Source organism: Streptomyces xanthophaeus (assembly GCF_000725805.1).
In the GTDB taxonomy this organism is placed as follows: Bacteria; Actinomycetota; Actinomycetes; order Streptomycetales; family Streptomycetaceae; genus Streptomyces; species Streptomyces xanthophaeus.
Map to the genome: position 1 here is coordinate 1 of NZ_JOFT01000024.1, position 111,894 is coordinate 111,894.

The window sequence follows — 111,894 nt, forward strand, 5'->3', positions numbered from 1 at the left end:
GCGCCCGGTCGGGTTCACCAGCAGGCGGTAGCCCTCGGTGTCCAGCTTGATGCCGTCCTCGACGAGCTGCGCCAGCACGTGCTCGACGACGAACTCCCGGATGTCGGGAGCGAGCAGCGAGTCCAGGTCGATGTCGGACGCGTGCTGCGAGGACACCACGACGGTGTCCAGACGCACGGCCTTGTCGCCGTCGTACTCGATGGTGACCTGGGTCTTGCCGTCGGGACGCAGGTACGGGATGGTCCCGTTCTTGCGGACCTCGGACAGCCGACGGGAGAGCCGGTGCGCCAGGTGGATCGGGAGCGGCATCAGCTCGGGCGTCTCGTCGCACGCGTAGCCGAACATCAGGCCCTGGTCGCCCGCGCCCTGCCCCGCGCCCTGCTTGTCGAGCTCGTCCTCGTCGCCCTCGACGCGCTTCTCGTACGCCGTGTCGACACCCTGCGCGATGTCCGGGGACTGCGCACCGATGGACACCGACACACCGCACGAAGCGCCGTCGAAGCCCTTCTTCGAGGAGTCGTAGGAGGTCGGGTCCTCGCGCAGCAGGGCGTCGAGGATCGTGTCGCTGATCTGGTCAGCGATCTTGTCGGGGTGGCCCTCGGTCACGGACTCCGAGGTAAAGAGGCGGCGGGACACATCGCTCCCTGGGGTTGCAGCGGCTGCTGGCTGATCAATTGGCGGGACCACATCGGGGGCTGCGCCCGATCACGTTCCGACTGCAGTTTATCGGTCGCCACCGTTTCACGGACCACCCGTCTCGCCTTATGGGAGCCACGTGACCTGCGACACTCCATTCTGGCGTACGGATTCGCCCAGGAAAAGCGCCGTGCTCAGGCGCGTCGCGGGGTAAGCCGGGCCACGACCTGGTCCCAGATCACCTCGGCCAGGGCTTCCTTCGGCCCATGGGGAACCTGGACCTCAGCTCCGTCAGAGCTCAAGATCACGGCCTCGTTCTCCTCCGATCCGAAGGTCTTGGCCTCGCCCACCTCGTTCACCACGAGCAGATCACAGCCCTTGCGCAGGAGCTTGGCCCGGCCGTTGGCGAGGACGTCGTCGGTCTCGGCGGCGAATCCCACCACCACCTGACCCTCCCGCGCCCGGTCGGCCGAGACCTCCGCGAGCACGTCGGGGTTGCGCACGAGCGCGACGGGAGCGGGCTCCTGCCCGTCCTTCTTCTTGATCTTCCCGCTCGCGTACTCGGCGGGCCGGAAGTCGGCGACGGCCGCGGCCATCACCACGGCGTCGGCGTCCCGGGCCGCCTCCAGCACGGCGGCCCGCAGCTGCACGGCCGTCCCGACGCGTACGAGGTCCACCCCGGCGGGGTCGGCCAGCGCGGTGTCGGCCGCGACCAGGGTGACGCGGGCCCCGCGGGCCACGGCGGTGCGGGCGAGCGCGTAGCCCTGCTTGCCGGAGGAGCGGTTGCCGAGGAAGCGGACCGGGTCCAGCGGCTCGCGCGTACCCCCGGCGCTGATCACCACGTGCCGGCCGACGAGGTCCGGCTCGGCCGTCCCGCGCGCCAGGACGCCCCGGCACACCTCGAAGATCTCCTCGGGGTCGGGCAGCCGCCCCTTGCCGGTGTCCTTGCCGGTGAGACGGCCGACGGCGGGCTCGATGACGACGGCTCCGCGGCGGCGCAGCGTGGCCACGTTCTCCTGGGTGGCCGGGTGCTCCCACATCTCGGTGTGCATGGCCGGGGCGAAGACCACCGGACAGCGGGCGGTGAGCAGGGTGTTCGTGAGCAGGTCGTCCGCCAGCCCGTGGGCGGCCTTGGCCAGCATGTCCGCGGTGGCCGGGGCGACGACGACGAGGTCGGCGGACTGGCCGATGCGCACGTGCGGCACCTCGTGGACGGTCTCCCACACCTCGGTGGAGGCCGGGTTCCCGGAGAGGGCGGCCCAGGTGGCCTCGCCGACGAAGTTCAGGGAGGCCGCCGTGGGCACCACCCGTACCTCGTGCCCGGACTCGGTCAGCCGGCGCAGCAGCTCGCACGCCTTGTAGGCGGCGATCCCGCCGCTGACCCCGAGGACGACCTTCGGCTTACCCACCACGTACTTCCCTTCGACGCGCGCGACGGCTTCGGCTCCGGCCGTCGTACCCCTCCATGACACACCACAGGCCCGGCAGATGTTCTGCCGGGCCTGTGGTGAAAGGACTTCTCGGTGCCTTACTGAGCCGGGGCCTCGATGGCCTCGGAGGTCAGCAGACCCGCGTTGATCTCGCGCAGCGCGATCGAAAGCGGCTTCTCGTGGACGTGGGTGTCCACCAGCGGGCCGACGTACTCGAGCAGGCCCTCACCGAGCTGCGAGTAGTACGCGTTGATCTGACGCGCCCGCTTGGCCGCGTAGATCACGAGGCTGTACTTCGAGTCCGTGGCCTCGAGCAGCTCGTCGATCGGCGGGTTGATGATGCCCTCGGGCGCAGTGATGGAAGAGGACACGCTCTACCTTCCGAAGATGGGTGAAAGATCAAACATTAACCGAAGAAACGGTCAACGATCAGACAACTTCCATCAAGGCTAGCAGCTCGCGCGCTACGTCCTCGACGGAGGTGTTGACAAGGGTGGTGTCGAACTCCGATTCGGCAGCGAGTTCGATCTTGGCCTGATCGAGCCGGCGTGCGATGACCTCCGCCGATTCGGTGCCGCGGCCGGTGAGCCGACGCACCAGCTCGTCCCAGCTCGGCGGGGCGAGGAAGACCAGCTGGGCCTCGGGCATGGACTCGCGGACCAGCCGGGCGCCCTGGAGATCGATCTCCAGCAGGACCGGCTCGCCGTTCTCCAGGCGCTCCAGGACCGCGCCGCGCGGTGTGCCGTAGCGGTTGCCCGCGAACTCGGCCCACTCCAGCAGCTCGCCGTTGGCGATCAGCTTGTCGAACTCGTCGTCGGAGACGAAGAAGTAGTGGACTCCGTGTCGCTCACCGGGCCGCGGCTTGCGGGTGGTGGCCGACACCGAGAGCCATACCTCCGGGTGGACCTTGCGCATATGCGCGACGACCGTGCTCTTGCCGACCCCCGAAGGGCCGGAGAGCACGGTCAGCCGCGGACGAACCTCTGCTGCCATAGAGCGATTATCCAGGTTCCCGGGACTGCCTGAGAACGCCGGAAGCACTCCGGGCGACGCGTCAGCCGGCAGGGGTGCCGAACTCACGCTCCAGAGAAGCGATCTGGTTGGAACCGAGACCTCGGACACGCCGGGACTCGGAGATGCCGAGGCGCTCCATGATCTGCTTGGCGCGCACCTTGCCCACGCCAGGCAGGGACTCCAGCAGGGCGGAGACCTTCATCTTGCCGATGACGTCGTTCTCCTGGCCCGTCTTGATGACCTCTTGGAGCGAGGCGCCGGAGTGCTTGAGTCGATTCTTCACCTCGGCCCGCTCCCGGCGAGCCGCGGCGGCCTTTTCGAGCGCGGCTGCGCGCTGTTCAGGGGTAAGGGGCGGAAGAGCCACGCCTACGTCACCTCGGATGTCGAACTGTCGGATACGGACCGGTGGAGAGCCCGCAGGCACCCCACCTGGCGAGGTCCCGAACAGCGGTGATGCTCGTTCGCTGCTCGTTCACTCTGATCGGAGACTAGCGGCCATGGCCGCTCCAGTCAGCGAGAACGGACGAAAAGTCCTGGTCAGCCTCCACCGAACCGTACATCTAGGACAAAACACCCCGGTTTTGTCCGGTGACAGACGTTCTCTTTTCGTCACGACGTGCGATGCGCAGGCCCCGAGGGCCCCCGAGCGGCCCGAATCCGCGTGCGGCAGGCCCCCTGCGCGGCCCCTCACCACGGCAGCGACCGTGATGAGGGTCACAGCGGCCCGTCCGGGACCGCTACGCGGAGACGGCCGCGCGGATCTCGTCGGCGAAGGCGGCCGCGGAGGAGCGCAGGGCGGCCACGTCCGGGCCGTGCTTGAGCACGCCGCGCGAGACGTTCGGCACCACGTTGCCCACCGCCTTGCCGAAGACGCCCGGCAGGTCCGCCGCCGTCGCGCCCTGCGCCCCGATGCCGGGGGCCAGGAGCGGACCGTTGATGTCCAGGTCGAAGGAGGACAGGTCGCCCAGCGTGGCGCCGACCACCGCTCCGAAGGAGCCCATGGGAGCCGCGCCCGCGTTCTCGGCGGCCAGGTGCGCCAGCATCGTCGCGCCGATGGTCCGGCCGTCCTCGCGGACCGCCCGCTGGACCTCCGCACCCTCCGGGTTCGAGGTCAGGGCCAGGACGAACAGGCCCGCGCCCGACGCGCGCGCCAGGTCCACCGCGGGCTTCAGCGAGCCGTAGCCCAGGTACGGGGAGACCGTCAGGGCGTCGGAGAAGAGCGGGGAGGCGGGGTCCAGGAAGGCCGAGGCGTACGCCGCCATCGTGGAGCCGATGTCGCCGCGCTTGGCGTCCATCACCACGAGGGTGCCGGCGGCGCGGGCGTCGGCCACGGTCCGTTCCAGCACCGCGACACCGCGGGAGCCGAACCGCTCGAAGAAGGCGGCCTGCGGCTTGAAGACCGCCACCGACTCGGCCAGCGCCTCGACGACCGTACGGGAGAACCGCTCCAGGCCGGCGATGTCGTCGGCCAGGCCCCACTGGGCCAGCAGCGCGGCGTGCGGGTCGATGCCCACGCACAGCGGTCCGCGGGTGTCCATCGCCGCGCGCAGGCGGGTGCCGAAGGGGGTCACAGTGCTCACAGCGCGGCCTTTCGGTTCTCGGCGCCCACCGCTTCGGCGAGCGTCGCGTACGGGCTGTTGGCCAGGCGAGCGGCCAGGCCCTTGTGGATGGCGCGGGCGTAGAAGGGGCCCTCGTAGATGAAGGCGCTGTAGCCCTGGACCAGGGTGGCCCCGGCCAGGATCCGCTGCCAGGCGTCCTCGGCGTTCTCGACGCCCCCGACGCCGACGAGGACCAGCCGGTCCCCCACACGGGCGTACAGGCGGCGCAGGACCTCCAGCGAGCGCTCCTTGACGGGGGCGCCGGACAGCCCGCCGGTCTCCTTCACCAGGGCCGGGGAGGACTTCAGCCCCAGGCCCTCGCGGGCGATGGTGGTGTTGGTCGCGATGATGCCGTCGAGGCCGAGCTCCAGGGCCAGGTCGGCGACGGCGTCCACGTCCTCGTCCGCGAGGTCCGGGGCGATCTTGACCAGCAGCGGGACCCGGCGGCCGGTGACGACCCGGTCCGCGGCCTCGCGCACGGCGGTCAGCAGCGGCCGCAGCGATTCGGTGGCCTGGAGGTTGCGCAGCCCCGGGGTGTTCGGGGAGGAGACGTTCACGACGAGGTAGTCGGCGTGCCGGGCGAGGCGCTCGGTGGAGGCGACGTAGTCCGCCACCGCCTCTTCCTCGGGCACCACCTTGGTCTTGCCGATGTTGACGCCGACCACGGTGTTGAAGACCGGCGTACGGGCGGCCAGACGCGCCGCGACGGCGGCGGAGCCCTCGTTGTTGAAGCCCATGCGGTTGATCAGCGCACGGTCCGGGACCAGGCGGAACAGCCGCTTCTTGGGGTTGCCCGGCTGGGCCCGGGCCGTGACCGTGCCGATCTCGATGTGGTCGAAGCCGAGCATGGACATGCCGTCGATGGCGACGGCGTTCTTGTCGAAGCCCGCCGCGAGGCCGAAGGGGCCGTGCATCCGCAGGCCGAGGGCCTCGGTGCGAAGCTCCTTGTGGCGGGGGGCGAGCCAGGCCGCGAGGAAGGTGCGCAGCACGGGGGTGCGGGCGGCGAGGCGGATCCAGCGGAAGGCCATGTAGTGGGCCTGCTCCGGGTCCATCCGCTTGAAGACCAGGTTGAAGAAGAGCTTGTACATCGTCGAGAAGGATCCCTCTGCGCTCATGGAAAGGGGGACACCCGTCGTGAAACCGGTGTCCCCCCTCCCGTGTCCGGGCTGTACGGGCTGCTTGCTAGTCGCGTGCCGCGGTCAGGTGCTGCGCGTGCTCCTGGAGGGAGCGCACGCCCACGCCGCCGTGGTTGAGGGCGTCGATGCCCTGGACGGCCGCGGCGAGCGCCTGGACCGTCGTCAGGCACGGGACGCCGCGCGCCACGGCCGCCGTGCGGATCTCGTAGCCGTCGAGGCGGCCACCCGTGCCGTACGGGGTGTTGACGATCAGGTCGACCTGGCCGTCGTGGATGAGCTGGACGATGGTCTTCTCGCCGTCCGGGCCCTCGCCCTCGCTGAGCTTGCGCACGACGGTGGCGTTGATGCCGTTGCGGCGCAGCACCTCAGCGGTGCCGGAGGTGGCCATCAGCTCGAAGCCGTGGGCGACCAGCTCGCGCGCCGGGAAGATCATCGTGCGCTTGTCGCGGTTGGCGACGGAGATGAACGCGCGGCCCTTGGTGGGCAGCGGGCCGTAGGCGCCGGCCTGCGACTTGGCGTAGGCCGTGCCGAAGACCGAGTCGATGCCCATGACCTCGCCGGTGGAGCGCATCTCCGGGCCGAGGACGGTGTCCACGCCGCGGCCCTGGATGTCGCGGAAGCGCGACCAGGGCATGACGGCCTCCTTGACGGAGATCGGCGCGTCGAGCGGCAGGGTGCCGCCGTCGCCGGTCTTCGGCAGCAGGCCCTCGGCGCGCAGCTCGGCGATGGTGGTGCCGAGCGAGATGCGGGCGGCGGCCTTGGCGAGGGGGACGGCGGTCGCCTTCGAGGTGAAGGGGACGGTCCGGGAGGCGCGCGGGTTGGCCTCCAGGACGTAGAGGATGTCGCCGGCCATCGCGAACTGGATGTTGATCAGGCCGCGTACGCCGACGCCCTTGGCGATGGCCTCGGTGGAGACCCGCAGACGCTTGATGTCGTGGCCGCCGAGGGTGATCGGAGGCAGGGCGCAGGCGGAGTCGCCCGAGTGGATGCCCGCTTCCTCGATGTGCTCCATGACGCCGCCGAGGTAGAGCTCGTGGCCGTCGTAGAGCGCGTCGACGTCGATCTCGATGGCGTCGTCGAGGAAGCGGTCGACCAGCACGGGGCGGGTCGGGGAGATCTCGGTGGACTCGGCGATGTACGCCTCGAGGCGGGTCTCGTCGTAGACGATCTCCATGCCGCGGCCGCCGAGCACGTAGGACGGGCGCACCAGGACCGGGTAGCCGATCTCGTCGGCGATGGCCTTGGCACCCGTGAAGGTGGTGGCGGTGCCGTGCTTGGGGGCGGGCAGGCCCGCGTCGGCGAGGACCTGGCCGAAGGCGCCGCGGTCCTCGGCGGCGTGGATGGCCTCGGGCGAGGTGCCGACCACCGGTACGCCGTTGTCCTTGAGGGCCTGGGCGAGACCGAGGGGGGTCTGGCCGCCGAGCTGGACGATGACGCCGGCGATGGGGCCCGCGAGGGACTCCGCGTGGACGATCTCCAGCACGTCCTCGAGCGTGAGCGGCTCGAAGTACAGGCGGTCGGAGGTGTCGTAGTCGGTGGAGACGGTCTCCGGGTTGCAGTTGACCATCACGGTCTCGTAGCCCGCGTCGCTGAGCGCGAAGGAGGCGTGGACGCAGGAGTAGTCGAACTCGATGCCCTGGCCGATGCGGTTCGGGCCGGAGCCCAGGATGATGACCGCGGGCTTGGTGCGCGGGGCGACCTCGGACTCCTCGTCGTAGGACGAGTAGAAGTACGGGGTCTTCGCGGCGAACTCGGCGGCGCAGGTGTCGACCGTCTTGTAGACCGGGCGGACGCCGAGCGCGTGCCGGACCTCGCGGACGACGTCCTCGCGCAGGCCGCGGATCTCGGCGATCTGGGCGTCGGAGAAGCCGTGGCGCTTGGCCTCGGCGAGCAGCTCGGGGTGGAGCTTCTCGGCGGCGGCCAGGTCGTCCGCGATCTCCTTGATGAGGAAGAGCTGGTCGACGAACCAGGGGTCGATCTTCGTGGACTCGAAGACCTCTTCCTGGGTGGCGCCGGCGCGGATGGCCTGCATGACGGTGTTGATGCGGCCGTCGGTCGGGCGGACCGCGGTGGCGAGCAGCTCCGCCTTGTCGCCGACCGGGCCGACGAAGGTGAACTGCGAGCCCTTCTTCTCCAGGGAGCGCAGGGCCTTCTGGAGGGCCTCGGTGAAGTTGCGGCCGATGGCCATGGCCTCGCCCACCGACTTCATGGTGGTGGTGAGGGTGGCGTCGGCGAGCGGGAACTTCTCGAAGGCGAAGCGCGGTGCCTTGACGACGACGTAGTCGAGGGACGGCTCGAAGGAGGCCGGCGTCTTCTCGGTGATGTCGTTGGGGACCTCGTCGAGGGTGTAGCCGATGGCCAGCTTGGCGGCGATCTTGGCGATCGGGAAGCCGGTGGCCTTCGACGCGAGCGCCGAGGAGCGCGAGACGCGCGGGTTCATCTCGATGACGATGACCCGGCCGTCGGTGGGGTCGATCGCGAACTGGATGTTGCAGCCGCCGGTGTCGACGCCGACCTCGCGGATGATCGCGATGCCGATGTCGCGCAGCCGCTGGTACTCGCGGTCGGTCAGGGTCATCGCCGGGGCGACGGTGATGGAGTCGCCGGTGTGGACGCCCATCGGGTCGAAGTTCTCGATGGAGCAGACGACGACCACGTTGTCCTTGGTGTCGCGCATCAGCTCCAGCTCGTACTCCTTCCAGCCGAGGATGGACTCCTCCAGGAGGACCTCGGTGGTCGGGGAGAGCGTCAGGCCCTGGCCGGCGATGCGGCGCAGCTCGTCCTCGTCGTGGGCGAAGCCGGAGCCGGCGCCGCCCATGGTGAAGGAGGGGCGCACGACGACGGGGTAGCCGCCGAGGGTCTCGACGCCCTGGATGACGTCGTCCATCGTGTGGCAGATGACCGAGCGGGCGGACTCGCCGTACCCGATCTTGGCCTTGACGGCCTCGACGACGCCCTTGAAGAGGTCGCGGTCCTCGCCCTTGTTGATGGCCTCGACGTTGGCGCCGATCAGCTCGACGCCGTACTTCTCCAGCACACCCTGCTCGTGCATGGAGATGGCGGTGTTGAGCGCGGTCTGGCCGCCGAGGGTCGGGAGCAGCGCGTCGGGGCGCTCCTTCGCGATGATCTTCTCGACGAACTCGGGGGTGATCGGCTCGACGTACGTGGCGTCGGCGATCTCCGGGTCGGTCATGATCGTCGCGGGGTTGGAGTTCACCAGGATGACCCGCAGGCCCTCGGCCTTGAGGATGCGGCAGGCCTGGGTGCCGGAGTAGTCGAACTCCGCGGCCTGGCCGATGACGATCGGGCCGGAGCCGATGACCAGGACGGACTGGATATCGGTGCGCTTAGGCACGCTCGGCCTCCATCAGATTCACGAAACGGTCGAAGAGGTACGCGGCGTCGTGCGGGCCGGCGGCCGCCTCGGGGTGGTACTGGACGGAGAAGGCCGGCTGGTCGAGCAGCTGGAGGCCTTCGACGACCTGGTCGTTCAGGCAGACGTGGGAGACCTCGGCGCGGCCGTAGGGGGTCTCGGAGACCTTGTCGAGGGGCGCGTCGACGGCGAAGCCGTGGTTGTGCGCGGTGATCTCGACCTTGCCCGTGCTGCGGTCCTGGACCGGCTGGTTGATGCCGCGGTGGCCGTACTTCAGCTTGTAGGTGCCGAAGCCGAGCGCGCGGCCCAGGATCTGATTGCCGAAGCAGATGCCGAACAGCGGGGTCTTGCGGGCGAGGACGCCCTGCATGACCGCGACGGGGCCGTCGGCGGTGGCCGGGTCGCCCGGGCCGTTGGAGAAGAACACGCCGTCCGGCTGGACCGCGTAGACGTCCTCGACGGTGGCGGTGGCGGGCAGCACGTGCACCTCGATGCCGCGCTCGGCCATCCGGTGCGGGGTCATGCCCTTGATGCCGAGGTCGACGGCGGCGACGGTGAAGCGCTTCTCGCCGATGGCGGGGACCACGTAGGTCTCCTTGGTGGCGACCTCGGCGGAGAGGTTCGCGCCCTTCATCTGCGGGGCTTCCTTGACGCGGGCCAGCAGGGCCTCGTCGCGGACGCCGGTCCAGGCCTCGCCGGAGAAGATGCCGACGCGCATGGCGCCGCGCTCGCGCAGGTGGCGGGTCAGGGCGCGGGTGTCGATGCCGGAGATGCCGACGACGCCCTGCCTGACCAGCTCCTCGTCCAGCGAGCGCTGCGAGCGCCAGTTGGAGGGGACGCGGGCGGGGTCGCGTACGACGTAGCCGGACACCCAGATGCGGGAGGACTCGGGGTCCTCGTCGTTGACGCCGGTGTTGCCCACGTGCGGGGAGGTCATGACGACGACCTGGCGGTGGTACGACGGGTCGGTGAGGGTCTCCTGGTAGCCGGTCATGCCGGTGGAGAACACGGCCTCACCGAAGGTCTCCCCCACAGCGCCGTAGGCGCGGCCGCGGAAGATCCGACCGTCCTCCAGGACGAGTACGGCGGGAGCTTTGGCTGCTCCCCTGGTGGAGGTCGTCATCGTTCGGCGCCTTCCGTCGTGATGGATGAGTTCATGTTGTTGATCGCCTCGACCCACGCGGCGTGCTCGGCCGCGCGGTCGGAGCGGAATCCGGAGTCGATCTCCTTGTCACCGTGCGCCCAGGTGACGACGAGGAGACCGCCCTCGGTGAGTACCTTGCCCGCGATTCCCTTGTCGAGGCGGGCGCCGCGCAGCTGCGCGGCCGGTACGAAGAAGTCGGTGGCACCCGGACGGACCACGTCGAGGCCCGCATCGGTGAGCGTGAGCTCCACCCGGCTGCGGACACCCAGGCCGTGGGCGACGATCCGGTCGAGCCATTGCCCCGCGGTGGTGGACCCGTGGTACCGGCCGGTCAGGGCCAGCCGGTGCTCGGGGAGGCCCTCGGGGGCGGCGGGCAGCTCCGGCAGGTCGTTCTGCAGGGCTCCTCGCCATTTCCAGCCCTGCCGCATCAGCCAGTACACAAACGCGATGAAGACGAGCAGACCGATCACCCACGCCATGCGTGCGCCCCAGTCCGTCACCTCCGCCGACCGTCGTTCGGCGGCCTCGGCGGCCAGTTGGATTACAGCAGGTGTCACGCCAGCGTCCCGTCCACGACCGTTGCCCGGCCCCGCAGGAAGGTATGAGTGACGCGCCCCGGCAGCTCACGGCCCTCGTAAGGCGTGTTGCGGCTGCGGGAGGCGAAATGTGCGGGGTCCACGACACCACGGTACGAGGTATCGACCAGCGTCAGGTTCGCGGGTTCACCTGCCGAGACGGGGCGGCCGTGGTTGTCCAGGCCGCCGATGCGCGCCGGGGCGAAGGACATCCGCTCGGCGACGCCCGCCCAGTCGAGCAGTCCGGTCTCCACCATCGTCTGCTGGACGACGGAGAGCGCGGTCTCCAGGCCCACCATGCCCATGGCGGCGGCGGCCCACTCGCAGTCCTTGTCCTCGTGGGGGTGCGGGGCGTGGTCGGTGGCGACGATGTCGATCGTGCCGTCGGCGAGCGCCTCGCGCAGGGCCAGCACGTCGCGCTCGGTGCGCAGCGGCGGGTTGACCTTGTAGACGGCGTTGTACGAGCGCACGAGCTCCTCGGTGAGCAGGAGGTGGTGCGGGGTGACCTCGGCGGTGACGTCGATGCCGCGGGACTTGGCCCAGCGGACGATCTCGACGGAGCCGGCCGTGGAGAGGTGGCAGATGTGGACGCGGGAGCCGACGTGCTCGGCGAGGAGCACGTCACGGGCGATGATCGACTCCTCGGCGACGGCCGGCCAGCCGCCGAGGCCCAGCTCGGCGGAGACGACGCCCTCGTTCATCTGCGCGCCCTCGGTGAGGCGCGGCTCCTGGGCGTGCTGGGCGACGACGCCGCCGAAGGCCTTCACGTACTCCAGGGCGCGGCGCATGATCACGGCGTCGTCCACGCACTTGCCGTCGTCGGAGAAGACGGTGACGCGGGCCGCGGAGTCGTGCATGGCACCCAGCTCGGAGAGCTGCTTGCCCTCCAGGCCGACGGTGACGGCGCCGATGGGCTGCACGTCGCAGTAGCCGGACTCCTTGCCCAGGCGCCAGACCTGCTCGACGACGCCGGCGGTGTCGGCGACCGGGAAGGTGTTCGCCATGGCGAAGACGGCGGTGTAGCCGCCGGAGGCGGCGGCGCGGGTGCCGGTGAGGACGGTCTCGGAGTCCTCGCGGCCGGGCTCGCGCAGGTGGGTGTGGAGGTCGACGAGGCCGGGGAGGAGGGTCTGGCCCTCGGCCTCGATGACGGTCGCGCCTTCGGCGGACAGGCCGGTGCCGACCTCGGCGATGGTCTCGCCGTCGATCAGGACGTCCTGCGCCTCGCCGCCGAGTACCTTCGCGCCACGGATAAGGATCTTGCTCATGGTTACTTGCTCTCCTCGGCATCAGAGGGACGGCGCGAAGCGCCTCCATCAAGGGTGGTGGTGGGCGACGGGCGGGAGGCAGCGGGGGTGGTGACGGCGGGCTCGGAGCCTCCGAGCAACAGGTACAGGACGGCCATCCGGGTGGAGACGCCGTTGGCGACCTGCTCTACGGCCGTGCAGCGGTCGGAGTCGGCGACCGCGGCGGTGATCTCCATGCCGCGGTTCATCGGGCCGGGGTGCATGACGATGGCGTGCTCGGGCATCTTGGCCATCCGGTCGCCGTCGAGCCCGTACCGGCGGGAGTACTCGCGCTCGGTCGGGAAGAAGGCGGCGTTCATGCGTTCGCGCTGCACACGCAGCATCATCACCGCATCGGACTTCGGGAGCACCTCGTCGAGGTTGTACGAGACCTCGCAGGGCCAGCTCTCGATGCCGATCGGGACCAGCGTGGGCGGGGCCACCACGGTGACCTGGGCGCCGAGGGTGTGCAGCAGCAGGACGTTGGAGCGGGCCACCCGGCTGTGCAGGACGTCGCCGACGATGGTGATCCGGCGGCCGTCGAGGTCCTTGCCGAGGCCCGCGTCGCGGCCGACCAGGCGGCGGCGCATGGTGAAGGCGTCGAGCAGGGCCTGGGTGGGGTGCTCGTGGGTGCCGTCACCGGCGTTGACCACGGCGGAGTCGATCCAGCCGGAGGTCGCGAGCCGGTAGGGGGCGCCGGAGGCGTGGTGGCGGATGACGACGGCGTCCGCGCCCATCGCCTCCAGGGTCAGGGCCGTGTCCTTCAGGGATTCGCCCTTGGAAACGGACGAGCCCTTGGCGGAGAAGTTGATGACGTCGGCGGAGAGCCGCTTGGCGGCCGCCTCGAAGGAGATCCTGGTGCGGGTCGAGTCCTCGAAGAAGAGGTTGACGACCGTGAGACCGCGCAGGGTGGGCAGCTTCTTGATCGGCCGGTCCGCGACGCGGGCCATCTCCTCGGCGGTGTCGAGGATCAGGACGGCGTCGTCGCGCGTGAGATCGGCGGCCGAGATGAGGTGGCGCTTCATCTGGGTGCTCCGTAGGTCGAAAGGGCAGGCAGGCGGACTGACTGGCGGGAGTGCGGGCAGGGCGGGGCGGGGCCGGGCGCAGCGCGGCGCGGGGCCCCGCGGGGGCCCTCACGCGTCGGAACTACTGCCCTGCCGTCCGGGGGGTCTGCTGGCCGAGCAGTACGGCGTCACGGCCGTCCTCCTCCTGGAGCTGGACCTTGACGGTCTCCCGCAGCGACGTGGGGAGGTTCTTGCCGACGTAGTCGGCGCGGATCGGCAGTTCGCGGTGGCCGCGGTCGACGAGGACGGCGAGCTGCACGGCGCGGGGGCGGCCGAGGTCGCCGAGCGCGTCGAGGGCGGCCCGGATCGTGCGCCCGGAGAAGAGCACGTCGTCGACGAGGACGACGAGGCGTCCGTCGAGGTCGTCGCCGGGGATCTCGGTGCGGCCGATCGCGCGGGCGGGCTTCATCCGCAGGTCGTCGCGGTACATGGTGATGTCGAGGGAGCCGACGGGGATCTTCGTGCCGGTGATCTCTTCGAGCTTGGCGGCCAGCCGGCGGGCGAGGAACACGCCGCGGGTGGGGATGCCGAGGAGCACCACGTCGTCGGCGCCCTTGGCGCGTTCGACGATCTCGTGGGCGATGCGGGTCAGAACCCGCGCGATGTCCTGCGCCTCGAGTACGGGGCGGGCATCGCTCTGGTGAGCGTCCATGAAAAGGACCTCCTTCTCCGCCTCACGGGACGGACCTTAAAGGACGTCTGATGTACGTCCTCCACGGTAGCAGGACGATTCCACCGCGCCCGAACCGGGCTCGCACCGGCCCCCCTGAAAGAGGCGGCGGAGAGCATTCGGCTTGACGCATCCAAGTAACGCTGCGTAACCTCACAGTGAGTTACCAGCCGCGCGGCGGAGCCGCACGTGGTCAAGGCCGTCACAGCGTCCATGTCGTCACAGCGTCACAGCGTCCGGGAGCGTTATGTCCAGCGAATACGCCAAACAGCTCGGGGCCAAGCTCCGCGCCATCCGCACCCAGCAGGGCCTTTCCCTCCACGGTGTCGAGGAGAAGTCCCAGGGCCGTTGGAAGGCCGTGGTGGTCGGTTCCTACGAGCGCGGGGACCGCGCCGTGACCGTCCAGCGCCTTGCCGAGCTGGCGGACTTCTACGGGGTTCCGGTGCAGGAGCTGCTGCCGGGCACGACCCCCGGCGGGGCCGCCGAGCCGCCGCCGAAGCTCCGTCTCGACCTTGAGCGCCTCGCGGGCGTGCCCGCTGAGAAGGCCGGTCCGCTCCAGCGGTACGCGGCGACCATCCAGAGCCAGCGCGGGGACTACAACGGCAAGGTGCTGTCGATCCGCCAGGACGACCTGCGCACCCTGGCCGTCATCTACGACCAGTCCCCCTCGGTCCTCACCGAGCAGCTGATCAGCTGGGGCGTGCTGGACGCGGACGCGCGCCGCGCCGTGGCGCACGAGGACGCCTGAGCCTCGGGCTCCAGGCCAGCAGAAACGTTTACCGGTGGCGCCGGTCCCGCAAGGGGCCGGCGCCACCGGTCTTTGGCACGGCCGCGGATCGGCGCAGCAGAAGGCGGAGGGCCCGTGGCGCATGCGCCACGGGCCCTCCGCCCTGCCTGACCCGGGCGCTAGTCGCGCCGCAGGTTCGGCTTCAGCTCCTTGAAACGGCCCAGCAGGCCGTTCACGAACGCAGGAGAGTCGTCCGTGGAGAATTCCTTCGCCAGCTGGACGGCCTCGTCGATGGCCACGGCGTCCGGGGTGTCGTCCACCCAGATCAGCTCGTAGGCACCGAGCCGCAGCAGGTTGCGGTCCACGACCGGCATGCGGTCGATGTCCCAGTCCACGGCGTAGGTGACGATCAGGTCGTCGATGCGGTTCACCTTGTCGGCGTACCCCTCGACGAGATCCATCGTGAAGGCGCTGACCGGCGGCTGCCGGTCGTCCGACCGCGCGTGGCGGATCCAGTCCGCGAGGACCTCGCGCACGGGCACACCGCGCTGGTCGGCCTCGAAGAGGATCTGGAAGGCGCGCTTGCGCGCATTGCTCCGAGCAGCCACGGGTTAGTTGCTCTTCCGGCCGAGGTAGTCGCTGGTGCGGGTGTCGACCTTGACCGTCTCGCCCGTGGTGATGAAGAGCGGGACCTGGATCTCGTAGCCGGTCTCCAGCGTGGCGGGCTTGGTGCCGCCGGTGGAGCGGTCGCCCTGGACGCCCGGGTCGGTGTGCTCGATCTTGAGCTCGACCGCGGCCGGGAGCTCGACGTAGAGCACCTCGCCCTCGTGCTGGGCGACGGAGGCGGTGAAGCCCTCGATCAGGAAGTTGGCGGCGTCGCCGACAGCCTTGCGGTCGACCATCAGCTGGTCGTAGGTGTCCATGTCCATGAAGACGAAGTACTCGCCGTCCATGTACGAGAACTGCATGTCACGGCGGTCGATCGTGGCCGTTTCGACCTTGACGCCGGCGTTGAAGGTCTTGTCGACGACCTTGCCCGAGAGCACGTTCTTGAGCTTGGTACGCACGAAGGCCGGGCCCTTGCCGGGCTTGACGTGCTGGAACTCGACGACGGACCAGAGCTGGCCCCCGTCGAGCTTCAGCACCATGCCGTTCTTGAGGTCGTTCGTGGAAGCCACGGTTGCGGAATCTCCTGCACTGGAAGACCACGGGTGCGCGCACAGCCCGCCGTAGCGGGCTAGAGCGCGAGCAGCTCCTTGGTCGTAATGGTGAGTAGCTCGGGACCGCCGTCCGCCTCGGGGCGTACGACGAGCGTGTCATCGATCCGGACACCTCCCCGGCCCGGGAGGTGAACCCCCGGTTCGACGGTGACCGGCACGCAAGCGTCCAGTTTACCCATTGCCGTAGGTGCAAGCTGCGGGTCCTCGTCGATTTCGAGACCGACACCGTGTCCCATCCACGCCGCGAGGCAGTCTCCGTGGCCCGCGGAGTCCAGAACGGAGCGTGCCGCGTGGTCCACGTCCCGGTACGCGGCGCCCGGCAGCAGCGCCTCGCGGCCGGCCCGCTGAGCGGCGAAGACCAGCTCGTACAGCTCGATCTGCCAGTCCGCCGGGGTGGTGCCGATCACGAACGTCCGGCCGATCTCGCACCGGTAGCCGCGGTAGTTGGCGCCGAGGCACACGGAGAGGAAGTCGCCCTCCTCGACCCGGCGGTCGGAGGGCCGGTGCCGGGAGCGCCCGGAGTGCGGGCCCGTGCCGACGGAGGTCGGGAAGGCCGGCCCGTCCGCCCCGTGGTCCACGAGCCGCCGCTCCAGCTCCAGGGCCAGGTGCCGTTCCGTGCGCCCCACCAGGATCGACTCCAGCAGCTCTCCGAGGGCCTGATCGGCGATCTCGGCGGCGATCCGCAGGCAGGCGATCTCCTCCTCGTCCTTGACCAGGCGCTGCTGTTCCACCGCGGTCCCGAGGTCGGCGAGCCGCAGCGTCGGGGCCACGGAGCGCAGGGCCCGGTGCCTGCCCACGGTGAGGTGGTGCTCCTCCACCGCCAGCGAGTCGGCCCGTACGGCGGCGGCCAGATCGGCCGCGGCCACGGCCGGGTCCCCGCCGGGGCCCGACAGCACGGAGACGGCGAGCCCCTCGTCGAGGCGGCCCTCGTCGGCCTCACCGGTGGGCGCCGAACCGCAGAACATCACGTCCTCGGAAGGGCCCACGAGGAGTACGGCACCCAGCGGGGACGCCCCGGAGAGGTAGCGGACGTTCGCCGGACGCGTGATCAGTGCGGCGGCGTTCCCCGCGGCGGCACATCGGTCGCGGAGCAGGCCACGGCGGGCGGCGTACACGTCTGACATGTCTTCGAGCGTACGAGCGCCCCGCGCATCCGGCCTGACGAGCGCGTCCGGACGGGGCCTCAGCCCTCGCGGGAAACAAACGGAAGGGGAAGCGGGTGGGGAAGCGGGAAGGCGGTGGGCCGCCGCCCCGCCTCGGTCACCAGGCCGCGGGAGCCGCGATCGCGCGGGCCAGCGCCTCGTCCAGGGCCCGCGCGGTCCCCTCAACGTCGAGGTGCGAATTGTCGATGATCGGCAGGCCGGAGCCGTACCAGCCCGCCATCCGCCCGTGAATCCGCGCGACTTCCTCGTCGGAGAGCCTGCGGTTGCCCGAGCGGGCCGCGTTGCGCTCCAGGACGATCTCCAGGCCCGGCAGCAGGACCACCGGCAGCAGCGCGGGGCCCACGTGCCGCTTCCAGCCGCCCAGGCCCACCACCGGCCGGTCCGGGAAGACGGCGTCGTCGAGGATGCAGGAGATCCCGTTCGCCAGGAAGTTGCGGGCGGCGAAGCCGCAGGTGCGGCGGGCGAGGCGGTACTGGGCCTCGGAGTGGTCGTTCCAGCCCGCCTGCGGGTCCGCGAAGCCCGAGCAGACCCACTCCCGGACGTCGTCCAGGCTCACGTGGGCGGTCGGCACCGGGCGGGTGCTCGCCCAGTGCCGGGCCACGGTGGTCTTGCCCGCGCCCGCCGGCCCGATGAGCAGGACGGCGAGGGTCGCTCCTCCCGTACCGGCCACCGCGGGCGGAAGCGGAATGTGGCCGGTGGTCTCCCCCACGGGCGGCGCCGGGGGCGGCGGCACGGCCGGGGAGCCCGGCCAACCCTGCGCCGGGGGTATCGGCGGCTGTGCCGGCGCGGCCGGGTGCTGTCCCGACTGCCCCCAGCCTGCGCCCCCGCCCCCCACTCCTTGCTGCATCCGCTGCCACTCCGTCTCGTTCCGGCGACTGATGCGAGAACGTTATATGACCCGGGAGGTCCCACCGTCCACCAGCACCTCCCCCGGCGCCGCCGGGCGCAGCGTCAGGCGGTGATCTCGTCCGCCAGCGCGCGCAGCGCCAGCCGGTACGAGCCGATGCCGAAGCCCGCCACCGTCCCGGTCGCCACCGCGGCGATGACCGAGGTGTGCCGGAACTCCTCGCGGGCGTACGGATTCGAGATGTGCACCTCGATCAGCGGAGCGGTGCGCTGCGCGGCCGCGTCCCGCATCCCGTACGAATAGTGCGTGAAGGCCCCCGGGTTGATCACCACGGGGATCTTCCCGTCCGCCGCCTCGTGGAGCCAGCGGATCATCTCGCCCTCGTCGTTGGTCTCGCGGACCTCGACGTCGAAGCCGAGTTCCCCGCCCACCGCGCGGCAGCTCTCCACGAGTCCGGCGTACGAGGTGGCCCCGTACACGTCGGGCTCGCGCGAACCGAGGCGGCCCAGGTTGGGGCCGTTGAGCACCAGGACCTGCCGGCTCACGCCGACACCTCGCCGTACGCGGCGATCAGGTGCGCCGGGTCGGGTCCTTCGAGGACGGTCGGCTTGCCCAGGCCGTCCAGGACGATGAAGCGCAGCAGGTTGCCGCGGGACTTCTTGTCGACCTGCATGGTCTGGAGCAGCTTGGTCCACTGGTCGCCGCGGTAGGTCAGCGGCAGGCCGACCGAGGCCAGGATCTCGCGGTGGCGGTCGGCCGTCGCGTCGTCCAGCCGTCCGGCGAGGCGGCCGAGTTCCGCCGCGAAGACCATGCCGACGGACACGGCCGCGCCGTGCCGCCACTTGTAGCGCTCGTTCTTCTCGATGGCGTGCGCGAGGGTGTGGCCGTAGTTGAGGACCTCGCGCAGGCCCGACTCCTTGAGGTCGCTGGAGACCACGTCGGCCTTGACCTGGATGGAGCGCACGATCAGCTCGGCCGTGTGCGGGCCTGCGGGCGTACGGGCGGCCTGCGGGTCCTCCTCGATCAGGTCGAGGATCTTCGGGTCGGAGATGAATCCGGCCTTGATGATCTCGGCCAGGCCGCTCACGTAGTCGTTGACCGGGAGCGAGTCCAGGGCCGCGAGGTCGCACAGCACGCCGGCGGGCGGGTGGAAGGCGCCGACGAGGTTCTTGCCCTCGGCGGTGTTGATGCCGGTCTTGCCGCCCACGGCCGCGTCCACCATCGCGAGGACGGTGGTCGGTACGGCGACCCAGCGCACCCCGCGCAGCCAGCTGGCCGCGACGAAGCCCGCGAGGTCGGTGGTGGCTCCGCCGCCGACGCCGACGATCACGTCGGTGCGGGTGAAGCCGGACTGGCCGAGCGCCTTCCAGCAGTACGCCGCCACCTCGACGGTCTTGGCCTCCTCGGCGTTGGGCACCTGGATGGCGACCGCCTCGTAGCCCTGCTCCGCCAGGTCGTCGCGCAGTGCCTCGCCCGTCGAGGCCAGGGCCTCGGGGTGGATCACGGCGACCCGCTGGGCCTTCGTACCGATCAGGGTGCCGAGTTCGCCGAGCAGCTGCCGGCCGACCAGCACGTCGTACGCGTCGTGTCCGGGGCTCGCGCCGACCTGGATCCGCGTCACCTGGTCTGTCATACGTCCTTCAACTCCAGAGCGTCGAGGACCGCTTGCGCGACCTCTTCGGGGGTGCGGTCGTCGGTGGTCACCACGACGCGCGCGACTTCGGTGTACAGGGGGCGCCTGGCCTCCATCAGCTCGCGCCACTGGCGGCGCGGGTTGACGGCCAGCAGCGGGCGCGCGGCGCCGAGGCCCACGCGCCGTACGGCTTCCTCGACGTCCATCGACAGGTAGGCGACGGGGAGGCCGGCGAGCAGCGCACGGGTGTCCGCGTCGAGCACCGCGCCGCCGCCGAGGGCGAGGACTCCGGTGTGCTCGGCGACGGCGGCGGAGACCGCCTTGCGCTCCAGCTCACGGAAGTACGGCTCGCCCTCGTCGACGAAGATGTCGGCGATCTCCCGGCCCTGGGCCGCCACGATGTCGGCGTCGGTGTCCCGGTAGGGGACGCCGAGCCGCCCGGCCAGCAGCGCGCCCACCGTGGACTTGCCGGACCCCATGGGGCCGACGAGGACGACCAGCGGTCCGCGCGTCACCGGATCTGCAGGTTGTCGAGGTAGGACTGCACGTTGCGCCGGGTCTCGGGGACCGAGTCGCCGCCGAACTTCTCGACGACCGCGTCGGCCAGGACGAGCGCGACCATGGCCTCGGCGACGATGCCCGCGGCCGGCACGGCACACACGTCGGAGCGCTGGTGGTGGGCCACCGTCGCCTCGCCGGTCGCCACGTCCACCGTGGCCAGCGCGCGCGGCACGGTCGCGATGGGCTTCATCGCGGCGCGGACGCGCAGCAGCTCGCCGGTGGTCAGGCCGCCCTCGGTACCGCCGGAGCGGCCGGAGGTGCGGCGCAGGCCCTCGTCGGTGGAGACGATCTCGTCGTGCGCCTTGGACCCGGGTACGCGGGCCAGCTCGAAGCCGTCGCCGACCTCGACGCCCTTGATGGCCTGGATGCCCATGAGCGCGGCCGCGAGGCGCGCGTCGAGGCGGCGGTCCCAGTGCACGTGCGAGCCGAGGCCGACGGGGACCCCGTACGCGAGCACCTCGACGACGCCGCCGAGGGTGTCGCCGTCCTTGTGGGCCTGGTCGATCTCGGCGACCATCGCCTTCGACGCGTCGGCGTCGAGGCAGCGCACCGGGTCGGCGTCGAGCTTGTCGACGTCGGCGGGGGTCGGGTAGACGCCGTAGGGCGCCTTGGCCGCGGCCAGTTCGACCACGTGCGAGACGATCTCGATGCCGGCGGCCTCCTTGATGAAGGACCGGGCGACGGCGCCGAGGGCGACCCGGGCGGCCGTCTCACGGGCGCTGGCGCGCTCCAGGATCGGGCGTGCCTCGGAGAAGCCGTACTTCTGCATGCCCGCCAGGTCGGCGTGACCGGGGCGGGGGCGGGTCAGCGGCGCGTTGCGGCCGGTGTCCTTCAGCAGCGAGGGGTCGACCGGGTCGGCCGACATGACGGTCTCCCACTTCGGCCACTCGGTGTTGCCGATCATGACGGCGATCGGCGAACCCTGCGAGAGCCCGTGGCGGACGCCGCCGAGGAAGGTGATCTCGTCCTGCTCGAACTTCATCCGGGCACCGCGGCCGTAGCCGAGCCGGCGCCGGGCCAAGTGGTCGGCCACCAGCTCGGTGGTGACCGGGACGCCGGCGGGAAGGCCCTCCAGCGTCGCCACCAGCGCCGGTCCGTGCGACTCCCCGGCAGTCAGCCAACGCAACCTGCTCAACGATGCTCCTCATGCTCGCGCCTGATACAGCGACGGCGCGATCGGGTGCGCGGCCCGGACCCGCCGTACCCGATCCTCCCATGTCCGGACCGGTACACCGGGCCCCGGTCCAGCAATCGGACGGCTTGTCCATCAGCTGAGCGCCCACGGGCCTGGGACGGACGGCCCTGAGGAGCCCCGGAGGGCCCCGGTGACGCTAGGCCGTCTCTTTCGGCTCTTGCCGGGTCCGCGCCGCCCGGCACGGCACCGGACGGCGCGGACCTGACCGACAAGATCCGAAAGAGCCGACCTAGCGGCCGGCGAGGGCCCGTTCTCCCGCGGCCCGCATGGCCGCGAGGGGTCCGGGGCGGCCGGTCATCTGTGCGACCTGGAGCACGGCCTGGTGGACCAGCAGGTCCAGCCCGCCGACGACCTTGCCGCCGCGCTCGGACCAGGCCGCCGCGAGGGCGGTCGGCCAGGGGTCGTAGAGCACGTCGAAGAGGGTCCCGGCGCCCTCGGGCACGGATGCGGCGAGGGAGTCCGTGGTGCCGGCCGGGGTGGTCGCGATCACCAGCGGGGCGGCGAGGGCCCCGGCCGCCTGCGACCAGTCCTCCGTGCGGACGGCCACGCCGAGGCGCTCGCCCCACCGGTGCATCTCGTCGGCGCGGGCGCGCGAGCGGACGTACGCGGTGACCTCGCCGGTGCAGATCCGGGAGAGGGCGGCCAGCGCCGAGGAGGCGGTGGCCCCCGCCCCCAGGACGGCCGCGGAGGGCACCTTCTCGACGCCGCGCTCGTGCAGGGCCGCGACGATGCCGGGGATGTCGGTGTTGTCGCCGAGGCGGCGGCCGTCCTCGGTGAGGACGACCGTGTTGACCGCCTCCACCGAGGCCGCGGTGTCGCTGATGCCGTCGAGGAGCGGGATGACCGCCCGCTTGAGCGGCATGGTCAGCGACAGGCCCCGCCAGTCCGGACCGAGGCCGCCCACGAACGCCGGGAGAGCGGCCTCGTCGATCTCGAAGCGGTCGTAGGACCAGTCGTCGAGGCCGAGCTCCTGGTAGGCGGCGCGGTGCAGCACCGGTGAGAGGGAGTGCTCGATGGGCGAACCCAGCACCGCGGCCCGTATCCGTGACATGTCGTGCTTACCCGCCGTTCTTCTGCTTCTGCCGTTCCTGGAACTCGTCGGCGAGCTTCTGGTGTTCCTCGTAGGTCTTGGTGAAGGAGGTCGTCTTCCCGTCGACCGACACGAAGAACATCCAGCCGCCGTGGTCCGGGTCGAGCGTAGCGGTCACGGCCTCCACGCCGGGGTTCCCGATGGGGCCGGGCGGCAGTCCCTTGACGAAGTGGGTGTTGTACGGGTTGTCGAGCGCCCGCGCTTCCTTGAGGGAGAAGTTCAGCTCGCTCGACTTGTTGATGTAGTTGTACGTCGAGTCGAATTCGAGCTTCTGGTTCGTGACGTCGTTGGTCTTCTTCAGGCGGTTGTAGATGACCTCGGACATCTTGCGGAAGTCCTCGTGGTGCTTGCCCTCGGCGTTGACGAGGCTGGCGACCGTGATCACCTGGAGCGGGTTCTCCAGGCCCAGCTCCTTGGCCTTGCCCTCGACCCCCAGCTCGCTGTACTTGTCCGTCGCGTTCTTGACCATCTGCTTGAGCAGGGACTCGGGCGTGCTGTCCGAGCTGACGTCGTAGCGCGCCGGGAAGAGGAAGCCTTCGAGCGGGTCCATGATCTTCTGGTTGTTGCCCGCCCAGGCCGGCAGCCCGAGGTTCTTGGCCTCGCGCTTGGCGATCTCCTCGGTGGTGCCCTCCGACTTGCCCAGCCGGGTGTCGATCAGCTTGTAGACGTCGACGTTCCGCTTGCCCTCGGGGATCGTGATGACGTTCAGCTTCGTGGGGTCGGTCATGAAGGTGACCGCGGACGAGGCCGACATCCCCTTCCGGAGCGGGTACACGCCCGGCTGGATCGACTTGCCCTTGGGGTTGGCGTTCGCCGCGGCGGTGAACGCCTCGACGCTGGCCACGACGCCCTTCTCCTTGAGGATGTTGCCCATCCTCGTCAGCGTGGAGTTCGCGGGGATCTCGACGTCGATCACCTCGCCGCTGCCCTCGCCCGTGTAGTCCGCGGCCGTGGCGAACCTGGCCTTGAGGAAGGTGTAGCCGTAGTAGCCGCCACCGCCGACCACGCCCACGATGACGAGGGCGGTCAGCAGGCAGGCCGTACCGCTGCGCTTCTTGGGCTTGCCGCCCTTCGAGCGGCCGGAACGGCGTCCGCCGGACCCTTCGCCGCCGTCGCCGCCCGGCAGGATCGACGCGTCGGAGTCCTCGTCCGCGGCGTCGGCGCCCTCCTGGGCCTCGCCGTCCTGCCACTCCTCGGCCGGTTCCGGCTCCAGGTGGCGGCGGCCCGGAGGCTGCGGCGGCGGATAGGCGTCGGGCCTGGTGTAGAGGTCCGGGCTCTCGCCCGGGTAGGCGCCGACCTGCGGCTGGGCGTACGGATCCGCCGCCGCGTACGGGTCGGCCTGCACCGCGGCGGCCACATACTGGCCCTGCCCGGTGTCCCAGCCCTGGCTGTCGTACACCGGCTGCTGCGGGGACGGGGCCTGGGGCTGGGCGTGCTGCTGGGCATAGGCCTGCTGCTGGTTCTGCTGTGCGTAGGCCTGCTGCTGGTACTGCTGCTGCTCCGTGTACTGCGGGTACTGCTGCTGCTCGCCGTACTGCGGCTGCGGCTGCTGCGGGTACTGAGCGGGGTACTGCTCCTGGTACTGCGGCTCCTGCGGATACTGCTGCTGGTCCCCGCCGTACGGCACCTGGCCCTGCTGGGTCTGGTGCGCGGTCCATCCCTGGTCCCCGTACAGGGGGTCCTCGGGATGCCACGGTTCGGAGCCGCCGCCCCGGCCATACTCAGTCATCGGTCCCCTAGAGCCGCGAGACGAAGGCCACGGCTTCTCCTCGCCGCGACACCCGGTTCCGCCTCTTTAGTGGTGGCGACGGCTGTTCGAATGCCGTCTCATTTCGCGGAACGTTACCGTATCGCGATCAGACAACCACTTCGACGCACTCACCGGGCGGATTACCTGATACCCGTTCGGTCTCAAGAGCGTTCTGCAGAATCACCACGGCGGCCGCCTGATCGATGACCGAACGGCCCTTCTTGGCGTTCTTCCCGGAGGCCCGCAGCCCCTGCGCGGCGGTGACCGTGGTCATCCGCTCGTCGACCAGCCGGACCCCCACGGGCTTGATGCCCTTGGCGAGCTCCATGGCGAAGGCGCGGCACTTGGCCGCGGCCGGCCCCTCGCGCCCGCTGAGCGAGCGCGGGAGGCCGACCACGACTTCGAGGGGCTCGTACTCCTCGACGAGCTGCCGCAGCCGCCGGTGGGCGGCCGGGATGTCACGTCCCGGCACGGTTTCGACCGGCGTGGCCAGCACCCCGTCGGGGTCGCAGGACGCGACCCCGATCCGGGCGTCACCGACGTCGATCGCGAGACGGCGGCCGCGGCGCAGTGTCATCGTCAGGCCGTCTCGACGACGAGGCGCTCGACCGCGGCGATGGCCTCGGGCACGGCGGCCGGGTTCTGGCCGCCGCCCTGGGCCACGTCCGGCTTGCCGCCACCGCCGCCACCGAGGGTCTTGGCGGCGGCACGCACCAGGTCACCGGCCTTGAGGCCGCGCTCGCGGGCCGCCTCGTTGGTGGCGATGACGGTCAGCGGGCGGTCGTTCGCCACGGTGAACAGGGCCACGACGACCGGGCGGTCGCCCGGGATGCGGCCGCGGACGTCGAGGACCAGCTTGCGCAGGTCGTCGGCGCCGGTGCCGTCCGGCACCTGGCCGACGACGAGGGCCACGCCGTGGATGTCCTGGGCGTTCTGGGCGAGCCCGGCGGCGGCCTGGAGGACCTTCTCCGCGCGGAACTTCTCGATCTCCTTCTCGGCGTCCTTCAGCTTGCCGAGCATGGAGGCGATCTTCTCCGGCAGCTCCTCCGGACGGCCCTTGACCAGCTCCTGGAGCTGGGCGACGACCGTGTGCTCCTTGGCGAGGAAGTTGTACGCGTCCACGCCCACGAGGGCCTCGACGCGGCGCACGCCGGAGCCGATGGAGGACTCGCCGAGCAGCTTCACCAGGCCCAGCTGGGCGGTGTTGCCGACGTGCGTGCCGCCGCACAGCTCCTTGGAGAAGTCGCCGATGGTGACGACGCGGACCCGCTCGCCGTACTTCTCGCCGAACTCGGCGATGGCGCCCTGCTTCTTCGCCTCGTCGATGCTCATGATCTCGGCGGTCACTTCGAGCTCGCGCGAGAGGACGTCGTTGATCTTCTGCTCGACATCGGTGAGGACCGTGCCGGGGACGGCGTTCGGCGAACCGAAGTCGAAGCGGAAGCGGCCGGGCGAGTTCTCGGAACCGGCCTGGGCGGCCGTGGGGCCGAGGGCGTCGCGCAGCGCCTGGTGGGTCAGGTGGGTGGCCGAGTGGGCGCGGGCGATGGCCCGGCGGCGCCTGATGTCGATGGCGGCGTACGCGGAGGCGCCCACCGTCACCTCGCCGACCTGGACGGAGCCCTTGTGCACGGAGACGCCCGGGACGGGCTGCTGGACGTCGCGGACCTCGATGACGGCGCCCGTGTCGAGCTTGATGCGGCCCTGGTCGGCGAGCTGGCCGCCGCCCTCGGCGTAGAAGGGGGTGCGGTCGAGGACGACCTCGACCTCGTCGCCCTCGGATGCGGCGGGCGCGGAGACGCCGTTGACCAGCAGGCCGACGATGGTCGACTCGCCCTGGTTGGTGGCGTAGCCGGTGAACTCGGTGGCCCCGGCCCGGTCGGCGATCTCGCGGTACGAGGAGACGTCGGCGTGGCCGGTCTTCTTGGCCTTGGCGTCGGCCTTGGCCCGGTCGCGCTGCTCCTGCATCAGGCGGCGGAAGCCGGGCTCGTCCACGGAGAGGCCCTGCTCGGAGGCCATCTCCAGGGTGAGGTCGATCGGGAAGCCCCAGGTGTCGTGGAGCAGGAACGCCTTGTCGCCGGACAGGACGGTGCCGCCCGCGGCCTTGGTCTCGCTCACGGCGGTGTCGAGGATGTTGGTGCCGCCCTTGAGAGCCTTGAGGAAGGCGGCCTCTTCGGCGAGGGCGACGGTCTCGATGCGCTTGCGGTCGGTGACCAGCTCCGGGTACTGCTCGCCCATCGTGTCGATGACGACGCCGACCAGGTCCTGGACGACCGGGCCCGTGGCACCCATGAGGCGCATGTTGCGAATGGCGCGGCGCATGATGCGGCGCAGCACGTAGCCGCGGCCCTCGTTGCCGGGGGTGACCCCGTCGCCGATGAGCATGGTCGAGGTGCGGATGTGGTCGGCGACCACGCGCAGCGAGACGTCCGTGCCCTGCTCGGCGCCGTAGCGCACGCCGGTCAGCTCGGTGGCCTTGTCCATGACCACGCGCAGGGTGTCGGTCTCGTACATGTTCTGCACGCCCTGCAGGATCATCGCGAGGCGCTCGAGACCCAGACCGGTGTCGATGTTCTTCGAGGGCAGGTCACCGAGGATCGGGAAGTCTTCCTTCCCGTCGCCGGCGCCGCGCTCGTACTGCATGAAGACCAGGTTCCAGATCTCCACGTAGCGCTCGTCGTTGACGGCCGGGCCGCCCTCGACGCCGAATTCGGGGCCGCGGTCGTAGTTGATCTCCGAGCACGGGCCGCAGGGTCCGGGGACGCCCATGGACCAGAAGTTGTCCTTCTTGCCCAGGCGCTGGATCCGCTCGGCGGGGACGCCGATCTTCTCGCGCCAGATCTGCTCGGCCTCGTCGTCGTCGAGGTAGACGGTGATCCAGAGCTTCTCGGGCTCCAGGCCGTAGCCGCCGTCCGCCACGGAGCTGGTGAGCAGCTCCCAGGCGTACTTGATGGCGCCTTCCTTGAAGTAGTCCCCGAAGGAGAAGTTGCCGCACATCTGGAAGAACGTGCCGTGGCGGGTGGTCTTGCCGACCTCTTCGATGTCCGGGGTGCGGACGCACTTCTGCACGCTCGTGAGCGTCGGGGCCGGAGGCTTGACCTCGCCCAGGAAGTAGGGCTTGAAGGGCACCATGCCCGCGGGCACCAGCAGCAGAGTCGGGTCGTCCGCGATGAGCGACGCCGAAGGGACAACGGCGTGACCGCGCTCCTCGAAGAAGCTCAGCCAGCGGCGGCGGATTTCAGCCGACTCCATCAGTGGTCCTCATTCCGGTCGTACGAAAGTTTCGGTCGGTCGGTGGTCTTGTCGTGCGGGTCGTGCGCGATGACCCGCAGCCGCCGCGGCCCGGGGAGGGCGGTGACGTTGTCGGGCCGGTCGGGGTCCTGGGTCAGCCCCAGTGCATCGTTCAGCTCGTCCTCGCGCTGCGTCATTCCCGCCTTGACGTCGAGGGCGAAGTCCTTGAGGCGGTGGCCCGCCTCCACGGCCTTGTCGGCGGCCTGGGCGGCAAGGCTCTCCGGCGTCAGCTTCTTGAGCTGGCGGTTGACCTTGGTGGTGGCCCACACACCGGCGGCGGCGCCTGCGGTGAACCAGAAGGCTCGGCGGAACATCGGCGGTCAGCCCTTCTGCTTCCGGCGCCGGGCAGCCGACACCGTACGGCCGACGATCACGGTACGGCTACCGCCGTCACTTCGTGGACGCCGGGAGGTCTTGGCGGGCACCTCGTCCGTGCGGCCGAGGGCCTTACGGACGCCGTAGCCGAAGGCCGCGACCTTGACCAGCGGTCCGCCGAAGGCGGAGGCGACGGTGGAGGACAGTGCGGAGGCGTTGGAGGTGACTTCCTGCACGTCGCTCGCGATGGCGTCGACCCGGTCGAGCTGGGTGCGCGCGGAGCGGACCGTGGTGGAGGCGTCGGCCAGCAGCGGCACGGCCTGGTCGGTCACGTCGGCCACCAGCTTGGTGGTCGCCTTCAGTACCTGGGCCAGCCTCACCAGCACCACCGCGAGGAAGGAGACCAGGATGGCCCAGAAGACGGCCACGAGGATCCCGGCCACCTCTCCACCGGACACGTCACACCGCTCTCTGTCTGTACCTGCACTGCTGAAGATTCGTCCTCCGACCCTATCGCGCCGGAGATCCCCGGCTGTACCGGAATTCCGAGGTCGGGACACCCGCCTTGTACGCAGCGCATGCGGACCAGTACCCTCCGTGTCCCATGCGACAGACACCCCTTCGACACACCGCCTGGGGCAATCTTCCCTCGGAGCTGAACCGGTTCGTCGGGCGGGGTGGCGAACTCGCCGGGCTGGGGCGGCTGCTGGAGTCCTCCCGACTGGTCACGGTGACCGGCGTGGGCGGAGTGGGCAAGTCCCGGCTGGCCCTCGCAGCGGCCCGGACGCTCGCCACCGGGACCGCAGCGGCGGACACGGAGGAAGCGCAGGAACGCTACTGCGACGGGGTATGGCTGGCCGAGCTGGCCTCCGTACGGGATCCCGCGCTGCTGGAGCTCGCCCTCGCGGAGGCGCTCGGCCTGACCGACCACACCACCCGGCCGCCGCGCACGGTGCTGGCCGAGCACCTGGCCGGGCGGCGCCTGCTGCTGGTCCTGGACGGCTTCGAGCAGCTGGTCGAGGAGACGGCCGGCCTGGTCCGGGAGCTGCTGCTGCGCTCCCCCGGCCTGCGCGTGCTCGCCGTGGGCCGCCGCCCGCTGGACCTGGCCGGGGAGCGGGTCCTCCCGCTGGCCCCGCTGGCCGCCGCCGAGGCCCTGGAGCTGCTGGTGGAGCGGGCCGCGGAGGCCGGTCCGGACTTCGCGGCGACCGGGGCGGACGGGGCCGCACTGGCGGAGGTGTGCGCCCGTCTCGACGGGATCCCGCTGGCCCTGGAGCTGGCGGCGGCCCGGCTGCGGGTGCTGTCCCCCGCGCAGGTGCTGGCCCGGCTGGAGGACCGCTTCGCCCTGCTGGCGGGCTCCGGCCCGCGCGGGGCACTGCCCCGGCACCGGACGCTGCGCACGGCCATCGGCTGGAGCCACGAGCTGTGCACGGCGGACGAGCGGCTGCTGTGGGCCCGGCTGTCGGTGTTCGCGGGCCTGTTCGACCTGGACGCCGCCGAGTACGTGTGCGCGGGCCCGGACCTGCCCGTGGAGAGCGTGCTGGACCTGGTCGGGGAGCTGCTCGCGCAGTCCCTGCTGGTCCGGGAGGAGACGGCCGCCGGGGTCCGCTACCGGATGCTGGAAACCGTACGGCTGTACGGGGCGGGCTGGCTGGAGTCGGCGGGTGACGCCCGGCGGCTGCGCCGTCGCCACCGGGACTGGTACATGGGGCTGGCGACCTGGTGCGAGCTGGACTGGTTCGGTCCGCGCCAGCAGGAGGTCGCCGCCCTGGTGGAGGCGGAGCTGCCGAATCTGCGGCTCGCCCTCGAATGCTGCCTGGACGAGCCGGACGAGGCCCACCTGGGCCAGTACCTGGCGGGCACCCTGTGGTTCTACTGGGCGGGCTGCGGCCGGCTGACGGAGGGCCGGCACTGGCTGGACCGGGCCCTGGAGCCCGCCGCGGGAGCCGCCCCGGGCTCCGGGCAGTCGGAGTACGCGTACGAGAGCTCGCGGCTGAAGGCGCTGTGGGTCCTCGGCTACGTCGCGGCCCTCCAGGGGGACGCGGTGGCCTCGATGAGCGCCCTGTACGAGTGCCGGGACGCGGCGGCGCAGACGCAGAACGCGGTGGCCTCGGCCTACGCCGTGCACCGGCTGGGCTGCCTGGCCCTGGTCTCCGACGACATGCCGCGGGCCCGGGAGCTGCTGGGTTCGGCGCTGGAGCGGTACCGGGAGGCCGGTGAGCTGAACAGCAGCGTGCTGATGTGCCAGGTGGAGCTGGCGATGGCGCTGGCCTTCCAGGGGGAGCTGGCGGGCGCGCTGTCCCTGTGCAAGGAGGTCCGGGACATCTGCGAGGAGCGCGGGGAGCGCTGGACGAAGGCGTACGCCCTGTACGTCCTCGCGTACGCGGCCCTGGACTCAGGGGCGACGGCCGAGGCGCGGCGGCTGCTGACGGAGTGCGTGGAGATCAACCACACCTTCCACGACCTCGTCGGTCTGGTGCTGGCGCTGGAGCTGCTGGCCCTGGTCACGGTCGCCGAGGGGCATCCGGCGGAGGCCGCGGTGCTCCAGGGTGCGGCCGAGCCCATGTGGGACGGGGTGGGCCTGCAGCTCTTCGGCTCGGGGTACTTCAACGCCCCGCGGCTGATGTGCCAGGAGCGGGCGGGCGATCTGCTGGGCGCGGACCGCTACGCGGCGCACGCCGCGGAGGGGCGGGAGCTGAGCCGGGAGGCGCTCGTCGTGCGGGCGAGCCTGGCGCCCGGGGAGCGGAGCGGGGCGGTGCCCTCGCCGCGGTCGGCGGGCCGGGGCGGGCTGCGCGGTGCGCGGGCCCCTCGCAGGGCGGCGGCGGACCAGCCCTGAACGCGGAAAACCCGCCGTCCCCGAGGGGACGGCGGGCTTCGACCAACCTGTGAGTACTAGGCCTGCATCAGCGGGCGTAGTACTCGACGACCAGCTGCTCGTCGCAGATGACCGGGATTTCCTTGCGGTTCGGGTCGCGGTCCAGGCGGAAGGCCAGGGCCTTCAGGTTGACCTGCAGGTAGCGCGGGGTCTCGCCCTCGCCTGCGTAGCCACCCTCACGGGCAACCTGGAACGGAACCTTCTCGCGGCTGCGCTCGCGCACGGTGATGACGTCGTCCGGGCGGACACGGAACGACGGCTTGTCGACCTTGCCACCGTTGACCTCGATGTGGCCGTGAACGACCATCTGGCGGGCCTGGTAGATGGTGCGGGCGATGCCCGAACGCAGGACCAGGGCGTCGAGGCGACGCTCGAGCTCGACGACCAGCGCCTCGCCCGTCTTGCCTTCGGCCTTCTTGGCGCGGTCGTACGCGCGGGCCATCTGACGCTCAGAGATGTCGTACTGAGCGCGCAGACGCTGCTTCTCGAGCAGACGGACCTTGTAGTCCGAGTTCTGCTTGCGGCCACGGCCGTGCTCGCCCGGCGGGTAGGGGCGGGCCTCGAAGTACTTGACGGCCTTCGGGGTCAGCGCAATGCCGAGGGCACGCGACTTCTTGACCTTGGGTCGCTTCTGGTTCACGTGGAACCTACCTCCATGTAAGTTAGGTGAGGCTTACCTTAGCGAGGAGGACGTAATGTCTCGACCACATGGGATCCCCCTGCCCAGTGCGCATCGAAGTTCGGATTCCAACGAAACGGAATCCGCTTTCGACGACGATAAGCAAGGTCAGCCGCGTCCCAGGGAAGGCGTTCGGCAGCTCACCGGAGCCGAACGCGTACGAACCCTCGTAGAGTCCAACGCCTCAGTATCCCTCACTCTGCCGGGTGCTCGTGACTGCCAGGCATCCGACGAGTTCGGGACAGGGATGCCGGTCGCACGGACCGTCACCCCGGACGGGGACGTGATTCTCCTTGTTTCCGGGGAATCCGCGGCTGCCAGGGCAGCCGCTCACGCCCAGGACGACGACCTCACCGCCGTGATCGAGATCACGGACGTGGCGCCGGTGTCCGTGCCCCATCGTATCCGAGGCCGCGCATGGCTCGCCGGGTGGCTCACGCCGGTGCGCGGGGACGACCGTCCGGCCTGCGCCGCGCTCCTCGCCGAGCGGCAGCCCGTCGGTGAACTGCTGGGGATGGCGGAGTCCCTGGAGCCCCCGTACGCGGGCCGCCCCGCCTGGATGCTGCTGCGCCTGGAGGTCGGCGAGATATCGGTGGACGACCTGTGGGGCGCCGAGCACGTGGAGCCCGAGGCCCTGGCCACGGCCGAGCCCGACCCCATCTCCCGGCACGAGGCGGAGCTGCTCCAGCACCTGCACTCGGCCCACGGCGAGCGACTCGGCGACCTGTGCGGGCTGCTGGGGTCGCGCGGGGCAGGGGAGGCGGACGCCATGACCGCCGTCCCCCTCGCGCTGGACCGCCTCGGCCTGCGGGTCCGCTTCACCGGCGGCGCCGCCGGTGCGTTCGACGTCCGCTTCGACTTCCCGGAGCCGGTCGCGGACATCTGCGGCCTGCGCCGGGCGATGCACACGCTCTTCTCGGCCGCCTCTCACTGAGGGCAGGTCGCGAGCAGTCCCTGGAGGGCGAGCTTCTCGGGCGCCGTCACGGACAGCTGGTACTTGGCCTTGATCCCCGTGTACCGGCGCCCGTACTCGCACCAGTACTCCCGCCTCGGCGGCTTCCACTTGTCGGCGGTCCTGCTGCCCTTGTCGTAGTTGGTCTGCTTGTCCACGGCGAGCAGCACGTCGAGGTCGTTGGCGTACTCCAGCCTGCGCTGCGGGGTCCAGCCGTACGCGCCGCCCCGCCAGGCGGCGCCGAGCGCGACCACGTGGTCCGTCTGGATCTGCGAGGCGCGCCGGTAGGTATAGGGGAGCGCCTTCCCGGTGTACGGGTCGTGCAGCACCCCGGACACCACCACGCAGGGGTTGCGGTCCCCCTGGCGCAGCTCGCTCAGGTCCCGGCGCAGCACGTCGTCGCGGGTGTCACAGCCGTTGCGCCCGCCGACGGCATCGGTCTCGTCGGACCAGTACCGGCCGAAGTTCTCCCGCTTGTACGTCTGCCAGTTCTTGCCCCACTCCACCTTCAGCTTCGCCAGCTGGGTCCTCGCGGTGGCCGCGGTGGGCGGGAACCCGGCGCCGGCGAGCGGCACCTGGGCCAGCGCCCTGGGCGACGCGGGCTGCGCGTCCTCGTGATGGCACCCGCCGAGCAGCAGCGCCGCCGCCGTCACGGCGACGAGCGGAGCACGGCCCCGGCGCAGGCCTCGGCATCGCATGCGACGGAGCCTAGCCACCGCGGCGCCGCCGACCGCGCAGGCGCGGGTCAGGACCCGCCGCGCAGCCGCTCCCTGACCTTCTCCACCACGTCCGCGTACCGGGCCTCGGCCCCGTACCGCGTCGGCTCGTAGTACCGCTTCCCGTGGATCTCGTCCGGTGCGTACTGCTGGGCGGCGATGGCGCCCGGCACGTCGTGCGGGTAGACGTACCCCTGGGCGTGCCCCAGCTTCGCCGCCCCCTTGTAGTGCCCGTCCCTCAGGTGCGGCGGGACCGAGCCCGCCAGCCCGGCCCGTACGTCGGCCAGCGCGGCCCCGATCGCCGTCGTGGCGGTGTTCGACTTCGGGGCCAGGGCCAGCGCGATCGTGGCGTGCGACAGGGTCAGCGCGGCCTCGGGGAAGCCGATCATGGCCACGGCCTGGGCCGCTGCCACCGCGAGCGGCAGCGCCGTCGGATCGGCCAGCCCGATGTCCTCGCTCGCCGAGATCATCAGCCGCCGGGCGATGAACCGCGGGTCCTCCCCCGCGTCGATCATCCGCGCCAGGTAGTGCAGCGCCGCGTCCACGTCGGAGCCGCGGATCGACTTGATCAGGGCGCTCGCCACGTCGTAGTGCTGGTCGCCGTCCCGGTCGTAGCGCACGGCCGCCCGGTCGACTGCCTCCTCCACCGTTTCGAGGGTGATCTCCTCCTCGCCCTTGGCGATCGCCGACCCGGCCCCCGCCTCCAGCGCGGTCAGCGCCCGCCGGGCGTCGCCACCGGCGATCCGCAGCAGGTGCGCCTCCGCGTCCGCGGGGAGGGTGACGGCGCCGCCGAGGCCCCGCTCCTCCGTCAGGGCCCGGCGCATCAGCGCACTGAGGTCTTCGTCCGTGAGCGGCTCCAGCGTGAGCAGCAGCGACCGCGACAGCAGCGGGGAGATGATCGAGAAGTACGGGTTCTCGGTGGTGGCGGCGATCAGCGTCACCCAGCGGTTCTCGACCGCGGGCAGCAGGGAGTCCTGCTGCGCCTTGCTGAAGCGGTGGATCTCGTCCAGGAAGAGGACGGTCTCCTTGCCGTAGCCACCGGCCGCGCGGCGCGCGCCCTCGATGACCGCCCGTACTTCCTTGACGCCCGCCGTGATGGCGGACAGCTCCACGAACCGCTTCTGCGTGGCCTGGCTGACCACGTAGGCCAGGGTGGTCTTCCCGATGCCCGGCGGACCCCAGAGGATCACCGACGAGGCCCCGGCCGGGCCGCCGGCCCCCTCCCCGACCAGCCGCCGCAGCGGTGAGCCGGGCTTCAGCAGGTGCTGCTGGCCGACGACCTCGTCCAGGACGCGCGGACGCATCCGGACGGCGAGCGGAGAGCTCGAAGGGTCCTTCTCCTGGCGTTCCTCGGCAGCGGCGGTGAAGAGGTCTGGTTCCACACCGGAAGCCTATGCGAGGCCACCGACAAGGCCGCCCGGGCTCAGGAGGTCCAGAAGTCCCACCAGCGGGTCAGGATCAGCATCCCGATGATCCCGATGTGCAGGACGGGGAGCACCCAGGTGAACTCGTCGAGGAAGCCCCGCAGCCAGGCCGGGGCGGGCAGCAGCCCCTCGCGGACGTTGTGCGCGGTGACGTACCAGAACATCAGGATCGTGGCGACCCAGGCCAGGGAGCACCACAGGCAGAGCGAGTTGATGTTGTACAGGGACTGGTAGGTGAGCCAGCCGCAGAAGACGACGCCGAACAGGGTGCCCGCGTTCAGCGTCAGCCAGTACCAGCGGGCGAACCGGGCCCCGGCCAGCACGCTCATGCCGACGCAGACCACGATCCCGTAGGCGACCAGTCCGAGCATCGGGTTGGGGAAGCCGAAGGCGGACGCCTGGTCGCTCTTCATGATGTTGCCGCAGGAGACGATCGGGTTCAGGCTGCAGCCGGGGACGAAGTTCGGGTCCTCCAGCAGCTTGAACTTGTCGAGCGTGATCACCCACGCGGCGAGCAGACCGGCCGCCCCCGTGATCACCAGCAGCAGGGCCAGGGCCCGGCTCGCGCCGACCGTCGTCCTCGGGGCGGTGTCCGCGTCCGTGCCTCGTGTCGTCATACCGCCCCGCTCCGCATCTACAAGGTCAACAAGCACCGGCCATTGTGCCGTACGGGGCTGTGTCCGCACCGTTCGATGGAGATAAGGAAGGGCGGGACGGGGTCTCCCCCGTCCCGCCCTTCCTGCGAGAACCGGCCGTCAGGCCAGGCGTGCCCGGACAGTGGCGACCAGGTCGGCCAGCGCCACGGCGTCCTGCTCCCCGGACTCCATGTCCTTCAGCTGGACGACGCCCTCGGCGAGATCGCGCTCGCCCGCGACGACGGTGAAGCGCGCACCCGAACGGTTGGCGTTCTTCATGTGGCTCTTGAGCCCCTTGGAACCGTACGAGAAGTCCGCCGCGACGCCCGTCTTGCGGAGCTCGGTGACGGCCCCGAACAGCACCTTGCGGGCCTCGTCGCTCAGGGCGATCGCGAAGACGCTGGTCGCCGGCGGGATGTCCAGCTCGACGCCTTCGGCCTCGAGCGCCAGCACCGTACGGTCCACGCCCAGCGCCCAGCCGACCGAGGGCAGTGCGGGGCCGCCGATCATCTCGGAGAGACCGTCGTAGCGGCCGCCGCCGCCCACCGCGGACTGCGAGCCCAGACCGTCGTGGACGAACTCGAAGGTGGTGCGCGTGTAGTAGTCCAGCCCGCGGACCAGCTTCTCGTCGTCCTCGAAGACCACGCCCGCAGCAGTGATCAGCTCACGGACCTCGGAGTGGTACGCCTTGCACGCTTCGCACAGGTAGTCCCGCAGCATCGGGGCACCGACCAGCTGCTTCTGGACGGACTCGCGCTTGTCGTCCAGGACGCGCAGCGGGTTGATCTCCGCCCGGCGCAGGGTCTCCTCGTCCAGGTCCAGCCCCCGCAGGAAGCCCTGGAGGGCCTCCCGGTAGACGGGACGGCACTCCGCGTCGCCCAGCGAGTTCAGCAGGATGCGGAAGTTGCGCAGGCCCAGCGAGCGGTACGCCTGGTCGGCCAGGATGATCAGCTCGGCGTCCAGCGCCGGGTCCTCGGAGCCGATGGCCTCGGCACCGACCTGCGAGAAGTGCCTGTACCGGCCCTTCTGGGGACGCTCGTAGCGGTAGTACGAGCCGGAGTACCAGAGCTTGACCGGCAGGCCGCCGGCCTTGTGCAGGTTGGCCTCCAGCGCCGCGCGCAGCACGGAGGCGGTGCCCTCGGGGCGCAGCGCCAGATTGGCGCCGCCCTTGGTCGTGAGGGTGTACATCTCCTTCGTCACGATGTCGGTGGACTCGCCGACGCCTCGGGCGAAGAGGTCCACGTCCTCGAAACCGGGCGTCTCGATGTATCCGTAGCCGGACTTCCGCAGCGGGCCGGAGATGGCCTCACGGACCGCCAGGTACTTGGCCGAGTACGGCGGGATCAGGTCGTACGTGCCCTTGGGGGCCTGAAAAGTAGCCACGAAACTCTCGTCACATTCCTCGTCGTGGAGCGGCGGTCGGGTCCGCTGCCAGGCCTGCCGCGACTTCCCGCAGGTACGGGTTGGTCGCGCGCTCGCGGCCGATGGTGGTCTGGGGACCGTGGCCGGACAGCACCACGGTCGAGTCGTCGAGCGGGAGGCACACGCGGGCCAGCGACTCGAGGATCTCGGCGTGGGAGCCGCCGGGCAGGTCGGTACGTCCGATGGAGCCGGCGAAGAGCAGGTCGCCCGAGAAGAAGACCGGCGGTACGTCGGCCAGCTCGGGCATCTTGAAGGTCACCGACCCCTTGGTATGGCCCGGCGCGTGCGCCACGGAGAAGTCCATTCCGGCCAGTTTCAGCCCGGCTCCGTCGGTGAGCTCGCGGACCTCGTCCGGCTCGCCGATGGTCAGCTCGCCCATGAGCGGCATACCGATGGAGCGGCCGAGGGCCTTCTCCGGGTCGCTCATCATGTAGCGGTCCTCGGGGTGGATCCAGGCCGGTACGTCGTGTGCTCCGCACACCGGGACCACCGAGGCCACATGATCGATGTGGCCATGGGTCAGCACGACCGCGACGGGCTTGAGCCGATGCTTCTTCAGCGTCTCCTCGACACCCTGGGCGGCCTGGTGGCCCGGGTCGATGATCACGCACTCCTCGCCTGCGGCGGGGGCGACCACGTAACAGTTGGTCCCCCAGGCCCCGGCGGGGAACCCGGCAATCAGCACGTTCGTCCTCAATCGTCGTCCGGCGGGAGGCTGCGGATCGGAATGCAGCTGCTCAGAGCCTACCGGCGCCCCTCATTACACAGCGAACCCATATACGGTACGCCCTAACCCAGCCCGGACAGCGGTACCAGACACGCACAAGGAGACGACCCGGTGGTCACGAGCGATCAGCGGCGGCGACAGCTCGCCAGGGAGAAGTACGAGCGCCAGCAGCAGCGTCGGGCCGAGGCCCGGCAGAAGGCGCGCCGGCGTGCGGCGGTGATCGGTGCGGCGGTGGCCGTGGTGATCGCGACGCTCGTCGGCCTCATCGTGGGCGGTGTCTTCGACTCGGACAAGAAGGACCAGGCGGCCGACCCGTCGGCGAGCCCGTCCGCCGAGCCCACGCCGAAGCAGTCCCCCTCGCCGGAGATGGCGATCGACCAGAAGGCGAAGTACACCTTCGCGCTGAAGACCAGCGCGGGCGACATCAACTTCGCGATGGACGCGGCGAAGACCCCGCAGACGGTGAACTCCTTCAAGTCGCTCGCCGACAAGGGCTACTTCGACAACACCAAGTGCCACCGGCTGACGGCCGGCGGGATCTTCGTGCTCCAGTGCGGCGACCCCGAGGGCACCGGCCGCGGCGGCCCCGGCTACACCATCCCGGACGAGAACCTGGACTCCCTCGGCAAGCCGAACGAGCAGGGCCAGGTGACGTACCCCGCGGGCACGGTGGCCATGGCCAACACCGGTCAGCCGGGCACGGGCGGCAGCCAGTTCTTCCTCGTCTACAAGGACAGCCCGCTGGCCCCGGGGTACACCCCGTTCGGCAAGATCGACGCGGCCGGTCTGAAGGTCCTGGAGGAGATCGCCAAGGCCGGAACGGCCGACGGCGGCCAGGACGGGGCGCCGAAGACGGAGGTCAAGATCGAGAAGGGCACCGTCACCCAGGGCTGACGGTCCCCTCGGCGGCCCGGGCCGTGTCCGGCGGCGTCCGCGCCCGCTACGTCGATATTCCGTCGTGCGGGATGCGGACAGCCGGCCCGGCGGTCGCCTATGTTGGCGTTGTGCAGGGCGGGCGCTGCCCGCCCCAGGAAACTGTGGACGATGCCCGGGGGTGAACCCCTCACAGGCATCAGGTGGAGGAGGCGCTGTGAGCAGCGACCCGTGGGGCCGAGTCGACGAGACGGGCACCGTGTACGTGCGTACTTCCGAGGGCGAGAAGGTCGTCGGATCGTGGCAGGCGGGCACCCCCGAGGAGGCCCTGGCCTATTTCGAGCGCAAGTACGAGGGCCTGGTGGTCGAGATCGGCCTCCTCGAAAAGCGCGTGCGGACCACCGATCTGTCCGCCAAGGACGCGCAGACGGCGATCGACCACCTTCGCACGCAGGTCGAGGAGCACCACGCCGTGGGTGACCTCGACGCGCTGCGCGTCCGGCTGGACCAGCTGGTGGCGACCGTGGAGTCCCGGCGCGAGGAGCGCAAGGTCCAGAAGGCCAAGCAGACGGACGAGGCCCGTGCGGCCAAGGACGCCCTGGTCGTCGAGGCCGAGCAGCTGGCGCAGAGCGACCAGTGGCGCAGCGCCGGCGAGCGGCTGCGGGCCCTGGTCGACATCTGGAAGGGCCTGCCTCGGCTGGACCGCAAGTCGGACGACGAGCTGTGGCACCGCTTCTCGCACGCCCGGTCCGCCTTCTCCAAGCGCCGCAAGGCGCACTTCGCCTCGCTGGACGCGCAGCGCGAGGATGCCCGCAAGGTCAAGGAGAAGCTGGTCGCGGAGGCCGAGTCGCTGTCGAAGTCGACGGACTGGGGTCCGACGGCCGCCCGCTACCGCGAGCTGATGGCGGACTGGAAGGCGGCGGGCCGGGCCCAGCGCGAGTCCGAGGACGACCTGTGGAACCGCTTCCGCGGCGCCCAGGACGTGTTCTTCGCCGCGCGCAGCGAGGTGTTCGCCGAGCGCGACGCCGAGCAGCTGGAGAACCTGAAGCTGAAGGAGGAGCTGACCGTCGAGGCGGAGAAGCTCGTCCCGGTCACGGACCTGAAGGCGGCCCGCGCCGCGTTCCGCTCCCTCAACGAGCGCTGGGAGGCCATCGGCCACGTGCCGCGGGACGCCCGGCCGAAGGTCGAGGGCCGGATGCACGCCGTGGAGCGGGCGATCCAGGAGGCCGAAGAGGGCGAGTGGCGGCGTACGAACCCGGAGGCGCGGGCCCGTGCGGCCGGTCTGACGGGGCAGCTCCAGGCTGCGGTCGACAAGCTGCGGGGCCAGATCGACGTGGCGCGTGCGGCGGGCAACAACGCCAAGGCCGACAAGCTGGCCCGCGAGCTGGAGGGCCGCCAGGCCCTGCTGGACCAGGCGCTGAAGGGCCTTGAGGAGTTCGGCGGCTGATCACCGCGCCGACCCCGGTCACGGGAAGGGCCCCGGTACGGATCTCCGTACCGGGGCCCTTCCCGTGCGGGCGGGTGCGTGCGTGCGTGCGGGTGTGCGCTACGGCCTGCGGGCCGAGGTCACGCGGTAGACGTCATAGACGCCCTCCACGCCCCGTACGGCCTTCAGGACGTGCCCCAGGTGCTTCGGGTCGCCCATCTCGAAGGTGAACCGCGAGGTGGCCACCCGGTCGCGGGAGGTCTGCACGGCCGCGGACAGGATGTTCACGTGCTGGTCCGACAGGACGCGGGTGACGTCCGACAGCAGGCGGGACCGGTCCAGTGCCTCGACCTGGATGGCGACCAGGAAGACGGAGGACTGGGTGGGGGCCCACTCCACCTCCAGCATCCGCTCGGGCTGCTGGGAGAGGGAGTCGACGTTGACGCAGTCCGCGCGGTGAACCGATACGCCACTGCCCCGGGTGACGAAGCCGATGATCGGGTCGCCCGGCACGGGGGTGCAGCAGCGGGCCAGCTTGACCCAGACGTCCTCGACGCCCTTGACGACCACGCCGGGGTCGGCGTTGCCGCGCCGCTTGCTGCGGCCGCGGGCCGGCGGGATGGACTCCTCGATGTCCTCGTTGGCTGCGTCCTCGCCGCCGAGGGCCTGGACCAGCTTCTGCACGACGCCCTGCGCGGCCACGTGGCCCTCGCCGATGGCGGCGTACAGGGAGGAGATGTCGGGGTAGCGCATCTCGTGCGCGAGGGTGACGAGCGAGTCGCCGGTGAGGATGCGCTGGATCGGCAGGTTCTGCTTGCGCATGGCCCGCGCGATGGCGTCCTTGCCGTGCTCGATGGCCTCGTCGCGGCGCTCCTTGGAGAACCAGCCGCGGATCTTGTTGCGGGCGCGCGGGGACTTGACGAAGCCCAGCCAGTCACGGGAGGGACCGGCGCCCTCGGCCTTGGAGGTGAAGACCTCGACGAGGTCGCCGTTGTCGAGGGTGGACTCCAGGGGGACGAGGCGGCCGTTGACCCGGGCCCCTATGGTGCGGTGGCCGACCTCGGTGTGGACGGCGTACGCGAAGTCCACCGGGGTGGCTCCGGCGGGCAGCGCTATGACGTCGCCCTTGGGCGTGAAGACGAAGACCTCGTTGCGGGAGAGGTCGAAGCGCAGCGAGTCGAGGAACTCGCCCGGGTCCTCGGTCTCCTTCTGCCAGTCCAGCAGCTGGCGCAGCCAGGCCATGTCGTTGACGGTGTCCTGGCCGGCGCTGCCCTTGGCGGCCTGCGGGACGTCGGTGCGGACCTTGGAGGTGCCGGCGACGGTCTGCTGCTTGTACTTCCAGTGGGCGGCGATGCCGTACTCGGCGCGGCGGTGCATGTCGAAGGTGCGGATCTGCAGCTCGACGGGCTTGCCGCTGGGTCCGATGACCGTCGTGTGGAGCGACTGGTACATGTTGAACTTCGGCATCGCGATGTAGTCCTTGAACCGGCCGGGGACCGGGTTCCAGCGCGCGTGCACGGTGCCGAGGGCGGCGTAGCAGTCCCGGACGGTGTCGACGAGGACGCGGATGCCCACCAGGTCGTAGATCTCCGCGAAGTCGCGGCCGCGGACGATCATCTTCTGGTAGACGCTGTAGTAGTGCTTGGGGCGGCCGGTGACGGTGGCCTTGATGCGGGCCGCCCGCAGGTCGGTCTGCACCTCGTCGGTGACGATCGTGAGGTACTCGTCGCGCTTGGGCGCCCGCTCGGCCACCAGTCGCACGATCTCGTCGTACATCTTGGGGTAGAGGATCGCGAAGGCGAGGTCCTCCAGCTCCCACTTGATCGTGTTCATGCCGAGGCGGTGGGCCAGCGGCGCGTAGATCTCGAGGGTCTCGCGGGCCTTCTTCTCCTGCTTCTCCCGCTTCAGGTAGCGCATGGTCCGCATGTTGTGCAGCCGGTCGGCGAGCTTGATCACCAGGACGCGCGGGTCCTTGGCCATCGCGACGACCATCTTGCGGACGGTCTCGGCCTGCGCGGCCTCGCCGAACTTGACCCGGTCGAGCTTGGTGACTCCGTCGACGAGTAGGGCCACCGCGTCGCCGAAGTCACGGCGCAGGTCCTCCAGCCCGTACTCGGTGTCCTCGACGGTGTCGTGGAGCAGGCCCGCCATGAGCGTGGCCGGGTCCATGCCGAGCTCGGCGAGGATCGTGGTCACCGCGAGCGGGTGGGTGATGTACGGGTCGCCGCTCTTGCGCTTCTGGCCGCGGTGCCAGCGCTCGGCGACCTGGTAGGCCTGTTCGAGCTGGCGCAGGGTGGCCGTCTCGATCTTCGGGTCGTTGCTGCGGACGATGCGCAGCAACGGCTCCAGTACCGGGTTGTACGGGTTGGAACGCTGGACGCCGAGGCGGGCGAGCCGGGCGCGCACCCGGTTGGAGGAGCCGGCCGACTTCGCCGGCGCGGGCTTGACCGGCGGGGCCGGCCGGGCCGGTGGGGCCGGCGGGGGCGTGGCTGCGGGCGCCGCGGCCGGCTCGGCCTGCGGGTCGGGCTGCGCGGCGGAGATTGGCTGGGCCTCGTCTGGCAAGAGCGCTCCTCACGGGGGTCCCCCGGACGGAGTCTGGGGGTGGATCCGGTGCCCGTGTCCGGTCCGGATAACCCATCGTAGCGAGGGTTGCGTCACCTTGTTCTCCGTGGTTCCTCCTGGGCCCTGCAGCCGCATTCCCGCGCACCCGTCCCGGCCCGGCGGCGCAGTGGAAGGTGCAGCGCAAAGCGGCGGGCACCCGGGGTCTCCCGGATGCCCGCCGCTCGCCGTGCTGCAGGTCAGACCACGATCAGGGCGTCCAGCGGGGCGTCGCCCAGCGTGCCGGCCAGCTTGGCCCGGCCCGGCAGGAAGGACAGCTCCATCAGGACGGCCACTCCGGCGACCTCCGCGCCGGCCCGCCGGATCAGCTCCAGCGAGGCCCCGGCGGTGCCGCCGGTGGCCAGGACGTCGTCGATGACCATGACCCGGTCACCGGCCGACAGGTCCTCCGCGTGGACCTCGATCTCCGCGGAGCCGTACTCCAGCTCGTAGGACTGGGCCAGCGTCGCTCCCGGCAGCTTCCCGGCCTTGCGCACGGGTACGAAGCCGATCCCGGCCTGGACCGCGACCGGCGCCGCGAGGATGAACCCCCGCGCCTCCAGTCCGACGATCTTCGTCGCGCCGTACTGCCCGGCCAGCTCCACCAGCGCGTCCGTCAGGGCCGCGAAGGCCTTCGGGTCCGCCAGCAGCGGGGTGATGTCCTTGAACATCACGCCCGGCTTCGGGTAGTCGGCTACGTCCTTGATCCGGCTGAGCAGCAGCTCGCGTACGTCCTCGGACAGCGGCCCGGTCACCGGCGCCGCCCGGAACGGCCCGGGGAGACGACCTCGGGCTCGTCGCCGTCGGTACCGGACTCGTAGCCCTCGTCCAGGGACTCGCCCTTGGCCGCCGCGGAGGCCCGCTTCGCCAGGACGCGCTTCTTCAGCGCCTTCATCGCCGGCTCGCGCTCCTTCAGGTCCACGACCAGCGGGGTCGCGATGAAGATCGAGGAGTACGCACCGGCCGCGAGGCCGACGAACAGCGACAGCGAGATGTCGTTGAGCATGCCCGCGCCCAGGAAGCCGCCGCCGATGAACAGCAGGGCCCCGACCGGGAGCAGTGCGACGACCGTGGTGTTGATCGAGCGGACCAGGGTGCCGTTGATGCTGCGGTTGGCGATCTCGCTGTACGTGAAGCGGGTCTGCTTCGTGATGTCCTTCGAGCCCTCCTTCAGACCGTCGAAGACGACGACGGTGTCGTAGAGGGAGTAACCGAGGATCGTCAGCAGACCGATGACCGTGCCCGGCGTGACCTCGAAGCCGACGAGCGCGTACACGCCGACGGTGATGGTGAGGTCGTGGATCAGCGCGATCAGCGCCGCGACCGCCATCCGCCACTCGAAGGCGATGGCCAGGTAGATCACCACGAGGATCATGAAGACGCCGAGGCCGGTCCAGGCCTTGTTCGCGATCTGCTCGCCCCAGCTGGGGCCGACCAGGTCCGCGTTGATGTCCGCCTCGGTGACCTTCAGGTCGGTGGCGAGCTGCTTCTTCACGTCCGCGGCCGAGGCGGTGTCCAGACCGGAGATCTGGATCCGCAGGCCGCCGGTGCCGAGCTCCTGGACGATCGCGTCGTGGCCCGAGGCCTTCTCCGCGTCCTCGGTCGCCTTGGCGACGGAGACGGCCGTCTTCGGGGTGGTGAAGACGGCACCGCCCTTGAACTCGATGCCCATGTTGAGGCCCTGAACGGCCAGGGCCACGATCGCCGTGATGGTGATCAGGATGGAAACGCCGTACCAGAGAAAACGCTTGCCGACGAAGTCGTAGCCGACCTCACCGCGGTACAGCTTGGCGCCGAGATCTCCCAGCTTCGACATCTCTCACGCCTCCTTTGCGTCGACGGGGGCGGGGGCGGCACCGGCACGCCGGGACCGGCGCAGCGGCGGCTTGGCGCCGAGCCGCTTGGGGTCCAGCCCGGACCACGGGTGACCGCTGGAGAAGAACTTCGTACGCGCCAGCAGCGTCATGACGGGCTTGGTGAAGAGGAACACCACGACCACGTCGAGCAGGGTGGTCAGACCCAGCGTGAAGGCGAAGCCCTGCACCTTGCCGACGGTGACGATGAAGAGCACCGCGGCAGCCAGGAACGAGACGAAGTCGGAGACCAGGATGGTGCGCCGGGCACGCGGCCAGGCCCGCTCGACGGCCGGACGCAGGGTGCGGCCCTCGCGGATCTCGTCACGGATGCGTTCGAAGTACACGATGAACGAGTCCGCCGTGATGCCGATCGCGACGATCGCACCACAGACGGCGGGCAGGTTCAGCGCGAACCCGATGCCCTTGCCGAGCAGCGCCATGATCGTGTAGGTGAGGACCGCGGACACCAGGAGGCTGACGATCGCGATGAAGGCCAGACCGCGGTAGTACACCAGCAGGTAGATCACCACGAGGAGCAGGCCGATGGCACCGGCGATCAGGCCGGCCCGCAGCTGCTCACCGCCGAGGGCGGCCGTGACGGTGGTGACGCTGTCCTCCTGGAAGGACAGCGGCAGGGCGCCGTAGGAGAGCATGTTGCCCAGGTCCTGCGCGGACTGCTGGGTGAAGCCGCCGGAGATCTGGGCGTTGCCGCCCGTGATCGCGGTGCTGACGGACGGGTCGGAGACCACGTCGCCGTCGAGCACGATCGCGAACTGGTTCTGCGGCGGCTGCTTCGCGGAGAGCTCGCCGGTGACCTTCGCGAACGCGTCGGAGCCGCGGTCGTTGAAGTCCATCGTGACGATCCACTGACCCGTCTGCGGGTCGATGACGCCCTTGGCGCTCTTGACGTCCTTGCCCTCGACGGCGGCCGGACCGAGCACCCACTTGCCCCAGGCGGTCCCGCGCTGGCCACAGGCGAGCGTCGGCTCCTCGGGCTTGACGCCCTTGCCGACGGCGGTGCGCTGCGCCTCGTCGGTGCAGTCGAGCGCGGCGAACTTGGCCTGGAGGTCGGCGGCGGCGGCGTCACCCGAAGGGGTCGGCGCCGGGGTCTCGGCCTTGTCGTCTGCCTTCTTCGACTCGCTCGCCGAGGGCGAGGGAGAGGGGGCGTTCGGGGCCTTGAGGGCCTCACTGAGCGCGCGGCCCTGGGAAGTGGCGCTGGACGACGGGGTGGCCGAGGGGGAGGACTTGTTGCCGTCCTCCGCCTTCGGGGCACCGGAACCGCTCGCGGAGGGGCTCGGGCTCTGCGGGGCCTCGGGGGCGACCGGAGCGCCGTCGGCGAAGGCCAGGACCGGGCGGAAGTAGAGCTGGGCGGTCGTACCGACCTGCTCGCGCGCCTGCTTCTCGTTCATCCCCTTGGGGATGTTGACGATGATGTGGTCGTCGCCCTGCGTCTGGACCTCGGCCTCGGACACGCCGAGACCGTTGACACGGCGCTCGATGATGCCGACCGCGGTGTCCATGTTGGTCTTGTTGATCGCGTTCGGCTTGCCGGGCTCGCTCTTGGCCTTGAGCGTGATGCTCGTGCCGCCGGCGAGGTCGATGCCGAGCCGGGGAGTCGTCTGCTTGGAGATGAACATCCCCGCGGTGAGCGCCACCATCGCGATCAGGATGATCGCCAGGGCGCGCCCCGGCCTCCCCTGAGCCCCCGTGGGCCGCCGGCCCTTCTTCGGTGCTGCCACCTTGTCGTTTCTCCCTGTCCAACCGTCCCGCGCCGGGTCAGCGCGCGGACGGCCACGAAATGTGTGGTGGGGACCCCTGCCCCCCGCAGAAGTGTCACCGGCGAAGGACCGCGTCGGCCGCCGGTCAGGCGCCTTCGCGGTCCCGGCCGGGTCCTACTTGGAGCCGGTCCCGCCGTCGGCCTTGCCGTCCTTGGGCTCGTCACCGGGCTGGTCGCCGGTGGCGTCCGCGTCGGTGGCGTCCTTCTTGCCCAGGTCGAGCTTCGGGGCCTCGTCCTCGCCCTTGCCGAGCTCGGTCTTCGGCTCCTCGGTCAGGGAGGAGGCGTCGTCCGGGACGACCGGCGTGTCGCTGACGGCGTCGTCGCCGATGCCGTGGACGATGCGGTTGTACTCCGCGTCCTCAAGGACGGCGCCGATGGCGTTCTTCGCGTAGATGGCGTGGACGCCGGGGGCCACCTCAAGGGTGACGGTGTCGTCACCGACCTCCTTCACCGTGGCGTACATGCCGCCGATGGTGCGGACGCCGGTGCCGGGAGTCATGTGGTCGCGCATCTGCGCGGCCGCCTGCTGCTTCTTCTTCGCGGAACGGGTCATCAGGAACATCGCCCCGATGAGCACGATGAACGGGAGGAGTGTCACGAGATTCACGGGACGGAGATCCTTCGCACGACCGCACGGGAGACGGCCTTTTTCTACGGGGGTGGGCACGCCGACCCGAAGGGTCGGCATCGGCGGAGTCTAGGCGAGTCCGCACCGATGGAACAACGCCCAGCATGGCACCGCAGTTCCTGACCGGTCGAACCTCCGCGCCGTCACGCCCCGAACAAGCCCTGTTGTCGGCTTGATCCACTCCCGCCGTGCTGCGGCGGTACGAGGCCCAGGTGGGCCCATGCGGCGGGCGTCGCCACCCGCCCCCGGGGCGTCCGCGCGAGCAGGCCCTCGCGGACCAGGAAGGGCTCCGCGACCTCCTCGACGGTCTCCCGCTCCTCGCCGACGGCCACGGCGAGGGTCGACAGGCCGACGGGCCCGCCGCCGAACAGCTTGAGCAGGGCCTCCAGGACCGCCCGGTCGAGCCGGTCCAGCCCGCGCCCGTCCACCTCGTACACCTGGAGGGCGGTACCGGCCACCTCGCGGTTGATCACCCCGTCGGCCCTGACCTGGGCGTAGTCCCGGACCCGGCGCAGGAGCCGGTTGGCGATGCGGGGGGTGCCGCGGGAGCGTCCGGCGATCTCGGCGGCCCCGGCGGTGTCGATCTGCACGTCGAGGAGGCGGGCGGAGCGGTGGATGACGCGTTCCAGCTCCTCGGGGGCGTAGAACTCCATGTGCCCGGTGAAGCCGAAGCGGTCGCGCAGCGGCGGGGGCAGCAGTCCGGCCCTGGTGGTGGCCCCCACCAGCGTGAACGGCGGGAGCTCCAGCGGGATCGCGGTGGCCCCCGGACCTTTGCCGACGATCACGTCGACCCGGAAGTCCTCCATGGCCATGTAGAGCATCTCCTCGGCGGGCCGGGACATGCGGTGGATCTCGTCGAGGAAGAGGACCTCGCCCTCCTGGAGGGAGGAGAGGATGGCGGCGAGGTCGCCCGCGTGCTGGATCGCGGGGCCGGAGGTGATCCGGATGGGGGCGCCCATCTCCGCCGCGATGATCATCGACAGCGTGGTCTTGCCGAGGCCGGGCGCGCCGGAGAGCAGGACGTGGTCGGCGGTGGCGCCGCGCTGGCGGGCCGCCTTGAGGACGAGGTCCAGCTGCTGGCGGACCTTCTCCTGGCCGACGAACTCACCGAGGTCCTTGGGCCGCAGCGCCGCCTCGACGGCGGTGTCCTCCCCGTCTGCGGCGGCGGCGACGATGCGCGCCTCTTCCTCGGCAGTGGTCTCGTCGTCCCAGTTCACGGTGTCAGTCTGCCTTCTCGGTGTGGTGCGGGGTGCATCGTCGGGCCGGTCCGTCTCCCGGGCTCCGCCCGGCCGGTCAGCGGGCCCGGTTCAGGCTCTGGAGGGCGGCCCTCAGGAGCTGTGGCACGGGGGCGGAGCCGCCCGCGGCGATGGCGGCCTCGGCCTGCGGGGTGACGGCCGCCACCGCCTCGTCCGCCTCGCGGGAGGCGTAGCCGAGCCCGATCAGGGCCGCGGCGAGCTGTTCGGTCCACGGGGCCGGGCCGGTGGCGACCGCCCGCTGCGCGCCGACGAGGCCGCTCGCCCCCAGCGGGGCCCCCAGCTTGTCCTTGAGCTCCAGCAGCAGCTTCTGGGCGCCCTTCTTCCCGATGCCCGGCACGGCCGTCAGGGCCTTCTCGTCGCCGGTGGACACGGCGAGGCGCAGGGCGTCGGGGCTGTGCACCCCGAGCATGGCCTGGGCCAGGCGCGGTCCGACCCCGCTGGCGGTCTGGAGCAGTTCGAAGACCTGGCGCTCGTCGTCGTCGGCGAAGCCGTAGAGGGTCAGCGAGTCCTCGCGGACGACCAGGGAGGTGGCCAGCCGGGCCTGCTCGCCCATCCGCAGGCCGGAGATGGTGTTCGGCGTGCAGTGCACGGCCATGCCCACTCCCCCGACCTCGATCACGGCCAGGGTGGGGGCGAGCGCGGCGACCGCGCCGCTGACGAAGGCGATCATCGGGTACGGCCTTTCGAGGCGTGCAGGGCGACCGCCTGCTGGAGGCGGTTCTGGGCGGGGGCCCGCCAGATGTGGCAGATGGCGAGGGCCAGGGCGTCGGCGGCATCGGCGGGCTTGGGCGGTTCGGCCAGCCGCAGCAGGCGGGTCACCATGGCCCCGATCTGCGCCTTGTCGGCCCGGCCGCTGCCGGTGACGGCGGCCTTGACCTCGCTGGGGGTGTGCAGGGCGACGGGCAGGCCGCGCCGGGCGGCGCACAGCATGGCGACGGCGCTGGCCTGGGCGGTGCCCATCACGGTGCTGACGTTGTGCTGGCTGAACACCCGCTCCACCGCGACCACTTCGGGCCGGTAGGTGTCGAGCCACTCCTCGATGCCCTGCTCGATGGCGACGAGCCGGTGACCCAGCTCGGCGTCCGCGGGGGTCCGTACGACTCCCACGCCGATCATGGTCAGGGGACGGCCCGCGACTCCCTCGACGACGCCGACGCCGCACCGCGTCAGCCCCGGGTCCACGCCGAGCACGCGCACCGGGCCACCCCCTGTCCATCGATCACCTGTCCGTGTCCGTGCAGGCTATCGGGCCCCACTGACAAAGCGACGGGCCGACAGGGTGTGTCCTGTCGGCCCGTCGCAGGCGGCAGCCGTCGGCCGCGGCGCGTCAGGCGTCGACCTTCTCCATGACCTCGTCCGAGACGTCGAAGTTGGCGAAGACGTTCTGCACGTCGTCGCTGTCCTCCAGCGCGTCGATCAGCTTGAAGATCTTGCGGGCGCCCTCTTCGTCCAGCTCGACCTGCATGGTCGGCAGGAAGTTGGAGTCGGCCGAGTCGTAGTCGATGCCCGCCTGCTGGAGCGCGGTGCGGACCGCGACCATGTCGGTGGCCTCGCTGATGATCTCGAAGCTCTCGCCGAGGTCGTTGACCTCTTCGGCACCCGCGTCGAGGACCGTCTCCAGGACGTCGTCCTCGGAGAGCTCGCCCTTGGGCAGGAGCACGACGCCCTTGCGGTTGAACAGGTACGAGACCGAGCCCGGGTCGGCCATGGAGCCGCCGTTGCGGGTCATGGCGACGCGGACGTCGGAGGCGGCGCGGTTGCGGTTGTCGGTGAGGCACTCGATGAGCACCGCGACGCCGTTCGGGCCGTAGCCTTCGTACATGATCGTCTCGTAGTCGGCGCCGCCGGCCTCGAGGCCGCCGCCGCGCTTGACCGCGGAGTCGATGTTCTTGTTCGGGACCGAGCTCTTCTTGGCCTTCTGGATGGCGTCGAAGAGGGTCGGGTTGCCGTCGATGTCGGCGCCGCCCATACGGGCCGCGACCTCGATGTTCTTGATCAGCTTCGCGAAGAGCTTGCCGCGCTTGGCGTCAACCACGGCCTTCTTGTGCTTCGTCGTAGCCCATTTAGAGTGGCCGGACATCTGCCTGTCTCCTTCGCGTCACCAACAGTGTTCGCCTCAGATCCTACCGGGACGCCGTTACAGCCCCGCGCGCACCATGTCGACGAAGTACGCGTGCACCCGGACGTCGCCGGTCAGCTCGGGGTGGAACGAGGTCGCCAGGACGTTGCCCTGGCGCACGGCGACCGTGTGGCCGTCGTACGTGGCGAGCACCTCGGCGGACGCACCGACGGACTCGACCCACGGGGCGCGGATGAAGACGCCCTCGACGGGGCCGCCCTCGATGCCCGCGAAGTCGACCTTCGCCTCGAAGGACTCGTTCTGGCGCCCGAAGGCGTTGCGGCGGACGATCATGTCGATGCCGCCGAGCGTCTCCTGGTCCTCACGGCCGTCCAGGAGCTTGTCGGCGAGCATGATCATGCCGGCGCAGGTTCCGTACACGGGCAGGCCGGAGGCCAGGCGCTCGCGCAGCGGCTCCAGCATGCCGAACAGCACGGCGAGCTTCGACATGGTCGTCGACTCGCCGCCGGGGATCACCAGGGCGTCGACCTCGGCGAGCTCCTCGGGGCGCCGGACCGGCCTGGCCACGGCGTCCGCCGCGGCCAGGGCGATCAGGTGCTCCCGTACGTCGCCCTGGAGGGCCAGGACACCGATCACGGGGGTGGTCATGGTCCGACTACCAGCCGCGGTTGGCGTAGCGCTCGGCCTCGGGCAGCGTGTCGCAGTTGATGCCGACCATGGCCTCGCCCAGGTTGCGGGAGGCGTCCGCGATGATCTTCGGGTCGTCGTAGAAGGTGGTGGCCTTCACGATGGCGGCGGCGCGCTTGGCCGGGTCACCGGACTTGAAGATGCCGGAGCCGACGAAGACGCCCTCGGCGCCGAGCTGGCGCATCAGCGCGGCGTCGGCGGGGGTGGCGACGCCACCGGCGGAGAACAGCACGACCGGGAGCTTGCCGAGCTCGGCAACTTCCTTGACGAGCTCGTACGGGGCGCGCAGCTCCTTGGCGGCGGCGAACAGCTCGTTGTTGTCGTAGCCGCGCAGGCGGGCGATCTCGTTCTTGATCTGGCGCAGGTGGCGGACGGCCTCGACGACGTTGCCGGTGCCGGCCTCGCCCTTGGAGCGGATCATGGCCGCGCCCTCGGCGATGCGGCGCAGGGCCTCGCCCAGGTTGGTGGCGCCACAGACGAAGGGGGTGGTGAACGCCCACTTGTCGGAGTGGTTGACCTCGTCGGCCGGGGTCAGGACCTCGGACTCGTCGATGTAGTCGACGCCGAGGGACTGCAGGACCTGCGCCTCGACGAAGTGGCCGATGCGGGACTTGGCCATGACCGGGATCGAGACGGCCTCGATGATCTCTTCGATCATGTTCGGGTCCGACATGCGGGCGACCCCGCCGTCCTTGCGGATGTCGGCCGGAACCCGCTCCAGGGCCATGACGGCCACGGCGCCTGCGTCCTCGGCGATCTTCGCCTGCTCGGCGTTGACCACGTCCATGATCACGCCGCCCTTGAGCTGCTCGGCCATGCCGCGCTTGACGCGCGAGGTGCCGATGGCCGACTCAGCGGACTGGGGGGAGGTGGGAAGCGTGCTCACGGATGACCTCACTCGAAAGGAAGACGGGTTCTACTCGCCGAGGAAACCCCACCGACCAGTCCACAGCAAGGGCCAATGTGGAGCCGGTGGCCTCTTCACTTGTCCCCTGCGGCACTGGACCGCCCCCTAGACCGGGCGTTCCGCGAGGTCCGCCGGAGGCTCGTCGTCCATCTCGAAGGCCAACGGGAAGGGAGCGTGCCCGGCCAGCCGGAACCAGCGCACCTTGCGGTGCCTGCGCAGGGCCCTGGCGGCCCGTACGGAGTCGTTGTGGAAGCGCCGCGCCATGGGTACCCGGCGGACCGCCGCGGCCAGCTCCTCGGTGGCTTCCGCCCCGCCGGGGGCCGCCTTGAGCACCTCGACCTGGTCGGCGTCGGCGAACACCGCCCGCAACGCCTGGCTGAGCTCGCTCTCGGCGACCTCCCGCTGCTCCTCCTCGGCCTGGCGCGCGGCGTGCGCGGCCTCGTACAGCACCAGGGAGGAGGCGGGGTCGAGCACCCCGGAGGTGGCGACCTCCAGCACCACGGAGGCCCGCCGTACGAGCTGCGCGTCGAGTGCGGCTCGAGCCGCGTCCATGCGCGAATGCAGCCGGTCGAGCCGCCCGGCGGTCCAGCTGAGGTAGACCCCGACGACTCCGAGGGCCAGGGCGATCCAGACAAGGGTTTCGATCACGCTGCGCGACCCTACCGCTCCGCGCCCGCCGCATCCCCATCGGCCCTGGCCGCGGGAGCCTCAGCGGCGGCGGCCGCTCTGCCGGGCCCGGGCCTGAGCCGAGGCCTCGGGCTAGGCGTCCCGCGAGAAGCCGAGGCGGGTGCGCAGGGGGACGCGTTCGTCGGTGGCCACCGCGGCGGCGCCGTCCGTCACCGTCTCGTAGACCGCCAGGATGTCCGCCCCGACGGTCGACCAGTCGAAGCGGCGCACGTGCGCCGAGCCGCGTGCGCTGAGCTCGGCGCGCCGGTCCGGGTCCCGCAGGAGGGCGATCGCGGCCCGTGCCAGGTCGTCGGAGTCCTCGTTCGCGAAGAGGTCGCCCGCGCCGCCCTGGTCCAGCACCTGCGCGAAGGCGTCCAGGTCCGAGGCGAGCACCGCGGCGCCCGCCGAGAGGGCCTCGACGAGGATGATGCCGAAGCTCTCGCCGCCCGTGTTCGGGGCGACGTACACGTCCACGCTGCGCAGCAGCCGCGCCTTGTCCTCGTCCGAGACCATGCCGAGGAACTCGACGCGCGAGCGGAGCTCCGCCGGGAGGGAGGCCACCGCCTCCTCCTCGTCGCCCCGGCCGGCGACCAGCAGCCGTACGTCCGGGCAGGCCTCCACGATCTTCGGGAAGGCCGCCATCAGCACCGGCAGGCCCTTGCGGGGCTCGTCGATGCGGCCGATGAAGCCGAGGGTCTGGCCGCCCCACTCCGCCTTGGGCTCGGCCGAGGCGAAGAAGCCGACGTCCACGCCGTTCGGGATCACCACCGCGTCCCCGCCGAGGTGCTCCACCAGCGTGCGCCGCGCGTACTCGCTGACCGCGATGCGCGCGCTGATCTTCTCCAGCGCCGGCTGGAGGATCGGGTACGCGGCGATCATCGCCCGGGAGCGCGGGTTCGAGGTGTGGAAGGTGGCCACGATCGGCCCCTGCGCGGCCCAGCAGGACAGCAGCCCCAGCGAGGGCGAGGCGGGCTCGTGGATGTGGATCACGTCGAAGGTGCCGTCGTGGAGCCAGCGCCGGACCCGGGCCGCGGAGAGGAAGCCGAAGTTCAGCCGGGCCACCGAGCCGTTGTACGGCACCGGCACCGCCCGCCCCGCCGAGACCACGTACGGCGGCAGCGGGGTCTCGTCGTCCGCCGGGGCCAGGACCGACACCTCGTGGCCGAGGCGGATCAGGTGCTCCGCCAGGTCCCGGATGTGGAACTGGACGCCGCCCGGCACGTCCCACGAATACGGGCACACGATGCCGATCTTCACTACGGGCGCTCCCCCTGGTCGGTCAGATCGTCCAGCCACAGCCGCTGCAGCATGTGCCAGTCCTGCGGGTGCTCGGCGATGCCCCAGGCGAAGGCGTCGGCCAGGGCCTGGGTCATGACGGTGGTCTTCTCGGTCCGCGTACCCGTCTTCGGCACTTCCACCTCGGGGTGGATCCGGCCGTACATCTTCGGCGAGTCCCCGTAGTAGAGCGTCGCCGGGAGCAGCACCGCACCCGTCTGCTGCGCCAGCAGCGCCGGCCCGGCCGGCATCCGGGCCGCGGCCCCGAAGAAGTCCACCTCGACCCCGGAGGCCGACAGGTCCCGGTCCGCGACCAGGCAGACCAGCCCGCCGGAGCGGAGCCTGCGGGCGAGGGTGCCGAAGGCGGCGCCCCCGCTGTGGGGCAGGACCTCCATGCCCAGGCTCTCGCGGTAGGCCACGAAGCGGTCGTAGAGGCTCTCGGGCTTGAGCCGTTCGGCGACCGTGGTGAAGGGGACGCCGATGTGGCCGATGGCCCAGGCTCCGGCGAGGTCCCAGTTGGCCAGGTGGGGCAGGGCCACGACGACCCCGCGTCCGGAGGCGAGGGCCTCGCGGAGGATGTGGTCGTCCTTCATCTCGACGTCCGTGCCGAACCGCTGCGGGTCCATGGTCGGCAGCCGGAAGGATTCCATCCAGTACCGCATGTACGAGCGCATGCCCGCCTGCGACAGCTCGCGCAGCCGCTCCGGCCCGGCGTCCGGCACCACGCGGGCCAGGTTGGACTCCAGGCGCAGCACGCTCTTGCCGCGCCGCTTCCAGGCGTAGTCCGCGATCCTGCGGCCGAGGGCGACCGCGGCCGGCTCGGGGAGCTTCTTGACCCCGGCCCAGCCGAGGCCGTACAGCCCGTCGACCAGCTTGTCCTGTGCCTTGCCCATCAGGCGGCGCCGCCTTCGCCCGCGGCCGCATCGGCCTCGGCCGACTCGCGGCGTACGGTGACCACCCGCTGGATCAGGGTGACCAGCGAGCCGACCGCGACGATCCACAGGGCGACCGGCAGGAGCACGCCGATCCAGGACGGCACCCCGAAGGTCTGCAGCCCGGACAGGCCGGCCGCGACCAGTGAGATCACCAGGCGCTCGGCGCGCTCGATGAGCCCGTTGACGGCCACCGGCAGTCCGATCGACTCCCCGCGGGCCTTCGTGTACGAGACCACCTGGCCACTGGCCAGGCAGAAGATCGCCACGGCGCAGAGCGCGTTGTCGTTGCCGGAGCCCGCGTACCAGAGCGCGAGTCCGCCGAAGATCGCCGCGTCGGCCACCCGGTCGAGGGTGGAGTCGAGGAAGGCGCCCCAGCGGCTGGAGATGCCGGCCTGGCGGGCCATGTTCCCGTCCACCAGGTCGGAGAAGACGAAGAGGGTGATGGTGATCGTGCCCCAGAAGAACTCGCCCCTGGGGAAGAAGAACAGCGCTCCCGCCACCACTCCGGCCGTGCCGATCAGGGTGACCGCGTCCGGGCTCACCCCCCGCCGGAGCAGAAAAGCGGCGAATGGCGTGAGAACACGCGTGAAGAATGCACGCGCGTACTTGTTCAGCATGGCCTTCCCGGAGGGTCGCTGGGCCGCACGGCCACCACGGCCACCGGCTGGCCCATCGTAGCCAGCACACCGCCCCCCGGACGCCGCGCACCCACCGGTTCGCCCTCCGTGAGGCGTTCTTCCGGCCGTGGACCGCCCCCGGGCCCCTCCCCGTACGCCACCGGTACGACGTATGGACGCGGTGTGACAGCAGTGCAAAGCTCGAAGAACCGCGTTTTCTCCGCGCAGGACCCACCCTCCTCACCGTCACCACCGGGAGGCACGAGCACCATGGGAGCCACATCACACCAATCCGGAGCCGCCGGCAGGGCACTGACGGCCGACCGGCCTTCGTCCGTACGCAACGTCGTGCTGGTCGGCCACAGCGGTTCAGGCAAGACCACGCTGGTCGAAGCCCTCGCCTTGACCGCGGGCGCGGTCAACCGGGCGGGCCGGGTCGAGGACGGCGCCACCGTCTCCGACTACGACGAGATCGAGCACCGCCGTCAGCGCTCCGTCCAGCTCTCCCTCGTCCCCGTCGAATGGGGCGGGATCAAGATCAACGTATTGGACACCCCCGGATACGCCGATTTCGTCGGGGAACTCAGGGCCGGTCTGCGCGCAGCGGACGCGGCCCTCTTCGTCGTCTCGGCCGCGGACGGGTCCGAAGGCCTCTCGGGGGCCACCCGCATGGTCTGGGACGAGTGCGAGGCCGTCGGCATGCCCCGGGCCATCGTCGTCACCCATCTGGAGGCGGCCCGCGCCGACTACACCCAGATGGCCACCGTCTGCGGCGAGACCTTCGGCGCGGACGACCCGGACGCCGTCCTCCCGCTCTACCTCCCCCTGTACGGACCGGCCGCCGCCGACGGCCACTCCCCCGTCACCGGGCTGCTGGGCCTGCTCTCCCAGCGCGTCTACGACTACTCCTCCGGGGAACGCACCGAACGCGATCCGGACCCCGCGGAGCTCGCCCTGATCACCGGCGCCCGGTCCCGCCTGATCGAGGGGATCATCGCCGAGAGCGAGGACGAGGGGCTCATGGACCGCTACCTCGGCGGCGAGGACGTCGACCTCAAGACCCTCGTCGACGACCTGGAGCGGGCCGTCGCCCGCGGCACCTTCCACCCGGTGCTGATGGCCGCCCCCGCCGCCGACGGCGCCCGGCAGGGCCTGGGCACCGTGGAACTCCTCGAACTCGTCACCGGCGGCTTCCCCACCCCGCTGGAACGCGCCCCCGTCGCCGTCACCACGCCCGACGGCGCCGCCCGCCCCGAGGTCACCTGCGACCCCGACGGCCCGCTCCTCGCCGAGGTCGTCAAGACCTCCTCCGACGCGTACGTCGGCCGCGTCTCCCTGGTCCGCGTCTTCTCCGGCACCCTGCGGCCCGACGAGACGGTCCACGTCTCCGGTCACGGCCTCGCCGACCGCGGCCACGAGGACCACGACGTGGAGGAACGCATCGGAGCCCTCAGCTCCCCCTTCGGCAAGCAGCAGCGCCCCCTCACCCGGTGCATCGCCGGCGATCTCGCCTGCGTGGCCAAACTCACCCGCGCCGAGACGGGCGACACCCTCTCCGCCAAGGACGACCCGCTCCTGATGGAGCCCTGGACCATGCCCGACCCGTTGCTCCCCCTCGCCATCGAGGCCCACAGCAAGGCCGACGAGGACAAGCTCTCCCAGGGCCTGGCCCGGCTGGTCGCCGAGGACCCCACCATGCGGCTGGAGCAGAACCCGCACACCCACCAGCTCGTCCTGTGGTGCCTGGGCGAGGCCCACCAGGACCTCGCCCTGGAACGGCTGCGCACCCGCTACGGGGTGCAGGTGGACCCCGTGGCGCACAAGGTGAGCCTGCGCGAGACCTTCGGCGCCAAGGCCGCCGGGCGCGGCCGCCACGTCAAACAGTCCGGCGGGCACGGCCAGTTCGCGATCTGCGAGATCGAGGTCGAGCCGCTGCCGCCCGGCAGCGGCATCGAATTCGTCGACAAGGTCGTCGGCGGAGCGGTGCCCCGGCAGTTCATCCCCTCCGTCGAGAAGGGCGTGCGCGGCCAGGCCGCCCGCGGGGTGTCGGCGGGCTACCCCCTGGTGGACGTGCGCATCACCCTGCTCGACGGCAAGGCGCATTCGGTGGACTCCTCCGACGCCGCCTTCCAGACGGCCGGGGCCCTCGCCCTGCGCGAAGCCGCCGCCGAGGCCGGCGTGCACCTGCTGGAGCCGGTCGCCGAGCTCGCCGTCCTGGTGCCCGACGAGTACGTGGGCCCCGTCATGAGCGACCTCGCGGGACGCCGGGGCCGGGTCGTGGGCACCGAGCAGGCCGGAGCCGGGCGGACCCGGGTCCGCGCCGAGATCCCCGAGATCGAGCTGGGCCGCTACGCCATCGAGCTGCGCTCCGTCTCGCACGGCACCGGACGCTTCGCCCGGTCCTACGCCCGCCACGAACCGATGCCCCCGCAGATCGCGGAAAAGATGCGCGAACAGGCCGAGAAGGGAAGCTAGTTGACATAGCACCACGGAGGCCGCCCACCCAACCAGCTTGCGGTGGGCGGCATTTCCCTGTCCCATGACCATGGGGCGGGATGCGCCGATAGGCTCGTCGGCGCACCAAAAGAGCGGGAACGCACAGCGATGGGGGCAGCGGTGGCGGACGACGGATTCGACTTCAGGCCCGGGGCACAGATTCCGCTCCAGGGCGGCGGCGGACAGACGGCGGCGACCAACGCACTGGCCTCCGCCGCGTACCGGGACGGCGCGGAGGACACCACTCTGGAGTCCATACTCAAGGCCAACAGCGAGAACCACCCGGCGACGGTGAAGCCGCCCAAGATCTCCCTCTTCGAGCCCAGCCTCGGCGAGGCCTTCTGCCGGGCCGTGGAGGCCCGCACCCTCGGCGGGGGCCGCAAACCGCTCATCCAGTCCTTCGGCGCCGACCCGCAGACCGTCGTGGAGCACTGTCTGGCCGCCTCCCGCATCCGCAAGGAACGCGACCAGAAGCTCCGCCTGATCATGCTGGTGTGCGGGGTGCTGTTCCTGCCGGGGCTGCTGCTGTGGCTGGGCCTGTTCCAGCTCCGCAAGTCCCTGTCCTCCGGCGACGGCAAGCACGCGTCCTGGATCGGCACCGCGCTGCTGGTCGGCGTCGGCATCCTGGTGGCCGTCCTGATGTTCCGGCTGCCGTTCACCGGCTTCTTCGGCCTCTACCTGCGCGCCATGATCATCGCCCCGGCCCTCGGCTGGCTCCTCGCCCGCCGTCTGTGCGAGTCCACCGCCGCCGACCTGCGTTCACGCTGGGACGGGCTGCTGGACGGGAGCGGCATCGGCGCCAAGATCCCGGACGCGGTGCCCGGCAACCCCGACGAGAAGGCCCGCGAGGACCTGCGCCACCAGCTGGCCAAGCTGACCGCGGAGGACCACAGCAACCACGTCTTCTACGCCGGCCCCAAGGGCATCCTCGGCATGGGCACCCGCTGGGGCAGCTGGCAGATGGCCGAGGAACTCGCCCCCAAGGACGAGGGCATGGAGATCCACCCGTTCCGCAGCTGGGACGTCATACGCGCGATCGACGCCCAGCTGCGCAAGCTGGAACGCGGCCCCCTGCACACCGGCGGCTTCCCGCCCGCCGCCATCCAGCACTGGATCGTCACCCCGGTCGGCGAGGGCGCCGCAGAGGTGGCCCGCCCCACCGGCGAGAACACCGACACCTTCCTCATCAAGCCGCACGAGATCACCCGGATCTGCAACGAGCAGCAGTTCAGCGCGGGCAACCGGCACTACCTCGGCATCCAGTACCCGCTCTGGGACGGCCAGCTCGTCATCACCATGCTGGTGACCGTCACCGTGCTCTACAAGACGCTGCGCGTGGACGTGACCGCGCACGCCCTGGGCCCCGTACACGGTCTGTTCACGACGAAGTCCAAGGCCCCGGTGGTCGAGGTCCCCAAGAGCATCCGCTTCTGGGAGACCGTGGAGCGCCCGCTGCCGCTGGTGGACACCGCGGAGGTGGTGCGCCTCGCCGTGCGGGCCCCGCTGACCTGGTACCCGCCGGTCCTCGACTTCCTCGGCGGCAAGCTGGTCCTGCCCGAGCCCTTCGGCCTGCGCCACGTGTGGGCGGGCTCGATGTGGCGCCACCGGTTCATGGCCGACGACGCCCTGCGCACCGTGGCCCCGGTCCTGAGGTCGGTGCACGCCGCCACCTTCAAGGTCCTGGAGGAGAACGGCGTGGACACCGACCGCTTCACCAACCGGTCCTCGATCATGAGCGGCCTCATCCAGGAGCCCGCACCGCGCAAGGCGGACATGTACGACGCGTAGGGTCCGCCCCGCCCGCCGACCGGTCCGTCAGCCGGTCGGCCAGGCGTCCGCGAGCATCTGCCGCGTGTCCGCGAGCAGTTGGGGCAGCACCTTGGTGTGGCCGACGACCGGCATGAAGTTCGTGTCCCCGCCCCAGCGCGGCACGATGTGCTGGTGCAGGTGCGCGGCGATGCCGGCCCCGGCGGCCGCGCCCTGGTTCATGCCGATGTTGAAACCGTGCGCCCCGGACGCCTTGCGCAGCGCGACCATGGCCCGCTTGGTGAGGTCCGCGAGCTCGGCCGTCTCGGGGGCGTCGAGCTCGGTGTAGTCGGCGACGTGCCGGTACGGGACGACCATCAGGTGCCCGCCGTTGTACGGGTAGAGGTTCAGCACGGCGTAGACGTGCTTGCCCCGCGCCACCACCAGGCCGTCCTCGTCCGACATCTCCGGAATCCCGCAGAAGGGACAGCCGTCCCCGGCCTCCGGGCCGGTCGGCTTGTTCTCCCCCTGGATGTACGCCATCCGGTGGGGCGTCCACAGACGCTGGAACGCGTCCTGCGTGCCCACACCGATCTGCTGCTCCGGCTGAATCGTCATGGCATGCAGCATATGACCTCGCCTGCGTGTACGAGGAAGGCCCCCGGAAAGTGATCGATCTCCGGGGGCCTTCCGTACGGTCACACGCTCATCCGGGTCAGACCTGGACGCGGTCCTCGACGACCTTGGCCAGCTTCGCCAGCGCCTCGTCACGGGCGATGCCGTTCTCCTGCGAACCGTCGCGGTAGCGGAAGGAGACGGTGCCCGCGGCCATGTCCTCGTCGCCGACGATGATCATGAACGGGACCTTGAGCTTCTGGTGGTTGCGGATCTTCTTCTGCATGCGGTCGGAGGAGGCGTCCACCTCGACCCGCAGGCCCTTCTTCTTCGCCTCGGCGGCGAACGCCTGGAGGTACTCCACGTGCCCGTCGCCGATCGGGATGCCGACGGCCTGGACCGGGGCCAGCCACGGCGGCATGGCGCCCGCGTAGTGCTCCAGCAGCACCGCGAAGAACCGCTCGATCGAACCGAACAGCGCTCGGTGGATCATGACCGGGCGCTGGCGGGAGCCGTCCGGCGAGGTGTATTCGAGGTTGAAGCGCTCCGGCAGGTTGAAGTCCAGCTGGACGGTCGACATCTGCCAGGTGCGGCCGATGGCGTCGCGCGCCTGCACGGAGATCTTCGGACCGTAGAAGGCCGCGCCGCCCGGGTCGGGGGTGAGCGGGAGGCCCTGCTTCTCGGCGACCTGCTGGAGGACGGCGGTCGCCTCCTCCCAGACCTCGTCCGAGCCGACGAACTTCTCCGGGTCCTTGGTCGACAGCTCCAGGTAGAAGTCGGTCAGACCGTAGTCGCGGAGCAGGTTCAGGACGAAGGTGAGGGTGCGGTCGAGCTCCTCCGCCATCTGCTCGCGGGTGCAGTAGATGTGCGCGTCGTCCTGGGTGAAGCCCCGGGCGCGGGTCAGGCCGTGCACGACGCCCGACTTCTCGTACCGGTACACGGTGCCGAACTCGAACAGGCGCAGCGGGAGCTCGCGGTAGGAGCGGCCGCGCGCGTCGAAGATCAGGTTGTGCATCGGACAGTTCATGGGCTTGAGGTAGTAGTCGGTACCACCGTCGAGCTGCATGGGGGGGTACATGCCCTCCGCGTACCAGTCCAGGTGGCCGCTCTTCTCGAAGAGCGCGCCCTTGGTGGCGTGCGGGGAGTAGACGAACTCGTAGCCCTCCTCCTCGTGCCGGCGGCGCGAGTAGTCCTCCATCACCCGGCGGATGATGCCGCCGCGGGGGTGGAAGACGGCGAGGCCGGAGCCGATCTCGTCCGGGATGGAGAAGAGGTCCAGCTCGTTGCCGAGCTTGCGGTGGTCGCGCTTCTCGGCCTCGGCGAGGAAGTCGAGGTGGGCCTTGAGCTCCTCCTTCGAGGGCCAGGCGGTGCCGTAGATGCGCTGGAGCATCGGGTTCTTCTCGCTGCCGCGCCAGTAGGCGGCCGCGTTGCGCATCAGCTTGAAGGCCGGGATGTTGCGGGTGGTGGGCAGGTGGGGACCGCGGCAGAGATCCTTCCAGCACAGGTCGCCGGTCTTCGCGTCGAGGTTGTCGTAGATGGTCAGCTCGCCGCCGCCCACCTCGACGTCCGCGCCGTCGTCGGTGGACGCGGAACCCTTGATGCCGATGAGCTCCAGCTTGTACGGCTCGTCCGCGAGCTCCTCGCGGGCCGCCTCGTCGGTGACCACGCGGCGGGCGAACTTCTGCCCGCGCTTCTGGATCTCCTGCATCTTCTTCTCGATGACCTTGAGGTCCTCGGGAGTGAAGGGCTTGGCGACGTCGAAGTCGTAGTAGAAGCCGTCCCGGACCGGCGGGCCGATGCCCAGCTTGGCCTCGGGGAAGAGCTCCTGCACGGCCTGCGCCATGACGTGCGCGGTCGAGTGGCGCAGGATGTTCAGGCCGTCCTCGGAGGAGATCTCCACCGGCTCGACGGTCTCGCCGTCCTTCACCTCGTACGCGAGGTCCTTCAGCTCACCCGCGATGCGCGCGGCGACGACGGTGCGCTCGCCGGCGAAGAGCTCGGCTGCCGTAGTGCCCGTGGCCACCACGCGCTCGTCCCGCTCGGAATCGCGTTGGATGATCACACGGACGTCTGACACCGGTCTCTCCTGACTCAGGGGGTGCGCGAGCGAACACTGCGCGTCTGAATCGTACCGAGCGGAGTGGCTGAGCCGCTAAACGGTTAACTCCGGGCCCGCCCGGTAGCGTGGACGCCCCGCCCCGCGACCCGAACGGACCCGCATGCCCGGCCCGCTGATCCGCACGCTGCACCTGAGCGACGACGCGACCGCCGAGGCCGTCCACCGCATCGGCCGGGCCGCGTACGCGGTGGAGGCGCAGCTGATCGGCTTCGACGGCATCCCGGCGCTCCGCGAGAGCCTGGCGGAGCTGCGGGCCCGGCCGCTCCGGTGGCTCGGAGCCGTGTCCCCCACGGGCGGGATCGCCGGGTTCCTCGCCTGGGACGAGGCCGCGGACGGCGTCGTCCACCTCGACCGGCTCTGCGTGTCCCCGGCCTGGTTCCGCCGCGGCGTCGCCTCCGCGCTGCTCGACCACGCGCTGACCGGGACCTTCCCGGGGCGTAAGGTCGCCGTCACCACGGGCGCGGCCAACCTCCCCGCGGTGACCTTGTACGAAGGCCGGGGCTTCGTCCGCGGCGCGGACTTCTCCCCGGCCCCGGGCCTGCGCATGGCCTCGTTCACCCGCAGTGCGGTCACCACGGCAAGGCCGTAGGCCGTCCTAGTCCCTCCCGGCCCAGGTGATCTCGTAGTACTTCAGCCGCCCGTCCTCGGCCACCATCCGCATGCCGGCGGCGGTCATCACGTGGTGGGACGCCCGGTTGTCGTGGTCCGCGTCGCCGCGCACGCGCGTGACGCCGAGGCCGCGGGCGAGGGCGAGGAGGGCCCGGAGCGCCTCGGCGGCGTAACCCGCGCCCCGCGCCGACGGGATCAGGCCGTAGCCGATCGTGACGGCCCCCTCGGCGTCCGCGGGGCCGTGGAAGCCCAGGCCGCCGATCGCCCGCCCGTCCTCGCGGCGGCGTATCTCGTACGCGCCGAACGGCTGGGGGTCCCCGGTGCTCGCGCACACCCGCAGGAAGGCCCTGGCCCCGGCCACGTCCGCCGCGCCGGGGTACCCGGGCTCCCACCGGGCGCCGCCGTGCGGCTCGCCCGCCGCCACGTGCTGTGCCTCGCCGGGAGTCATCGGATGGAGCACGAGCCGTGCCGTGAGGAGATCGTCCATGTCGGTGGAGTACCACGCCGGCCGACGCCGCCGCACGCACATTGTGCGCCCGCGAGCCTGTTCGACCCGGTCGGGCCCGGTCGGGCCTAGTCGGCCGGGTCGTCCGTCGGCAGCACGTCCGCCGGGTCGAAGGCGTCGTCCAGGGACTTCATCAGGCGGTCCCGCTCGACCTCGTCCAGCGGGACCGGCGTCACGTCCGTGGCGTCGGCCAGCCGCCGGAAGCCGCCCCGCCGCTGGAGCCGCCCGCTGACCCGGATCGGCAGGCCCACCAGGTGCGCGTGGCCCGCCACCCGGTACGCCTCCTCGTCCAGCGCGGCGCGGACGTACGGGACCTCCGCCCCGCCCAGGACCCGCAGCCGGACGGTGCCGCCGCCGCCCGCCGCCGAGCGCCGCATGCGGACCACCGCGCCCGCGATCCGTACCGCGACGGCCGGTTCCCCGCGGGTGTAGCGGGCCGCCGCGTCGCGGAGCACCGGCAGGTCGCCCGGCGAGAACTCCACCGGCTCCGGCCGGGCCGCGCAACCCGCCGGGACCCCCGCCGCCGGGGCCCAGGCCAGCGCGATCCTGGCCCCTTCCGAGCCGCGGACCAGGGCGATGAGCGCGTCGGCGAGCTCCCGGCTGACCCCTGCCTGCACGGCGGCGTCGAAGGCCTCCATGCCGCCGGTGGCCCGCCGGTAGTCCACCGCCTCGCGGGCCGCGTGCAGCGCGTGGTGCAGCCGCGTCACGGTCCCCCGGCCCCCGTCCACCGGGACGTACGCGGTCAGCCGCCGGCCGCCGGGAGAGGGGCCCACCAGCACCCCGTCCAGGGACCGTTCGGCCTGCCCCCGGTGCCGGGCCCCGTAGTAGCCGGCCCTCGCCCGGTCCGCCAGCGCCCCCGCCAGCAGGAGCTGCCGGGCCGCCGAGCGCAGCTGCTCCTGCACCGTCCACGCGGCGTCGCCCCGGAGCCCGTACGGCCCTTCCGGGATCTCCCGTTCCCAGCGGATCTCGTCGCTCGGCACGCTCAGCCCGTACAGCACCTCGCGCGCCGAGGGCAGCGCGCTGCGCGACAGGGCGGTCAGCGCCTCCTCCAGCAGGTCGGCGCAGTCGGGGAAGGTCCGGCTCTCCGGGACGAGCAGGCTGGTCGCGGAGACCGCGCCGGGGTGGGTTGCGGGCGGCGTCCAGCGCCCGTACCGCCCGGCTGCCCCGCCCCGGCGCAGCCAGCCGTGCCGGTGCAGCAGCGCGCCGAGCACCGCCGGGTCGACCTGCGCGGGGTCGGGGGTCCCGGGGCGGGTGAGGTCCGCGTACCCCAAGTGCTCCGGGGACGACAGCGGTTCGAGGTTCGGTGAGTGCCAGTGCATCAGGGTGTCCCTCCCGACCCGACCCGGGTCATGATCTCGCACAGCGCCCGGTCGTCGAAGATCCGAGTGGTCGGTATCCGTACGGTGGTCCGGCGGCGGCCGGTCACGGGCTGTCCGGCGAGGTTGGTCCAGTAGCAGCAGTGCCGCAGGTCGAGCCGGTCGTGCCCGGCGGAGAGCCACTGGTCGCGCTCGCGCGGGACGAGCATCACGACGAGGATCTTGTGGACGGCGACCGGGGTGCGCGCCAGTTTCACCAGGTGGTCGTTGTCGAGGGTGAAGCCGAAGGTGGGTCCGGCCGGGCTGGGCGCCACCTGGTAGGTCGCCTTCAGCTGGACCTTGATGGTGACTTCGTCGTCGACGACGTGCTCGGGCGCACCGTGGCTGACGTGCCAGTCGATGCCGTTGTCCGGGAAGGGCTGGGAGAGCGAGCAGCCGGCCGCGGCGGCGACGGCGTGCAGGTATCCCACCTGAAGGGTCTCCATGCAGGCGGTGGTGGCGAGTGTGCCGCGCAGCGGTCCGCTTCGCGGATCGATCTGCCCCTGCAGCACCCCGCCCTGTTCGGGCTGCGCGAGCGCCATGGCCGGCTCCCCATGCCTTGCGGGCTCTGCCGTGGGTGGTGGGGTGACGACCGGTCATGTGTACGGCCCCCCAGGAAAGTTGTCTCCGCACCCGGGCACCCGCAAACGGCGTACGGGGCAAACAGCCCGGGTATCACCGATTCGGGCAAGGGTGGCACGTTCCGAGGCGGCCGCGCCCGGGTGCCCCATCTGCCGACCGGGGACGAGGAGTTCGCCATGACACGCTGGTACGAGGGCCCGCTGGCCGCATTCGACACGGAGACGACCGGGGTGGACGTGGAGTCGGACCGCATCGTGTCCGCCGCGCTCATCGTGCAGGAGTGTGCGGGCGGCCGGGTCCGCTCCACGCGCTGGCTGGTCAACCCCGGGGTGCCGGTGCCGCCGGGGGCCACGGAAGTGCACGGCCTCACCGACGAGCACCTCCAGCGCCACGGCCGCTGGCCGGCGCCGGTGGTGGAGGAGATAGCCCGCGCCCTCGGGGAGCAGCAGGTGGCGGGCCGGCCGGTGGTGGTGATGAACGCGCCCTTCGACCTGACGCTGCTGGACCGGGAGTTGCGCAGGCACCGGGCGTCCTCGCTGTCGCGCTATCTGGACAACCGGCCGCTGACGGTGCTGGATCCGCGGGTGCTGGACAAGCACCTGGACCGCTACCGCAAGGGCCGCCGGACGCTGACGGACCTGTGCGCGCACTACGGGATCGAGCTGGAGGACGCCCATGACGCGGCGGCGGACGCGATGGCCTCGCTGGAGCTCGTACGGGCGGTGGGGCGGCGGTTCGCGGGGCGGCTGGAGCGGCTGACCCCGGCGGAGCTGCACACGCTCCAGCAGGTGTGGCACGCGGCGCAGGCGCGGGGCCTCCAGGCGTGGTTCGCGCGTCAGGGCACTCCCGAGCCGGTGGATCCGCACTGGCCGCTGCGGCCCGACCTGTCGACGGCGGCGTGAGCGGAGGGGGCCGTACATGCGGAAGGCCGGTCCGTCATCAGACGGACCGGCCTGTCCCGGTGGGCGATACTGGGATCGAACCAGTGACCCCTTCGGTGTGAACGAAGTGCTCTCCCGCTGAGCTAATCGCCCGGGAACGCACTGAACAATACAGAAGCCTTGGGGCTGGTTCAAACCGCTTCCGGGGAAGAGGTCAGCCGGGCCGCGAGCGCCTGCTGTCCGGCCCGCATCATCAGGGCGTGGTTGAGCCTGAACACCGGGCGTCCTGGCACGGCGAGCCGCCTCAGCAGGGGCAGGCGCACCTCGACCTCCTGCTCGTACAGCGCGCGCGTGCGCGGGGCGCCGGGTCCGCCGCGGGGGCGTACGGTCCACCGCGCCCAGCCCTCGATGTCGCCGTCGAGCGCCACCTCCAGGACCCCGCGGCGCGGGTCGCGGAGCAGTTCGGTGGTGGTGACGTGGAGGGCGTAGGGCAGGGCCGAGCGGATCAGCGCGGTGCCGGTGCGGTCGTCGACGCGTTCCACCCTGCGGAACTGGGGCCACCAGCGCGGGTACTCCCCCATCCGTTCCAGTACGGCGTAGACGCGTGTGTGCGGGGCGTCGAGGTCCCACACGCTGCGGAAGCGGTAGTGGCTCCAGCGGTCCCGGCGGATCTGGTGCATGGGTCCAGTCTGTCCCGCGGCCGGGCCGCGCACGCCCGGTTCGGTGACACCGGTGACACCGGTGACGGATGCGACGCCCCGTGCGTACTCAGGGCGGATCTGAGTACGCACGCCGATGTCCTGACGGCGTGACGGGCGCCACACTCCCCCTCATGAACACGCCCCTGCCGCCGGCCGAGGAGCTGGCGCTCATCGACCGCGAACTGGCCCAACTCGATTCCCGGCGGCTGTACCTGCTCACGCGCCGGGACTGGCTGCTGCGGATGCTGCGTTCCTCCGGTCCGGCTCCGGCCGGGGCGTGGGGCCCGCCTCCCGGGTGGGTGGCTCCGGGGCGGCCCGCGAAGGAGGCCTCGGCGCCGAGCGCGCAGAACGTGCTGCTCGTCCTGGGCGCGGTGCTGCTGGCCGTGGCCGCACTCGCCTTCACCCTGGTGAGCTGGGGCTCGCTGGGCATCGCCGGGCGCTCCGCCGTGCTGGCGGTCGTGACGGCGGCGGCCCTGGGGGCGCCGGTGCTGCTGCTGCGGCGCGGGCTGAGGTCGACGGCCGAGTCGGTGGCCGCGGTGGGTCTGCTGCTGACGGTGCTGGACGCGTACGCGCTGTACGCGGTCGCCCTGCCGGACACCGACCCGCTCGGCTACGCGGCGGCCGCGACCGCCGTGGGGGCCGTGATGTGGGCCGGGTACGGGATGGGCCTGGCCCGTCGGCTGCCCGCGCTGCGGATCCCGGTGCCCGCGGCGGTGCTGGCGGCGCAGTGGCCCCTGCCGCTGGCGGCGCTGGCCGCGCAGTCCGGGCCGCTGGGGCTCGGCTGGGCGCTGCTGGCGACGGCGGCACTGGACGCGGCGCTGGCGCTGCGGGCCCGGGCCCTGCCGGCCGCGGTGGCGTGGGTCCCGGCGGCGGTGCTGGGCTCGGGGGCGCTGCTGATCGGGGCGGTCCGGTCGTGGTCCGCGGGCTCGGTGGCGGCGGCGCTCGCCCCGGGGCTCCTTTTGCTGGCGGTGGCGGCGGCCGGGGTGGCGGTGGCCTGGCTGCGGCCGCGCGCCTGGTCCGCCGCGCTCGCGGGCGGCCTCGCGGCGGTGACCGCGCTGGGCGGTGCGGTGCGTCCGGAGCTGGATCCGGGCTGGACGGTGGTGGCGCACCTGCTGGTGGCGCTGCCGCTGCTGGCGGCCGTACGGGCTCCCGGGCTCCCGGGGCAGGTCCGGCGGGGCCTGTGCCTGGCGGGGGCGCTGGTGACGGCCCTGGCGGCGCTGGCGGCCTGGTCGGCGGTGGCCCCGGCGCTGCTGGCGCGGGTGCGGGTGCTGGGCGAGGTGTGGGCGGGGTCGACGCCGTCGGCGGACCCGTACTGGCCGGGGGCGGCGGTACCGGTGGTGCTGCTGACCGCGGCGGGGGCGGCCTGGTGGCTGTCCCGGGTGCTGCGGCGGCCCGAGGCGCTGGTCGTGGCGGTGGTCCTGGCCTGGTCGGGGCTGTTCACGGCGCCGCTGCTGCTCGGCTTCCCGGTGGCCGCGGTGTTCGCCGCCCAGCTGGCGGTGACGGCCGGCGCGGGCCTGCTGGTGCTGCGGTCCCGGGCGCGCGGCGTGGCGGTGGCGGCGGCCCTGTGCGGCCTGGCCGGGGCCGCGAACGTGTCCCTGGCCGCGCTGGACGGCCGTGCGGCCACCTTCGCGGTGTGGGGGCTGCTGGGCGCGGGCTGCGCGGCGGGAGCGGCGTACGGGCCCGCTCCGCGCTGGGCGCGGCCGGGGGCCGCGGTGTGCGCCGTCGGGTACGCCACGGGCGTCCTGGTGGCGGCCTCCGCGGCCGCGGAGCTGGCGCTGTCCTGGTGGGCGCTGCCGGTGCTGGCGGTCCCGGCGGCGGTGGCCGCCTTCGGGCCCCGGCTGGGCGGCGTCCGGGTGGCGTCCGAGATCGCGGCGGCCGTGTCCGGCGGCGTGGCCGTGCTGCTGGCGGCGGCGGGCGGCCGGGCCACGGTGGTGTCGCTGGTGCTGGCGCTGGCCGGGGTGGTCTGCGCGGGTGCGGCGGTGCGGGCGGACCGGCGCCCGGTGGGCTGGGCCGCCGGGGCGCTGTTCGCCCTGGCCACGTGGGTGCGGCTGGCGGAGGCCGGGGTCACGGCGCCGGAGGCGTACACGCTGCCGGTGACGGTGCCCGCGCTCGTGGTGGGCCTGCTGCGGCGCCGCCGGGACCCGCGGTGCTCGTCCTGGACGGCGTACGGCCCGGGTCTGGCGGCCACGCTGCTGCCGAGCCTGCTGGCGGCCTGGGGGGACGAGCACTGGCTGCGGCCGCTGCTGCTGGGGGTGGCCGCGCTGGCGGTGACCCTGGCGGGCGCCCACCGGCGCCTCCAGGCCCCGCTGCTGCTGGGCGGCGCCGTGCTGGCGGCGGTGGCCCTGCACGAGCTGGCCCCGTACGTGGCGCAGGTCGTGGGTGCGCTCCCGCGCTGGCTGCCGCCGGCCCTGGCGGGTCTGCTGCTGCTGGCCGTGGGAGCGACGTACGAGAAGCGGCTGCGCGATGCCCGGCGACTGCGGGACGCGCTGGGCCGGCTCGGCTGACGACAGAGGCCCGGAGACTGTGAAAGTCTCCGGGCCTCTGGTCCGGGTGGGCGATACTGGGTTCGAACCAGTGACCCCTTCGGTGTGAACGAAGTGCTCTCCCACTGAGCTAATCGCCCGGACGCACCGCAAACATTACCCCATGTCAGCGGTGCTCCCTGACCATCACTGATCCTTGATGTCCCAGGGCAGCACGAGCCCGTACTTCCACAGGTAGAAGCCCACCAGCGCGGCCGCGATGACGAGCCCGGCGCTGGTCAGGATGATGTTGCGGCGCCGGACCTTGGGGTCGAGCGCCTTCTGCGCCGCCTCGGTGACCTTGCGCTTGGTCCAGCGCAGGACGAGGTGGGCCCAGGCGAACTCGGTGGCCCAGATCGCAAGGCCCGCGAAGATCGCGACCCAGCCGGGGCCGGGCAGGACGAGCATGGCCACACCGGCGGCGATCACCGCCAGGCCGACGACGAAGACGCCGACCTGCCAGCTCAGGTGCAGCGTCCGGCGCGCCTTGACGAAGGCCGGGGCCTTCGAGACGTGCGGCGTCTCGGCGGCGGCCGGCTCGGCAGCTGTGGACTCATGGATCTCGCGGTCACTCCCCGTATTCATGGGTCGAATCTACCCCGAGCCGGATACACACGTGAATGGTGGTTTGGATCCGCCGTACGAGGGACCCAGAGGTCCGCAAAACGGTCAGAGGGGTTTACAACGGCACCGTAGGTGGCATGTCGATTTCGCCGACGTGCGAATCCCCGAGCGCACACTGAGCGAAAGGCCCTGGCGCTTATGAACACCACGGTCAGCTGCGAGCTGCACCTGCGCCTCGTTGTGTCGAGCGAGTCCTCACTGCCTGTTCCCGCGGGCCTGCGGTATGACACGGCCGACCCCTACGCCGTGCACGCCACCTTCCACACCGGCGCCGAGGAGACGGTCGAATGGGTATTCGCCCGCGACCTCCTCTCGGAGGGCCTCCACCGGCCCACCGGTACCGGCGACGTCCGCGTCTGGCCGTCCCGCAGCCACGGTCAGGGCGTCGTCTGCATCGCCCTGAGCTCACCGGAGGGAGAAGCACTGCTCGAAGCACCCGCCCGAGCACTCGAGTCGTTCCTCAAGCGGACGGACGCCGCGGTTCCGCCAGGAACCGAGCACCGGCACTTCGACCTCGACAAGGAGCTCTCCCACATCCTGGCCGAAAGCTGAGCCAGGGATACACCCGCTCGACACCGTCCGACTCGGGGCGACGGTGCGAGCTGGACAACCACATACGGCAGTGCCGGCGCTGTTCTCGCGGAAGCCATCCACGAGGACGGCGCCGGTGTGCGTGGGGACAGCCCGCCAGAGGGACCGGCTAGAGTCCTCCCCCAGCGGCGGCACAGGTCGTCGTCGCAGGCCCGGCCCCCGAGGGAGACCCCGTGCAGATCCCCCACGACACCCGTCGCGCGCTCGACGTCGTCGTCGCGCTGGTGAACACCGCGGCCGAGGTGGACCACCCCGACGCGCTGGCGGACATCGGCGCGCTGCGCGCCTTCGTCAAGGAGTACGCGATCAGCGACGTCGGCGAGCTCGGCGCCCGCGACCTCGCCGGCGTCCGGGCGGTGCGCGGCAAGTTCGCCCAGGTCTTCGCGGCACCGAACTCCCGTGCGGCCGCCACACTGATCAACGAGCTGGTGGCGACGGCCGGGACCACCCCGCAGCTGACCGACCACGACGGCTACGACTGGCACGTGCACTACTTCGCCCCGGGCGCCTCCGTGGGCGACCACCTGGCGGCCGACGGCGGCATGGCGCTGGCCTTCATCGTGGTCTCCGGCGAGCAGGAGCGGCTGCGCCGCTGCGAGGCCCCGGACTGCCGACGGGCCTTCGTGGACTCCTCCCGGAACCGTTCCCGGCGCTACTGCGACAGCCGGACCTGCGGGAACCGGCTGCACGTGGCGGCCTACCGGGCCCGGCGCAAGGAGGCCGGCGCGGAGGCCTCAGAGCAGGAACAGATCGTGCACGGCGGCGAGCAGCAGCAAGGTGCCGATCACTCCTAGGAAGATCATCAACGGGGGCTGGGAGAGCGCGAAGAGGCAGCCTCGCGGCTCCTCGGCGACGGGGGCGGGGAGCGGCGCGGGAACCGTCGGCTCACCCTGCGATGTGTCGAGCATGTCGGGCCGATGATGGCGCAGCACGCCGCCATCCGTGCCTCAACACGCCAACTTCCGCGCGGGAGTTCGCCCGATCTTGTGGGCGGCCGGGCCGCCGGGGTCAGATCCCGTGCTTCTTCAGGATCGCCTCGATGTCGGAGAAGTCCTCCGCGGGTGCGGCCGGGGCGCTGCGGCGGCCGCCCGGGCGGGCGGCGGGTCCCGCGTCGAGCGAGGGGGCGGAGGCGGCCGGTGCGACGGCCTGCGGAGCCTGCTTGCCCGCCTCCCGCCTGCCGAGGCCGCGGCGCTCCACCGCGCGGGTGGTGAGGAGCAGCAGCCCGGCGAGGGCGAGCAGGCCGAAGCCCACCCAGACGGCCGGGTCGAAGACCATCCCGGACACCCACTCCACGACGCCGGTCAGCACGAGCCCCACCGGCACCAGCGCGTACGCGGCGATCCGCGTGGCGGCCAGGAAGCGCTTGCGGTACGCGGTCACGGCGGCGATGCCCAGGCCCGCCGCGGACACCGCGGAACATATGGTCTCGGCGAGCATGCGGTCCTCCAGAGCTGGGCGGTCTGTCCCCATCCATCCTGCACCGGCCGGCGCCGTGGCGGCCAGGCGCACGGCGCCGCCCGGACGGATCTCCGGGACATCTCCGGGTCGCGCCTCCTCCCCAGGTCCCGGCCGGGCCGCCCGGGTCCCGGTCGGCCCGGCGGCACGGTGCTGGGAGACTGTCCGTATGACCGATTCCGTGATCCTCGACGTCTGGTGCGAACTCCAGTGCCCGGACTGCCACCGCGCCCTGGACGACGTGCGCGCCCTGCGGGCCCGCTACGGCGACCGGCTGGACATCCGGCTGCGCCACTTCCCGCTGGAGAAGCACAAGCACGCCTTCGCCGCGGCGCAGGCCGCCGAGGAGGCCGTCGAGCAGGGCCAGGGCTGGCCGTACGCGGAGGCCCTGCTGGCCCGCACCGCCGAACTCGGCGAGCGCGGTGAGCCGGTCCTGCTGGACGTGGCGCGCGAACTCGGCCTCGACGTGGAGGAGTTCGACACCGCCCTGATCGACGGACGGCACATCCTGATCGTCGACGCCGACCAGGCCGAGGGCAAGGCGATCGGCGTGAGCGGCACCCCGACCTACGTGATCGACGGCGAACGGCTCGATGGCGGCAAGAGCCAGGACGGCCTGCGCGCCCGCATCGAGGAGATCGCCGACCGCCTGCTCGCGAGCTAGATCAGGTCCTTGGCGTAGTTGAACTGGGTGGGGCGGTAGCCGAGGGACTCGTACAGGCGCAGGGCCGGGGTGTTGTCCGTGAAGACGTGGAGGGCGAGCGTGCGGTGGCCCGCGGCGAGCGCCGTGCCCTCCGCGAGGAGCATCAGGTCGCGGCCGTACCCGCGGCCCCGGTGGGCCGGGTCGACCCCGACGTCGAAGACGTACGAGCCGTCCCCCGACGGTGCGACCCAGATGTGCCCGACGGGCTCTCCGGCCGCCTCCAGGACGGAGAAGGAGACCCCGGGTGTGGCCGCGCCCGCGGGCAGCATGTTCTCGTGGTCCGTGGCCGACTTCGTGCGGGCCGCCTCTTCGGGCATGCCCCGGGCGATCCAGTCCTCGGCGTAGCCGCGGACCGCCTCGGCGTACCAGGACCCGTACTCGGCCTCCGTCATCGGGCGGCCCCGTACGCCCTCGGACAGTGCGGGGGGCTCCTCGGGGAGGTCCTTGACCATGTTGCGGCTGTACTCGGTGTAGCCGAGGGACCGGGCCAGGCGCAGGCCCGCCGCCGAGTCCGCCGGGACCGAGACGCGGATCCGGCGGCAGCCCCAGCCGCGCAGCACTTCCTCGGCCGCCAGCGCGCCCACGGTGGCCCGGCCCCGGCCGCGGTCGGGCGTCTCGACCCCGAGGTCGCGGATCTCGCCGACGGTCGGCCCGAAGGGGGTGTCCGAGGTGATCAGCAGGGCGCCGACGCGCCTGCTGTTGACCCGGATCTCGTAGGGGCGCGTGCGCGCCCCGCCTTCGCTCTGCTGAAGCGGCCCGGACGGCCGCAGGGTGGTGGTCATCGTCCGAGTTCTACCCGCCCCGCGGCCCGGTGCGACAGGGGTTAAGGGTCGAGGTCGTCGGCGGAGCGGGCGTCGAAGGCCCGCATCGCCCCGGCGGTGACGGGACCCGGACCCGAGCCGATCTCCCGGCCGTCGATCCGGACCACCGCCTGGACGTCGCGCAGCGAGGAGGTCAGGAAGACCTCCTCGGCCTGCTCCAGCGCCTCGAAGGGCAGGTCGGTCTCCTTGGCCCCGGCCCACTCGGCGACGAGGGCGCGGGTGATGCCGGCCAGGCAGCCGGAGGCGACGGGCGGGGTGTGCAGTTCCCCGTCGAGCACGACGAACACGTTGGAGCCGGTGCCCTCGCAGAGCCGGCCGACCGTGTTGGCGAAGAGCGCCTCGGAGGCTCCGGCCCGGTGGGCGGCGGCCAGCGCGACGACGTTCTCGGCGTACGAGGTGGTCTTCAGGCCCGTCACCGCGCTGCGCTCGTTGCGCACCCAGGGCACCGTGACCACGGCCGTGGTGTCCGGGCGGCGGGTGGTCGGCGCGACGGCGGCGATCAGGGTGGGCCCGGCCTCGCCGCGGTCGGAGCCGAGCGGGGAGACGCCGCCGGTGTAGGTGACGCGCAGCCGGCCGAGCGGCATCGGATTGGCCTCCAGTACGGCGGCGCAGGCCCGGCGCACCTCGTCGAGGTCGGGGTCGGGCAGACCGAGGCCGCGGGCCGAGCGGGTCAGCCGCTCCAGGTGGCGGGTGAGCCCGAAGGCCCGGCCGCGTTCCGCCTTGAGCGTCTCGAAGACGCCGTCGCCCACGGTCAGACCGTGGTCGAACACGGACACCTTCGCGTCGTCCGTGTCCCGCAGCGCTCCGTCGAGCCAGATCCTCACCGTGCTGTCCTTCCCCTAGTCCCGTTCGCCGCGCGGGCGGACGGGCGCCTCGTGGATCCCTGACGCTACCCGCAGCAGCCGGGCGGCCTTCAGCTCGGTCTCGGCCCATTCGCGGTCGGGGTCGGAGCCCCAGGTGATGCCGGCGCCGGTGCCGAAGAGCAGGCGGGGGCCGCCGGGGGCCTCCCGGTCGATCCAGAAGGTGCGGATGCCGACGGCCAGCTCGGCCTTGCCCTGGTCGGCGTCGACCCAGCCGATGCCGCCGCAGTAGGGGCCGCGCGGGGCGGTCTCCAGTGCCTCGATGATCCGCAGGGCGGAGGACTTCGGGGCGCCCGTGACGGAGCCGGGCGGGAAGGTGGCGGCGAGCAGCTCGGGCCAGCCCGCACCCTCGGCGAGCTCCCCGCTGACGGTGGAGACGAGGTGGACCAGGCCGGGGTGCTCCTCCACGGCACACAGCTCGGGCACGGTGACGGAGCCGGTGGCGCAGACCCGGCCGAGGTCGTTGCGTACGAGGTCCACGATCATCACGTTCTCGGCGTGGTCCTTGGGGAGCAGGTCGGCGACGGTGCGGCCGGTGCCCTTGATGGGGCCCGATGCGACGTGGCGGCCGGTGCGGCGCAGGTAGAGCTCGGGGGAGGCGGTGGCGATCTCGACGCCGTGAGCAGGGAGCCGAATCGTTCCTGCATAGGGCGCCGGATTGCCGCGCGCGAGCAGGGCGGTGAGTGCGTCGACATCGGCGCCGGCCGGGTCGGCCAGCGGCGCGGACATCACCCGGCAGAGATTGGCCTGGTAGACCTCACCTGCGGCGATGTGCTCGCGGATGCGCCGTACGCCGGCCGTGTAGGCGGCCCGGTCGAGCGAGGAGGTCCATTCGTCGGGGTCGGGGCCGCTCCAGGCCCCGGGGACGGGTGAGGGGACGGGGTCCGGACGTATGTCCCCGAAGCGCGCGCAGACGAGCCGCCCTTCGAAGTCCGCGGCCACGGCCCAGAACCCGGTGGAGTCGAGGGCGGCGGGATCACTGGTGACGTCTCGGAGGTCGGTCGCGAGGAGGCCGCCGAAGCGGGCCAGAGGAGGCAGGTCGTGCACGGCTGCGAGTCTATGACCGGTGACGCGGCGGCGCCGGTGAGGCGACTGCCGGGTGACCGTTGGTGATCGAGCGGCAGCACGCTGCGGAAACGCGTTTTTGAGCTGGCCCGGGAATCCGCTAGAGTTCAACACGTCGCCAGGGAGCGAAGGGGAAAACCCCGGAGCGAACACGGTGACCTGCGGACGTAGCTCAGTTGGTAGAGCACCACCTTGCCAAGGTGGATGTCGCGAGTTCGAGTCTCGTCGTCCGCTCGAAGTGGGGGATTTCTTCCCGAGAACCCCTGCAGCTCCATGGTGGAGTGGCCGAGAGGCGAGGCAACGGCCTGCAAAGCCGTCTACACGGGTTCAAATCCCGTCTCCACCTCCAAGGACGATTAGCTCAGCGGGAGAGCGCTTCCCTGACACGGAAGAGGTCACTGGTTCAATCCCAGTATCGTCCACTGATCCGCAAGGATCCCCGCGCGATTAGCTCAGCGGGAGAGCGCTTCCCTGACACGGAAGAGGTCACTGGTTCAATCCCAGTATCGCGCACGCAGCACTCGCAAGACCTGCACCACCTGCTTGATCTGCGGCTTCCAAGCCGTGGAGCCCGCGCGATTAGCTCAGCGGGAGAGCGCTTCCCTGACACGGAAGAGGTCACTGGTTCAATCCCAGTATCGCGCACCACCCGGAAGCCCCGGCCGTCACCACGGCCGGGGCTTCTGTCGTGCCCGGGTGCGCCTCGACGCCCCAGCGGCCCAGCGCCTCAGCGCCTAAGCGCCTCAGGAGGAGAAGAGCATCCGGCCGAAGCCTCCGCGGTGCTGACCGTGATGGCCGTGGCCGCCGTGGTGCGGGGCGCCCCAGGCGGGAGCCGGGGCCGCGTGCGGGGCCGGGTAGGGCGCCGGGGGCGCGGCCGACGGGGGGACCTGACCGTACTGCTGCGCCGTGTACTGGGACTCCAGGCGGGTCAGCGCCTCCAGCTCGCCGTAGTCGAGGAAGATCCCCCGGCAGCCGCTGCACTGCTCTATCTGGACACCGTTGCGGTTGTAGGTGTGCATCGCCGCGTGGCACTTCGGACACTGCATGACCGGATCAACTCCTCGCCGTGGACATCGCCATCGGATGCATGCCCGATGACGGGAAGCTCACCCTACGACGGGGACACGGAGTTCAAGTCGGCCGGGAGGGCCGCAATTCGGGCGCAGGCGTCCACCATCAGCCGCTCCACCTCTTCGAGTCGACGGCCCGCCTCCGCAGCCTTCGCCAGCGCCAGGGCGGCGCTCTGCACGGTGAGCGCGCGGGCGGCGAGGTCCAGTTCCGGCCACGGGTCGGCGCCGGGCGCACCGGCCGCCGGACCCCCGGCGCCGCGGTAGGCGTCCAGGAAGCGCAGCCAGGTCCCGGTGTCGAGCAGCCCTGCGGCGTACCAGGCCGCGGGGCGGGCGAGGTCCCACGCCTGGAGGCCGGCCCCGAGGTCGTCGACGTCGATGAGGAGCCAGGGCCCGTCCGGGGCGGGGTGGCGCACCAGCTGCCCGAGGTGCAGGTCCCCGTGGCACAGTCCCCCGCCGGGAGGCGCCACGGCACCGCCCCGGGCCCAGGCGGGCAGGGTGCGCGCGGCGGCCCGTACGGCGTCGGCGTCGGCCTCCCCCGGCCCTGCGGGGCGGGACGGCTGCGGGACGGCCCGCGCCAGGCGGTCCAGGGCGCGGGCGAGCTTGGCCGGGCCGCGCATCGGCGGGACCGGGCCGGGTAGGGAGCCGGGGGGAACCCGGTGCAGGGCCGCCAGCAGCCGGGCCACGGCCTCCCAGGGGGCGTCCTCGGGGCGCTCCGGGTCGACCGGGCTCCCGTAGGGCCACAGCGACACGGGCCGTCCCCGCAGGGACCCGGCCGCGGTGCGCAGCGGGGGCAGCAGCACCCCGGCGAGCGCGGGGTGCCCGGCGATCCGCAGCCGCACCGCGAGGGCCTCCCGGTCGGCGTCCGCGGCATGGGCCTTGGCCACGGTCCCGCCGCAGCGCACCACGGTCCCGTCTTCCCGGTCGGCGAGCACCTGGTGCGCCGCGGGGCCGGGGCCGGGGCCCGCGGCGTACCAGGCCGCGAGCGCGGCGGGCAGGGCGTCGGAGCCCGCGCTCGCGCCCACGTCTCGAACGGCTCGTCGCTCCAGCGGAACCAGGCCCCCTCCCCCGTCGGCGTGCGCCTCCCTCTCGTGCGGCACGAGCCTACGCGGGGCCCGAGGGCATGAAAAAAAGGGTGCTGCCCGTCCGACTCCCCAGCCGTACGGGCAGCACCCTTCACCTGCCGTCCGTTTCACCCCCGTCCCCACGGGGCTGACGGGCCGATGACACGTACCCGGGCCGCTCTCCCGGGTACGGGGCGCCGCTCAGCGCCCCAGCATCAGCCCCACGGACGACGCCTGCGCCGCCACCTGCTCGAAGCCTCCGAAGAGGAACAGCAGTACGGCGGCCAGGGGGAGCACCATGGCCGCGGCCACCAGCGGGTGGCGCGTGCCGGACTCATGGCCGTTGAACGCGAATGCCTTGCGTCCCTGCCGTGCGATGTCCGCCATGGTCCTCTCCCTGTCGTTTGGCAGCGGCGGGTTTGTGACCTCGGGGGACGAGTGCTCCGCCCGCCGCTTGTCTTCAACACTAGGCGTGTGGACGGCCCCTGGCCTCATGCCCTCGTACCCCTTCACGGGCCTCCGGGAGGATGACGGGGCCACCTTCGTGTACTCCCCTGGGTGGAGACCGCTGGCCCGCGCTCGGGGTCTTCCCGGAGGGGATGACCGGAGGGTAGTGACTTCACTCACTTCCGTCACTCCCTGTTCATGCGTGTCCTCGTACGGTCCACCTGCAAGATCGATCCGGCTGTCGGGGCCGTACGGTCCGCCCCCGCCCGGCGAAAGGGCCCGATGCCGGGGTCAATGACCTTGATTTCAGGGGGCTTTGGCACCGTTCGGCCTTGCCGTCCCAGTATCGTCCGGGGGACTTGAGGATCCCTCAAGTGGACTGCCCCGCACTGACGATCGAATCTCCGGGCGAGGGCGCGGCCTCTGAGCGCGCATGGCGGATCGTCCGTAAGCTGTGCCACGTCAACAGGACGACCGGTCAGCGGGGTGGACATGGCGATGATGCGGCTCCGGCGCGAGGACCCGCGTGTCGTCGGCTCGTTCAGACTGCACCGCCGGCTCGGCGCCGGCGGCATGGGCGTGGTCTACCTGGGATCGGACCGGCGCGGGCAGCGGGTCGCCCTCAAGGTGATCCGGCCGGACCTGGCCGAGGACCAGGAGTTCCGTTCGCGGTTCGCCCGCGAGGTGTCGGCGGCCCGGCGGATCCGGGGCGGGTGCACCGCCCGCCTGGTGGCGGCGGACCTGGAGGCCGAGCGGCCTTGGTTCGCCACCCAGTACGTCCCCGGGCCTTCCCTGCACGACAAGGTGGCCGAGGAAGGCCCCCTGACCGCCGTGCAGATCGCCGCGATCGGCGCCGCGCTCTCCGAGGGTCTGGTCGCCGTGCACGAGGCGGGGGTGGTCCACCGGGACCTCAAGCCCTCGAACATCCTGCTGTCCCCCAAGGGCCCGCGCATCATCGACTTCGGGATCGCCTGGGCCACCGGTGCCAGCACCCTGACGCACGTCGGCACGGCCGTCGGCTCCCCCGGCTTCCTGGCGCCCGAACAGGTGCGCGGCGCGATCGTCACCCCCGCGACCGACGTGTTCGCCCTCGGCGCCACCCTCGCCTACGCGGCGACCGCGGACTCCCCCTTCGGCCACGGCAGTTCCGAGGTCATGCTGTACCGGGTCGTGCACGAGGAGCCCCACCTGGTGGGGGTCCCGGACGCGCTGGCGCCCCTCGTACGGGCCTGCCTGGCCAAGGACCCGGAGGAGCGGCCGAGCACGCTCCAGCTGTCGATGCGGCTGAAGGAGATCGCGGCCCGCGAGGCGCAGGGGCTCTCCGACGGACGCCCGCCGGCCCAGCGGGTCCGTGCGGAGCGGCCCACCGGACGGCTCCCCGAGGCCGGCGACCTGTACGCCGACCAGCAGACGGAGCGCCGCCCCGGCGCCCCCGCCACGCCCCGGACCCAGGGCGGCCCGCAGAGCGGACCGCACTCGCGGCCCTCGTCCTCGCGCAACCCGGGCGGGCCCTCGTCGCGGCCTACGGCGGGGCGTACGGGCGGCCGCCCGGCACCCCGGACGACGGGGACGGGGCGGCGGCCGTCGCGGCCGGACCCGAAGCTGATGCGCCAGCGCCTGATCGTGTTCGTCGTGGTGACGCTGATCGTGGCGCTGGGCATCGCGGCGGCCCAGAAGCTCTAGCGGAGGCTTCTCAGGCGATCGGGGTGCGGCCCTGGGCGACGGCGTAGAAGGCGACGGCCGCGGCCGCGCCGACGTTCAGCGAGTCCACGCCGTGCGCCATGGGGATGCGTACCCACTCGTCGGCGGCGACCAGGGCCTGCGTGGACAGGCCGTCGCCCTCCGCCCCGAGCATCAGCGCGACCCGCTCCAGGGACTGGGGCGCGGCCACGTCGATCGGCGAGGCCTTCTGGTGCGGGGTGAGGGCGAGCAGCTTGAAGCCCGCCTCGCGGACCGAGTCCAGCCCCTTGGGCCACGCGTCGAGGCGTGCGTAGGGGACGGAGAAGACCGCGCCCATGGAGACCTTCACGGAACGGCGGTAGAGCGGGTCCGCGCAGTCCGGGGAGAGCAGCACCGCGTCCATGCCGAGGGCGGCGGCGCTGCGGAAGATGGCCCCGATGTTGGTGTGGTCGTTGACGGCTTCCATGATGACCACGCGCCGGGTGGTGGCGAGCAGTTCCTCGGCCGTGGGCAGCGGCTTGCGCTGCATGGAGGCGAGGGCCCCGCGGTGCACGTGGTAGCCGGTGACGCGTTCGGCGAGCTCCGGGCTGACGGCGTAGACCGGGGCCGGGAGCTCGTCGATGACGTCGCGCATGACGTCGACCCACTTGGCGGAGAGCAGCATGGAGCGCATCTCGTAGCCGGCGTCCTTGGCGCGTCTGATGACCTTCTCGCCCTCGGCGATGAAAAGGCCTTCGGCGGGCTCGCGCCGGCGCCGGAGTTCGACGTCGGTCAGGCCCGTGTAGTCGCGCAGGCGCGGGTCGTCGGGGTCCTCGACGGTGATGAGATCAGCCACAGGGTGATACTGCCTTGTCCTGGGTGTGGTGCCAACGGCCTGTCAGGCGCTGGTGCCGGTGAGGGTGTCGGGGGTGTCGGGGGTGTTGACCCGGACGACCTCGCCGATGACGATGACGGCCGGCGGACGGACCTCCTCGGCCCGGACGGTCTCGCCGACCGTGGCCAAGGTGGCGTCCACCCGGCGCTGGGTGGCGGTGGTGCCCTCCTGGATGACGGCGACCGGGGTCCCGGCGGCGCGGCCGTGGCGGACCAGGGCCTCGGCGATCAGGCCGATCTTGTCGACGCCCATGAGGATCACCAGGGTGCCGGTGAGCTTCGCCAGGGAGGCCCAGTCCACGAGGGAGCGCGGGTCGTCGGGTCCGACGTGCCCGCTGACCACGGTGAACTCGTGGGCCACGCCGCGGTGGGTGACGGGGATGCCGGCGGCTCCGGGCACCGAGATGGAGCTGGAGATGCCGGGGACGACGGTGCAGGGGATACCGGCCTCGGCGAGGGCCTGGAGCTCCTCCATGCCGCGGCCGAAGACGTACGGGTCCCCGCCCTTGAGGCGGACCACGGCCTTGCCGGCCTTGGCGTGCTCGATCAGCGCGTTGTTGATGGCCTCCTGGGCCATGAACCGGCCGTACGGGATCTTCGCCGCGTCGATGACCTCGACGTGCGGCGGGAGCTCGTCGAGCAGGTCGCGGGGGCCGAGGCGGTCGGCGATGACGACGTCGGCCTCGGCGAGCAGGCGCCTGCCGCGGACCGTGATCAGGTCGGGGTCGCCGGGGCCGCCGCCGACGAGGGAGACGCCGGGGGTGCTGGTGCGGCGGTGGGCGGGCGCGGTGAGGGTGCCCTCGCGCAGGCCCTCGACGACGGCGTCGCGTACGGCGGCGGACCGGCGCGGGTCGTTGCCGGTGAGCACGGCGATGGTGACGCCCTCGCTGCGGCCGGTCGCGGGGGTCCAGGCGGTGGCGGCGGAGGCGTCGTCGGCGCGGACGCACCAGACGCGCTCGCGCTCGGCCTCGGCGGAGGCGCGCTCGTTGTCCTCGCGGTTCTGGGTGGCGATCAGCGCGTACCAGGCTCCGGCCAGGTCGCCGTCCTCGTAGCGGCGCCGCTCCCAGCGGATCTCGCCGGTCTCCGCCATGGCGTCCACGGAGGGGGTGGCCGAGGGCGAGATGAGCAGGACGTCGGCGCCGGCCGCGATGAGGGCGGGGAGGCGCCGCTGGGCGACCTGGCCGCCGCCGATGACGACGACGCGGCGGCCGGCGAGTCGGAGACCGACGGGGTACGCGGGGTGTTCGGCCATGGCGGTGCGCTCCTGATGCGGCAGTCGTTCTGTCTTGCCGCTGCGGCTCTGGAGCGGCGGGGTGCTGACGTGCGGGTTCTTGCTGCGGGTCCACCATACGGCGCGGGCCTCGCGGGGGCGCGGACCGGGGCTCCGCCGGCCCGCGGGCCGGGCTTCGGCCGGTCCCTGGGCCGGGCCTTGGCCGACCCCTAGGCCAGGGTTCGGCCGGTCGTGAACCCGCCCGAGGGCCGGTCCCGGGCCCGCCCGTGGGCCGATCCCGACCAGTCCCTGGCCTGCCCGTGGGCTGGTCCGTGAGCCCGCCCGCAGGCCGGTCCGTGGACCAGTCCCTCGCCCGCCCGTAGGCCGGTCCGTGGACCCGCCCGAAGGCTGGCCGTGGGCCGGTCCGGGGCCCTGAGCCGGTGCCGTGTCACGCCCGTAGCCGTCCGTCCGCCGGTCCGAGGACCGGTCCGGGCCTGCTCGTGGGCTGGTCCTTGAGCCCGGCCGTGGGCCGGTCCGTGGACCCGGCCGAAGGCCCGCCGTGGGCCGGTCCGGTTCGGAGCCCTGAGCCGGTGCCGTGTCACGCCCGTAGCCGTCCGTCCGCCGGTCCGAGGCCGGTCCGTGAGGCCGTCCGTCGGGCCGGTTCGGGGGCGTGGGGCCCGGGGTCCCGGGGAGGCGGCGCCGCGCGGCGCCGCCTCTCCTGGCCGGGTCACTTCTCGGTGACGCCCGCCGAGTCGAAGGTCGCGACCTCGTGCATCGCACGGGCCGCGCTCTGGACCAGGGGCAGGGCCAGCAGTGCGCCCGTGCCCTCGCCCAGGCGCAGGTCCAGGTCGACGAGGGGGCGCAGGCCGAGCTTGTTCAGGGCCGCCACGTGCCCCGGCTCCGCGCTGCGGTGACCCGCGATGCACGCCGACAGGGACTCCGGGGCGATGGCCCGGGCCACCAGGGCGGCAGCGCCCGCGCTGACGCCGTCCAGGATCACCGGGGTCCGGAGCGAGGCGCCGCCCAGCAGGAGGCCCACGATCGCCGCGTGCTCCAGGCCGCCGATCGCCGCGAGGACGCCGATCGGGTCGGCCGGGTCGGGCTGGTGGAGCTCCAGGGCGCGGCGGACGACCTCGACCTTGCGGGCGTGGGTCTCGTCGTTGATGCCCGTGCCGCGGCCGGTGACCTCGGCGGGGTCGACCCCGGTGAAGACCGAGATCAGGGCCGCCGACACCGTGGTGTTCGCGATGCCCATCTCACCGGTGAGCAGTGCCTTGTTGCCCGCCGCGACCAGGTCGCGGGCGGTCTCGATGCCCACCTCGATGGCCGCGACGGCCTCTTCGCGGGTCATCGCCGGGCCCACCGAGAGGTCGGCGGTGCCCGGGCGGACCTTGCGCGGGAGCAGGCCGGGAGTGGCGGGCAGGTCCCCGGCCACACCGACGTCGATCACACAGACCTCGGCGCCGACCTGGTTGGCGAAGGCGTTGCAGACCGCGCCGCCCCCGAGGAAGTTGGCCACCATCTGCGTGGTGACCTCCTGCGGCCACGGCGTGACGCCCTGGGCGTGCACCCCGTGGTCACCGGCGAAGATCGCGACGGCCGCGGGCTCCGGGATCGGCGGCGGGCAGACCCGGGACAGCCCGGAGAGCTGCGCCGAGATGATCTCCAGCATGCCGAGGGCCCCGGCGGGCTTCGTCATGCGCTTCTGCCGCTCCCAGGCCTCGCCGAGCGCCTTGGCGTCGAGCGGCCGGATGCTGGCGACCGTCTCGGAGAGCAGGTCGTGCGGCTCCTCGCCGGGCAGCGCGCGGCGGCCGTACGTCTCCTCGTGCACGACCCACGACAGCGGCCTGCGCTGGGACCAGCCCGCCTGCGCGAGCTCGGGCTCGTCCGGGAACTCGTCGACGTAGCCGACGCACAGGTACGCGACGACCTCCAGGTGTTCCGGCAGGCCCAGCTCGCGGACCATCTCGCGCTCGTCGAAGAAGCTGACCCAGCCGACGCCGAGGCCCTCGGCGCGGGCGGCGAGCCAGAGGTTCTCGACGGCGAGGGCCGAGGAGTACGGGGCCATCTGCGGCTGGGTGTGCCGGCCGAGGGTGTGGCGCCCGCCCCGGGTGGGGTCGGCGGTGACGACGATGTTCACCGGGGTGTCGAGGATGGCCTCGATCTTGAGTTCCTTGAACTGCTTCGCCCGCCCCTTGGGCAGGGACTTCGCGTAGGCCTCGCGCTGGCGCTGGGCGAGCTCGTGCATGGTCCGGCGGGTCTCGGCCGACTTGATGACGACGAAGTCCCAGGGCTGCGAGTGCCCGACGCTGGGCGCCGTGTGGGCCGCCTCCAGGACGCGCAGGAGCACCTCGTGCGGGATCGGGTCGGTGCGGAAGCCCTTGCGGATGTCACGGCGCTCGCGCATGACGCGCAGGACGGCCTCGCGCTCGGCGTCGGCGTAGCCGGGGGCGGCTTCGCCCGCGGAGTACTCGGGCGCATCCGCCCCGGGCAGGGCTTCGGCGGGCCCCTCGGACACCTCGGCCGCCTCGGCGGGCAGCGGCTCGACGGCTTCCGCTGCGGGGGCGGGGGCGGCCGCTACGGGCTGCTCCGGCTCCGGGGCGGACACCGGCTCGGCGGCTTCGGCTGCGGTCGGCTGCAACGCGACGGCCTCAGGCGTCTCGGCCACGGCCGGGGCGGGCTCGGCCTGGACCGGCTCGGACACCTCCGCGGGGGCGGGCTCGGCCGCGGGGGCCGCCTCGGCGGGCACGGCGACGACGGGCTGGGACTGGGGCTCGGCCACTGCCTGGACGGGCTCGGGCTGGACGGGCTCGGGCTGGACCGCCGGCGGCTGCGCCGGGAGGGGCTCGGCCGCGGCCAGGAGGGGCTGCGCCTGGTCGGCGGGGGCCGGTTCGGCCACGACGGGCTCAGGCTGCGCCGGCGGCTGCTCGAACACCGGCTCGGCGGCCACCGCGGGCTCCGCGGGAACCGGCGGGAAGGGCTCGGCCTCGCCGGGCGCGGGCTGTACGGCTTCGGCCACCACGGGCACGGGCTCCGGCCCGGGCTGAACGGCTTCCGGCTGCACGGCTTCCGGCTGCACGGGTTCGGGCTGGACGAGCTCGGGCTGCGCCGCTTCGGGCAGGGCCGGCTCCGCCTGGACCGGCTCCGGCGCAGGCACCGGCTCCGGCTGCACGGACTGGGCCACGGCTTCGGCCGGCACCGGCTCGGGCGCCACGGGGAGCGGCTCGGGCTCGGCGGCGAACTGCACGGGCTCGGGCGCCCCGACGGCGGCGGGCACGGCTACGGGAGCGTCCTCGGGGCCGGGGAAGGGCGCGGGGAACGGCGGGGCGGCGGGAACCGGCTCCGGCGCCCACGGCTCACCGGCCTGCGGCGGCACCTCGGCCCGCGGGATGTCGAGGTACTCGGGCCCGGTGGTGGGCGGACCCGCGTGGCGGACCGGCGTGACCGGGGTGCTCAGCGCCGAGACCAGCGGGCCGGGCTGGACCGGAGCCGGGGCCGCAGCGGCCGCCTGGGCGGGGGCCGCGGCGGGACCGCGGTCCGCGAGGGAACGTACGACGCCGCCGGTGGCCTCGGGCACGGGCGGGCCCATGTGCAGCGGGCGCCGGGCCGGAGCCGCGGGCGCCGTCGGCGCGGCCGGAACGGCCTGCGGGGGCACCAGCCCGCCCAGGTCGAGCGCGCCGGAGTCACGGCCGCCCGCCTCGTGGGCGCCGGCCATGTAGGAGGCGTCGGGGAAGGCGGGCTGCGGGAAGTCGGCGTAGCCCGCGGGCTCGGCGTACGCCGCCGGGGCCTCCGGGTACGCGGAACCGCCGCCGTAGGGCGCGTCCGTGTAGTGCGGCAGCTCGCCCAGCGGGGGCTCGACCGGGAAGGCGGGGGCGGGCGGGACGATCTGCGGGTCGCTCCAGGCACCCTGGCTGCTCGGCATCAGCAGCAGTTCCTCGTCCTCCGGACCGGCCGGGTCGTCCACGAGGTCCTGGAACGCGTAGCCGGCCGGGAGCGGCGGCGGCAGCTGGCCGGGAGCGGGGATGCCCTGCTGATCCACCATGCCCGCATTGTCCGGGTGACCCTCGCCCGGGACCTGGCCGGTGTCAGTCATGCGTACCCCTCGCCCATCGGTGTTGCCTCTTCGATCGCCCGGCAGCCCACGAGGGCGCCGTGCAGAGTTGCCGTGAGACGCCTTCGTCTCGCACGTGCCCGCACGACAACCACTAAGCATTGTCGCGCCCGTTCGCCACCGCGGCGGCCATTACCGACACGGTCCGCTGTGGACTGCGCCACGTCGCGCGTCCGTGCGGTGTCGCGGTGCCCGAAACGTCCGGTGCGGTACGACGATCGGCCAGCCTACCCCGGCCCCCGTCTCAGCGGGTCAGGGGGCGTTCCGCTGCCAGCAGGAAGACGACGGAACGGTCCTGTTCGGCCCAGGTGCGGGTGTCGAGGCCGACGGACTGGAGCAGGGCGCACTCGACGGCGTACCCGTGTTCGGTGAGTACCCGGCCGATGGCCTCCGCCTCGTCGCGCGTGGAGGCGTGGCTGACGATCCGTTCGGGGCGGCGGTCGGCGACGGCCGCGACCACCTCGGCTCCCCCGCCGCCGACGCGTACGACGTCCGGCTCGGGCAGGTCCTCCAGCACGTACGGGGCACGCCCGGCGACGGTCTGGAGCTGTACTCCCCGCTTGCGGGCGGCGGCCGTCACCTGTTCGCAGGCGAGCGGGTCGGCGTCGACCGCGATGACGGCGGCTCCGAAGGCCGCGGCGTCCACGGCGAAGGCGCCGCTGCCGGCGCCGATGTCCCAGACTAGGTCGCCGGTGCGCGGGCCGAGCCGGGCGAGCTGTGCGGCGCGCAGCTGCGCGGACTGCCCCTCGCCGCCGGGTTCGGGGCGCGGCCGGGCCCAGCCGCGGCCGGCGGAGTGGGCCGGGCCCTGGCCGAGCAGCCAGCCCGGGTCGGCGGTGGCGGTCTGTCCTGCGCCGCCGATGACGATGACGACGTTCGGGTCGCGCCAGGTGTGGTCGGCGGCCTTGTCCGAGGTCAGGACGCTCACCTGTTCCCGGTCGGTGCCGAGTTCCTCGCAGATGACGAAGGTGCGGTGGATTCCGCCGAGGAGCAGGGCGAGTTCGGCGGGGCCCGCCCCGGGCGAGGTGAGGACGGCGACCTTGCCGTGGGCGCGGCAGACGTTGACGGCGCGGCGCAGGGTGCGGGGGTGGGCGACGACCACCTGGGCGTCGTCCCAGGGCATTCCGGCGCGGGCGAAGGCGGCGGCCACGGCCGAGACTGCGGGGACCACTTCGACTTCGAGGCCGTGCTCGGGGGCGCGCAGGGTGCGTACGACGCCGAAGAAGCCGGGGTCGCCGTCGGCGAGGACGACGGCGGTGCCGCGGTGCCCGGCGATGCGGCTCGCGGCGAGGCCCAGGCTGCCGAGGCGGATGCGTTCGGCGGTGGGCGGGACCTCGGGGAGCGCGAGGTGGTGGGCCGCGCCGGCCACCAGGGTGGCGGCGGAGAGCGCGGACCGGGCGGCCTCGGTCAGGGGGGAGCCGTCCCAGCCGATCACCGTGACCCGGTCGGCCATCTTCGTCAGTCTCCTGGAGTGGGGGCAGGCGGGGAGGGTGCGGGCACGGTGAGACTACCTGGTCATCGGGTCGGTCAGGTCCGGTCGGCGCCGACGCGGTGGCCGTGCGCGTCGGCCCGCTGACCGTAGGAGTACTCGTCCTCGAAGCCGTTGTAGCCGTCGTAGCCGGCGTCGTCGTCGAGGTCTTCCAGGTCCTCGGGGACGAGGCTCCAGACGATGAGGTCGGTACGGGTGTCGGTCCAGCTGCCGTCTGCCGTCTGGATGCGCACTATCCACGCGTTGCGCAGGACGCCTTCGCTGATGCAGCCGATCTTCTGGGCCACCTGCTGGGAGGCGGTGTTGTCGGCGGCGGTGCGCAGTTCGAGGCGTTCGAAGCCCTGGTCGCGGAAGAGCCAGCGGGCCACGGCGAGCACGGACTCGCTGGCGTAGCCCTCGCCGCGGGCCCAGGGGGCGGTGACGTAGGCCGCTTCGGTGGAGCGGGTGCGCCAGTTGGTGTTCTGGAGGTGGACGACGCCGACGAGGCGCTGGGTGAGGAACTCGGTGACGGCGAACACGATGCCGCGGCCCTCGGTGCGTTCGGCGTGGGATCCGCGGGTGACCCAACGGTGGGCGTGGGCCTGGGTGTAGGGGTGGGGCGCGCTGGTCCACGCGGTGACGTGCTCGTCGTTCATCATCTCGGTCAGCGCGGTGACGTCCTCCTCCTCGAAGGGGCGCAGCACCAGCCGGTCCGTGCTGATGGTGACGTCCGGGAAGGTGGTAGTCATGCGCAGCTCCAAGCCTGGGACCGTGGTGCGACCGTGATGCGATGCGACCGCGGTGCGGGACCGTTTGTGCAGAGGTGTCCGCGCGGGTCGTAGGCCACAGCATGCAGCATCGGCCGGGTGGTGTGCATGGCCGGGTTGCCCGGAAGCGGGCAGAGCCCGGCCCCGCGCGCCGACGGGGCGTGCGGGGCCGGGCTCGGGGCCGTGTACGAGGGCGTGTTCAGGGCCGGGACCCGCCGCAGGGGGGCGGGCCGGGTGGTTCAGGAGGCGGGGGTGCCGAAGGCCGCGGTGACCGAGCCCTGGTACTTCTCCTCGATGAACTTCTTGACGTCGTCGGAGTTCAGGAGCTTGGCGAGCTTCTGGATCCGCGGGTCGTCCTGGTTGCCCTCCTTGACCGCGAGGAAGTTGGCGTAGGGGTTGCCCTCGGCCTTCTCCAGGATCAGGGCGTCCTTGGCGGGCGAGAGCTTGGCCTCGAGGGCGTAGTTGCCGTTGATGACGGCGGCGTCCACGTCGTTCAGGGCGCGCGGGACCGTGGCGGCCTCCAGCTCCTTGAACTCCAGGCCCTTCTTGTCGGTGATGTCGGACAGCTTGGCGCTGGTGCCGACGCCCTCCTTGAGGGTGATCAGGTTGTTCGCGGCCAGCAGCTGGAGCGCGCGGCCCTCGTTGGTGGTGTCGTTGGGGACGGCGATGGTCTGGCCGGCCTTGATGTCGGTGAGGGCCTTGACCTTCTTGGAGTAGAGGCCGAGGGGCTCCAGGTGCACGTTCACGACGGGCACGATGTGCGTGCCGTTCTTCTTGTTGAAGTCGTCGAGGTACGGCTTGTGCTGGAAGTAGTTGGCGTCGACCTGGCCCTGCTCGGTGGCGGTGTTCGGCAGGACGTAGTCCGTGAACTCCTTGACCTCGAGCTTGAGGCCCTCCTTCGCCGCGAGCTTGTCCTTGACGAAGTTCAGGATGTCGGCGTGCGGGCTCGGGGAGGCCGCGATGACCAGCGGCTTGCTCTCGTCGACCTTGCCGCCGTCGGCCTTGGTGGAGGACGGGTCCGAGGAGCTGCCGCAGGCGCTGAGGCCGAGGACGAGCGCGGACGCGGTGGCGGCGAGGGCGGTGAGCTTGATGTTCTTACGCACGAAGAGTGCCTTTCTAGCTGAACAAGTACCTGAGACTTGCTGGTGGTGGCCCAAGCACGACAAGTGCGGGCTCTGCTGGGGAAATCGGAGGGGGAACGGTGCGGTCGGCCCGCACCCGTTCAGGCTGTGCGGCCGCGCCGGGCGAGGAGGCGTACCACGCCGTCGCCGATCAGCTGGATCACCGTGACGATCACGACGAGGACCACGACGGTGGCGACCATGAAGCCGGTCTCGAAGCGCTGGAAGCCGTAGGTGATGGCCTTGGAGCCGAGGCCTTCGCCGCCGACCGCGCCCGCCATGGCGGAGTAGCCGACCAGGGTGATGACCGTGGTGGTGACGCCGGCGACCAGGGAGGGCAGGGCCTGCGGGAGGAGCACCTTGCCGACCAGGGTGGGCACGGAGCCGCCCATGGACTCGACGGCCTCGACCAGGCCGTGGTCCACCTCGCGGACGGAGGTCTCGACGAGCCGGGCGAAGAAGGGGATGGCACCGATGGCGAGCGGGACGATCATGGCGGTGGGGCCGATGAAGGTGCCGACGATCGCGGTGGTGACGGGGATCAGGAAGATCAGCAGGATGATGAACGGCAGCGAGCGGCCGATGTTCACTATCACGCCGAGGACCTTGTTGAGCGGCTGGTTCTGCAGCAGGCCGCCCTTGTCGGTGAGGACCAGCAGGATGCCGATGGGCAGTCCGCCGAGCACGGTCACCAGGGTGGACCACAGCACCATGTAGAGGGTGTCGAAGGTGCCCTGGCTGAGCAGGGGCTGCATCTCGGACCAGGTCACTTGGCACCATCCTTGACCAGTGCGGCGATTTCGGTGTCGAGCTCGTCGTCGAGGCCGACGGCGTCTGCGGGCTCTGCGGCGTCCACGACGTCGACCTGGAGGCCCTGCTCGCGCAGGAACCCGACGGGCACGACGTTCTCCTCGTAGCGGCCGGGGAGCTCGATGCGCATCCGGCCGATCTGCTTGCCCGCGACGGTGTCCATCGCGGCGCCGAGGATCGAGATGTCGATGTTGTACGTCCGCGACAGCTGGGAGATGACCGGCTGGGTGGCGGCGTCGCCGTGGAAGGTGACGTCGAGGACCGTGTGGTCGGGTCCGGTGGCGGCGCCGCTGACCGGGAAGAGTTCGCCCGCGAGCTCGGAGCCGGGGGTGGCCAGCAGCTCGGCGACGGTGCCGGATTCGATGATGCGGCCCTTCTTCATCAGGGCGGCCGAGTCGCAGACCGACTTGACCACGTCCATCTCGTGCGTGATGAGCAGGACGGTCAGGCCGAGCTGCTGGTTGAGGTCGCGCAGGAGCTGGAGGATCGAGCGGGTGGTCTCGGGGTCCAGGGCGCTGGTGGCCTCGTCGGAGAGCAGCACCTTGGGGTCGCCGGCCAGGGCGCGGGCGATGCCGACGCGCTGCTTCTGGCCGCCGGAGAGCTGGGTGGGGTAGGCCTTGGCCTTGTCGGAGAGGCCGACGAGGTCGAGGAGTTCCAGGGCCTTGCGGGAGCGCTCGCGTCCGGAGATCCCGAGGATCTCCAGGGGCAGCTCGATGTTGCCCTGGACGGTGCGCGAGGACAGCAGGTTGAAGTGCTGGAAGACCATGCCGATCCGGCTGCGGGCCTCGCGGAGCTCCTTGCCGGCGCGGCGGCCGCGCCCGGCGAGGGCGGTCAGGTCGACCCCGTCGACAGTCACGGTGCCGGTGGTGGGGCGCTCCAGCAGGTTCACGCAGCGGATCAGGGAGGACTTTCCGGCGCCGCTCTGGCCGATGACTCCGTAGACCTCGCCCTCACGGACGTGGAGGTCGACGCCGTCCAGGGCGGTGACCTCGCGGCCACGGGACTGGTAGACCTTCGTGAGGCCCGATGTGGTGATCACAGGATTTCCGTCGCTGTCGAGTGCACGGCGCAGCGGGTGCCGGGCACGGGGCAAACATCTGGGGACGCGGTACGGGCCGTGGCCGTCTTCCCGTACGGGACGGGCTGGTGACGACGGTGGCACGTGCGCGGGGCAGGAGCGTGTCCGCACTGCTGGGCAGTTGGTGACGGAGAGGCTCGGCAGGTCTCGCTTCGGGGCGCGAGGCGCAGGAAAGGGGCCCTCAGAAGGCGCACATTCGACACATACAACGAGCACCGGGCGTCATCGTCGCCTCGGTCGCAAGGGTGCGGCTGCTCGTCGTGGTCATGGGCCCAAGTAAACCAGACCGACTCCCTCACCGATCAACGCTGTCCGGATAGCGGACGGATTCCAACCGTATTCCGGACAGCACCGGCGTCGTCAGCCGTCCGTCGTGAGCACCAGTCCGCCATCGGTGACCTGCACGGATATGACGGAGAGGTCCCCTACGACCACATCGGCGACGAGTTCGGCCGCAGGGTGGGTTGTGGTCAAGGCCACGGTCCGCATCCCGGCCGCCCGGCCTGCGGCAAGTCCCGCCGGGGCGTCCTCGAAGACCACGCAGCGGGCGGGGTCGACGCCCAGCCGGGCCGCCGCCAGCAGGAAGGGCCCGGGGTCGGGCTTGCCCCGGGTGATGTCGTCGGCGGCGACCAGCTCCGGGCAGTCGATGCCGGCCTCGCGCAGCCGGGCTTCGGCGAGCGGGCGGGTGGCGGAGGTCACCACCGCCCAGCGGCCCGGAGGCAGGGCGGACAGCAGGTCCTTGGTGCCGGGGAGCACGAGGACGCCTCCGGCCACGTCCTCGACCTCCAGGGTCTCGATCCGGGCCAGTGCCCCGGCCCGTACGGGCTCGGGCAGCAGCTCGGCGATGATCTCCGCGGCGGGGCGGCCGTGGAGCTCGACGCGGGCGAACGCCTCGTCGGTGATCCCGTACTCCCGGGCCCAGCGGGTCCAGCAGCGGTGCACCGATTCCATGGAGGAGACGAGCGTGCCGTCGTTGTCGAACAGGAGGGCTTCGGCGTGCAGTTTCATGGCTTCCAGCAAAGCGCGGAACAAGGGGTGCGCGCATCGGGTCTTTGGGCCCGTAATAGTCTCGCTCCATGCTCGATGCCCTGACGCTCGCGATCGGCGTGGCCGCTCTCGCCCTCGCCGCCTGGTGCGGCCACGCCGCCTGGCGGGACCAGCCGACGAAGGACTGGCACTTCATCGGCATGGCCGTGGTGACCGTGCTGGTCCTGGCCCAGCTGGTGGTGGGGATCGTCAAGCTGGCGCAGGGCGGGGAGCCCGACGAGGGCGCGGTGATCTTCGTGGCCTATCTGGTGGGCGCCCTCGCGGCGATCCCGGCCGCCGGCCTGCTCTCGCTGACCGAGCGCTCCAAGTGGGGCTCCGTGACGGTGGCCGCCGCCGCCGTCGTCCTCGCCGTCCTCGAAGTGCGGCTCTACGACATCTGGGGAACGACCGGTGCCTGACACGACGACCGACACTCCCGCCGCGCGCAAGCGGCTGGTCTCCGGGCCGGGACTGCTGCTGGTCTGGCTGTACGGGGTGATGGTGGTGGGCGCGGTATCACGTTCCGCCTACCAGATGTCCACCGAGTTCGACCGGGCGCCGCTGGCGTACTCGCTCTCCGCGGCGGCGGCGCTGGCGTACGCCTTCATCACCTACTCGCTGGTGCGCGGCGGGGAACGGGCCCGCAAGGCGGCGCTGCTGTGCTGCGGCGCCGAACTGGCCGGCGTACTGGTCGTGGGCACCTGGACCCTGATCCGCCCGGAGGCCTTCCCCGACGCGACCGTGTGGTCCGAATTCGGGATGGGCTACCTGTTCATCCCGGTGATCCTGCCGATCACCGGGATGCTCTGGCTGCGCGCGAAGCGCTGACGCGCAGGGGGGCGACCGTCAGGCGCTGACCGCGAAGTCGGTCGGGTCCTTGGCTTCCTTCTCCAGGATCACCAGCTGTACGCCGTCGGAGGCCGTACGGCCGCCGACCTGCGTGTAGCCCGCCTTGCGGTACAGGCGCAGGTTGGACTCGCTCTTGTGCCCGGTGTGCAGGCGGAACCGGGCGGTACCGCCGTGGCCCGCGAGGGCCTCCTCGACGGCGCGCAGCAGCCGGGCCCCGAGGCCGTGGCCCTGCAGGCGCGGGTGGACACAGAGCTTGGCGATCCTGCCCGTGCCGTCCTCGTCGACGCTGCCGCGTACGGTGCCCACGACCTCGTCGCCGAGACGGGCCACGAGCACGGTGTCCGTGGCGAGCTCGCCCTTGAGGGAGTCCAGGGACTGGGTGAGCGGCTGGATCAGGTAGTTCCCGTACAGCTCGGCCTCGCGCTGGAACGCCAGGTACTGCAGTTTGAAGATCTGCTCAGCGTCCTCGGCAGCCGCCGCCGAAATGGTCACGCTCATGCCCATGTGCGCATGCCTCCCGCTCACCTGGTAGCCCGATGGTCTACCGCTCCTTTCCCCGCAGGCCAGGAGCTGCAACCTCTGCAGCCAGCATTCTGCGCAGACATCCCAGGCAACGGGAACGGACGGGCCCCAAACTTCCTTGTGAGATACCCAACTCTCCTGCGATTTCACGGTAAGTGAGGTCTCTGGGCGAAAGAAGTGCCTTCATCAGCTCCGGGCACCGTCCGGGCAACCGGGCTACTGCGGAGCGCAGCACGCGCTTCTCCTCGCCGTGCAGGAGCGCGGCCTCCGGTGCGCCGGCCCCGGCGCCCGCACTGTCCGCGCCAGCCCCGCGGCGGGCGCCCGCATGGGGGTGACGGTGGTCGTAGGCCACCTCCCGGCGGGCACGGCGGCGGGCGCGGCGGGCCTCGGCGCGCACCGCCCGGCGCAGCCAGCGGGCGGGCTCGGCCGGATCGGCGGTGTCGGGGGTGCGCCCGTCGCCTTCCAGCAGCCTGACCCAGACGGCTTGTTCCAGGTCGGCCGCGTCCACTCCGGTGCCCGGGGCCTCGGCGGCCGCCTCGGCGGAGAGCAGCGGGCCCAGTTCGTTCAGGAGGTCGGAGTCCTTCAGCAGGTCCATGCCGGGCGGGACGCGGGGGCCGGTCCCGGCGGTTTCCCCGCCGGGATCCGGACACCCGTACGACGGGCCACCCGCTACGGACTGACGGGGCGACGGCCCGGACGGAAAGCTTCCGCCGCGAGCAGCCCGGTGTCCGGATTGTCGGTGAAGATCCCGTCGATGCCCTGCTCGAAGTAGGTGCGCAAGGCGGCGAAGGCGTCCCCGTACGCGGCCGGATCCGTGCCCTTGCGGTATTCGGCCGGCAGGAAGCTGTTCTCGTTGCGCGCGGTGTAGGGGTGCAGCAGCAGCCCCCGGGCGTGGGCGTCCTTGACCAGGGTGGTCGGCGTGCCGAGCCGGCCCTGTGCGTCGCGGGGGATGACGAGGTCCAGCGTCGGGCCGATGCCCTGGGCGAAGCCGGCGATCCACTTCAGGCCCGCGGGCGTGACGAGGTCCGCGACCGTACGCGGGTCCTTGGCCTGTTCGAAGTCCCAGGGGCGGGTGTTCGCGGCGGAGAGCAGGACCACGCGCGGCGCGGAGACGAGCCGTGCGAGCCGCTGGATGCTGGAGGGCTCGAAGGACTGGAGGAAGACGGCGCCGTTGCGGCCGTCGCGCCCGTAGCGGCGCAGCAGCCGGGCGAGCGGTTCCTCCAGACCGAGGCCGAGCGAGCGGAAGTAGGTGGGGTGCTTGGTCTCGGCGTGCAGCCAGACCCGCTTGCCGCGCCGCCGGCCCTCGTCCTCGGCCCAGCGGAGCACCTCCTCGAAGGTCGGCACCTCCCACCGGCCGTCGTAGAGGGTGTTGCGCTGGCGCACGGCGGGGATACGTTCCTTCGCCCGCAGGGTCTTGAGCTCGGCGAGCGTGAAGTCCTCGGTGAACCAGCCGGTGACCGCCACCCCGTCGACGGACTTGGTGGTGCGGCGCGAGGCGAACCGCGGATGGTCTGCGACGTCCGTGGTGCCCCCGATCTCGTTCTCGTGGCGGCACACCAGGTGGCCGTCTCGGGTCGGGACCAGGTCCTGCTCGACGACGTCGGCGCCCAGGTCCAGCGCGAGCCGGTAGGAGCCGAGGGTGTGTTCCGGCCGGTATCCGCTGGCGCCGCGGTGGCCGATCACCGTCGGGACGGGGAGGTCCCGGAACCCGCCCCCGCGCCCGGCCTCCGCGGCCGAGGCGGGTCCCGCGGAGAGTCCGGCGAGGCCTCCGCCCGCCGCCAGTGCCGCCGCCCCCAGTACCGTGCGCCGCGCTGCCCCGCCCTGCGTCATGGGTGCCACTCCTCGTCCTGATGGATGCCGATCCGGCGTGGCGATCGTAGGCAGCGCAGGGTGTCCGCTGGGTGAGACGCTACGGAACATGGCGGAAACACGCGTCAACACTGCGTATCCACCGCGTGAACCCGATGTGCGATCAGACCGGACCCGCGAGTATCGTCCTCACCTGCACTACCACCGTGTCGTGCGAAGCCGCTTTTCGATGCCGGAGGGCTCACGTTGTTCCGTACCGCGCTCATCAAAGCCACTGTCGGACCCGTCATGCGCATGATGTTCCGCACCCGCGTCGAGGGCATCGAGAACATTCCGGGCACCGGGCCGGTGATTTTGGCGGGCAACCACCTCACCTTCATCGACTCCATGATCCTGCCGCTGGTCTGCGACCGCACGGTCCACTTCATCGGCAAGGACGAGTACGTGACGGGCAAGGGCCTCAAGGGCCGCCTGATGGCGTGGTTCTTCACGGGCTCGGGCATGATCCCCGTCGACCGGGACGGGGCCAACGGCGGGGTCGCCGCCCTGATGACCGGCCGCCGGATCCTCGACGAGGGCAAGGTCTTCGGCATCTACCCCGAGGGCACCCGCTCCCCCGACGGCCGTCTCTACCGCGGCCGCACCGGCATCGCCCGCCTGACCCTGATGACGGGCGCTCCCGTGGTCCCGTTCGCCGTGATCGGCACCGACAAGCTCCAGCCCGGCGGCGCCGGCATGCCGCGCCCCGGCCGCGTCACCGTCCGCTTCGGCGAGCCGATGGAGTTCTCCCGCTACGAGGGCATGGACCGCGACCGCTACGTGCTGCGCGCCGTCACCGACTCGGTGATGGCCGAGGTCATGCGGCTGTCGGGCCAGGAGTACGTGGACATGTACGCAACCAAGGCCAAGGCGGCCTGACCGCTACTGCCGCTGGAGCGACCGGCTGACGCCCGCTGCCGTCGTGGTGGCGAGGACCCAGCCGGTCACGATCAGCAGGTACGACAGCCACTGGTGCCAGCCGCTCGGCGCGTAGGCGGACTCCTGCCCGAAGCCGATGATCGGCACCATCAGGTCGATCGTGTAGAACACCGCGTTGAAGTCCGGCGCCTCCCCCGCCTTGAGCGCCCGCGGGGGCCGGGCGCCGAAGGCGACCGCGCCGGTCAGCAGCAGCGCCAGCAGCCAGCCCGCCGCGCGCAGCGGCCGGAAGCCGTAGCCGACGGTGCCGTCCTGGAGCAGCCCCCAGAGCCGGGCGTGCCGGGGCAGGGTGCGGCGGTGCCGGCGGAGCTTGGCTAGCTGGACCGTCCGCGCGGCCGCCTCGTCGCCCGCCGTGCGGTAGGCCGCGGCCAGCTGCTCGTAGGCGTACGGGTGGTAGCCGGACTCCTCCAGCTCCAGCGCGGGCAGCCGCTCCTCGGCGGGCAGGTGCGGGGCGAGCGTGCGATAGGTGAGCCCGTCGACGCGGGTCTTCTCGGGCCAGGTGCCCGGCGGCACGTGGAGCAGGTCGAACTGGGAGCGGCGCAGGTTGACCACGCCCTGGACGCGTTCGCAGTCCCGCATCCACAGCTCGCCCACGACGCAGCTGGAGGCGCGCAGGGCCACGCCTCCGGGGTTGGCGAGCGAGGCGTAGGAGAGGTAGAACTGGCCCGGTATCCGGGAGCCGGTGAGGTTGACGAGGCCGCGGGCTTCGAGGGACCGGGCCCGCAGGTCCGTGCCGACGGTCAGGTTCTCGGCGTGCAGGGCGATGGCGCCGGGGGCGAGCAGGCGGGCGTCGTCGAGGCTGATCTGACCGGCGACGGTGGCACCGTTCAGGCGTAGCTGGCCGTGCACGGTCAGGTCGTTCGCGATGATGTCGGTGCCGATCTCGGCGTGGTTGAGCTGGAGCGGGGGTTCGTCCGCCTCCTCGCCCTCGGTGGGGCCGATCACCGCCCCCTGGAGGAAGAGTCCGCCGGATATCTTGGCGCCCTGCAGCCGGACCGGACCGGTGATCCGGCAGCAGTTGAGCCGCAGGACCACGTCCACCCGCGCGGTGGAGGCGGTCAGGCCGGGCAGGGTGGAGTGGGCCAGGACCAGGGCCCGCAACTGGGCCCCGTAGACCAGGGGTTTGCGCTCGAACCAGCAGCCGCGCAGCCGGATGGGATGGTCGATGACCGCGTAGCGCAGGTCGAGCTTGCCGACGATCTTCGCGCCCTTGATCTTGAGCCCTGGGACCCGGCCCTGCTCGGCGGGGCAGGCGCCCAGCAGGACGGCCCGCAACACCTCGGCGCGCACGGTGCGTTCGGGACCCCACTCGGCTCCGTCGGCGGAGCTGTCGTCGCGCCGGACCCGGAAGTCGACGCCGTCGCCGCGCGGGAAGGCCTCCCACACGCGGCGTTCCGCCGGGGTCAGATCGTTGATCTCCATCGCCGGGATGGTGTCCCGCGGCCGGACGGACTGTCAACTCGGCCGGGGACCGCACCCCTTGGCGGTGCGTCAGTGCTCGATGCCGTCCTGGAGCTTCTGTCCCCTGAGCAGGAACCAGGTGGCCGCGGCGGTGGCCAGCAGGACGGCCGCGCCGACGCCGGAGGCGAGCCGCAGCCCGTCGACGAAGGCCTCCTGGGCCGCGCCCACCATCTGCTCGGCGGTCTGCGGGTCCAGGGCCTTGGAGGCCTCGACCGCCCCGCCCAGCGATTCGTGCGCGGCGTCGGCGACGGGCGCGGGGACCGAGGCGGGGGCGGTGAAGCCCTGGTAGACGCCGGTCACGATGGAGCCGAGCAGGGCGATGCCGAGGGCTGCGCCGAGCTCGTACGCGGTCTCGGAGACGGCCGAGGCGGAACCGGCCTGCTCCTTGGGGACGCTGGAGAGGATCACGTCGGCGGTGACGGTGAAGGAGAATCCGGCGCCGAGGCCGACGATGAGCAGGGCGGCGCCGAGCAGCGGGTAGCCGGTCTCCTTGTGGATCAGGGTGAGCACCGCCAGCGCCAGGCCGATGGCGGCGAGGCCGCCGGTGACGACGGACCGTACCGAGTACCTGCGGGCGTACCGGCCCGCCACCAGACCGGTGGCCACGGCGCCGATGGCGGCGGGCAGTTCGGCCAGGCCCGCCTCCAGCGGGTCCCGGCCCTGGACGAGCTGGAGGAACTGCGAGAGGAAGAAGACCAGCCCGGAGAGGCCGAAGACGGTGAGCAGGTCGGCGAGGACCGCGCCGGAGAAGCCGCGGTGCTTGAAGAGCCGCATGTCGAGCAGCGGGGACGGCAGGCTGAACTGGCGGCGCACGAAGGCGTACAGGCAGGCCGAGCCGAGTACGGCGGCGGCCCAGACGCCCCAGGTCAGGCCGTGGGTGGCGACTTCCTTGACGGCGTAGACCACGCCGATGACGCCGACGAGGGAGAGCGCGACGCTGACCAGGTCCCAGGGCCCGGCGACCGGGTTCTTGGACTCGGGCAGCAGCTTGATGCCGACGAGGACCAGGGCGGCCATGACGGGAAGGTTGATGAGGAACACCGAGCCCCACCAGAAGTGCTGGAGCAGGACTCCGCCGACGACGGGTCCGACGGCCGCGCCCGCCGAGGCGGTGGCGCCCCAGATGCCGATGGCGAGGCTGCGCTCCCTGGGGTCGTGGAAGATGTTGCGGATCAGGGCGAGGGTGGACGGCATCAGGGTCGCGCCGGCCACGCCGAGCAGGGCCCGGGCGACGATCATCATCTCGGGGCTGGTGGCGTAGGCGTTGAGGACCGAGACGGCGCCGAACGCGGTGGCGCCGACGAGCAGCAGCTTCTTGCGGCCGATGCGGTCGCCGAGGGAGCCCATGGAGACGAGCAGTCCGGCGATGACGAAGGAATAGATGTCGCCGATCCAGAGCAGCTGGGTGCCCGACGGCTTGAGGTCCTCGCTGAGGGCCGGGGTGGCGAGTCCGAGTACGGTGGCGTCCACCGCGACCAGCAGCACGGCCAGGACGAGCACGGAAAGTGCCAGCCATCGTCCGCGGCGGCTCGCCTCCGCCCCCGTCTGCCGGTTCAGCTGTTCGGTACGGCTCATCACTCCACGCTCCGTCTTGCGCCACCGAGCAGCAACTCGGTGATCATGTACTGGAAGTCCTTGGCCGCGACCCGGCCGTCCATGACGGCCCAGGCGCAGGTCCCGATGAGCCCGTAGAGGGCCTCGGTGAGCCATGCGGGGCTCAGGTCGATCCGGATGTCGCCCTCCTGCTGGCCGCGCCGGAAGAGCGCGCCCACCCGGGCGTCGAGCCGGGACCAGCCCTCGTGGACCTGGTCGCCCTCGAAGAGCTGGTTCTCGGTGACGAGGAAGGCCAGCAGCTCGGCGTTCGGCTCCGCCTGGGCGACGAGCCTCTTCAGGGCCTCGACCGCAGTGCCCTCTTCGAGCCGGGCGTTGTCGAAGGCGATCTCGAACTCGCGGATGCCGAGTTCTTCCAGGGCCCGTACGAGGGCGTCCCGCCCGGCGAAGTGCCGGTGGAGGGTCGCGCGCCCGATTCCGGCGGCGCGGGCGACCTCGTCCATCGTGGCGGTCGATTTGCGGGAGAGCAGGGCCGCCGCGTCGCGGAGCACCTGGTCACGATCCATGGCCATGAGACAAGCATAACCCGAATGAGACGCGCATGTCTCATTCGATCGCAAAATGAGCTGCCCCGCGGCAGCACGAAAGGAATCCTGACGAGATGAAGCCGACGAAGCCCCTGCTGCTGATCGACGTGGACGGCCCCCTGAACCCGTACGCGGCCAAGCCCCAGCGCCGCCCGGCCGGCTACACCACCCACCGGATGCGCCCCACGGGCTGGCGCGAGGCCGAGAGCGCGAAGCCCCTGCGGGTCTGGCTCGACCACTCCCACGGCGCGGAGCTGCTCGCGCTGGCGGACGCGTACGAGCTGGTGTGGGCCACCACGTGGAAGGACGAGGCCAACGACTGGATAGGCCCGCACCTGGGCCTGCCCAGGCTCCCCTTCATCGACTGGCCCTCGATGCACGGCCGGGCGCCGCACGGGACGTTCTGGAAGACCCAGTACGTCCTTGAGTACGCGGGCACCCGGCCCTTCGCATGGATCGACGACGACATCACCGACGCGGACCGCGCGTACGTGGACCAGCGCCACCCGGCGCACGCCCTGCTGAGGCACGTCGACGAACGGATCGGCCTGACCCGCGCGGACTTCGACGCGCTTGCGGACTGGGCGGCCTGAGCCGGGCCGTCGGGGCGGGTCAGGTGAGGGCGTCGGCCAGGAGGGCCGCGGTGGCCGCGACCAGCGCGCTGTCCCGGGGCCCCTGCGGCAGGCCGGGGCGGGTGGTCAGCACGGCCATCACGAGCGGCGGTCCGTCGGGGGCCCGTACGACGCCGACGTCGTTGGCCACGCCGTACTCGTTGCCGCCGCCGGTCTTGTCCGCGAGGATCCAGTCGGGCCCGAGTCCGGCGCGGAAGCGGTCGGTGTTGGTCGTGTTCGCGAGCAGCCAGCCGGTCAGCCGCTCCCGGTCGGCGGGTTCGAGGGCCCCGCCGAGCAGGAGGCGCCCGTAAGCCGTCCCGATGGCGCGGGGGCTGGTGGTGTCGGTCGTCCGCCAGGGCTCGGCCGAGTTCAGCTCGGGCTCCCACCGCTCCAGCCCGGTCGTCCGGTCCCCGAGGGAGCGGCTGAAGCGGGTGACGGCCCGGGGGCCGCCCAGCTCGCGCAGCAGCAGGTTGGCCGCCAGATTGTCGCTGTGGCTGACGGCGGCGGCGCACAGGGCCTCGACGGTCATGCCGCCCGCGAGGTTCTCGGGGCGGCCGGTGACCGGCGCGTAGCCCGATTCCTCGGCTTCCCGCGCGGTGTACCGGATGCGCCGGGCGAGGAACTCCCCGTCCCGGTCGAGGTCCCGCAGGACGGCCGCGGCGGCCAGGGTCTTGAAGACCGAACACATCGGGAAGCGTTCGTCCGCCCGGTACGCGACGGTGCGGCCGGTGACCGTGTTGCGGGCGAAGACCCCCAGGCGGGCGGAGTGCTCCCGCTCCAGCCCGGCCAGCCGCGCGGCCAGCGGCCCGCCCGCGGCCGGCACGGTGGGCGATGCCGCGGACGATGCCGCGTAGGCACCGCCCGGTGAGGCGGCGGTCAGGCCGGCCGCCAGCGCGGCGCCCGCGCCCGAGATCAGCACCCTGCGGCGGGAGGGACGTGCTCCTGCGGATTCCACTGTCAGCTCCTCGGCGTTCGTGATCACGACATGGACGGACACGCTGCCGGAGGGACAGACGGTTCCCTTCGGGCACCTGTGCCGAGGGGGCGGCGGGGGCGCATCGCCTCCGCCGCCCCCTCGGGACGTTCGTGTCCGGCCTTGCCCGCGCCGGGAGCTGCTACTGCTTGTGGGCCGCCCAGGCGTGCTGGATGACCAGGTCGGCCTTCAGCTCGGTGAGCTGGACCGCCACCGCCGAGGGGGCGGTGCCGCCGCGGCCGTTGCGGGAGGCCAGGGCGCCCTTCACGTTCAGCACCGTCCGCACCTCGGGGGTCAGGTGCGTCGAGATCTTGGCGAACTGCTCGTCCGTCAGCTCGTCGAGCTCGATGCCGAAGGCCTCGCACTCCTTCACGCACTCTCCGGCGACCTCGTGCGCCACGCGGAACGGCACGCCCTGCTTGACCAGCCACTCCGCGATGTCGGTGGCGAGCGAGAAGCCGGCCGGAGCGAGCTCCTCCATCCGCTCCCGGTTGACGGTGAGGGTGGCCATCATGCCGGTGAAGGCGGGCAGCAGGACCTCAAGGGTGTCGCAGGAGTCGAAGACGGGCTCCTTGTCCTCCTGGAGGTCCCGGTTGTACGCCAGCGGCAGTGCCTTGAGGGTGGCGAGCAGGCCCGTCAGGTTGCCGATGAGGCGGCCCGACTTGCCGCGCGCCAGCTCGGCGATGTCGGGGTTCTTCTTCTGCGGCATGATCGACGACCCGGTGGAGAAGGCGTCGTGCAGGGTCACGAAGGAGAACTCCTTCGTGTTCCAGATGATGATCTCCTCCGCGATCCGGGACAGGTTGATCCCGATCATCGCGGTGACGAAGGCGAACTCGGCGACGAAGTCGCGCGAGGCCGTGCCGTCGATGGAGTTGCCGACCGAGCCGCGCTCGAAGCCCAGGTCCGCGGCGACCGCCTCGGGGTCCAGGCCGAGGGAGGATCCGGCCAGGGCGCCCGAGCCGTACGGGGAGACCGCGGTCCGGGTGTCCCACTGCCGCAGCCGCTCGGCGTCCCGGGACAGGGACTGCACGTGGGCCAGGACGTGGTGGGCGAAGAGCACCGGCTGCGCGTGCTGGAGGTGCGTGCGGCCGGGCATCGCGACGTCCGCGTGGCTCTCGGCCAGGCCGACCAGCGCGTCCTGGAGGTCGGCGATCAGGCCGCCGATGATCCGGGCGTGGTCGCGCAGGTACATCCGGAAGAGGGTGGCCACCTGGTCGTTGCGGGACCGGCCGGCCCGCAGCTTGCCGCCGAGGTCGGCGCCGAGCCGCTCCAGCAGGCCCCGCTCCAGGGCGGTGTGGACGTCCTCGTCGGCGATCGTGCCGGTGAAGGAGCCGCTCGCCACGTCGGCCTCCAGCTGGTCCAGGCCCGCGATCATGCGGCCGAGTTCCTCGGCCGTGAGCAGACCCGCCTTGTGGAGCACGCGGGCGTGGGCGCGCGAGCCGGCGATGTCGTAGGGCGCGAGGCGCCAGTCGAAGTGGACGGACGCCGACAGCAGGGCCAGCGCCTCCGAAGGGCCGTCTGCGAAACGACCTCCCCAGAGCCGGACGTCACCGTTTTTGCTGCTCACAGCTACTGCTCCTCAAGACTGCATGGCTTCGACAGCCTGTTGGTTTCCGGATGTGCAACGGCCTCCCCGCCGCGGAGGAAACGGGGAGGCCGTCCGTACTGCTTCGGTATGGGTTTCGGGTCCGGCTCAGGCCAGGTCGCGGCGGGCGGCGATCTTCGACGACAGGCCGAAGATCTCGATGAAGCCCTGGGCCTTGGACTGGTCGAAGGTGTCGCCCGAGTCGTAGGTGGCGAGGTTGAAGTCGTACAGCGACTCGTCCGACTTCCGGCCGGTGACGACGGCGCGGCCGCCGTGCAGGGTCATCCGGATGTCACCGGTGACGTGCTGGTTGGCCTCGTTGATGAAACCGTCCAGGGCGCGCTTGAGCGGGGAGAACCACAGGCCGTCGTAGACCATCTCGCCCCAGCGCCGCTCGACCTGCCGCTTGTAGCGGGCCAGCTCGCGCTCGACGGTGACGTTCTCCAGCTCCTGGTGGGCGGTGATCAGCGCGATCGCGCCCGGGGCCTCGTACACCTCGCGGGACTTGATGCCCACGAGCCGGTCCTCGACCATGTCGATCCGGCCGATGCCCTGCGCGCCGGCCCGCTCGTTGAGCTGCTGGATGGCCTGGAGCACGGTGACGGGCTTGCCGTCGAGGGCGACCGGGACGCCCTCCTTGAAGGAGATGACGACCTCGTCCGCCTCGCGGGGCAGGGCCGGGTTCGCGGTGTACTCGTAGATGTCCTCGATCGGCGCGTTCCAGATGTCCTCCAGGAAACCCGTCTCGACGGCGCGCCCGAAGACGTTCTGGTCGATGGAGTACGGGGACTTCTTGGTGGTCGCGATCGGCAGGTCGTTCTCCTCGCAGAAGGCGATCGCCTTGTCCCGGGTCATCGCGTAGTCGCGGACCGGGGCGATGCACTTCAGGTCGGGGCCGAGGGCGGCGATGCCGGCCTCGAAGCGGACCTGGTCGTTGCCCTTGCCGGTGCAGCCGTGGGCCACGACCGAGGCGCCGTGCTTCTCGGCCGCGGCGACCAGGTGCTTGACGATGGCCGGGCGCGAGAGGGCGGAGACCAGCGGATAGCGGTCCATGTAGAGGGCGTTGGCCTTGATCGCCGGGAGGCAGTACTCGTCGGCGAACTCGTCCTTGGCGTCCGCGACCTCGGCCTCGACGGCACCGCAGGCGAGGGCGCGCTTGCGGATGACGTCCAGGTCCTCGCCGCCCTGGCCGACGTCCACGGCAACGGCGATGACCTCGGCGCCCGTCTCCTCGGCGATCCAGCCGATGGCGACGGAGGTGTCCAGTCCGCCTGAATAGGCGAGTACGACGCGCTCGGTCACGGGTTTCTCCTCACGGTGCATCCAACAACAGGCATAACTATGCACTACTCCGTATGTTTCGTCAATCGATGGAATAATGTGAGGTCAGCGGGGGTGTCGTCCCCCTACGCTGCGGCCATGCAGATACTGCCGCCGCTGTCCCGGACCGCCTTCTATTCACCCGCCGAGCGCCTGCTCCACGGCAAGGACCCGCAGCGCGCCCTGGACGGCAACGGTCCGCAGGACTGGACGGATCTCGACACGAGCGTCCACTGCAACACCTGGACCCGCCGGGGCTGGAGATCCTCCGGCACCGTCCGGGTCGGGGTGAACTGGTTCGACTCGCTCGAAATAGCCGACTGGAGCACCGCCCCGCACTGGCACGACGGGCACGGGGTGACCTGGTCAGCCGCTCCCCCGGCCGGGTCCGAACTCGCACTGTGCCTGTGCCACGACGACCCCCGCGTGCGGGAGGCCGCCCTCGGGCACGCGGCGGGACGGCCCGAAGTGCTGCCGCTGGTGCTGATCCGGTGCGCCGACTCCGCGGAGCCCGTACGGGAAGCCGCCCGGGCGGTGCTGGCCGCGGAACTGACCGCAGCAACGGAGGAGGACGTACGCGCGCTGGTGCCCCTCGCCCTGCTGGTCGGCCCGCGCCGGCACGGGGCCCGGGCCTGGGAGCTGGTCCTGGAGCGGCTGGGCTCCCTGCCCGCCGCGCAGGTCGTGGAGCTGGTGGGTCATGCGGACCATGAGGTCCGCTTCGGCGCCGTCCGGGTCGCGCTGGCCCACGGCCTGCTCACGGCGGACCGGGTCGCCTGCCTCGTCGCCGACCCGGAGGCGCGGATCCGGCTCGCGGCGCTGCGCTCGGGCGTGCTCCCGGCGGAGCGGGCGGCCGGGTTAGCCCTCAGCGGGAGGTGCCCCGAGGTCCGGCGGGCCGCCCTCGGACTGGCCCTGGAAGCGGGCGCCCTGACGCCCGCCCAGCTGTGGGAGACCGCCGCGGCCGGCCGGGACGCGGTGGTGCGGCAGCGCTGCGAGGAGGCGGCCCGGCACAGCGCCGACGGCCTCCCGGGCCCCCTCCTCGACGCCCTGCTCGTCCACCCGCGCACGACCCTGCGCACCGCCGCGGTCCGCGCCCTGCGCGGCGCCGGGCGGGCCGGGGAGCTGACCGCCCATCTGTCAGACCCCTCGGCCCCGGTGCGGGAGGCGGCCCGCCGGGAGCTGCGCGCCGCCGGGCAGGACCCCCTGGCCCACTACCGCGCGCTGTGCGCGGACTCCCCCGTGCCGGGGGCCGTGTTCGGGCTGGCGGAGACCGGGGACGCCTCGGACCTGCCCCTGCTGCGCGGCCTCGCCCGGCACCCCGAGGGGCGGGTGCGGGCCGCGGCCCTGGCGGGCCTGCGCAGGCACGGCGCGGCCACCCCGGAGGAACTCCTGCCGTACCTGGCCGACCCGCACGCGCCCGCCGTCCGGGCGGTGCGCTCGCTGGTGCTGCCGTACGCCCGCACCCGGCCGGAGTCCTGGCTGCTGGAGCTGTTCGCCCCCGGCCGGCCCGATGCCCTGCGGGTGGCCGGTCTGGCCGTGCTGGAGCTGCGCCCGCTCCTGGTGCGGCGCCGGATCGCCCGGTCCCTGACCTCTCACCGCGACCCCGCCGTGCGCGGCTGGGCCCGGGCACTGCTCCAGGAGCGGCTGAAGTGGGAGCTGTACGCGGGCCGGGACGCGGCGCTGAAGCTCGCCGACGGCACGGACACGCCGCTCGACGAGGTCGTCGACACCGAGGACCCGGCCGCCTGGACCGCGCTGGACATCGGGGTGCGGTACATGGCGCCCTACGAGGCCAAAGCCTTCGGTTCCCGTGCGGCGACCGCCCTGTGCCACTGGAACGGACGGATCAGGGAGGGCGCCGTCGTCGCCGCGGCGGGTGTCCCGGAGCTGCTCCCGCTGGCCGTGCTGCGGTGCGCGGACTGGGCCCCGCAGGTCCGCGAGGCCGCCCGGCGCGTCGTCGCCGACGCGCTCCGGGACGCCGGGGAGCAGACCCTGCGCGGTCTGACCCCGATGGTGATGCACCTGCGCGGACGCCGTGAGGGCCGCTGGGCCGTCGAGGCGTTCGAGGCCGCGCTGCGCGAGCCGCGGTACACCGCGGTGCGGGCGGAGCTGTGCTCCCACCGCGACCTGCGGACCCGGCGGGCGGCCGTACGGATCAGTCTGGAGGGTGCGGGTGCCATGGGGGCGCCCGCCCTGGCCCGGCGCGCCGCCGGGGAAGGGGACGCCGTGCTGCGGGACCTGTGGAAGCGGGCCGCGCTGGCCGCCATGGCCGCGCAGGGCTCCGAGGACGTCGCCGTCGACACGCTGCTGGCCTCCCGCGCCGGTTACGTGCGGGCGGCGGGGGTCACGGCCCTGCGCGCGGCCGGCCGGGCCGCCGAGGGCTCCCGGCACCTCGCGGACCCCTCGGGGACGGTCCGGGCCTGTGCCCGGTGGCTGGTCCGCCAGGAGGGCGGCGACGCCGGGGAGGCGTACCGGCGGCTGTGCGCCGAATCCCCCACGCCCGGAGCGGTCCTCGGGCTCGCGGAATGCGGCAGCCGGGCGGACTCCGCCCTGGTGGCGGGCCTGCTCGGGCACAGTGACGACGAGGTCCGGGCGGCGGCCGTGGCGGCGCTGCGGCTGCTCGGCGTCCCCGAACCCGGACCGCAGGCCCTGCTCCTGCTCCTGGACGACCCGTCACCGGCGGTGGTCCGGGAGGCGGCCCGGTCGCTGCGCCCGCTGGCCCCGGGGCTGCCTACGGCCCACTTGGTGGAACGGGCCCGCCCGGACCGCCCCGTGCACCTCCGCAGGGCCGCCCTGCGGCTGCTGGCCTCGCAGGGGTCGGACGAGGGGCTGCCGTCCGTGACGGGCGCGCTGGACGACCCCGACCCGGGGCTGCGGCGCACCGCGCTGTCCCTGCTGCGGCGGTGGGACTGGAAGGCGTCGGTGCTCAGGGGCGGTTTCGAGCCCGGGGAGATGCGGGCGCTCCTGCGCCGGTACGAGAGCGAACTCGGCTGGAAGGAGCGGCACCGGATGCGTCTCACCTGGTGAAATCCCCGGCCGCCCTGATCACCGGGAAGGCAATCGGCTCATGGGAAAGCTTCATGAACGCATAGACGGCCGGCTGCGCGCGAGTGCACGCTCCACGCGGAGTACTTCGCGCGCAAGAGCGACGAGGAGTTCGCCGGGTACTGCGAGAAGAAAGTCGCGTCCAGCCTCGACGGCCTGCCTGCGCTGCCCGTACCCCTTCCCCCGCGTACGGTCTGACATGTGCTGCGTACCGCTCTCGTCACCGGCTCACTGATCGTCACCGCCCTGCTCCCGCAGGGCTCCTCGGGTCAGGGGCCGCTGCCCGCCCGCCTCGCCGACACCGGCGGCGGCAGTCAGCTGATCACCGCCGTGGCGCCCGCGCCCGGCTCCACGACCGGGCGGCTGACCTGGTGGGACCGGCGGGCGGGACGCTGGTACGAGGCGGGGAGCGCGCCGGCCCGCTTCGGGGCGAACGGGCTCACCGAGGGATCGTCACGCATCCAGGGCACCGACACCACGCCGACGGGGCTGTACGCCCTCCCGTACGCCTTCGGCATCCGGCAGGCCCCGGCCGGGACGGAGTACCGGTACCGCCGGGTGACGCAGCATTCCTGGTGGTGCCAGGACAACGCGTCGGTCAGCTACAACCGCTGGGTCGAGCCGCTGCCCGCGGACTGCGCGCCGGGCGAGGCCGAGCACCTGGTGACGTACGAGAAGCAGTACGCGCACGCCCTGCTGATCGCCTTCAACTACGACCGGCCCGTGCGCGGCCGGGGCGCGGGCATCTTCCTGCACGTGAACGGCAAGGGCGCGACGGCCGGCTGCGTGTCCGTACCGGCGGGGACCATGCGGGCGATCCTGCGCTGGGCGGCCCCGCGGCGGGGTCCGCACATCGCGATCGGCACGGAGTCCGGGGAGCTGGCGGTAACCCGCTACTGAGGCCGTGTCCGCGCCACTGGGGCCGGTGTCCGCCGCAGGGCCCCGCCGGGACCGGCTCAGCCCTCCTTCTGCGCCAGCCTCAGCAGGTGGTCGGCGAGGGCCTGGCCGCCCGCCGGGTCGCGGCTGATGAGCATCAGGGTGTCGTCGCCTGCGATCGTGCCGAGGATGGCCTGGAGTTCGGCCTGGTCGATGGCCGAGGCGAGGAACTGCGCCGCACCCGGCGGGGTGCGCAGGACCACGAGGTTCGCCGAGGCCTCGGCCGAGATCAGCAGCTCGCTGGAGAGGCGCCGCATGCGCTCCTCCTTGGCGGACTCGCCGAGCGGGGCCTGCGGGGTGCGGAAGCCGCCCTCGCTGGGGACCGCGTAGATCAGCTCGCCGCCGGTGTTGCGGATCTTCACCGCGCCCAGCTCGTCGAGGTCGCGCGAGAGCGTCGCCTGGGTGACGCTCAGGCCGTCGTCGGCCAGCAGTTTGGCCAGCTGGCTCTGGGAGCGGACCGGCTGCCGGTTGAGGATGTCCACGATCCGGCGGTGGCGTGCGGTGCGGGTCTGCGGGACGGCCTGGCCTCCCCCGGACTCGGTCAGGGGGGACCCCCTGTGCTCGTTGTCCTGTGCCTGACTCATCGTCGTCTCATTCTCCGGATCCGTCCCCGCTGGCTGCGTCGAGGATGCCGGGCAGTGCCCGGACGAACGCGTCCGCCTCGGCCTCCGAGAGCACGTACGGAGGCATGAGCCGTACGACGTCGGGGGCGGGCGCGTTGACCAGGAAGCCGGCGTCCTGAGCCGCCTGCTGCACCTGGGGCGCGAGGGGCTCGGTCAGCACGATACCCAGCAGGAGGCCGGCACCACGGACGTGGGATACGAGCGCATGCCCGGAAGCTTCGATTCCGGAGCGCAGCCGCTCTCCCCGTGCCTTGACCTGGTCGAGGAGCCCGTCGGCGGCGATGGTGTCGATCACGGCGAGGCCCGCGGCGCAGGCCACCGGGTTCCCGCCGAAGGTGGTGCCGTGCTGCCCGGGCCGGAGCAGATCGGCGGCAGCGCCGAAGGCGGCCACGGCGCCGATGGGCAGACCGCCGCCCAGGCCCTTGGCGAGCGTGACCAGATCGGGCTCCACGCCCTCGTGGGCCTGGTGCTCGAACCACTGGCCGCACCGTCCGATGCCGGTCTGCACCTCGTCGAGGACCAGCAGGGTGCCGGTGGCCCGGGTGATCTCGCGGGCGGCCGTCAGGTACCCGGCGGGGGGAACGACGACGCCGTTCTCACCCTGGATCGGCTCGATCACGACGATCGCGGTCTCCTCGGTGACGGCGGCCCGCAGGGCCTCTGCGTCCCCGTACGGGACGTGCGTGACGTCGCCGGGCAGCGGCCGGAAGGGGTCCTGCTTCTTCGGCTGGCCGGTGAGCGCCAGGGCGCCCATGGTCCGGCCGTGGAAACCGCCGTCGGTGGCGACCATGTGGGTCCGCCCGGTCAGCCGCCCGATCTTGAAGGCGGCCTCGACCGCCTCGGCGCCGGAGTTGCAGAAGAAGACCCGGCCGGGGCGGCCGAAGAGCTGGAGCAGCCGCTCGCCGAGCGCGAGGACCGGCTCGGAGGCGTAGAGGTTGGACACGTGGCCCAGCGTCGAGACCTGCTGCGTCACGGCCGCGACGATCGCCGGGTGGGCGTGGCCGAGGGCGTTGACCGCGATGCCGCCGACGAAGTCGGTGTACTGCTTGCCGTCGGCGTCCCAGACCTGGGCCCCCTCGCCGCGCACCAGGGCCAGGGCGGGGGTGCCGTAGTTGTCGGTCAGCGCTCCCCGCCAGCGGGCGGCGTACTCCTGATTGCCCTTCACTTGACTTCCCCTCCCTGTGCGTCGGGCACGACCATCGTGCCGATTCCCTCGTCCGTGAAGATCTCCAGCAGGATCGAGTGCTGGACCCGTCCGTCGATCACGCGGGCGGTGCTGACGCCGCCGCGCACGGCGTGCAGGCAGCCCTCCATCTTGGGCACCATGCCGCTGGACAGCTCGGGCAGCAGCTTCTCCAGCTCGCTGACGGTGAGGCGGCTGATGACCTCGTCGCTGCTGGGCCAGTCCGCGTACAGGCCCTCGACGTCGGTGAGGACCATCAGCGTCTCGGCGCCGAGGGCGGCGGCCAGGGCCGCGGCCGCCGTGTCGGCGTTCACGTTGTACACGTGGTGGTCGTCGGCGCTGCGCGCGATGGAGGAGATCACCGGGATCCGGCCGTCCGCCAGCAGTGCCTCGATCGCTCCGGTGTCGATGGCGGTGATCTCGCCGACCCGGCCGATGTCGACGAGCTCGCCGTCGATCTCCGGGCTGTGCTTGGTGGCGGTGATGGTGTGGGCGTCCTCGCCGGTCATGCCCACGGCGAGCGGTCCGTGCTCGTTGAGCAGCCCGACCAGCTCGCGCTGGACCTGGCCCGCCAGCACCATCCGTACGACGTCCATGGCCTCGGGGGTGGTGACCCGCAGGCCCGCCTTGAACTCGCTGATCAGGCCTTGCTTGTCGAGCTGGGCGTTGATCTGGGGGCCGCCGCCGTGCACGACGACGGGCCGCAGGCCCGCCTGGCGCAGGAAGACGACGTCCTGGGCGAAGGCGGCCTTGAGCCCCTGGTCGATCATGGCGTTGCCGCCGAACTTGATGACCACGATCTTGCCGTTGTGGCGCGTCAGCCAGGGCAGGGCCTCGATGAGGATCTCCGCCTTGGGCAGGGCCGTGTGCTTGCGGGCTGTGCTCATGAGCTGTACGCGCTGTTCTCGTGGACGTACTCGGCGGTCAGGTCGTTGGCCCAGATGACGGCCGACTCGCTGCCGGTGGCCAGGTCGGCCGTGATGCGGACCTCGCGGTCCTTCATGCTCACCAGGTCCCGGTCCTCGCCGACCGAGCCGTTCTTGCAGACCCAGACGTCGTTGATGGCGACGTTCAGCCGGTCCGGGTCGAAGGCGGCGGAGGTGGTGCCGATCGCGGAGAGCACCCGGCCCCAGTTCGGGTCCTCGCCGTGGATGGCGCACTTGAGCAGGTTGTTGCGGGCGATGGACCGGCCGACCTCGACCGCGTCCTCCTCGCTGGCCGCGCCGACGACCTCGATGCGGATGTCCTTGCTGGCGCCCTCGGCGTCGCCGATCAGCTGGCGGGCCAGGTCGGCGCAGACGGTCCGTACGGCCTCGGCGAACTCCTCGTACGCCGGCACCTCGCCGGAGGCCCCGGAGGCGAGCAGCAGCACCGTGTCGTTGGTGGACATGCAGCCGTCGGAGTCGACCCGGTCGAAGGTGGTGCGGGTGGCGTCGCGCAGCGCCCTGTCGAGGGTGACGCCGTCCACGTCGGCGTCGGTGGTGAGGACCACGAGCATGGTGGCCAGGCCCGGGGCGAGCATGCCCGCGCCCTTGGCCATGCCGCCGACGGTCCAGCCGCCGACGGAGGCGGTGGCCGTCTTGTGCACGGTGTCGGTGGTCTTGATGGCGATCGCGGCGGCCTCGCCGCCGTCCGCGGACAGGGCGGCCGCGGCGGTCTCAATGCCGGGGAGCAGTTTGTCCATGGGGAGCAGGACGCCGATCAGTCCGGTGGACGCGACGGCGATCTCCCCGGCGTTGTGCGGCTCGCCGAGGGTCTCGGCCACCTTCTCGGCGGTGGCGTGGGTGTCCTGGAAGCCCTTGGGGCCGGTGCAGGCGTTGGCGCCGCCGGAGTTCAGGACGACCGCGCTGACGACGCCGCCCCGCAGGACCTGCTCGGACCAGTGCACCGGCGCGGCTTTGACGCGGTTGGAGGTGAAGACGCCCGCGGCGGCCAGACGCGGCCCGTGGTTGACCACGAGGGCCACGTCGGGGTTGCCGTTCGCCTTGATCCCGGCGGCGATGCCCGCTGCCGTGAATCCCTGTGCTGCCGTGACGCTCACGGTGCCACTCCGATCGTGGAAAGCCCGAGCTCCTCCGGGAGCCCCAGGGCGATGTTCATGCTCTGGACCGCGCCGCCGGCGGTGCCCTTGGTCAGGTTGTCGATGGCGCTGATGGCAATGATCCGCTGCGCGGA

The 111,894-nt window shown here is 72.1% G+C and carries 106 protein-coding genes, 7 tRNA genes and 1 pseudogene (1 of these 114 only partly in view); 26 read left to right on the forward strand and 88 right to left on the reverse strand.

Annotated elements, in window-relative coordinates; translation table 11 throughout:
• From IO30_RS0116015 to pyrR, 13 genes are all read right to left on the reverse strand, one after another.
• The coding region (locus IO30_RS0116015) for an S-adenosylmethionine synthetase N-terminal domain-containing protein (protein WP_037894271.1) at positions 1-636 on the reverse strand (636 nt) is incomplete at its 3' end.
• A gap of 194 nt (positions 637-830) precedes the next feature.
• Complete coding sequence (coaBC, locus tag IO30_RS0116020) at positions 831-2,045, reverse strand: bifunctional phosphopantothenoylcysteine decarboxylase/phosphopantothenate--cysteine ligase CoaBC (protein WP_031143527.1); 1,215 nt, start codon at positions 2,043-2,045, stop codon at positions 831-833.
• A gap of 119 nt (positions 2,046-2,164) precedes the next feature.
• Entirely contained in the window at positions 2,165-2,437 is a 273-nt protein-coding gene (gene rpoZ / locus IO30_RS0116025; protein WP_004948662.1) for a DNA-directed RNA polymerase subunit omega, read from the reverse strand.
• A 58-nt stretch (positions 2,438-2,495) separates the two neighbouring features.
• Positions 2,496-3,059, reverse strand: coding sequence for a guanylate kinase (gmk, locus tag IO30_RS0116030; protein ID WP_078904397.1), 564 nt, complete (start codon positions 3,057-3,059; stop codon positions 2,496-2,498).
• A gap of 61 nt (positions 3,060-3,120) precedes the next feature.
• Positions 3,121-3,444: an integration host factor gene (locus IO30_RS0116035; RefSeq protein WP_008740406.1), complete on the reverse strand. Its 324-nt coding sequence runs from the start codon at positions 3,442-3,444 to the stop codon at positions 3,121-3,123.
• Positions 3,445-3,817: 373 nt separating this feature from the next.
• A complete protein-coding gene (pyrF, locus tag IO30_RS0116040) occupies positions 3,818-4,660 on the reverse strand; it encodes an orotidine-5'-phosphate decarboxylase (protein ID WP_031143536.1) in 843 nt (280 codons plus the stop codon).
• Complete coding sequence (locus IO30_RS0116045) at positions 4,657-5,766, reverse strand: quinone-dependent dihydroorotate dehydrogenase (RefSeq protein WP_031143538.1); 1,110 nt, start codon at positions 5,764-5,766, stop codon at positions 4,657-4,659. The genes pyrF and IO30_RS0116045 overlap by 4 nt, the downstream gene beginning before the upstream one ends.
• Before the next feature lie 94 nt (positions 5,767-5,860).
• On the reverse strand, positions 5,861-9,169 hold the full coding sequence (carB, locus tag IO30_RS0116050; RefSeq protein ID WP_031143540.1) for a carbamoyl-phosphate synthase large subunit: 3,309 nt from the start codon (positions 9,167-9,169) through the stop codon (positions 5,861-5,863).
• Positions 9,162-10,310: a glutamine-hydrolyzing carbamoyl-phosphate synthase small subunit gene (gene carA, locus IO30_RS0116055; protein ID WP_031143542.1), complete on the reverse strand. Its 1,149-nt coding sequence runs from the start codon at positions 10,308-10,310 to the stop codon at positions 9,162-9,164. The genes carB and carA overlap by 8 nt, the downstream gene beginning before the upstream one ends.
• Positions 10,307-10,888 (reverse strand): PH-like domain-containing protein, encoded by a 582-nt coding sequence (locus tag IO30_RS0116060; RefSeq protein ID WP_031143545.1) that lies wholly within the window; start codon positions 10,886-10,888, stop codon positions 10,307-10,309. Before IO30_RS0116060 ends, carA begins: the two co-directional genes overlap by 4 nt.
• Complete coding sequence (locus tag IO30_RS0116065; protein WP_031143547.1) at positions 10,885-12,171, reverse strand: dihydroorotase; 1,287 nt, start codon at positions 12,169-12,171, stop codon at positions 10,885-10,887. The genes IO30_RS0116060 and IO30_RS0116065 overlap by 4 nt, the downstream gene beginning before the upstream one ends.
• Before the next feature lie 2 nt (positions 12,172-12,173).
• On the reverse strand, positions 12,174-13,214 hold the full coding sequence (locus IO30_RS0116070) for an aspartate carbamoyltransferase catalytic subunit (protein ID WP_031143548.1): 1,041 nt from the start codon (positions 13,212-13,214) through the stop codon (positions 12,174-12,176).
• Positions 13,215-13,335: 121 nt separating this feature from the next.
• The gene (gene pyrR / locus IO30_RS0116075) at positions 13,336-13,905 is read right to left on the reverse strand and encodes a bifunctional pyr operon transcriptional regulator/uracil phosphoribosyltransferase PyrR (protein ID WP_031143550.1); all 570 of its coding nucleotides are present in this window, start codon (positions 13,903-13,905) and stop codon (positions 13,336-13,338) included.
• 265 nt (positions 13,906-14,170) lie between these two features.
• On the opposite strand from pyrR, the gene bldD reads away from it, so the two are divergent.
• Positions 14,171-14,671, forward strand: a complete 501-nt coding sequence (gene bldD, locus IO30_RS0116080) for a transcriptional regulator BldD (protein ID WP_030841550.1) — start codon at positions 14,171-14,173, stop codon at positions 14,669-14,671.
• A gap of 158 nt (positions 14,672-14,829) precedes the next feature.
• On the opposite strand, the gene nusB is transcribed toward bldD, so the two are convergent.
• From nusB to IO30_RS0116150, 14 genes are all read right to left on the reverse strand, one after another.
• Complete coding sequence (gene nusB / locus IO30_RS0116085) at positions 14,830-15,258, reverse strand: transcription antitermination factor NusB (RefSeq protein WP_031143553.1); 429 nt, start codon at positions 15,256-15,258, stop codon at positions 14,830-14,832.
• A 3-nt stretch (positions 15,259-15,261) separates the two neighbouring features.
• The gene (gene efp / locus IO30_RS0116090) at positions 15,262-15,828 is read right to left on the reverse strand and encodes an elongation factor P (RefSeq protein WP_031143555.1); all 567 of its coding nucleotides are present in this window, start codon (positions 15,826-15,828) and stop codon (positions 15,262-15,264) included.
• 59 nt (positions 15,829-15,887) lie between these two features.
• On the reverse strand, positions 15,888-16,994 hold the full coding sequence (locus IO30_RS0116095; protein WP_031143556.1) for an aminopeptidase P family protein: 1,107 nt from the start codon (positions 16,992-16,994) through the stop codon (positions 15,888-15,890).
• 136 nt (positions 16,995-17,130) lie between these two features.
• Positions 17,131-17,880, reverse strand: a complete 750-nt coding sequence (locus IO30_RS0116100; protein WP_078904733.1) for an AAA family ATPase — start codon at positions 17,878-17,880, stop codon at positions 17,131-17,133.
• Positions 17,881-17,984: 104 nt separating this feature from the next.
• A complete protein-coding gene (gene aroQ / locus IO30_RS0116105) occupies positions 17,985-18,425 on the reverse strand; it encodes a type II 3-dehydroquinate dehydratase (protein WP_031143561.1) in 441 nt (146 codons plus the stop codon).
• Complete coding sequence (aroB, locus tag IO30_RS0116110) at positions 18,422-19,513, reverse strand: 3-dehydroquinate synthase (protein ID WP_031143563.1); 1,092 nt, start codon at positions 19,511-19,513, stop codon at positions 18,422-18,424. Before aroB ends, aroQ begins: the two co-directional genes overlap by 4 nt.
• Positions 19,510-20,028 (reverse strand): shikimate kinase, encoded by a 519-nt coding sequence (locus IO30_RS0116115; protein WP_031143565.1) that lies wholly within the window; start codon positions 20,026-20,028, stop codon positions 19,510-19,512. Before IO30_RS0116115 ends, aroB begins: the two co-directional genes overlap by 4 nt.
• On the reverse strand, positions 20,025-21,209 hold the full coding sequence (gene aroC / locus IO30_RS0116120; protein WP_031143567.1) for a chorismate synthase: 1,185 nt from the start codon (positions 21,207-21,209) through the stop codon (positions 20,025-20,027). Before aroC ends, IO30_RS0116115 begins: the two co-directional genes overlap by 4 nt.
• A 289-nt stretch (positions 21,210-21,498) precedes the next feature.
• On the reverse strand, positions 21,499-22,320 hold the full coding sequence (locus IO30_RS0116125; RefSeq protein ID WP_031143569.1) for a shikimate dehydrogenase: 822 nt from the start codon (positions 22,318-22,320) through the stop codon (positions 21,499-21,501).
• Between the two features lie 7 nt (positions 22,321-22,327).
• The gene (mltG, locus tag IO30_RS0116130; protein ID WP_031143571.1) at positions 22,328-24,088 is read right to left on the reverse strand and encodes an endolytic transglycosylase MltG; all 1,761 of its coding nucleotides are present in this window, start codon (positions 24,086-24,088) and stop codon (positions 22,328-22,330) included.
• A 127-nt stretch (positions 24,089-24,215) separates the two neighbouring features.
• Positions 24,216-24,686, reverse strand: coding sequence for a Holliday junction resolvase RuvX (gene ruvX / locus IO30_RS0116135; protein ID WP_031143573.1), 471 nt, complete (start codon positions 24,684-24,686; stop codon positions 24,216-24,218).
• A 2-nt stretch (positions 24,687-24,688) separates the two neighbouring features.
• Complete coding sequence (alaS, locus tag IO30_RS0116140) at positions 24,689-27,358, reverse strand: alanine--tRNA ligase (protein ID WP_031143575.1); 2,670 nt, start codon at positions 27,356-27,358, stop codon at positions 24,689-24,691.
• Positions 27,358-27,711, reverse strand: a complete 354-nt coding sequence (locus tag IO30_RS0116145) for a DUF6167 family protein (RefSeq protein WP_031143577.1) — start codon at positions 27,709-27,711, stop codon at positions 27,358-27,360. The genes alaS and IO30_RS0116145 overlap by 1 nt, the downstream gene beginning before the upstream one ends.
• A gap of 6 nt (positions 27,712-27,717) precedes the next feature.
• On the reverse strand, positions 27,718-28,170 hold the full coding sequence (locus tag IO30_RS0116150) for a DUF948 domain-containing protein (RefSeq protein ID WP_031143579.1): 453 nt from the start codon (positions 28,168-28,170) through the stop codon (positions 27,718-27,720).
• Positions 28,171-28,316: 146 nt separating this feature from the next.
• Between IO30_RS0116150 and IO30_RS0116155 the strand changes: the two genes are divergently transcribed.
• Positions 28,317-30,545, forward strand: a complete 2,229-nt coding sequence (locus IO30_RS0116155) for an ATP-binding protein (RefSeq protein WP_031157181.1) — start codon at positions 28,317-28,319, stop codon at positions 30,543-30,545.
• 67 nt (positions 30,546-30,612) lie between these two features.
• Here IO30_RS0116155 and rpsD read toward each other — a convergent pair whose 3' ends face one another.
• Complete coding sequence (gene rpsD, locus IO30_RS0116160; protein WP_030294564.1) at positions 30,613-31,224, reverse strand: 30S ribosomal protein S4; 612 nt, start codon at positions 31,222-31,224, stop codon at positions 30,613-30,615.
• 55 nt (positions 31,225-31,279) lie between these two features.
• On the opposite strand from rpsD, the gene IO30_RS40575 reads away from it, so the two are divergent.
• The gene (locus IO30_RS40575; RefSeq protein WP_031143585.1) at positions 31,280-32,197 is read left to right on the forward strand and encodes a DUF2470 domain-containing protein; all 918 of its coding nucleotides are present in this window, start codon (positions 31,280-31,282) and stop codon (positions 32,195-32,197) included.
• On the opposite strand, the gene IO30_RS0116170 is transcribed toward IO30_RS40575, so the two are convergent.
• The 5 genes from IO30_RS0116170 to IO30_RS0116190 form a co-directional block, all read right to left on the reverse strand.
• Entirely contained in the window at positions 32,191-32,913 is a 723-nt protein-coding gene (locus IO30_RS0116170; RefSeq protein ID WP_031143587.1) for an HNH endonuclease family protein, read from the reverse strand. The two genes, IO30_RS40575 and IO30_RS0116170, sit on opposite strands and share 7 nt — an antisense overlap.
• Before the next feature lie 47 nt (positions 32,914-32,960).
• The gene (locus tag IO30_RS0116175) at positions 32,961-34,313 is read right to left on the reverse strand and encodes a replication-associated recombination protein A (RefSeq protein ID WP_031143589.1); all 1,353 of its coding nucleotides are present in this window, start codon (positions 34,311-34,313) and stop codon (positions 32,961-32,963) included.
• 41 nt (positions 34,314-34,354) lie between these two features.
• The gene (locus tag IO30_RS0116180; RefSeq protein ID WP_031143591.1) at positions 34,355-34,972 is read right to left on the reverse strand and encodes a vitamin K epoxide reductase family protein; all 618 of its coding nucleotides are present in this window, start codon (positions 34,970-34,972) and stop codon (positions 34,355-34,357) included.
• 138 nt (positions 34,973-35,110) lie between these two features.
• A complete protein-coding gene (hisS, locus tag IO30_RS0116185; RefSeq protein WP_031143593.1) occupies positions 35,111-36,373 on the reverse strand; it encodes a histidine--tRNA ligase in 1,263 nt (420 codons plus the stop codon).
• A 10-nt stretch (positions 36,374-36,383) separates the two neighbouring features.
• Positions 36,384-37,097, reverse strand: a complete 714-nt coding sequence (locus IO30_RS0116190) for an MBL fold metallo-hydrolase (RefSeq protein WP_031143594.1) — start codon at positions 37,095-37,097, stop codon at positions 36,384-36,386.
• A gap of 153 nt (positions 37,098-37,250) precedes the next feature.
• Here IO30_RS0116190 and IO30_RS0116195 point away from each other — a divergent pair, with 153 nt between their 5' ends.
• On the forward strand, positions 37,251-38,033 hold the full coding sequence (locus IO30_RS0116195; protein ID WP_031143595.1) for a peptidylprolyl isomerase: 783 nt from the start codon (positions 37,251-37,253) through the stop codon (positions 38,031-38,033).
• A 196-nt stretch (positions 38,034-38,229) separates the two neighbouring features.
• Complete coding sequence (locus IO30_RS0116200) at positions 38,230-39,459, forward strand: DUF349 domain-containing protein (protein ID WP_031143596.1); 1,230 nt, start codon at positions 38,230-38,232, stop codon at positions 39,457-39,459.
• 99 nt (positions 39,460-39,558) lie between these two features.
• Here the strand turns inward: IO30_RS0116200 and IO30_RS0116205 are convergent, their stop codons facing one another.
• The 15 genes from IO30_RS0116205 to pgsA all read right to left on the reverse strand — a co-directional run bounded on the left by IO30_RS0116205 (position 39,559) and on the right by pgsA (position 54,720).
• The gene (locus tag IO30_RS0116205) at positions 39,559-42,000 is read right to left on the reverse strand and encodes a RelA/SpoT family protein (RefSeq protein ID WP_031143598.1); all 2,442 of its coding nucleotides are present in this window, start codon (positions 41,998-42,000) and stop codon (positions 39,559-39,561) included.
• A gap of 236 nt (positions 42,001-42,236) precedes the next feature.
• Positions 42,237-42,791, reverse strand: a complete 555-nt coding sequence (locus IO30_RS0116210; protein ID WP_031143600.1) for an adenine phosphoribosyltransferase — start codon at positions 42,789-42,791, stop codon at positions 42,237-42,239.
• Positions 42,788-43,852: a protein translocase subunit SecF gene (gene secF, locus IO30_RS0116215; RefSeq protein ID WP_031143602.1), complete on the reverse strand. Its 1,065-nt coding sequence runs from the start codon at positions 43,850-43,852 to the stop codon at positions 42,788-42,790. Before secF ends, IO30_RS0116210 begins: the two co-directional genes overlap by 4 nt.
• Before the next feature lie 3 nt (positions 43,853-43,855).
• Positions 43,856-45,631, reverse strand: a complete 1,776-nt coding sequence (secD, locus tag IO30_RS0116220) for a protein translocase subunit SecD (RefSeq protein WP_031143604.1) — start codon at positions 45,629-45,631, stop codon at positions 43,856-43,858.
• Positions 45,632-45,784: 153 nt separating this feature from the next.
• Complete coding sequence (gene yajC / locus IO30_RS0116225) at positions 45,785-46,276, reverse strand: preprotein translocase subunit YajC (protein WP_031143606.1); 492 nt, start codon at positions 46,274-46,276, stop codon at positions 45,785-45,787.
• A 164-nt stretch (positions 46,277-46,440) separates the two neighbouring features.
• Positions 46,441-47,514, reverse strand: coding sequence for a Holliday junction branch migration DNA helicase RuvB (gene ruvB, locus IO30_RS0116230; RefSeq protein ID WP_031143608.1), 1,074 nt, complete (start codon positions 47,512-47,514; stop codon positions 46,441-46,443).
• Positions 47,515-47,590: 76 nt separating this feature from the next.
• Positions 47,591-48,223 (reverse strand): Holliday junction branch migration protein RuvA, encoded by a 633-nt coding sequence (gene ruvA, locus IO30_RS0116235; RefSeq protein WP_031143610.1) that lies wholly within the window; start codon positions 48,221-48,223, stop codon positions 47,591-47,593.
• Entirely contained in the window at positions 48,220-48,750 is a 531-nt protein-coding gene (gene ruvC, locus IO30_RS0116240; RefSeq protein ID WP_031143612.1) for a crossover junction endodeoxyribonuclease RuvC, read from the reverse strand. Before ruvC ends, ruvA begins: the two co-directional genes overlap by 4 nt.
• Before the next feature lie 130 nt (positions 48,751-48,880).
• Positions 48,881-49,633, reverse strand: a complete 753-nt coding sequence (locus IO30_RS0116245; RefSeq protein WP_031143614.1) for a YebC/PmpR family DNA-binding transcriptional regulator — start codon at positions 49,631-49,633, stop codon at positions 48,881-48,883.
• A gap of 57 nt (positions 49,634-49,690) precedes the next feature.
• A complete protein-coding gene (gene pdxT / locus IO30_RS0116250) occupies positions 49,691-50,281 on the reverse strand; it encodes a pyridoxal 5'-phosphate synthase glutaminase subunit PdxT (RefSeq protein ID WP_031143616.1) in 591 nt (196 codons plus the stop codon).
• A gap of 7 nt (positions 50,282-50,288) precedes the next feature.
• Positions 50,289-51,206 (reverse strand): pyridoxal 5'-phosphate synthase lyase subunit PdxS, encoded by a 918-nt coding sequence (gene pdxS, locus IO30_RS0116255; RefSeq protein ID WP_030706266.1) that lies wholly within the window; start codon positions 51,204-51,206, stop codon positions 50,289-50,291.
• A gap of 126 nt (positions 51,207-51,332) precedes the next feature.
• Entirely contained in the window at positions 51,333-51,875 is a 543-nt protein-coding gene (locus IO30_RS0116260) for a LemA family protein (protein WP_031143620.1), read from the reverse strand.
• A 111-nt stretch (positions 51,876-51,986) separates the two neighbouring features.
• Entirely contained in the window at positions 51,987-53,150 is a 1,164-nt protein-coding gene (locus IO30_RS0116265; RefSeq protein ID WP_031143622.1) for a glycosyltransferase family 4 protein, read from the reverse strand.
• Positions 53,150-54,061: a phosphatidylinositol mannoside acyltransferase gene (locus IO30_RS0116270; RefSeq protein ID WP_031143624.1), complete on the reverse strand. Its 912-nt coding sequence runs from the start codon at positions 54,059-54,061 to the stop codon at positions 53,150-53,152. Before IO30_RS0116270 ends, IO30_RS0116265 begins: the two co-directional genes overlap by 1 nt.
• A complete protein-coding gene (gene pgsA, locus IO30_RS0116275; RefSeq protein ID WP_031143626.1) occupies positions 54,061-54,720 on the reverse strand; it encodes a phosphatidylinositol phosphate synthase in 660 nt (219 codons plus the stop codon). Before pgsA ends, IO30_RS0116270 begins: the two co-directional genes overlap by 1 nt.
• Before the next feature lie 270 nt (positions 54,721-54,990).
• On the opposite strand from pgsA, the gene IO30_RS0116280 reads away from it, so the two are divergent.
• Positions 54,991-57,195, forward strand: a complete 2,205-nt coding sequence (locus IO30_RS0116280; protein WP_031143628.1) for an elongation factor G-like protein EF-G2 — start codon at positions 54,991-54,993, stop codon at positions 57,193-57,195.
• A gap of 141 nt (positions 57,196-57,336) precedes the next feature.
• On the forward strand, positions 57,337-59,004 hold the full coding sequence (locus tag IO30_RS0116285) for a hypothetical protein (RefSeq protein WP_031143630.1): 1,668 nt from the start codon (positions 57,337-57,339) through the stop codon (positions 59,002-59,004).
• Positions 59,005-59,031: 27 nt separating this feature from the next.
• On the opposite strand, the gene IO30_RS0116290 is transcribed toward IO30_RS0116285, so the two are convergent.
• Together IO30_RS0116290 and thrS are read right to left on the reverse strand one after the other, a co-directional pair.
• Positions 59,032-59,592: an HIT family protein gene (locus IO30_RS0116290; RefSeq protein WP_031143632.1), complete on the reverse strand. Its 561-nt coding sequence runs from the start codon at positions 59,590-59,592 to the stop codon at positions 59,032-59,034.
• Positions 59,593-59,677: 85 nt separating this feature from the next.
• Positions 59,678-61,654 (reverse strand): threonine--tRNA ligase, encoded by a 1,977-nt coding sequence (gene thrS / locus IO30_RS0116295; RefSeq protein ID WP_031143634.1) that lies wholly within the window; start codon positions 61,652-61,654, stop codon positions 59,678-59,680.
• A 142-nt stretch (positions 61,655-61,796) separates the two neighbouring features.
• On the opposite strand from thrS, the gene IO30_RS0116300 reads away from it, so the two are divergent.
• Positions 61,797-62,285 (forward strand): GNAT family N-acetyltransferase, encoded by a 489-nt coding sequence (locus IO30_RS0116300; RefSeq protein ID WP_031143636.1) that lies wholly within the window; start codon positions 61,797-61,799, stop codon positions 62,283-62,285.
• A 6-nt stretch (positions 62,286-62,291) separates the two neighbouring features.
• On the opposite strand, the gene IO30_RS0116305 is transcribed toward IO30_RS0116300, so the two are convergent.
• The 3 genes from IO30_RS0116305 to IO30_RS0116315 all read right to left on the reverse strand — a co-directional run bounded on the left by IO30_RS0116305 (position 62,292) and on the right by IO30_RS0116315 (position 64,707).
• Positions 62,292-62,792, reverse strand: a complete 501-nt coding sequence (locus IO30_RS0116305; protein WP_031143638.1) for a GNAT family N-acetyltransferase — start codon at positions 62,790-62,792, stop codon at positions 62,292-62,294.
• Between the two features lie 86 nt (positions 62,793-62,878).
• Positions 62,879-64,129: a hypothetical protein gene (locus IO30_RS0116310; RefSeq protein WP_051859836.1), complete on the reverse strand. Its 1,251-nt coding sequence runs from the start codon at positions 64,127-64,129 to the stop codon at positions 62,879-62,881.
• The gene (locus tag IO30_RS0116315) at positions 64,129-64,707 is read right to left on the reverse strand and encodes a DUF4365 domain-containing protein (protein WP_031143642.1); all 579 of its coding nucleotides are present in this window, start codon (positions 64,705-64,707) and stop codon (positions 64,129-64,131) included. The genes IO30_RS0116310 and IO30_RS0116315 overlap by 1 nt, the downstream gene beginning before the upstream one ends.
• Positions 64,708-64,923: 216 nt before the next feature.
• On the opposite strand from IO30_RS0116315, the gene IO30_RS0116320 reads away from it, so the two are divergent.
• Positions 64,924-65,649 (forward strand): 3'-5' exonuclease, encoded by a 726-nt coding sequence (locus IO30_RS0116320; protein ID WP_031143644.1) that lies wholly within the window; start codon positions 64,924-64,926, stop codon positions 65,647-65,649.
• A gap of 60 nt (positions 65,650-65,709) precedes the next feature.
• On the opposite strand, the gene IO30_RS0116325 is transcribed toward IO30_RS0116320, so the two are convergent.
• Both IO30_RS0116325 and IO30_RS0116330 read right to left on the reverse strand, forming a co-directional pair.
• A tRNA-Val gene (locus IO30_RS0116325) sits at positions 65,710-65,781 on the reverse strand.
• A 38-nt stretch (positions 65,782-65,819) separates the two neighbouring features.
• Complete coding sequence (locus IO30_RS0116330) at positions 65,820-66,308, reverse strand: SRPBCC family protein (RefSeq protein WP_031143646.1); 489 nt, start codon at positions 66,306-66,308, stop codon at positions 65,820-65,822.
• A gap of 152 nt (positions 66,309-66,460) precedes the next feature.
• Here IO30_RS0116330 and IO30_RS0116335 point away from each other — a divergent pair, with 152 nt between their 5' ends.
• Positions 66,461-68,833 carry an SCO7613 C-terminal domain-containing membrane protein gene (locus IO30_RS0116335; protein WP_031143648.1) on the forward strand — a complete coding sequence of 791 codons (2,373 nt, stop codon included), beginning with the start codon at positions 66,461-66,463 and terminating at the stop codon, positions 68,831-68,833.
• 47 nt (positions 68,834-68,880) lie between these two features.
• On the opposite strand, the gene IO30_RS0116340 is transcribed toward IO30_RS0116335, so the two are convergent.
• Together IO30_RS0116340 and IO30_RS0116345 are read right to left on the reverse strand one after the other, a co-directional pair.
• A tRNA-Val gene (locus tag IO30_RS0116340) sits at positions 68,881-68,952 on the reverse strand.
• A 46-nt stretch (positions 68,953-68,998) separates the two neighbouring features.
• A complete protein-coding gene (locus IO30_RS0116345; RefSeq protein WP_031143650.1) occupies positions 68,999-69,436 on the reverse strand; it encodes a TIGR02611 family protein in 438 nt (145 codons plus the stop codon).
• 177 nt (positions 69,437-69,613) lie between these two features.
• On the opposite strand from IO30_RS0116345, the gene IO30_RS0116350 reads away from it, so the two are divergent.
• Entirely contained in the window at positions 69,614-70,027 is a 414-nt protein-coding gene (locus IO30_RS0116350) for an SsgA family sporulation/cell division regulator (protein WP_031143652.1), read from the forward strand.
• A gap of 212 nt (positions 70,028-70,239) precedes the next feature.
• Positions 70,240-70,860: a CGNR zinc finger domain-containing protein gene (locus tag IO30_RS0116355; RefSeq protein WP_031143654.1), complete on the forward strand. Its 621-nt coding sequence runs from the start codon at positions 70,240-70,242 to the stop codon at positions 70,858-70,860.
• Here IO30_RS0116355 and IO30_RS45975 read toward each other — a convergent pair.
• Together IO30_RS45975 and IO30_RS0116360 are read right to left on the reverse strand one after the other, a co-directional pair.
• The gene (locus IO30_RS45975; protein WP_167347266.1) at positions 70,801-70,974 is read right to left on the reverse strand and encodes a hypothetical protein; all 174 of its coding nucleotides are present in this window, start codon (positions 70,972-70,974) and stop codon (positions 70,801-70,803) included. The genes IO30_RS0116355 and IO30_RS45975 overlap by 60 nt on opposite strands.
• A gap of 100 nt (positions 70,975-71,074) precedes the next feature.
• The gene (locus tag IO30_RS0116360; protein ID WP_031143656.1) at positions 71,075-71,503 is read right to left on the reverse strand and encodes a hypothetical protein; all 429 of its coding nucleotides are present in this window, start codon (positions 71,501-71,503) and stop codon (positions 71,075-71,077) included.
• 187 nt (positions 71,504-71,690) lie between these two features.
• Between IO30_RS0116360 and IO30_RS0116365 the strand changes: the two genes are divergently transcribed.
• Positions 71,691-72,185: a DsbA family protein gene (locus IO30_RS0116365; RefSeq protein ID WP_031143658.1), complete on the forward strand. Its 495-nt coding sequence runs from the start codon at positions 71,691-71,693 to the stop codon at positions 72,183-72,185.
• On the opposite strand, the gene IO30_RS0116370 is transcribed toward IO30_RS0116365, so the two are convergent.
• Genes IO30_RS0116370 through IO30_RS0116380 form a run of 3 tightly spaced genes read right to left on the reverse strand, consistent with a single transcriptional unit; the run spans position 72,182 to position 74,952 of the window.
• Positions 72,182-73,006: a GNAT family N-acetyltransferase gene (locus tag IO30_RS0116370; RefSeq protein ID WP_031143660.1), complete on the reverse strand. Its 825-nt coding sequence runs from the start codon at positions 73,004-73,006 to the stop codon at positions 72,182-72,184. The genes IO30_RS0116365 and IO30_RS0116370 overlap by 4 nt on opposite strands.
• Positions 73,007-73,047: 41 nt before the next feature.
• Positions 73,048-73,869 carry an aminotransferase class IV gene (locus IO30_RS0116375; RefSeq protein ID WP_031143662.1) on the reverse strand — a complete coding sequence of 274 codons (822 nt, stop codon included), beginning with the start codon at positions 73,867-73,869 and terminating at the stop codon, positions 73,048-73,050.
• Between the two features lie 15 nt (positions 73,870-73,884).
• On the reverse strand, positions 73,885-74,952 hold the full coding sequence (locus tag IO30_RS0116380; RefSeq protein ID WP_031143664.1) for a chorismate-binding protein: 1,068 nt from the start codon (positions 74,950-74,952) through the stop codon (positions 73,885-73,887).
• Between the two features lie 179 nt (positions 74,953-75,131).
• Between IO30_RS0116380 and IO30_RS0116385 the strand changes: the two genes are divergently transcribed.
• From IO30_RS0116385 to IO30_RS0116405, 5 genes are all read left to right on the forward strand, one after another.
• Positions 75,132-75,204, forward strand: a tRNA-Gly gene (locus tag IO30_RS0116385).
• Positions 75,205-75,245: 41 nt separating this feature from the next.
• Positions 75,246-75,319 (forward strand) — tRNA-Cys (locus IO30_RS0116390).
• Position 75,320: 1 nt separating this feature from the next.
• A tRNA-Val gene (locus IO30_RS0116395) sits at positions 75,321-75,392 on the forward strand.
• Positions 75,393-75,411: 19 nt separating this feature from the next.
• Positions 75,412-75,483 (forward strand) — tRNA-Val (locus tag IO30_RS0116400).
• A 60-nt stretch (positions 75,484-75,543) separates the two neighbouring features.
• Positions 75,544-75,618, forward strand: a tRNA-Val gene (locus tag IO30_RS0116405).
• 95 nt (positions 75,619-75,713) lie between these two features.
• On the opposite strand, the gene IO30_RS0116410 is transcribed toward IO30_RS0116405, so the two are convergent.
• From IO30_RS0116410 to IO30_RS0116420, 3 genes are all read right to left on the reverse strand, one after another.
• Entirely contained in the window at positions 75,714-76,016 is a 303-nt protein-coding gene (locus IO30_RS0116410; RefSeq protein WP_031143666.1) for a TFIIB-type zinc ribbon-containing protein, read from the reverse strand.
• Positions 76,017-76,081: 65 nt separating this feature from the next.
• Entirely contained in the window at positions 76,082-77,062 is a 981-nt protein-coding gene (locus tag IO30_RS0116415; protein ID WP_078904394.1) for a phosphotransferase, read from the reverse strand.
• Positions 77,063-77,302: 240 nt separating this feature from the next.
• Positions 77,303-77,488 (reverse strand): hypothetical protein, encoded by a 186-nt coding sequence (locus IO30_RS0116420; RefSeq protein WP_031143669.1) that lies wholly within the window; start codon positions 77,486-77,488, stop codon positions 77,303-77,305.
• A 552-nt stretch (positions 77,489-78,040) separates the two neighbouring features.
• Here IO30_RS0116420 and IO30_RS0116425 point away from each other — a divergent pair.
• Positions 78,041-79,231 carry a serine/threonine-protein kinase gene (locus tag IO30_RS0116425; protein WP_078904405.1) on the forward strand — a complete coding sequence of 397 codons (1,191 nt, stop codon included), beginning with the start codon at positions 78,041-78,043 and terminating at the stop codon, positions 79,229-79,231.
• A 10-nt stretch (positions 79,232-79,241) separates the two neighbouring features.
• Here IO30_RS0116425 and IO30_RS0116430 read toward each other — a convergent pair whose 3' ends face one another.
• The 9 genes from IO30_RS0116430 to IO30_RS0116470 all read right to left on the reverse strand — a co-directional run bounded on the left by IO30_RS0116430 (position 79,242) and on the right by IO30_RS0116470 (position 91,671).
• Positions 79,242-80,063 (reverse strand): TrmH family RNA methyltransferase, encoded by an 822-nt coding sequence (locus tag IO30_RS0116430; RefSeq protein ID WP_031143673.1) that lies wholly within the window; start codon positions 80,061-80,063, stop codon positions 79,242-79,244.
• 42 nt (positions 80,064-80,105) lie between these two features.
• On the reverse strand, positions 80,106-81,353 hold the full coding sequence (cobA, locus tag IO30_RS0116435; RefSeq protein WP_031143675.1) for a uroporphyrinogen-III C-methyltransferase: 1,248 nt from the start codon (positions 81,351-81,353) through the stop codon (positions 80,106-80,108).
• A gap of 685 nt (positions 81,354-82,038) precedes the next feature.
• Positions 82,039-85,404 carry a nicotinate-nucleotide--dimethylbenzimidazole phosphoribosyltransferase gene (gene cobT / locus IO30_RS0116440; RefSeq protein WP_031143677.1) on the reverse strand — a complete coding sequence of 1,122 codons (3,366 nt, stop codon included), beginning with the start codon at positions 85,402-85,404 and terminating at the stop codon, positions 82,039-82,041.
• A gap of 262 nt (positions 85,405-85,666) precedes the next feature.
• Positions 85,667-86,872 (reverse strand): precorrin-6y C5,15-methyltransferase (decarboxylating) subunit CbiE, encoded by a 1,206-nt coding sequence (gene cbiE / locus IO30_RS0116445; RefSeq protein WP_031143679.1) that lies wholly within the window; start codon positions 86,870-86,872, stop codon positions 85,667-85,669.
• A gap of 74 nt (positions 86,873-86,946) precedes the next feature.
• Positions 86,947-87,636 (reverse strand): GNAT family N-acetyltransferase, encoded by a 690-nt coding sequence (locus tag IO30_RS0116450; RefSeq protein ID WP_031143681.1) that lies wholly within the window; start codon positions 87,634-87,636, stop codon positions 86,947-86,949.
• Between the two features lie 257 nt (positions 87,637-87,893).
• The gene (locus IO30_RS0116455; RefSeq protein WP_031143682.1) at positions 87,894-88,757 is read right to left on the reverse strand and encodes a MetQ/NlpA family ABC transporter substrate-binding protein; all 864 of its coding nucleotides are present in this window, start codon (positions 88,755-88,757) and stop codon (positions 87,894-87,896) included.
• Positions 88,758-88,876: 119 nt separating this feature from the next.
• Entirely contained in the window at positions 88,877-89,545 is a 669-nt protein-coding gene (locus tag IO30_RS0116460) for a methionine ABC transporter permease (protein ID WP_031143684.1), read from the reverse strand.
• Complete coding sequence (locus IO30_RS0116465) at positions 89,542-90,624, reverse strand: methionine ABC transporter ATP-binding protein (protein WP_031143686.1); 1,083 nt, start codon at positions 90,622-90,624, stop codon at positions 89,542-89,544. Before IO30_RS0116465 ends, IO30_RS0116460 begins: the two co-directional genes overlap by 4 nt.
• Positions 90,625-91,023: 399 nt before the next feature.
• On the reverse strand, positions 91,024-91,671 hold the full coding sequence (locus IO30_RS0116470) for an HAD-IA family hydrolase (RefSeq protein WP_031143688.1): 648 nt from the start codon (positions 91,669-91,671) through the stop codon (positions 91,024-91,026).
• A 68-nt stretch (positions 91,672-91,739) separates the two neighbouring features.
• On the opposite strand from IO30_RS0116470, the gene IO30_RS0116475 reads away from it, so the two are divergent.
• Together IO30_RS0116475 and IO30_RS0116480 are read left to right on the forward strand one after the other, a co-directional pair.
• Complete coding sequence (locus tag IO30_RS0116475) at positions 91,740-92,108, forward strand: hypothetical protein (RefSeq protein ID WP_031143690.1); 369 nt, start codon at positions 91,740-91,742, stop codon at positions 92,106-92,108.
• Positions 92,101-92,517 (forward strand): hypothetical protein, encoded by a 417-nt coding sequence (locus IO30_RS0116480; protein ID WP_031143692.1) that lies wholly within the window; start codon positions 92,101-92,103, stop codon positions 92,515-92,517. Before IO30_RS0116475 ends, IO30_RS0116480 begins: the two co-directional genes overlap by 8 nt.
• Before the next feature lie 18 nt (positions 92,518-92,535).
• Here IO30_RS0116480 and IO30_RS0116485 read toward each other — a convergent pair whose 3' ends face one another.
• From IO30_RS0116485 to IO30_RS0116495, 3 genes are all read right to left on the reverse strand, one after another.
• On the reverse strand, positions 92,536-93,042 hold the full coding sequence (locus IO30_RS0116485) for a GNAT family N-acetyltransferase (RefSeq protein WP_031143694.1): 507 nt from the start codon (positions 93,040-93,042) through the stop codon (positions 92,536-92,538).
• Between the two features lie 37 nt (positions 93,043-93,079).
• On the reverse strand, positions 93,080-93,655 hold the full coding sequence (locus tag IO30_RS0116490) for a sigma-70 family RNA polymerase sigma factor (protein ID WP_031143696.1): 576 nt from the start codon (positions 93,653-93,655) through the stop codon (positions 93,080-93,082).
• Positions 93,656-93,729: 74 nt separating this feature from the next.
• Positions 93,730-94,890: a glycerophosphodiester phosphodiesterase gene (locus tag IO30_RS0116495; protein WP_031143697.1), complete on the reverse strand. Its 1,161-nt coding sequence runs from the start codon at positions 94,888-94,890 to the stop codon at positions 93,730-93,732.
• 267 nt (positions 94,891-95,157) lie between these two features.
• On the opposite strand from IO30_RS0116495, the gene IO30_RS0116500 reads away from it, so the two are divergent.
• Positions 95,158-95,787, forward strand: coding sequence for a lysophospholipid acyltransferase family protein (locus IO30_RS0116500; RefSeq protein ID WP_078904404.1), 630 nt, complete (start codon positions 95,158-95,160; stop codon positions 95,785-95,787).
• Between the two features lie 3 nt (positions 95,788-95,790).
• Here the strand turns inward: IO30_RS0116500 and IO30_RS0116505 are convergent, their stop codons facing one another.
• From IO30_RS0116505 to IO30_RS0116515, 3 genes are all read right to left on the reverse strand, one after another.
• Entirely contained in the window at positions 95,791-97,266 is a 1,476-nt protein-coding gene (locus IO30_RS0116505) for a hypothetical protein (RefSeq protein ID WP_031143702.1), read from the reverse strand.
• Between the two features lie 69 nt (positions 97,267-97,335).
• A complete protein-coding gene (locus IO30_RS0116510; RefSeq protein WP_031143704.1) occupies positions 97,336-98,880 on the reverse strand; it encodes an MFS transporter in 1,545 nt (514 codons plus the stop codon).
• Positions 98,880-99,428 carry a TetR/AcrR family transcriptional regulator gene (locus IO30_RS0116515; protein ID WP_031143706.1) on the reverse strand — a complete coding sequence of 183 codons (549 nt, stop codon included), beginning with the start codon at positions 99,426-99,428 and terminating at the stop codon, positions 98,880-98,882. The genes IO30_RS0116510 and IO30_RS0116515 overlap by 1 nt, the downstream gene beginning before the upstream one ends.
• 89 nt (positions 99,429-99,517) lie before the next feature.
• Between IO30_RS0116515 and IO30_RS0116520 the strand changes: the two genes are divergently transcribed.
• The gene (locus tag IO30_RS0116520) at positions 99,518-100,036 is read left to right on the forward strand and encodes an HAD domain-containing protein (RefSeq protein ID WP_031143708.1); all 519 of its coding nucleotides are present in this window, start codon (positions 99,518-99,520) and stop codon (positions 100,034-100,036) included.
• A gap of 19 nt (positions 100,037-100,055) precedes the next feature.
• On the opposite strand, the gene bla is transcribed toward IO30_RS0116520, so the two are convergent.
• The 3 genes from bla to IO30_RS0116535 form a co-directional block, all read right to left on the reverse strand.
• Positions 100,056-101,009 (reverse strand): class A beta-lactamase, encoded by a 954-nt coding sequence (gene bla / locus IO30_RS0116525; RefSeq protein WP_031143709.1) that lies wholly within the window; start codon positions 101,007-101,009, stop codon positions 100,056-100,058.
• 160 nt (positions 101,010-101,169) lie between these two features.
• On the reverse strand, positions 101,170-102,597 hold the full coding sequence (gene argH / locus IO30_RS0116530) for an argininosuccinate lyase (protein WP_031143710.1): 1,428 nt from the start codon (positions 102,595-102,597) through the stop codon (positions 101,170-101,172).
• 126 nt (positions 102,598-102,723) lie between these two features.
• A complete protein-coding gene (locus IO30_RS0116535; RefSeq protein ID WP_031143711.1) occupies positions 102,724-103,917 on the reverse strand; it encodes an argininosuccinate synthase in 1,194 nt (397 codons plus the stop codon).
• A gap of 117 nt (positions 103,918-104,034) precedes the next feature.
• Between IO30_RS0116535 and IO30_RS41995 the strand changes: the two genes are divergently transcribed.
• The 3 genes and pseudogenes from IO30_RS41995 (at position 104,035) to IO30_RS0116545 (ending at position 107,877) form a co-directional block, all read left to right on the forward strand.
• Positions 104,035-106,959, forward strand: a complete 2,925-nt coding sequence (locus tag IO30_RS41995) for a HEAT repeat domain-containing protein (protein ID WP_157853328.1) — start codon at positions 104,035-104,037, stop codon at positions 106,957-106,959.
• 81 nt (positions 106,960-107,040) lie between these two features.
• Positions 107,041-107,175, forward strand: a pseudogene (locus IO30_RS47015) (pyridoxamine 5'-phosphate oxidase family protein); the annotation flags it as partial.
• A 6-nt stretch (positions 107,176-107,181) separates the two neighbouring features.
• A complete protein-coding gene (locus tag IO30_RS0116545; protein WP_031143715.1) occupies positions 107,182-107,877 on the forward strand; it encodes a L,D-transpeptidase family protein in 696 nt (231 codons plus the stop codon).
• Positions 107,878-107,933: 56 nt separating this feature from the next.
• Here IO30_RS0116545 and IO30_RS0116550 read toward each other — a convergent pair whose 3' ends face one another.
• The 5 genes in view from IO30_RS0116550 to argC are tightly spaced (at most 7 nt apart) and all read right to left on the reverse strand, a layout consistent with a single transcriptional unit that may run on beyond the window.
• On the reverse strand, positions 107,934-108,497 hold the full coding sequence (locus tag IO30_RS0116550; protein ID WP_031143717.1) for an arginine repressor: 564 nt from the start codon (positions 108,495-108,497) through the stop codon (positions 107,934-107,936).
• A 7-nt stretch (positions 108,498-108,504) separates the two neighbouring features.
• On the reverse strand, positions 108,505-109,701 hold the full coding sequence (locus tag IO30_RS0116555) for an acetylornithine transaminase (protein ID WP_031143719.1): 1,197 nt from the start codon (positions 109,699-109,701) through the stop codon (positions 108,505-108,507).
• The gene (argB, locus tag IO30_RS0116560) at positions 109,698-110,606 is read right to left on the reverse strand and encodes an acetylglutamate kinase (RefSeq protein ID WP_031143721.1); all 909 of its coding nucleotides are present in this window, start codon (positions 110,604-110,606) and stop codon (positions 109,698-109,700) included. Before argB ends, IO30_RS0116555 begins: the two co-directional genes overlap by 4 nt.
• On the reverse strand, positions 110,603-111,760 hold the full coding sequence (gene argJ / locus IO30_RS0116565) for a bifunctional glutamate N-acetyltransferase/amino-acid acetyltransferase ArgJ (RefSeq protein WP_031143722.1): 1,158 nt from the start codon (positions 111,758-111,760) through the stop codon (positions 110,603-110,605). Before argJ ends, argB begins: the two co-directional genes overlap by 4 nt.
• Positions 111,757-111,894: the end of an N-acetyl-gamma-glutamyl-phosphate reductase gene (gene argC, locus IO30_RS0116570; RefSeq protein ID WP_031143724.1), read on the reverse strand. It continues 903 nt past the right edge of the window; only the last 138 of its 1,041 coding nucleotides appear in the window; its start codon lies beyond the right edge, outside the window; the stop codon is at positions 111,757-111,759. The genes argJ and argC overlap by 4 nt, the downstream gene beginning before the upstream one ends.

What these genes read in the sequence shown, in the direction of transcription:
- gmk (WP_078904397.1), bottom strand. Translation starts at nt 3,059, where the DNA reads ATGGCAGCAGAGGTTCGTCCGCGGCTGACCGTGCTCTCCGGCCCTTCG.
- IO30_RS0116045 (WP_031143538.1), bottom strand. Translation starts at nt 5,766, where the DNA reads ATGTACAAGCTCTTCTTCAACCTGGTCTTCAAGCGGATGGACCCGGAG.
- carA (WP_031143542.1), bottom strand. Translation starts at nt 10,310, where the DNA reads ATGACGACCTCCACCAGGGGAGCAGCCAAAGCTCCCGCCGTACTCGTC.
- IO30_RS0116065 (WP_031143547.1), bottom strand. Translation starts at nt 12,171, where the DNA reads ATGAGCAAGATCCTTATCCGTGGCGCGAAGGTACTCGGCGGCGAGGCG.
- IO30_RS0116070 (WP_031143548.1), bottom strand. Translation starts at nt 13,214, where the DNA reads ATGAAGCGCCACCTCATCTCGGCCGCCGATCTCACGCGCGACGACGCC.
- pyrR (WP_031143550.1), bottom strand. Translation starts at nt 13,905, where the DNA reads ATGGACGCTCACCAGAGCGATGCCCGCCCCGTACTCGAGGCGCAGGAC.
- bldD (WP_030841550.1), top strand. Translation starts at nt 14,171, where the DNA reads ATGTCCAGCGAATACGCCAAACAGCTCGGGGCCAAGCTCCGCGCCATC.
- IO30_RS0116095 (WP_031143556.1), bottom strand. Translation starts at nt 16,994, where the DNA reads ATGTCAGACGTGTACGCCGCCCGCCGTGGCCTGCTCCGCGACCGATGT.
- IO30_RS0116100 (WP_078904733.1), bottom strand. Translation starts at nt 17,880, where the DNA reads ATGCAGCAAGGAGTGGGGGGCGGGGGCGCAGGCTGGGGGCAGTCGGGA.
- aroB (WP_031143563.1), bottom strand. Translation starts at nt 19,513, where the DNA reads ATGACAGACCAGGTGACGCGGATCCAGGTCGGCGCGAGCCCCGGACAC.
- IO30_RS0116125 (WP_031143569.1), bottom strand. Translation starts at nt 22,320, where the DNA reads ATGTCACGGATACGGGCCGCGGTGCTGGGTTCGCCCATCGAGCACTCC.
- mltG (WP_031143571.1), bottom strand. Translation starts at nt 24,088, where the DNA reads ATGACTGAGTATGGCCGGGGCGGCGGCTCCGAACCGTGGCATCCCGAG.
- ruvX (WP_031143573.1), bottom strand. Translation starts at nt 24,686, where the DNA reads ATGACACTGCGCCGCGGCCGCCGTCTCGCGATCGACGTCGGTGACGCC.
- alaS (WP_031143575.1), bottom strand. Translation starts at nt 27,358, where the DNA reads ATGGAGTCGGCTGAAATCCGCCGCCGCTGGCTGAGCTTCTTCGAGGAG.
- IO30_RS0116145 (WP_031143577.1), bottom strand. Translation starts at nt 27,711, where the DNA reads ATGTTCCGCCGAGCCTTCTGGTTCACCGCAGGCGCCGCCGCCGGTGTG.
- IO30_RS0116155 (WP_031157181.1), top strand. Translation starts at nt 28,317, where the DNA reads ATGCGACAGACACCCCTTCGACACACCGCCTGGGGCAATCTTCCCTCG.
- IO30_RS40575 (WP_031143585.1), top strand. Translation starts at nt 31,280, where the DNA reads ATGTCTCGACCACATGGGATCCCCCTGCCCAGTGCGCATCGAAGTTCG.
- IO30_RS0116170 (WP_031143587.1), bottom strand. Translation starts at nt 32,913, where the DNA reads ATGCGATGCCGAGGCCTGCGCCGGGGCCGTGCTCCGCTCGTCGCCGTG.
- IO30_RS0116180 (WP_031143591.1), bottom strand. Translation starts at nt 34,972, where the DNA reads ATGACGACACGAGGCACGGACGCGGACACCGCCCCGAGGACGACGGTC.
- secF (WP_031143602.1), bottom strand. Translation starts at nt 43,852, where the DNA reads ATGTCGAAGCTGGGAGATCTCGGCGCCAAGCTGTACCGCGGTGAGGTC.
- ruvA (WP_031143610.1), bottom strand. Translation starts at nt 48,223, where the DNA reads ATGATCGCCTTCGTCAGCGGCGCGGTCGCCGCGCTCGCCCCCACCCTG.
- IO30_RS0116245 (WP_031143614.1), bottom strand. Translation starts at nt 49,633, where the DNA reads ATGTCCGGCCACTCTAAATGGGCTACGACGAAGCACAAGAAGGCCGTG.
- pdxT (WP_031143616.1), bottom strand. Translation starts at nt 50,281, where the DNA reads ATGACCACCCCCGTGATCGGTGTCCTGGCCCTCCAGGGCGACGTACGG.
- IO30_RS0116270 (WP_031143624.1), bottom strand. Translation starts at nt 54,061, where the DNA reads ATGGGCAAGGCACAGGACAAGCTGGTCGACGGGCTGTACGGCCTCGGC.
- pgsA (WP_031143626.1), bottom strand. Translation starts at nt 54,720, where the DNA reads ATGCTGAACAAGTACGCGCGTGCATTCTTCACGCGTGTTCTCACGCCA.
- IO30_RS0116280 (WP_031143628.1), top strand. Translation starts at nt 54,991, where the DNA reads ATGGGAGCCACATCACACCAATCCGGAGCCGCCGGCAGGGCACTGACG.
- IO30_RS0116290 (WP_031143632.1), bottom strand. Translation starts at nt 59,592, where the DNA reads ATGCTGCATGCCATGACGATTCAGCCGGAGCAGCAGATCGGTGTGGGC.
- IO30_RS0116300 (WP_031143636.1), top strand. Translation starts at nt 61,797, where the DNA reads ATGCCCGGCCCGCTGATCCGCACGCTGCACCTGAGCGACGACGCGACC.
- IO30_RS0116305 (WP_031143638.1), bottom strand. Translation starts at nt 62,792, where the DNA reads ATGGACGATCTCCTCACGGCACGGCTCGTGCTCCATCCGATGACTCCC.
- IO30_RS0116310 (WP_051859836.1), bottom strand. Translation starts at nt 64,129, where the DNA reads ATGCACTGGCACTCACCGAACCTCGAACCGCTGTCGTCCCCGGAGCAC.
- IO30_RS0116315 (WP_031143642.1), bottom strand. Translation starts at nt 64,707, where the DNA reads ATGGCGCTCGCGCAGCCCGAACAGGGCGGGGTGCTGCAGGGGCAGATC.
- IO30_RS0116320 (WP_031143644.1), top strand. Translation starts at nt 64,924, where the DNA reads ATGACACGCTGGTACGAGGGCCCGCTGGCCGCATTCGACACGGAGACG.
- IO30_RS0116330 (WP_031143646.1), bottom strand. Translation starts at nt 66,308, where the DNA reads ATGCACCAGATCCGCCGGGACCGCTGGAGCCACTACCGCTTCCGCAGC.
- IO30_RS0116335 (WP_031143648.1), top strand. Translation starts at nt 66,461, where the DNA reads ATGAACACGCCCCTGCCGCCGGCCGAGGAGCTGGCGCTCATCGACCGC.
- IO30_RS0116345 (WP_031143650.1), bottom strand. Translation starts at nt 69,436, where the DNA reads ATGAATACGGGGAGTGACCGCGAGATCCATGAGTCCACAGCTGCCGAG.
- IO30_RS0116350 (WP_031143652.1), top strand. Translation starts at nt 69,614, where the DNA reads ATGAACACCACGGTCAGCTGCGAGCTGCACCTGCGCCTCGTTGTGTCG.
- IO30_RS45975 (WP_167347266.1), bottom strand. Translation starts at nt 70,974, where the DNA reads ATGCTCGACACATCGCAGGGTGAGCCGACGGTTCCCGCGCCGCTCCCC.
- IO30_RS0116360 (WP_031143656.1), bottom strand. Translation starts at nt 71,503, where the DNA reads ATGCTCGCCGAGACCATATGTTCCGCGGTGTCCGCGGCGGGCCTGGGC.
- IO30_RS0116365 (WP_031143658.1), top strand. Translation starts at nt 71,691, where the DNA reads ATGACCGATTCCGTGATCCTCGACGTCTGGTGCGAACTCCAGTGCCCG.
- IO30_RS0116370 (WP_031143660.1), bottom strand. Translation starts at nt 73,006, where the DNA reads ATGACCACCACCCTGCGGCCGTCCGGGCCGCTTCAGCAGAGCGAAGGC.
- IO30_RS0116410 (WP_031143666.1), bottom strand. Translation starts at nt 76,016, where the DNA reads ATGCAGTGTCCGAAGTGCCACGCGGCGATGCACACCTACAACCGCAAC.
- IO30_RS0116420 (WP_031143669.1), bottom strand. Translation starts at nt 77,488, where the DNA reads ATGGCGGACATCGCACGGCAGGGACGCAAGGCATTCGCGTTCAACGGC.
- IO30_RS0116425 (WP_078904405.1), top strand. Translation starts at nt 78,041, where the DNA reads ATGGCGATGATGCGGCTCCGGCGCGAGGACCCGCGTGTCGTCGGCTCG.
- cobA (WP_031143675.1), bottom strand. Translation starts at nt 81,353, where the DNA reads ATGGCCGAACACCCCGCGTACCCCGTCGGTCTCCGACTCGCCGGCCGC.
- cobT (WP_031143677.1), bottom strand. Translation starts at nt 85,404, where the DNA reads ATGACTGACACCGGCCAGGTCCCGGGCGAGGGTCACCCGGACAATGCG.
- cbiE (WP_031143679.1), bottom strand. Translation starts at nt 86,872, where the DNA reads ATGGCCGACCGGGTCACGGTGATCGGCTGGGACGGCTCCCCCCTGACC.
- IO30_RS0116450 (WP_031143681.1), bottom strand. Translation starts at nt 87,636, where the DNA reads ATGACTACCACCTTCCCGGACGTCACCATCAGCACGGACCGGCTGGTG.
- IO30_RS0116470 (WP_031143688.1), bottom strand. Translation starts at nt 91,671, where the DNA reads ATGAAACTGCACGCCGAAGCCCTCCTGTTCGACAACGACGGCACGCTC.
- IO30_RS0116475 (WP_031143690.1), top strand. Translation starts at nt 91,740, where the DNA reads ATGCTCGATGCCCTGACGCTCGCGATCGGCGTGGCCGCTCTCGCCCTC.
- IO30_RS0116485 (WP_031143694.1), bottom strand. Translation starts at nt 93,042, where the DNA reads ATGGGCATGAGCGTGACCATTTCGGCGGCGGCTGCCGAGGACGCTGAG.
- IO30_RS0116490 (WP_031143696.1), bottom strand. Translation starts at nt 93,655, where the DNA reads ATGGACCTGCTGAAGGACTCCGACCTCCTGAACGAACTGGGCCCGCTG.
- IO30_RS0116495 (WP_031143697.1), bottom strand. Translation starts at nt 94,890, where the DNA reads ATGACGCAGGGCGGGGCAGCGCGGCGCACGGTACTGGGGGCGGCGGCA.
- IO30_RS0116500 (WP_078904404.1), top strand. Translation starts at nt 95,158, where the DNA reads ATGCGCATGATGTTCCGCACCCGCGTCGAGGGCATCGAGAACATTCCG.
- IO30_RS0116505 (WP_031143702.1), bottom strand. Translation starts at nt 97,266, where the DNA reads ATGGAGATCAACGATCTGACCCCGGCGGAACGCCGCGTGTGGGAGGCC.
- IO30_RS0116510 (WP_031143704.1), bottom strand. Translation starts at nt 98,880, where the DNA reads ATGAGCCGTACCGAACAGCTGAACCGGCAGACGGGGGCGGAGGCGAGC.
- IO30_RS0116515 (WP_031143706.1), bottom strand. Translation starts at nt 99,428, where the DNA reads ATGGCCATGGATCGTGACCAGGTGCTCCGCGACGCGGCGGCCCTGCTC.
- IO30_RS0116520 (WP_031143708.1), top strand. Translation starts at nt 99,518, where the DNA reads ATGAAGCCGACGAAGCCCCTGCTGCTGATCGACGTGGACGGCCCCCTG.
- IO30_RS41995 (WP_157853328.1), top strand. Translation starts at nt 104,035, where the DNA reads ATGCAGATACTGCCGCCGCTGTCCCGGACCGCCTTCTATTCACCCGCC.
- IO30_RS0116550 (WP_031143717.1), bottom strand. Translation starts at nt 108,497, where the DNA reads ATGAGTCAGGCACAGGACAACGAGCACAGGGGGTCCCCCCTGACCGAG.
- argB (WP_031143721.1), bottom strand. Translation starts at nt 110,606, where the DNA reads ATGAGCACAGCCCGCAAGCACACGGCCCTGCCCAAGGCGGAGATCCTC.